The 115343-nt window shown below is 65.0% G+C and carries 96 protein-coding genes and 1 pseudogene (1 of these 97 running past the window's edge); 52 read left to right on the top strand and 45 right to left on the bottom strand.

The features are described from left to right. Positions 1-55: 55 nt before the first annotated feature. On the bottom strand, positions 56-1111 hold the full coding sequence (gene bioB / locus KVG96_RS27030; protein ID WP_217894737.1) for a biotin synthase BioB: 1056 nt from the start codon (positions 1109-1111) through the stop codon (positions 56-58). A gap of 91 nt (positions 1112-1202) precedes the next feature. On the opposite strand from bioB, the gene KVG96_RS27025 reads away from it, so the two are divergent. The 5 genes from KVG96_RS27025 (at position 1203) to rarD (ending at position 6973) form a co-directional block, all read left to right on the top strand. Next, positions 1203-1940, top strand: coding sequence for a ComFC family protein (locus KVG96_RS27025; RefSeq protein ID WP_217894736.1), 738 nt, complete (start codon positions 1203-1205; stop codon positions 1938-1940). Positions 1941-2031: 91 nt separating this feature from the next. Next, a complete protein-coding gene (locus KVG96_RS27020) occupies positions 2032-2796 on the top strand; it encodes a TOBE domain-containing protein (RefSeq protein ID WP_217894735.1) in 765 nt (254 codons plus the stop codon). A gap of 70 nt (positions 2797-2866) precedes the next feature. Then, complete coding sequence (locus KVG96_RS27015; protein WP_217894734.1) at positions 2867-4768, top strand: PhoX family protein; 1902 nt, start codon at positions 2867-2869, stop codon at positions 4766-4768. A 143-nt stretch (positions 4769-4911) separates the two neighbouring features. Then, entirely contained in the window at positions 4912-5886 is a 975-nt protein-coding gene (locus KVG96_RS27010) for a serine/threonine protein kinase (protein WP_217894733.1), read from the top strand. A gap of 199 nt (positions 5887-6085) precedes the next feature. Next, complete coding sequence (gene rarD, locus KVG96_RS27005; protein WP_217894732.1) at positions 6086-6973, top strand: EamA family transporter RarD; 888 nt, start codon at positions 6086-6088, stop codon at positions 6971-6973. A 223-nt stretch (positions 6974-7196) separates the two neighbouring features. Here the strand turns inward: rarD and KVG96_RS27000 are convergent, their stop codons facing one another. Continuing rightward, a complete protein-coding gene (locus KVG96_RS27000) occupies positions 7197-7715 on the bottom strand; it encodes a glycine cleavage system transcriptional repressor (protein ID WP_217894731.1) in 519 nt (172 codons plus the stop codon). A 586-nt stretch (positions 7716-8301) separates the two neighbouring features. Here KVG96_RS27000 and KVG96_RS26995 point away from each other — a divergent pair. Next, entirely contained in the window at positions 8302-10479 is a 2178-nt protein-coding gene (locus KVG96_RS26995) for a malate synthase G (protein WP_217894730.1), read from the top strand. 182 nt (positions 10480-10661) lie between these two features. Here KVG96_RS26995 and KVG96_RS26990 read toward each other — a convergent pair whose 3' ends face one another. Continuing rightward, the gene (locus tag KVG96_RS26990; RefSeq protein ID WP_217894729.1) at positions 10662-11120 is read right to left on the bottom strand and encodes a response regulator; all 459 of its coding nucleotides are present in this window, start codon (positions 11118-11120) and stop codon (positions 10662-10664) included. Positions 11121-11369: 249 nt separating this feature from the next. On the opposite strand from KVG96_RS26990, the gene KVG96_RS26985 reads away from it, so the two are divergent. The 8 genes from KVG96_RS26985 to KVG96_RS26950 all read left to right on the top strand — a co-directional run bounded on the left by KVG96_RS26985 (position 11370) and on the right by KVG96_RS26950 (position 20489). Next, on the top strand, positions 11370-13310 hold the full coding sequence (locus tag KVG96_RS26985) for a putative nucleotidyltransferase substrate binding domain-containing protein (protein WP_217894728.1): 1941 nt from the start codon (positions 11370-11372) through the stop codon (positions 13308-13310). Next, positions 13307-14014, top strand: coding sequence for a 3'-5' exonuclease (locus KVG96_RS26980; protein ID WP_217894727.1), 708 nt, complete (start codon positions 13307-13309; stop codon positions 14012-14014). Before KVG96_RS26985 ends, KVG96_RS26980 begins: the two co-directional genes overlap by 4 nt. A 120-nt stretch (positions 14015-14134) precedes the next feature. Next, positions 14135-14653: an RNA polymerase sigma factor gene (locus KVG96_RS26975; protein ID WP_217894726.1), complete on the top strand. Its 519-nt coding sequence runs from the start codon at positions 14135-14137 to the stop codon at positions 14651-14653. Beyond that, the gene (locus KVG96_RS26970) at positions 14650-15621 is read left to right on the top strand and encodes a FecR domain-containing protein (RefSeq protein WP_217894725.1); all 972 of its coding nucleotides are present in this window, start codon (positions 14650-14652) and stop codon (positions 15619-15621) included. Before KVG96_RS26975 ends, KVG96_RS26970 begins: the two co-directional genes overlap by 4 nt. Before the next feature lie 212 nt (positions 15622-15833). After that, positions 15834-18260: a TonB-dependent siderophore receptor gene (locus tag KVG96_RS26965; RefSeq protein ID WP_217894724.1), complete on the top strand. Its 2427-nt coding sequence runs from the start codon at positions 15834-15836 to the stop codon at positions 18258-18260. A 74-nt stretch (positions 18261-18334) separates the two neighbouring features. Then, positions 18335-19465 (top strand): PepSY-associated TM helix domain-containing protein, encoded by a 1131-nt coding sequence (locus KVG96_RS26960; RefSeq protein ID WP_217894723.1) that lies wholly within the window; start codon positions 18335-18337, stop codon positions 19463-19465. Continuing rightward, positions 19462-19641, top strand: a complete 180-nt coding sequence (locus KVG96_RS26955) for a hypothetical protein (RefSeq protein WP_085586793.1) — start codon at positions 19462-19464, stop codon at positions 19639-19641. Before KVG96_RS26960 ends, KVG96_RS26955 begins: the two co-directional genes overlap by 4 nt. Before the next feature lie 218 nt (positions 19642-19859). Next, positions 19860-20489, top strand: a complete 630-nt coding sequence (locus KVG96_RS26950) for a glutathione S-transferase (RefSeq protein WP_217894722.1) — start codon at positions 19860-19862, stop codon at positions 20487-20489. A 318-nt stretch (positions 20490-20807) separates the two neighbouring features. On the opposite strand, the gene creD is transcribed toward KVG96_RS26950, so the two are convergent. From creD to rloA2, 4 genes are all read right to left on the bottom strand, one after another. Next, on the bottom strand, positions 20808-22175 hold the full coding sequence (creD, locus tag KVG96_RS26945; protein ID WP_217894721.1) for a cell envelope integrity protein CreD: 1368 nt from the start codon (positions 22173-22175) through the stop codon (positions 20808-20810). 138 nt (positions 22176-22313) lie between these two features. Continuing rightward, complete coding sequence (gene creC / locus KVG96_RS26940; RefSeq protein ID WP_217894720.1) at positions 22314-23732, bottom strand: two-component system sensor histidine kinase CreC; 1419 nt, start codon at positions 23730-23732, stop codon at positions 22314-22316. Next, positions 23732-24412: a two-component system response regulator CreB gene (creB, locus tag KVG96_RS26935; protein WP_217894719.1), complete on the bottom strand. Its 681-nt coding sequence runs from the start codon at positions 24410-24412 to the stop codon at positions 23732-23734. Before creB ends, creC begins: the two co-directional genes overlap by 1 nt. Before the next feature lie 76 nt (positions 24413-24488). Beyond that, positions 24489-24995 (bottom strand): retropepsin-like aspartic peptidase RloA2, encoded by a 507-nt coding sequence (rloA2, locus tag KVG96_RS26930; protein WP_217894718.1) that lies wholly within the window; start codon positions 24993-24995, stop codon positions 24489-24491. 266 nt (positions 24996-25261) lie between these two features. On the opposite strand from rloA2, the gene yihG reads away from it, so the two are divergent. Next, positions 25262-26149, top strand: a complete 888-nt coding sequence (gene yihG / locus KVG96_RS26925; RefSeq protein WP_217894717.1) for a 1-acylglycerol-3-phosphate O-acyltransferase, YihG family — start codon at positions 25262-25264, stop codon at positions 26147-26149. Between the two features lies 1 nt (position 26150). Here the strand turns inward: yihG and KVG96_RS26920 are convergent, their stop codons facing one another. Continuing rightward, a complete protein-coding gene (locus tag KVG96_RS26920; protein WP_217894716.1) occupies positions 26151-26708 on the bottom strand; it encodes a DUF2780 domain-containing protein in 558 nt (185 codons plus the stop codon). 295 nt (positions 26709-27003) lie between these two features. On the opposite strand from KVG96_RS26920, the gene KVG96_RS26915 reads away from it, so the two are divergent. Beyond that, the gene (locus KVG96_RS26915; RefSeq protein ID WP_225927574.1) at positions 27004-27312 is read left to right on the top strand and encodes a hypothetical protein; all 309 of its coding nucleotides are present in this window, start codon (positions 27004-27006) and stop codon (positions 27310-27312) included. A 49-nt stretch (positions 27313-27361) separates the two neighbouring features. Here the strand turns inward: KVG96_RS26915 and fdhA are convergent, their stop codons facing one another. From fdhA to KVG96_RS26880, 7 genes are all read right to left on the bottom strand, one after another. Next, positions 27362-28561, bottom strand: a complete 1200-nt coding sequence (gene fdhA / locus KVG96_RS26910; protein ID WP_217894714.1) for a formaldehyde dehydrogenase, glutathione-independent — start codon at positions 28559-28561, stop codon at positions 27362-27364. 110 nt (positions 28562-28671) lie between these two features. After that, on the bottom strand, positions 28672-29529 hold the full coding sequence (gene purU, locus KVG96_RS26905; RefSeq protein ID WP_085586781.1) for a formyltetrahydrofolate deformylase: 858 nt from the start codon (positions 29527-29529) through the stop codon (positions 28672-28674). Between the two features lie 190 nt (positions 29530-29719). Then, positions 29720-30352: a sarcosine oxidase subunit gamma gene (locus KVG96_RS26900; protein WP_217894713.1), complete on the bottom strand. Its 633-nt coding sequence runs from the start codon at positions 30350-30352 to the stop codon at positions 29720-29722. A 127-nt stretch (positions 30353-30479) separates the two neighbouring features. Further along, positions 30480-33497: a sarcosine oxidase subunit alpha gene (locus KVG96_RS26895; RefSeq protein ID WP_217894712.1), complete on the bottom strand. Its 3018-nt coding sequence runs from the start codon at positions 33495-33497 to the stop codon at positions 30480-30482. Further along, entirely contained in the window at positions 33494-33823 is a 330-nt protein-coding gene (locus KVG96_RS26890; protein WP_085586778.1) for a sarcosine oxidase subunit delta, read from the bottom strand. The genes KVG96_RS26895 and KVG96_RS26890 overlap by 4 nt, the downstream gene beginning before the upstream one ends. 14 nt (positions 33824-33837) lie before the next feature. Continuing rightward, positions 33838-35088, bottom strand: coding sequence for a sarcosine oxidase subunit beta (locus KVG96_RS26885; RefSeq protein WP_217894711.1), 1251 nt, complete (start codon positions 35086-35088; stop codon positions 33838-33840). Between the two features lie 20 nt (positions 35089-35108). Then, a complete protein-coding gene (locus KVG96_RS26880) occupies positions 35109-36362 on the bottom strand; it encodes a serine hydroxymethyltransferase (RefSeq protein WP_217894710.1) in 1254 nt (417 codons plus the stop codon). 501 nt (positions 36363-36863) lie between these two features. On the opposite strand from KVG96_RS26880, the gene KVG96_RS26875 reads away from it, so the two are divergent. The 4 genes from KVG96_RS26875 to KVG96_RS26860 all read left to right on the top strand — a co-directional run bounded on the left by KVG96_RS26875 (position 36864) and on the right by KVG96_RS26860 (position 40868). After that, positions 36864-37904 carry a threonine aldolase family protein gene (locus KVG96_RS26875; RefSeq protein ID WP_217894709.1) on the top strand — a complete coding sequence of 347 codons (1041 nt, stop codon included), beginning with the start codon at positions 36864-36866 and terminating at the stop codon, positions 37902-37904. Between the two features lie 124 nt (positions 37905-38028). Next, the gene (locus tag KVG96_RS26870) at positions 38029-38853 is read left to right on the top strand and encodes an SDR family oxidoreductase (protein WP_217894708.1); all 825 of its coding nucleotides are present in this window, start codon (positions 38029-38031) and stop codon (positions 38851-38853) included. 90 nt (positions 38854-38943) lie between these two features. Beyond that, positions 38944-39429 carry an Hcp family type VI secretion system effector gene (locus KVG96_RS26865; protein WP_217894707.1) on the top strand — a complete coding sequence of 162 codons (486 nt, stop codon included), beginning with the start codon at positions 38944-38946 and terminating at the stop codon, positions 39427-39429. Between the two features lie 26 nt (positions 39430-39455). After that, entirely contained in the window at positions 39456-40868 is a 1413-nt protein-coding gene (locus tag KVG96_RS26860; protein ID WP_367617504.1) for a hypothetical protein, read from the top strand. Positions 40869-41361: 493 nt separating this feature from the next. Here KVG96_RS26860 and gbcB read toward each other — a convergent pair whose 3' ends face one another. Beyond that, positions 41362-42462 carry a glycine betaine monooxygenase reductase subunit gene (gbcB, locus tag KVG96_RS26855; protein WP_217894705.1) on the bottom strand — a complete coding sequence of 367 codons (1101 nt, stop codon included), beginning with the start codon at positions 42460-42462 and terminating at the stop codon, positions 41362-41364. 282 nt (positions 42463-42744) lie between these two features. On the opposite strand from gbcB, the gene gbca reads away from it, so the two are divergent. Next, positions 42745-44037, top strand: coding sequence for a glycine betaine monooxygenase oxygenase subunit (gbca, locus tag KVG96_RS26850; RefSeq protein ID WP_085586769.1), 1293 nt, complete (start codon positions 42745-42747; stop codon positions 44035-44037). A 143-nt stretch (positions 44038-44180) separates the two neighbouring features. Here gbca and KVG96_RS26845 read toward each other — a convergent pair whose 3' ends face one another. The 9 genes from KVG96_RS26845 to KVG96_RS26805 all read right to left on the bottom strand — a co-directional run bounded on the left by KVG96_RS26845 (position 44181) and on the right by KVG96_RS26805 (position 59813). Further along, positions 44181-45422, bottom strand: a complete 1242-nt coding sequence (locus KVG96_RS26845; RefSeq protein WP_217894704.1) for a metallophosphoesterase — start codon at positions 45420-45422, stop codon at positions 44181-44183. Positions 45423-45447: 25 nt separating this feature from the next. Continuing rightward, on the bottom strand, positions 45448-47316 hold the full coding sequence (locus KVG96_RS26840) for a c-type cytochrome (RefSeq protein ID WP_217894703.1): 1869 nt from the start codon (positions 47314-47316) through the stop codon (positions 45448-45450). A gap of 177 nt (positions 47317-47493) precedes the next feature. Next, the gene (locus KVG96_RS26835) at positions 47494-50946 is read right to left on the bottom strand and encodes a GMC family oxidoreductase N-terminal domain-containing protein (RefSeq protein ID WP_217894702.1); all 3453 of its coding nucleotides are present in this window, start codon (positions 50944-50946) and stop codon (positions 47494-47496) included. 1146 nt (positions 50947-52092) lie between these two features. After that, entirely contained in the window at positions 52093-52863 is a 771-nt protein-coding gene (gene etfB / locus KVG96_RS26830) for an electron transfer flavoprotein subunit beta (RefSeq protein ID WP_085580647.1), read from the bottom strand. A 10-nt stretch (positions 52864-52873) separates the two neighbouring features. After that, on the bottom strand, positions 52874-54094 hold the full coding sequence (gene etfA, locus KVG96_RS26825; RefSeq protein ID WP_217894701.1) for an electron transfer flavoprotein subunit alpha: 1221 nt from the start codon (positions 54092-54094) through the stop codon (positions 52874-52876). After that, positions 54094-56043 (bottom strand): dimethylglycine demethylation protein DgcB, encoded by a 1950-nt coding sequence (gene dgcB, locus KVG96_RS26820; RefSeq protein WP_217894700.1) that lies wholly within the window; start codon positions 56041-56043, stop codon positions 54094-54096. The genes etfA and dgcB overlap by 1 nt, the downstream gene beginning before the upstream one ends. A 111-nt stretch (positions 56044-56154) precedes the next feature. Then, positions 56155-58215, bottom strand: a complete 2061-nt coding sequence (dgcA, locus tag KVG96_RS26815; RefSeq protein ID WP_085580653.1) for a dimethylglycine demethylation protein DgcA — start codon at positions 58213-58215, stop codon at positions 56155-56157. Positions 58216-58230: 15 nt separating this feature from the next. Beyond that, the gene (locus tag KVG96_RS26810; RefSeq protein WP_085580655.1) at positions 58231-58761 is read right to left on the bottom strand and encodes a DUF5943 domain-containing protein; all 531 of its coding nucleotides are present in this window, start codon (positions 58759-58761) and stop codon (positions 58231-58233) included. 74 nt (positions 58762-58835) lie between these two features. Next, positions 58836-59813: a dipeptidase gene (locus tag KVG96_RS26805; protein WP_085580657.1), complete on the bottom strand. Its 978-nt coding sequence runs from the start codon at positions 59811-59813 to the stop codon at positions 58836-58838. Positions 59814-60048: 235 nt separating this feature from the next. On the opposite strand from KVG96_RS26805, the gene KVG96_RS26800 reads away from it, so the two are divergent. From KVG96_RS26800 to KVG96_RS26790, 3 genes are all read left to right on the top strand, one after another. Continuing rightward, positions 60049-60450 (top strand): lysozyme inhibitor LprI family protein, encoded by a 402-nt coding sequence (locus KVG96_RS26800; RefSeq protein ID WP_217894699.1) that lies wholly within the window; start codon positions 60049-60051, stop codon positions 60448-60450. 114 nt (positions 60451-60564) lie between these two features. Further along, positions 60565-61167, top strand: coding sequence for a hypothetical protein (locus tag KVG96_RS26795; RefSeq protein ID WP_217894698.1), 603 nt, complete (start codon positions 60565-60567; stop codon positions 61165-61167). A 74-nt stretch (positions 61168-61241) separates the two neighbouring features. After that, positions 61242-61658, top strand: a complete 417-nt coding sequence (locus KVG96_RS26790) for a DUF3010 family protein (RefSeq protein ID WP_217894697.1) — start codon at positions 61242-61244, stop codon at positions 61656-61658. A gap of 156 nt (positions 61659-61814) precedes the next feature. Here the strand turns inward: KVG96_RS26790 and KVG96_RS26785 are convergent, their stop codons facing one another. Then, complete coding sequence (locus KVG96_RS26785) at positions 61815-62759, bottom strand: GlxA family transcriptional regulator (protein WP_217894696.1); 945 nt, start codon at positions 62757-62759, stop codon at positions 61815-61817. 193 nt (positions 62760-62952) lie between these two features. On the opposite strand from KVG96_RS26785, the gene choX reads away from it, so the two are divergent. The 7 genes from choX to aac(6') all read left to right on the top strand — a co-directional run bounded on the left by choX (position 62953) and on the right by aac(6') (position 68920). Next, positions 62953-63897 (top strand): choline ABC transporter substrate-binding protein, encoded by a 945-nt coding sequence (gene choX / locus KVG96_RS26780; protein ID WP_217894695.1) that lies wholly within the window; start codon positions 62953-62955, stop codon positions 63895-63897. 75 nt (positions 63898-63972) lie between these two features. Next, positions 63973-64860, top strand: a complete 888-nt coding sequence (cdhC, locus tag KVG96_RS26775; RefSeq protein WP_217894694.1) for a 3-dehydrocarnitine:acetyl-CoA trimethylamine transferase CdhC — start codon at positions 63973-63975, stop codon at positions 64858-64860. Positions 64861-65000: 140 nt separating this feature from the next. Continuing rightward, entirely contained in the window at positions 65001-65966 is a 966-nt protein-coding gene (locus tag KVG96_RS26770) for an L-carnitine dehydrogenase (protein WP_085630008.1), read from the top strand. Between the two features lie 140 nt (positions 65967-66106). Continuing rightward, positions 66107-66583, top strand: a complete 477-nt coding sequence (locus tag KVG96_RS26765) for a thioesterase family protein (RefSeq protein ID WP_217894693.1) — start codon at positions 66107-66109, stop codon at positions 66581-66583. A gap of 24 nt (positions 66584-66607) precedes the next feature. Next, a complete protein-coding gene (locus KVG96_RS26760; RefSeq protein ID WP_217894692.1) occupies positions 66608-67771 on the top strand; it encodes a gamma-butyrobetaine dioxygenase in 1164 nt (387 codons plus the stop codon). A 385-nt stretch (positions 67772-68156) separates the two neighbouring features. Beyond that, on the top strand, positions 68157-68420 hold the full coding sequence (locus tag KVG96_RS26755; RefSeq protein WP_217894691.1) for a hypothetical protein: 264 nt from the start codon (positions 68157-68159) through the stop codon (positions 68418-68420). A gap of 53 nt (positions 68421-68473) precedes the next feature. Further along, a complete protein-coding gene (gene aac(6') / locus KVG96_RS26750; RefSeq protein WP_217894690.1) occupies positions 68474-68920 on the top strand; it encodes an aminoglycoside 6'-N-acetyltransferase in 447 nt (148 codons plus the stop codon). Here aac(6') and gbdR read toward each other — a convergent pair whose 3' ends face one another. Both gbdR and KVG96_RS26740 read right to left on the bottom strand, forming a co-directional pair. Then, positions 68921-70024 carry a choline metabolism transcriptional regulator GbdR gene (gene gbdR / locus KVG96_RS26745; protein ID WP_085580681.1) on the bottom strand — a complete coding sequence of 368 codons (1104 nt, stop codon included), beginning with the start codon at positions 70022-70024 and terminating at the stop codon, positions 68921-68923. A gap of 678 nt (positions 70025-70702) precedes the next feature. Then, positions 70703-72079 carry an L-serine ammonia-lyase gene (locus KVG96_RS26740; protein WP_217894689.1) on the bottom strand — a complete coding sequence of 459 codons (1377 nt, stop codon included), beginning with the start codon at positions 72077-72079 and terminating at the stop codon, positions 70703-70705. A 435-nt stretch (positions 72080-72514) separates the two neighbouring features. On the opposite strand from KVG96_RS26740, the gene KVG96_RS26735 reads away from it, so the two are divergent. From KVG96_RS26735 to choV, 3 genes are all read left to right on the top strand, one after another. Further along, positions 72515-73465: a choline ABC transporter substrate-binding protein gene (locus KVG96_RS26735; RefSeq protein WP_217894688.1), complete on the top strand. Its 951-nt coding sequence runs from the start codon at positions 72515-72517 to the stop codon at positions 73463-73465. Between the two features lie 77 nt (positions 73466-73542). After that, a complete protein-coding gene (gene choW, locus KVG96_RS26730; RefSeq protein ID WP_217894687.1) occupies positions 73543-74388 on the top strand; it encodes a choline ABC transporter permease subunit in 846 nt (281 codons plus the stop codon). Then, complete coding sequence (gene choV, locus KVG96_RS26725) at positions 74385-75563, top strand: choline ABC transporter ATP-binding protein (RefSeq protein WP_085655833.1); 1179 nt, start codon at positions 74385-74387, stop codon at positions 75561-75563. Before choW ends, choV begins: the two co-directional genes overlap by 4 nt. 300 nt (positions 75564-75863) lie before the next feature. Here choV and KVG96_RS26715 read toward each other — a convergent pair whose 3' ends face one another. After that, positions 75864-77804: a BCCT family transporter gene (locus KVG96_RS26715; protein WP_437180536.1), complete on the bottom strand. Its 1941-nt coding sequence runs from the start codon at positions 77802-77804 to the stop codon at positions 75864-75866. A 482-nt stretch (positions 77805-78286) separates the two neighbouring features. Between KVG96_RS26715 and betI the strand changes: the two genes are divergently transcribed. The 9 genes from betI (at position 78287) to yccS (ending at position 92033) form a co-directional block, all read left to right on the top strand. Continuing rightward, positions 78287-78907, top strand: coding sequence for a transcriptional regulator BetI (betI, locus tag KVG96_RS26710; protein WP_217894685.1), 621 nt, complete (start codon positions 78287-78289; stop codon positions 78905-78907). Between the two features lie 48 nt (positions 78908-78955). Beyond that, complete coding sequence (betB, locus tag KVG96_RS26705) at positions 78956-80428, top strand: betaine-aldehyde dehydrogenase (protein ID WP_217894684.1); 1473 nt, start codon at positions 78956-78958, stop codon at positions 80426-80428. Positions 80429-80558: 130 nt separating this feature from the next. Continuing rightward, a complete protein-coding gene (betA, locus tag KVG96_RS26700) occupies positions 80559-82262 on the top strand; it encodes a choline dehydrogenase (protein WP_217894683.1) in 1704 nt (567 codons plus the stop codon). Between the two features lie 281 nt (positions 82263-82543). After that, complete coding sequence (locus KVG96_RS26695; RefSeq protein ID WP_217894682.1) at positions 82544-83986, top strand: TldD/PmbA family protein; 1443 nt, start codon at positions 82544-82546, stop codon at positions 83984-83986. Next, positions 83986-85323, top strand: a complete 1338-nt coding sequence (locus KVG96_RS26690) for a TldD/PmbA family protein (RefSeq protein ID WP_217894681.1) — start codon at positions 83986-83988, stop codon at positions 85321-85323. The genes KVG96_RS26695 and KVG96_RS26690 overlap by 1 nt, the downstream gene beginning before the upstream one ends. A 78-nt stretch (positions 85324-85401) precedes the next feature. Next, positions 85402-86829 carry a multidrug transporter subunit MdtD gene (gene mdtD, locus KVG96_RS26685; RefSeq protein WP_217894680.1) on the top strand — a complete coding sequence of 476 codons (1428 nt, stop codon included), beginning with the start codon at positions 85402-85404 and terminating at the stop codon, positions 86827-86829. A gap of 80 nt (positions 86830-86909) precedes the next feature. Beyond that, entirely contained in the window at positions 86910-88295 is a 1386-nt protein-coding gene (gene dbpA, locus KVG96_RS26680; protein ID WP_217894679.1) for an ATP-dependent RNA helicase DbpA, read from the top strand. Positions 88296-88453: 158 nt separating this feature from the next. After that, positions 88454-89632, top strand: a complete 1179-nt coding sequence (locus KVG96_RS26675) for a BaiN/RdsA family NAD(P)/FAD-dependent oxidoreductase (protein WP_217894678.1) — start codon at positions 88454-88456, stop codon at positions 89630-89632. 226 nt (positions 89633-89858) lie between these two features. Beyond that, positions 89859-92033 carry a YccS family putative transporter gene (yccS, locus tag KVG96_RS26670; protein ID WP_217894677.1) on the top strand — a complete coding sequence of 725 codons (2175 nt, stop codon included), beginning with the start codon at positions 89859-89861 and terminating at the stop codon, positions 92031-92033. An 88-nt stretch (positions 92034-92121) separates the two neighbouring features. Here yccS and KVG96_RS26665 read toward each other — a convergent pair whose 3' ends face one another. Then, positions 92122-92859: a substrate-binding periplasmic protein gene (locus KVG96_RS26665; protein WP_217894676.1), complete on the bottom strand. Its 738-nt coding sequence runs from the start codon at positions 92857-92859 to the stop codon at positions 92122-92124. Positions 92860-93114: 255 nt separating this feature from the next. Between KVG96_RS26665 and KVG96_RS26660 the strand changes: the two genes are divergently transcribed. Continuing rightward, positions 93115-93567 carry a GNAT family N-acetyltransferase gene (locus KVG96_RS26660; protein ID WP_217894675.1) on the top strand — a complete coding sequence of 151 codons (453 nt, stop codon included), beginning with the start codon at positions 93115-93117 and terminating at the stop codon, positions 93565-93567. 87 nt (positions 93568-93654) lie between these two features. Here the strand turns inward: KVG96_RS26660 and KVG96_RS26655 are convergent, their stop codons facing one another. From KVG96_RS26655 to KVG96_RS26645, 3 genes are read right to left on the bottom strand one after another with little or no spacing between them, the layout of a single operon-like run. Then, a complete protein-coding gene (locus KVG96_RS26655; protein WP_085580718.1) occupies positions 93655-93951 on the bottom strand; it encodes a winged helix-turn-helix domain-containing protein in 297 nt (98 codons plus the stop codon). A 30-nt stretch (positions 93952-93981) separates the two neighbouring features. Further along, positions 93982-94473, bottom strand: a complete 492-nt coding sequence (locus KVG96_RS26650; RefSeq protein ID WP_085630018.1) for a M48 metallopeptidase family protein — start codon at positions 94471-94473, stop codon at positions 93982-93984. A gap of 46 nt (positions 94474-94519) precedes the next feature. Continuing rightward, the gene (locus KVG96_RS26645; RefSeq protein WP_217894674.1) at positions 94520-96643 is read right to left on the bottom strand and encodes a putative bifunctional diguanylate cyclase/phosphodiesterase; all 2124 of its coding nucleotides are present in this window, start codon (positions 96641-96643) and stop codon (positions 94520-94522) included. A 322-nt stretch (positions 96644-96965) separates the two neighbouring features. Between KVG96_RS26645 and KVG96_RS26640 the strand changes: the two genes are divergently transcribed. The 3 genes from KVG96_RS26640 (at position 96966) to KVG96_RS26630 (ending at position 99172) form a co-directional block, all read left to right on the top strand. Then, complete coding sequence (locus KVG96_RS26640; protein ID WP_085580727.1) at positions 96966-97634, top strand: polysaccharide lyase family 7 protein; 669 nt, start codon at positions 96966-96968, stop codon at positions 97632-97634. Between the two features lie 480 nt (positions 97635-98114). Further along, complete coding sequence (locus tag KVG96_RS26635) at positions 98115-98468, top strand: DUF6124 family protein (protein ID WP_217894673.1); 354 nt, start codon at positions 98115-98117, stop codon at positions 98466-98468. Positions 98469-98878: 410 nt separating this feature from the next. After that, positions 98879-99172, top strand: a complete 294-nt coding sequence (locus KVG96_RS26630; protein ID WP_217894672.1) for a hypothetical protein — start codon at positions 98879-98881, stop codon at positions 99170-99172. A 66-nt stretch (positions 99173-99238) separates the two neighbouring features. Here the strand turns inward: KVG96_RS26630 and KVG96_RS26625 are convergent. From KVG96_RS26625 to tkt, 9 genes and pseudogenes are all read right to left on the bottom strand, one after another. Further along, positions 99239-99547 (bottom strand): annotated as a pseudogene (locus tag KVG96_RS26625) (class II fructose-bisphosphate aldolase); the annotation flags it as partial. Between the two features lie 35 nt (positions 99548-99582). After that, positions 99583-100848, bottom strand: a complete 1266-nt coding sequence (locus tag KVG96_RS26620) for a type II toxin-antitoxin system HipA family toxin (protein ID WP_217894671.1) — start codon at positions 100846-100848, stop codon at positions 99583-99585. After that, entirely contained in the window at positions 100841-101092 is a 252-nt protein-coding gene (locus KVG96_RS26615) for a helix-turn-helix transcriptional regulator (protein ID WP_217894670.1), read from the bottom strand. Before KVG96_RS26615 ends, KVG96_RS26620 begins: the two co-directional genes overlap by 8 nt. A 160-nt stretch (positions 101093-101252) precedes the next feature. Continuing rightward, positions 101253-102317 carry a class II fructose-bisphosphate aldolase gene (fba, locus tag KVG96_RS26610; protein WP_217894669.1) on the bottom strand — a complete coding sequence of 355 codons (1065 nt, stop codon included), beginning with the start codon at positions 102315-102317 and terminating at the stop codon, positions 101253-101255. A gap of 306 nt (positions 102318-102623) precedes the next feature. Continuing rightward, the gene (locus KVG96_RS26605) at positions 102624-102956 is read right to left on the bottom strand and encodes an MliC family protein (protein WP_217894668.1); all 333 of its coding nucleotides are present in this window, start codon (positions 102954-102956) and stop codon (positions 102624-102626) included. A 57-nt stretch (positions 102957-103013) separates the two neighbouring features. Beyond that, positions 103014-103235: a hypothetical protein gene (locus KVG96_RS26600; protein ID WP_217894667.1), complete on the bottom strand. Its 222-nt coding sequence runs from the start codon at positions 103233-103235 to the stop codon at positions 103014-103016. A 34-nt stretch (positions 103236-103269) separates the two neighbouring features. Beyond that, on the bottom strand, positions 103270-104433 hold the full coding sequence (locus tag KVG96_RS26595; RefSeq protein WP_217894666.1) for a phosphoglycerate kinase: 1164 nt from the start codon (positions 104431-104433) through the stop codon (positions 103270-103272). A gap of 17 nt (positions 104434-104450) precedes the next feature. Next, entirely contained in the window at positions 104451-105503 is a 1053-nt protein-coding gene (epd, locus tag KVG96_RS26590) for an erythrose-4-phosphate dehydrogenase (RefSeq protein ID WP_217894665.1), read from the bottom strand. Positions 105504-105677: 174 nt separating this feature from the next. Further along, on the bottom strand, positions 105678-107675 hold the full coding sequence (gene tkt / locus KVG96_RS26585; protein WP_085580744.1) for a transketolase: 1998 nt from the start codon (positions 107673-107675) through the stop codon (positions 105678-105680). A 271-nt stretch (positions 107676-107946) separates the two neighbouring features. Between tkt and KVG96_RS26580 the strand changes: the two genes are divergently transcribed. The 4 genes from KVG96_RS26580 (at position 107947) to KVG96_RS26565 (ending at position 112516) form a co-directional block, all read left to right on the top strand. Continuing rightward, positions 107947-108942 carry an ArsR/SmtB family transcription factor gene (locus KVG96_RS26580; RefSeq protein WP_217894664.1) on the top strand — a complete coding sequence of 332 codons (996 nt, stop codon included), beginning with the start codon at positions 107947-107949 and terminating at the stop codon, positions 108940-108942. Positions 108943-108960: 18 nt separating this feature from the next. Next, complete coding sequence (gene metK / locus KVG96_RS26575; protein WP_217894663.1) at positions 108961-110151, top strand: methionine adenosyltransferase; 1191 nt, start codon at positions 108961-108963, stop codon at positions 110149-110151. A gap of 201 nt (positions 110152-110352) precedes the next feature. Continuing rightward, positions 110353-112032 (top strand): NAD-dependent DNA ligase LigB, encoded by a 1680-nt coding sequence (gene ligB / locus KVG96_RS26570; RefSeq protein WP_217894662.1) that lies wholly within the window; start codon positions 110353-110355, stop codon positions 112030-112032. Positions 112033-112129: 97 nt separating this feature from the next. Next, entirely contained in the window at positions 112130-112516 is a 387-nt protein-coding gene (locus KVG96_RS26565; RefSeq protein WP_217894661.1) for a DUF1090 domain-containing protein, read from the top strand. Positions 112517-112570: 54 nt separating this feature from the next. Here the strand turns inward: KVG96_RS26565 and KVG96_RS26560 are convergent, their stop codons facing one another. Further along, the gene (locus tag KVG96_RS26560) at positions 112571-113020 is read right to left on the bottom strand and encodes a c-type cytochrome (RefSeq protein ID WP_085581206.1); all 450 of its coding nucleotides are present in this window, start codon (positions 113018-113020) and stop codon (positions 112571-112573) included. 128 nt (positions 113021-113148) lie between these two features. Between KVG96_RS26560 and mltA the strand changes: the two genes are divergently transcribed. Next, positions 113149-114333 carry a murein transglycosylase A gene (gene mltA / locus KVG96_RS26555; protein ID WP_217894660.1) on the top strand — a complete coding sequence of 395 codons (1185 nt, stop codon included), beginning with the start codon at positions 113149-113151 and terminating at the stop codon, positions 114331-114333. Positions 114334-114474: 141 nt separating this feature from the next. Here mltA and KVG96_RS26550 read toward each other — a convergent pair whose 3' ends face one another. Both KVG96_RS26550 and KVG96_RS26545 read right to left on the bottom strand, forming a co-directional pair. Further along, a complete protein-coding gene (locus KVG96_RS26550; RefSeq protein ID WP_217894659.1) occupies positions 114475-114858 on the bottom strand; it encodes an MAPEG family protein in 384 nt (127 codons plus the stop codon). Between the two features lie 40 nt (positions 114859-114898). Beyond that, positions 114899-115343, bottom strand: the 3' portion of a protein-coding gene (locus KVG96_RS26545) for an EamA family transporter (protein ID WP_217894658.1). The gene runs 389 nt beyond the window's last position; 445 of the gene's 834 nt are visible here — the last part of the coding sequence; its start codon lies off the right edge, out of view — the gene reads right to left on this strand; it ends in the stop codon at positions 114899-114901.

Raw genomic sequence — 115343 nt, 5'->3', positions numbered from 1 at the left:
GGCAAGCCCGCTTCCGCAGGTCTTGTGCATTCCTTCAGGGGAATGCGCGCGGATTTCAGACGGCGGCGTTGTAGAACTGCTCGCTGCTCTTCTGCTCCACCAGCGCCTGCTCGATGGCGGCCTGATGCACCTCGTCGGAATGCTCTTCGCGGGCTTCAGGCTGGATGCCCAGGCGGGCGAACAGACGCATGTCCTTGTCGGCCTGCGGGTTGGCGGTGGTCAGCAGTTTTTCGCCGTAGAAAATCGAGTTGGCGCCGGCGAAGAACGCCAGGGCCTGCATCTGCTCGTTCATCGCCTCGCGGCCGGCGGACAGGCGCACGTGGGATTTGGGCATGAGGATCCGGGCCACGGCCAGCATGCGGATGAAGTCGAACGGATCGACGTCTTCGGCGTTCTCCAGCGGCGTGCCGGCGACCTTCACCAGCATGTTGATCGGCACCGACTCCGGGTGTTCCGGCAGGTTGGCGAGCTGGATCAGCAGGTTGGCGCGGTCGTCGAGGGATTCGCCCATGCCGAGGATGCCGCCGGAGCAGATCTTCATCCCCGCATCGCGCACGTAGGCCAGGGTCTGCAGGCGTTCGCTGTAGGTGCGGGTGGTGATGATGCTGCCGTAGAACTCGGGCGAGGTGTCGAGGTTGTGGTTGTAGTAGTCCAGGCCGGCCTTGGCCAGGGCCTGGGTCTGCTCCTGGTCGAGGCGGCCCAGGGTCATGCAGGTTTCCAGGCCCAGGGCCTTCACGCCTTCGACCATTTTCAGCACGTAGGGCATGTCCTTGGCCGACGGGTGCTTCCAGGCTGCGCCCATGCAGAAGCGGGTCGAGCCGATGGCTTTGGCGCGGGCGGCCTCTTCCAGCACCTTCTGCACTTCCATCAGCTTTTCTTTTTCCAGCCCGGTGTTGTAGTGGCCGGACTGCGGGCAGTACTTGCAGTCTTCCGGGCAGGCGCCGGTCTTGATCGACAGCAGGGTCGACACCTGGACGCTGTTGGCGTCGAAATGCGCGCGGTGCACGGTCTGCGCCTGGAACAGCAGGTCGTTGAACGGCTGGACGAACAGCGCTTTGACTTCGGCCAAAGACCAGTCGTGACGCAGGGTGGCAGTGGTGCTCGCGCTCATGGGCGTTTCCTTGGTTATGCTTGGCTGGCGCCGCAGGCAATGGAATACCCACAGGCGCGACACGGATGTTCGGCATATTTAAGGAAGAGCGATGCACTGTCAACCACATGGCAATGAGCCGGTTTACATCTGGATAAAAAACAACCAATTCTGTTTGCTCTGCGATGAGCCGGCAGAGGCCGACACCCCCCTGTGCCCGGCCTGCGAAACCGAGCTGCCGTGGCTGGGCGACCAGTGCCTGACCTGCGCCCTGCCCTTGCCGGCGGCCGGCCTGACCTGCGGCGACTGCCTGAAGGATCCGCCGGCGTTCGAACAGGTCGTCGTGCCCTGGGCCTACGGTTTTCCGGTGGACAGCCTGATCACGCGCTTCAAGCACAACGCCAAATGGCCGTTCGGCCACCTGCTCGCCGACGTTCTCGGCCAGTTCCTCCACTATCGCTTCGATGAAGGCCTGCCGCGCCCGGACGCCCTGCTGCCCGTGCCGCTGGCACGCCAGCGCCTGCGCCGGCGAGGGTTCAACCAGGCGCAGATGCTCGCCCGCTGGCTCGGCGAGCGGCTCGGCTTGCCTTGCGAGGACGACACACTGCAGCGCGTCCTCGACACCGACGCCCAGCAGGCCCTCGACGCGAAAGCGCGCAAACGCAACCTGCGCACGGCGTTTGCCCTGGCGCCGGGCGCAGCGGTGAAGGGGCGGCATCTGGCGCTGGTCGATGACGTGCTGACCACCGGCGCCACCGCCCAGGCCCTCGCCCGGCTGCTGCGCGATGCCGGGGCCGCGCGGGTGGACGTCTATTGCCTGGCGCGCACGCCGAAGCCCGGTCCCCGGTAGGCGCACGCCGGCCAGGCAGTGCGCCTGGCTTGACTCCGGTGGCGCAAGCCGCCAACTTCACACCCCATCAGCCGAGTTCAAAGCCACCGCCATGTCCCTGCCCACCCTGTTGTCCCAGCACATCGCCCGTCGCCCGCAGCGCATCGCCCTGCTGCAGCACATCGCCGAACAGGGCTCGATCACCCGCGCCGCCAAGAGCGCCGGCCTGAGCTACAAGGCCGCGTGGGACGCCATCGACGAACTGAACAACCTGGCGCAGAAGCCGCTGGTGGAACGGGCCGTGGGCGGCAAGGGCGGCGGCGGCGCGAAGCTGTCCGAAGAGGGTGAGCGGGTGCTGCGCCTGTACCAGAAGCTCCAGGCCTTGCAGGCCCAGGTGCTGGAAGCCGCCGAAGACGCCAGCGACCTGGACCTGCTCGGACGTCTGATGCTGCGCACCAGCGCCCGCAACCAGTTGCACGGCAAGGTCGTGGCCATCGAAGGCCAGGGCCGCAACGACCTGGTCCGCCTGCAGCTGGCCGAGCACCTCTGCATCGCGGCGCAGATCACCCACGACAGCACCGTGCACCTGGAACTGCAGGCGGGCACCGGCGTGGTGGCGCTGATCAAGGCCGGGTGGCTCGAACTGCTGGGCAAGGATCAGCCTGCAACACCCGGTCACAATCTTCTGGACGGCACCCTCGAAGCGATCCTCGACGCCGAGGACGGCCCCAGCGAAGTGCGCATCGTCCTGCCCAACGGCCAGACCCTCTGCGCCCTGGCCGAACCGCTGGAGCTGCGCACCCGCGGACTGGGCCCGGGCCGGCCGGTGCGTGTGCAGTTCTCGCCCTCCAATGTGCTGATCGGCACGCCGCTCTGACCGGCACCTGCAACGAAAGCGTCATCGACCCACATTAAGGTGGCTGCCAAAACCAAGCAGGGAGCCTGATGTGAGCCTATTAGAAGAAAACCAATCCACCGACCTCGAGAAAATGGTCGGCCTCAGCCGCCGCGGTTTCATCAGCGCCGGCGCGCTGTGCGGCGCGGCGATGTTCCTCGGCGGCAACCTGCTGAGCCGCAGCGTCCTGGCCGCCGGCGTCAGCGCCGGCAACAGCCGCCTGCTGGGCTTCGACAGCATTCCCGCCGCCACCGCCGACAGCATCAGCCTGCCCAAGGGCTACACCTCGTCGGTGCTGATCAGCTGGGGCCAGCCCCTGCACAAGAACGGCCCGGCCTTCGATCCGAGCGGCAACGGCACCGCCGCCGCGCAGGAAGTGCAGTTCGGCGACAACAACGACGGCATGAGCCTGTTCGAATTCCCCGGCGACAAAAATCGCGCGCTGATGGCGATCAACAACGAATACACCAACTACCGCTACCTCTACCCTCACGGCGGCATGCCGCAGTCGGCCGAGGACGTGCGCAAGGCCCTGGCCTGCGAAGGCGTGTCGGTGATCGAAGTGCAGCGCAAGAACGGCCAGTGGCAGTTCGTCCAGGGCTCGCGCTACAACCGGCGCATCCACGGCAACTCGCCGCTGCGCATCAGCGGCCCGGCCGCCGGCCACGAGCTGATGAAGACCCGCGCCGACAAGCGCGGCAAGAAAGTCCTCGGCACCTTCCAGAACTGCGCCAACGGCAAGACCCCGTGGGGCACCTACCTGACCTGCGAAGAGAACTTCACCGACTGCTTCGGCAGCAGCAACGCCCAGCAACAGTTCGATGCGGCGCAGAAGCGCTACGGCGTGTCAGCCGCCAGCCGCGAGATCAACTGGCACCCGTTCGACCCGCGCTTCGACATGGCCAAGAACCCCAACGAACTCAACCGTCACGGCTGGGTGGTGGAGATCGACCCGTTCGACCCGCAGTCGACCCCGGTCAAGCGCACCGCCCTGGGCCGCTTCAAGCATGAGAACGCCGCCCTGGCCGAAACCGGCGACGGCCGCGCCGTGGTGTACATGGGCGACGACGAGCGCGGCGAGTTCATCTACAAGTTCGTCAGCCGTGACCGGATCAACCACCGCAACCCGAAAGCCAACCGCGACCTGCTCGACCACGGCACCCTGTACGTGGCGAAGTTCGACGCCGGCGACGGCAACCCCGACCATCCGAAAGGCCAGGGCCAGTGGATCGAACTGACCCACGGCAAGAACGGCATCGACGCCGGCAGCGGCTTCGCCGACCAGGCCGAAGTCCTGATCCATGCGCGGATGGCCGCCACCGTGGTCGGCGCCACGCGCATGGACCGTCCGGAATGGATCGTGGTCAGCCCCAAGGACGGCCAGGTCTACTGCACCCTGACCAACAACGCCAAGCGCGGCGAAGACGGCCAGCCGGTGGGCGGGCCTAACCCGCGGGCGAAGAACGTCTACGGGCAGATCCTGCGCTGGCGCACCGACCGCGACGACCACGCGTCCAAGACCTTCGCCTGGGACCTGTTCGTGGTCGCCGGCAACCCGGGCGTGCACGCCGGCACGCCGAAGGCCGGTTCCTCCAACATCACCCCGCAGAACATGTTCAACAGCCCCGACGGGCTGGGCTTCGACAAGGCCGGGCGCCTGTGGATCCTCACCGACGGCGACTCGAGCAACGCCGGCGACTTCGCCGGGATGGGCAACAACCAGATGCTCTGCGCGGACCCTGCCACCGGTGAGATCCGCCGGTTCATGGTCGGGCCGATCGGCTGCGAGGTGACCGGGATCAGCTTCTCGCCGGACCAGAAAACCCTGTTCGTGGGGATTCAGCACCCGGGCGAGAACGGCGGCTCGACCTTCCCCGAGCACCTGCCCAACGGCAAGCCGCGCTCGTCGGTGATGGCGATTACCCGGGAAGACGGCGGGATCGTCGGCGCCTGACCGGCCCTCATCGCCGGCAGGCCTGTTCCCACTGCGATTGCGGGAGCGGGCTTGCCCGCGATGGCGCCGGCACAGACACCCACCGCCCTCCTGCGTTACCATGCCGGGCCGGACGCGGCCGCCTGCCGCGCGCAGGAGTCAGCATGGCCCACCCGTTTGAAACCCTCACCCCAGACCTCGTGCTCGACGCCGTCGAAAGCATCGGCTTCCTCAGCGACGCGCGCATCCTGGCGCTCAACAGCTACGAAAACCGCGTGTACCAGGTCGGCATCGAAGGCAGCGAGCCGCTGATCGCCAAGTTCTACCGCCCGCAGCGCTGGAGCGATGCGGCGATCCTGGAAGAGCACCGTTTCACCCTGGAGTTGACCGAACGCGAGATCCCGGTGGTGGCGCCGTTGATCCACAACGACGGTACCCTGCACGAACACCAGGGTTTTCGCTTCACCCTGTTCCCCCGTCGCGGCGGCCGTGCACCGGAGCCGGGCAACCTCGACCAGTTGTACCGCCTCGGCCAACTGCTCGGACGCCTGCATGCGGTGGGCGCGACCCAACCGTTCGAACACCGCGAAGCCCTGGCCGTGAACAACTTCGGCCATGATTCGCTGAACACGCTGCTGCAAGGCGATTTCATCCCCAAGAGCCTGCTGCCGGCGTACGAATCCGTCGCCCGCGACCTGCTCAAGCGCGTCGAAGACCTTTACGCCTCCACTCCGCACCGCAACATCCGCCTGCACGGCGACTGCCACCCCGGCAACCTGCTGTGCCGCGACGACGTGTTCCACATCGTCGACCTCGACGACTGCCGCATGGGGCCTGCGGTGCAGGACCTCTGGATGATGCTGGCCGGCGACCGCCAGGAACGCCTCGGACAATTGGCCGAGCTGATGGACGGCTACAACGAGTTCCACGACTTCGACCCGCGCGAACTGGCGCTGATCGAACCGCTGCGGGCCCTGCGCCTGATGCACTACAGCGCCTGGCTGGCCCGGCGTTGGGACGACCCGGCGTTCCCCCGCAGCTTCCCGTGGTTCGGCAGTGAGCGCTACTGGGGCGATCAGGTGCTGGCGCTGCGCGAGCAAACGGCGGCGCTGGATGAAGAACCGCTGAAACTGTTCTGATCCCGCTTTTTCAGCCTGAAAGTGCCCCCTGCAGGCGCGAGCCTGCTCGCGATTGCGCCGTGTCCTGACCAGACGCCATCGCGAGCAGGCTCGCTCCTACCGTTTTTTGCGCGCGCATTCCTGAGCGATCGACTGCGACATTCCAGGGTGAAACTCCTTACAATCCCCCCTTTGTTAGCTGCCTAAGCAAGGACTCTGCATGCAAGCCGCCAACCCGCGCCGCGGGTACATCCTGGGACTGAGCGCCTACATCATCTGGGGCCTGTTCCCGCTCTACTTCAAAGCCATCGCCGCCGTGCCGGCCGTCGAGATCATCATCCACCGGGTGCTCTGGTCGGCCCTGTTCGGCGCGCTGTTGCTGCTGGTGTGGAAACACCCGGGCTGGTGGCGCGAGCTGCGGGAAAACCCCAAGCGCCTGGCCATCCTTGCGCTGAGCGGCACCCTGATCGCGGCCAACTGGCTGACTTACGTGTGGTCGGTGAACAACGGGCGCATGCTTGAGGCCAGCCTGGGCTACTACATCAACCCGCTGGTGAACGTGCTGCTGGGCATGCTGATCCTCGGCGAACGCCTGCGGCGCATGCAGTGGCTGGCGGTGGCGCTGGCGGCCATCGGCGTGGCGCAGCAGGTGTGGCAGGTCGGCAGCCTGCCGTGGGTGTCCCTGGCGCTGGCGTTGTCCTTCGGCTTCTATGGACTGATCCGCAAACAGGCGCCGGTCAAGGCGTTGCCGGGGCTGGTGGTGGAGACCTGGATGCTGGTGCCGATCGCACTCGCCTGGCTGCTGCTCAACCCGACTGCGGCCAGCGCCCAGGCCGAGTTCTGGAGCACGTCCCAGGCCTGGTGGCTGGTGGCGGCCGGCCCCGTGACGCTGGTGCCGCTGGTGTGCTTCAACGCTGCCGCGCGGCACCTACCCTACACCACCCTGGGCTTTCTCCAGTACCTGGCGCCGACCCTGGTGCTGCTGCAGGCGGTGCTGCTGTTCGGCGAGCACCTGTCGTCGAGCACCCTCGTGGCGTTCATGTTCATCTGGGCGGGTCTGGCGGTGTACAGCGTCGATGCCTGGGTGAGCCTGCGCCGGCGCGCCTGATCAAAAAACAAACACCTCTCCCCAGGCCACGGTTCCCGTGGCCTGCACCGTTCCTTCCCAAGCTTATCCACAGCGTGATCCCCGCCGATTGTGCGCAAGTCGCTGATTGGCGGTGATTTTTTGATCAATCTTCGCCAAGCCACGTCGGACGTGGCCTGGCGGACGGTCTCTACAGGTTATCCACAGGCAGGTTCAGCTTTTCACGGGATAACCTGTCCGGGGCTCAGGGATCGGTGCGCAGCACCAGTTCCACCATCAGGTCATCGGCCAGGGTCTCCAGGCGCGATTGCAGCACATCCAGCGACAGGGTCAGCGGCACCGCCAGAATCGCGTCGGCGTGGAACAGCGGCTCGCTGCTCATGGGCGCCGGACGCACTTCGGTCACCAGCCGCTCCAGGTTCACGCCCTGTTCGCTCAGCAGGCGGGTGATGTCCCGCACGATGCCCGGGCGGTCGTTGCCCACCAGTTCCATGGCGATCGGTTTCCAGGTGCAGGCCTGCTCGATGCCGCTCTCGGCGATCTGCACGCGGATGCCCTGGGCCGACAGCGCCTGTAGGGAATCGACTAAAGCTTCGTAAGCCTCCGCCGGCACGCCCACCCGCAGGATCCCGGCGAACTGCCCGGCCATCCGCGACATGCGGCTCTCCAGCCAGTTGCCGCCGTGCTCGGCGATGCATTGGGCGATGCGCTCGACCTGGCCCGGCTTGTCCGGGGCGAAGACGGTGAGTACGAGGTGATCCATGGCGCAGCCCTCTGTCGTGACTTTTGTGATGGAAAGGCAAGTATAGGCAAGCGGGCAGACTGTGCGGCGGGGCCGCCGACCCCATTCGCGAAGAGGGTCAGCGCGGATGGAACTGTAGGAGCCAGCCTGCTGGCGATGGCGCCCGCCAGGGCGCCCCAACTTCTGCGGGAGCGGGCCTGCCCGCGAACCAAGGCACCGCCGATCCCGGCCACAGAACAAATCGTGTACAACTTTTTATATTTAACTGGAACAATCCAGCACTTTTTTGAGAACATCCCGTTCCGCGCCGTGACCGCAATGCGTCATGGGGTCGCAGAACGACGTAATTAGTCTGATTTTCACAACCGCAGGTCATCATGTAGTATGCCGCAGCGCGCACTACATAATGTTGGACCGATGTCTGCCCAAGGCACGTCCGCAACCCCGAAAGCCCCGTCAGCAAGGCCCCAAGCCGTTGATTGGATGCCAACCCAGCCGCCCGCGACGGCATGTACTGGTAGAGGGGTTTGTGGTTTAAATGGCCAGAGGCTTCATCGTCAATTCGAAGAGCTGAAAAGCGAAATAGCTGAGCAGAGTGAGGCAAGCAATGACTGAACACGTTCAAGTCGGTGGCCTTCAGGTCGCCAAAGTCCTGTTCGACTTCGTGAACAACGAAGCCATTCCCGGTTCCGGCCTCACCGCCGAGCAGTTCTGGGAAGGCGCCGACAAGGTCATCCACGACCTGGCGCCGAAGAACAAAGCCCTACTCGCCAAACGCGATGATTTCCAGGCCCGTATCGACGGCTGGCACCAATCCCGTGCCGGTCAGCCTCACGACGCCGCGGCCTACAAAGCCTTCCTGCAAGAGATCGGCTACCTGCTGCCCGAAGCCGCCGATTTCCAGGCAACGACGCAAAACGTCGACGACGAGATCGCCCGCACCGCAGGCCCGCAACTGGTCGTGCCGGTGATGAACGCCCGCTTCGCCCTCAACGCCTCGAACGCCCGCTGGGGTTCGCTGTATGACGCCCTGTACGGCACCGACGCCATCAGCGAAGCCGGCGGCGCGGAAAAAGGCAAAGGCTACAACAAGGTCCGCGGCGACAAGGTCATCGCCTTCGCCCGCGCCTTCCTCGACGAAGCCGCGCCACTGGCGTCCGGCTCCCACGTCGATTCCACCGGCTACAAGATCGTCGACGGCAAGCTGGCCGTCTCGCTCAGGAACGGCAGCGAAACCGGCCTGCGCAACCCGGCGCAACTGATCGGCTTCCAGGGCGACACCCATGCCCCGCTCGCCATCCTGCTGAAGAACAACGGCCTGCACTTCGAGATCCAGGTCGACGCCAGCACCCCGGTCGGCCAGACCGACGCCGCCGGCGTCAAAGACATCCTGATGGAAGCGGCGCTGACCACCATCATGGACTGCGAAGACTCCGTGGCCGCCGTCGACGCCGACGACAAAGTGGTGATCTACCGCAACTGGCTCGGCCTGATGAAGGGCGACCTGGCCGAGGAAGTGGCCAAGGGCGGCCAGACCTTCACCCGCACCATGAACCCCGACCGCACCTACACCAAGGCCGACGGCAGCGAACTGACCCTGCACGGCCGCTCGCTGCTGTTCGTGCGCAACGTCGGCCACCTGATGACCATCGACGCCATCCTCGACCGGCACGGCAACGAAGTGCCGGAAGGCATCCTCGACGGCCTGGTGACCTGCCTGGCGGCGATGCACAACCTCAACGGCAACACTTCGCGCAAGAACACCCGCACCGGCTCGATCTACATCGTCAAGCCGAAGATGCACGGCCCGGAAGAGGCGGCGTTCACCAACGAGCTGTTCGGCCGCATCGAAGACGTGCTGGGCCTCAAGCGCAATACCCTGAAAGTCGGGATCATGGACGAGGAGCGCCGCACCACGGTCAACCTCAAGGCGTGCATCCAGGCGGCCAGCGAGCGCGTGGTGTTCATCAACACCGGTTTCCTCGACCGCACCGGCGATGAGATCCACACCTCCATGGAGGCCGGTCCTGTGGTGCGCAAGGCCGACATGAAGGCCGAGAAATGGATCGGCGCCTACGAGAACTGGAACGTCGACATCGGCCTGCGCGCCGGCCTGCAAGGCCGTGCGCAGATCGGCAAAGGCATGTGGGCGATGCCCGACCTGATGGCGGCGATGCTCGAGCAGAAGATCGCCCACCCGCTGGCCGGCGCCAACACCGCCTGGGTGCCGTCGCCGACCGCCGCCGCGCTGCACGCGCTGCACTACCACAAGGTCGACGTGTTCGCCCGCCAGGCCGAACTGGCCAAGCGCGAGCGGGCGTCGGTGGACGACATCCTGACCATCCCGCTGGCGGTCAACCCGAGCTGGACGCCGGAGCAGATCAAGCACGAACTGGACAACAACGCCCAGGGCATCCTCGGTTACGTGGTGCGCTGGATCGACCAGGGCGTGGGCTGCTCGAAGGTGCCGGACATCAATGACGTCGGCCTGATGGAAGACCGTGCGACGCTGCGCATCTCCAGCCAGCACATCGCCAACTGGCTGCGCCACGGCGTCGTCACCGAGGCCCAGGTGATGGAAAGCCTCAAGCGCATGGCGCCGGTGGTGGACCGCCAGAACGCCAACGACCCGCTGTACCGCCCGCTGGCGCCGGACTTCGACCGCAACATCGCCTTCCAGGCGGCGGTCGAACTGGTGATCGAAGGCACCAAACAGCCTAACGGCTACACCGAGCCGGTGCTGCACCGTCGCCGCCGCGAGTTCAAGAAGGCCAACGGCCTGTAACCCGCGCTGACGCCGGACACGAAAAAGCCCTGATCTTGCGGTCAGGGCTTTTTTTGTGGGCGCCTTGGCTGGCGATGGCGTCAGCGAGACCGCCGCAGACCAAGACCGTTGCTCCCGCAACGGGCATGGAACCGGGATCAAACTGGGGGCAGATACCGGCCTCACAATCCTTCACAGCAAGGTCAGGGCCCCATGCCCAGTTCACGCCTGGCCAGCTGCAGCAGCTTGGCGGTGTCGATGGGCTTGAGCAGAAAGTCCACCACGCTCAGGTGCATGGCGGCGATGGCGTCCTTCACCGAGGCGTCGCCGGACACGATGATGATCGGCAGGGCCGCGCGCTGCGACTCACGCACCCGACGAATCAGCTCAAGGCCCCCCACGTGCTCCATGCGCAGGTCGGTGATCACCAGCCCGATCCGCCGCTTGTTGTCCGTGTCGGGCATCAGCATCCTGAGCGCCTCTTCGCCGCTGGAGGCGGTCACGCAACCGATGCCGTCCAGGGCGAGGATCTCCGCCAGCAACTCCCGGGCGTCCTTGTCGTCGTCGACGATCAATGCCCGTTGAGGCGGCAGCGCGGGCTCGAGCATGACGTCCCGCAGCGCCTCCTGTTCGGCGTCGCTCAAAATATCGTGATCGGACATGGCGTTCTCTACGTATACAAGTCGTTCCCCTGGCACAGTGGTCAGACATCGCTGGGCAGAGCTTCAATGTGCACTTCGTCGGATTGTTTTCCAAGGGCCCGGAAAAAGAAAATCCGACTGATAACGTAGGGCATTTCCGAAATGTCCCGAACGGCATTGCCCACCTAGACTTACGTCCAATGGGCACCCCGGCCGCAGGGGCCGACCATGGCGACAACGCTCCAACAACAATTCAAAGAAACTGCGGTCATGGTCATGAGTAAAGCGGACGCCTTCACCCAGGCAGGGAAAACCGCCGTATTGCAGAACATCCAGGGCACCCTGCAATTCCTTCAGCGCTTCCCGCCCTTCAATCAGATGGAACATGCCCACCTGGCCTACCTGGTGGAGCAGTGCCAGCTGCGCTTCTACGGCCAGGGCGAGAGCATCGTCAAACCCGCCGACGGGCCGGTCGAACACTTCTACATCGTCAAACAGGGCCGGGTGGTCGGCGAACGGCCCCACACCGCCAAGGGCGGCACCGAAACCACGTTCGAAATCACCGGCGGCGAGTGCTTCCCCCTCGCCGCCCTGCTCGGCGAACGGGCGACCCGCACCGAACACCTGGCCGGCGAAGACACCTTCTGCCTGCAACTGAACAAACCGGCGTTCATCAAACTGTTCGCGCTCTCCGGGCCTTTCCGCGACTTCGCCCTGCGCGGCGTCAGCAGCCTGCTGGACCAGGTCAACCAGCAGGTCCAGCAGAAAGCCGTGGAGACCCTCGGCACCCAATACTCGCTGAACACCCGTCTTGGCGAACTGGCGATGCGGCACCCGGTGACCTGCGCCCCGGCCACGCCCTTGCGCGACGCGGTGAAGCTGATGCACGAGCAGCAGGTCGGCAGCATCGTCGCCGTGGACGGGCACAAGGCGCCGCTGGGGATCTTCACCCTGCGCGACCTGCGCCATGTGGTGGCCGAAGGCGTCGGCGACCTTAGCGAACCCATTGAACGCCACATGACCCCGTCGCCCTTCTGCCTGTCGCCGGACCACAGCGCGTTCGACGCGGCCATCGCCATGACCGAACGGCACATCGCCCATGTCTGCCTGGTCAAGGAGCAGCGCCTGTGCGGCGTGGTGTCCGAGCGCGACCTGTTTTCCCTGCAGCGGGTCGATCTGGTGCACCTGGCGCGCACGATCCGCAGCGCGCAGCGGGTCGAGCAACTGGTGGCCCTGCGCGGCGAGATCGGCCAACTGGTGGAGCGGATGCTCGCCCATGGCGCGTCGTCCACCCAGATCACCCACATCGTCACCCTGCTCAACGATCACACCGTGTGCCGGGTGATCGAACTGACCCTGGCCGACAAGGGCGATCCCGGCGTGCCCTTCAGTTGGCTGTGCTTCGGCAGCGAGGGCCGGCGCGAACAGACCCTGCACACCGACCAGGACAACGGCATCCTGTTCGAGGCCCGCGACGCGGCGCACGCCGCCGAGATCCGCGGCAAGCTGCTGCCGATCGCCCAGCAGATCAACCACAGCCTGGCCCTGTGCGGCTTCGCGTTGTGCAAGGGCAACATCATGGCCGGCAACCCGCAGCTGTGCCTGTCCCGCGCCGAATGGGCCCGGCGCTTCGCCGCGTTCATCCGCGAGGCGACGCCGGAGAACCTGCTGGGGTCGAGCATCTATTTCGACCTGCGGGTGGTCTGGGGCGACGGGCAAGGCTGCGAGCAACTGCGCCGCGGCATTCTCGAGCAGGTCGGCGACAACCGCCTGTTCCAGCGCATGATGGCCGAGAACGCCCTGCGCAACCGCCCGCCCGTGGGGCGCCTGCGCGAGTTCGTGCTGACGCGCAAGGGCGGCGAGAAGGCCACGCTGGATCTGAAGGTCCAGGGCCTGACCCCGTTCGTCGACGGCGCGCGCCTGTTGGCGCTGGCCCACGGCATCGACGCCAACAACACCCTGGAACGCTTCCGCCGCCTGGTGGAAAAGGCCGTCATCGACCGCCTGGACGGCGCGGCCTACGAGGAGGCCTACCACTTCATCCAGCAGACCCGCCTGCAGCAGCATCAGATCCAGACCCGGGAGAATCTGCCCTACTCCAACCGGGTCGATCCCGACAGCCTCAACCACCTGGACCGGCGCATCCTGCGCGAGTCCCTGCGCCAGGCCCAACGCCTGCAAAGCAGCCTGACGTTGCGGTATCAGCTATGAACCTGTTTTCGTGGCTGCGGCCGGCCGGCCCCGACCTGCCTGATCCGTTGCGGCAACGGTTGGCGAAGCTGCCGCCGCCCCGCGAGCTGGATGAATGCAGCCTGCGCGAACAGCGCTGGGTGGTGCTGGACCTGGAAACCACCGGGCTGAACCTGAACAAGGACCGCGTGCTGTCGATCGGCGCGGTGGTGATCGAGGACGGCGCGGTCGACTTCGGCCAGCAGTTCGAACGCACCCTGCAATGCCGCGAACTGAAGCTGGGCCCCAGCGTGCTGATCCACGGCCTGGGGCCGAGCGCGATCGCCGCCGGCAGCGATCCGGCCGAGGCGTTGCTCGATCTTCTGGAGTTCATCGGCGACAGCCCGGTGCTGGCCTTCCATGCGCCGTTCGACCGGCACATGCTGGGCCGGGCCGTGAAGGAACACCTGGGCCACAAGTTGCAGTCGGTGTTTCTCGATGTCGCCGATCTCGCGCCGCTGCTGTGCCCCCAGGCGCAGTTGCGCGAGGCCGGGCTGGACGACTGGACCGGATGGTTCCGGCTGGAAGTGTTCGAGCGCCATCATGCCAGCGCCGATGCCCTGGCCACCGCCGAGCTGGCGCTGATCCTGTTCAGCCGCGCCCGGCAACAGCAGATCCACAGCCCGCTGAACCTGCAGCAGCGCCTGAGCCAGTGGAGGCGTCGGCAGCAGTCGCCCGCCTTCTGAGCGCACTCCCCCTCTTGAACACCCGGCCACCTGACCAGTGGCCAATTGCTAACGATTCCCACCTCTGACACAATCGCGAACAATTCTCGTTGGTTAACACTTCCCAGTCGGTGATGCATCGTGTCGTCAGCCCAAAGCCCCCACAGTGAGCTCGTCGGTGCGTTGTATCGCGACCATCGCAGTTGGCTGCTGGCCTGGCTGCGGCGCAATGTGGCGTGTCCGCAGCGGGCGGAAGACCTGAGCCAGGACACCTTCGTGCGCCTGCTCGGCCGCGATGAGCTGCCGGCGCCCCGCGAGCCCCGGGCCTTCCTGGTCGCCATCGCCAAGGGCCTGCTGTTCGACTATTTCCGCCGCGCCGCGCTGGAACAGGCCTACCTGACCGAACTGATGCTGATCCCCGAAGGCGAACAGCCGTCGGTGGAAGAGCAGCAACTGATCCTCGAAGACCTCAAGGCCATCGACCGGATGCTCGGCCAACTGTCGACCAAGGCCCGCGCCGCCTTCCTCTATAACCGCCTCGACGGCCTCGGCCACGCCGAGATCGCCGAGAAGCTCGGCGTGTCGGTGCCCCGCGTGCGCCAGTACCTGGCCCAGGGCATCCGCCAGTGCTACATCGCTCTGTACGGTGAACCGACATGAGCCCCGCCGGTTCCCGGCCGGTGCCGGCCCATGTGCTGGACGCGGCCATCGCCTGGCAACTGACCCTGGATTCCAGCAGCCCGCTGGAGCGCGAAGAATTCGCCAAATGGCACGCCGCCAGCGAAGAGCACGCCCGCGCCTGGCGCCAGTTGGGCATGCTCGACCAGCGCTTCAGCGTGGCCAAGGGCCCTGCGCGCACGGCCCTGCTGCAATCGCGCGAAGGCATCCGCCGCCGGGTGCGCAAGCTGGGCAGCGGCCTGGCCGGGGTGGTGGCGGTGGTCGGCCTGGCCTTGTTCGCCAGTGAGCGCTACCTGCCGCTGGACTACTGGCTGGCCGACCAGCGCACCGCCACCGGCGAACAGCGCACCGTGCGCCTGGCGGACGGCACCCTGCTCAACCTCAACACCCACAGCGCGGTGGATGTGCGCTTCGATCAGCGGCAACGGCTGATCGTGCTGCAGGAAGGCGAAGTCCTCATCGAGACCGGCCACGGCGATGCCCGGCCGTTCATCGTCGAGACCCGCGAAGGCAGCATGCGGGCGCTGGGCACGCGGTTCCTGGTCAGGCGCGAAGAGCAAGGCACCCGCCTGAGCGTGCTGCAGTCGGCGGTGGCCGCCCATCCGCAGAGCGACCTGCAGGAGCGCATCCTGCGCGAAGGCCAGCAGGTGCTGATCCGCCGCGACGGCCTGGACCCGGTGGCCACGCTCGACCCCGGCGCCGATGCCTGGACCCGCGGCATGCTGGTGGTGGACAACGCGCGGCTGGAAGACCTGGTGCGCGAAATCGGCCGCTACCGCCGCGGCCACCTGGGCACCGCGCCGGAGGTCGCCGACCTGCGCATCACCGGCAGCTTCCCGCTGCACGACACCGACAAGGCCCTGAGCGCCCTGCTGCCGACCCTGCCGGTGCAGATCGAACACCACACGCCGTGGTGGGTCACCATCGCCAAGGCCGATGCCAAGCCCTGAAGAACCGCGTTGTCCGGGCGGTCGCCATCGCAGGCAGGCTCGCTCCCACAATGATCCTGAGAACACCGCAGACCTGCTCGCGACAGGGCCCTGCGCAGCGCCGAAGCGGCCTGGCCACACCGCCCGAAAAAAATTCAGCCCAGCCCTATCACTTTTCGAATCTCGTCCGGCACACAGGCAATTGAGAAATATTTCCATTCAGGAGCCGCCGTATGTCCCGTTCGCTAGACACCTTGTTGCGCCCCAGTTTGCTGGCGGTCGCCATCGCCCTCTGCACCCCGCTGGCCAGCAGCCAACTGATCGCCGCTGAACAGGCGTCTGACGTGCGCGCCTACAACCTGCCGGCGGCGCCGCTGTCCACCACCCTGAACCAGATCGCCAGCCAGGGCGGCCTCGCGCTGTCGCTGGATCCCGCGCTGGCGGCCGGCAAGACCTCGGCGCCGGTCAACGGCCAGTACGACGCCGCCGGCGCCCTGCGCGCGGCCCTGCGCGGCACCGGCCTGCAACTGGAGCAGAGCGGCACCGGCACCTACACCCTGGTGGCCGTGCCGGAAGGCGTGATGGCCCTGCCGGAAACCTCGGTGATCGGCGTCGAGAACACCGAAAGCGCCTGGGGCCCGGCCGAAGGCTACACCGCCACCCGCACCGCCGCCGGCACCAAGACCGACACCGCGCTGGTCGAAGCCCCGCGCTCGATCTCCGTCGCCACCCGCCAGCAGATGGACGACCGCAGCGTGCACAGCCTCGATGACGCCGTGCGCTACATGCCGGGCATCACCGCCAGCAGTTACGGCAGCGACACCCGCGCCGACTGGCTGCGCGTGCGCGGCTTCGAGCCGACCCAGTTCCTCGACGGCCTGCCGCTGCCCAAAGGCGTCTACGCCAACCCGAAACAGGAAACCTGGAACCTGGACCGCCTCGCGCTGCTGCGCGGCCCGGCCTCGTCCGTCTACGGCCAGACCCCGCCGGGCGGCCTGCTGGACATGGTCAGCCGCCGTCCGAGCGACATCGCCAGCAGCGAGATCCAGCTGCAGTACGGCAGCGACAACCACCGTCAGATCAACTTCGCCAGCACCGGCAAGATCGACGACGCCGGCCAGTTCCTCTACGGCATCAGCGGCGTGGTGCGCGACAGCGGCACCCAGGTCGACCACGTCGACAACAAGCGCTACAACATCGCGCCGAGCCTGACCTGGAACATCGACGACGACACCAGGTTCACCCTGCTGACCCAGTTCACCCGCGACGACACCGGCATCACCAGCCAATTCCTGCCGGTGCAGGGCACCAAGATCGACATGCCGTTCGGCAAGGTCTCGCACCACAAGAACCTGGGCGACCCGGACTGGGAATACTACGACCGCACCTACTACGCGCTGGGCTATGCCTTCGAGCACCGCCTCAACGACGTGTGGCAGTTCAAGCAGAACCTGCGCTACACCAAGTCGGACCTGTCGTTCCAGGGCATCACCGTCGGCTCCTATCCGTTCACCCAGGTGGACAACGAAGGCAACGTCGGCCGCTCGACCACCATCGTCGACGAAGACATCAGCCAATTCGCCGTGGACAACAACTTCCAAGCCGACTTCGCCACCGGCGACATCCGCCACACCCTGCTGCTGGGCCTTGACCACCAGCGCAGCAACACCAACTACACCTCGATCTTCGGCAGCGCGCCGTCGATCAACGTGAACAACCCGATCCACGGTCTGCCGATCACCCGTCCGGCGCGCTCCACCGCGTTCTACGACTACGACCAGAAGACCCACCAGACCGGCCTGTACGTGCAGGACCAGATGGCCCTCGACCAATGGCGCCTGACCCTCGGCGGCCGTGAGGACTGGGTGCACACCGGCACCAGGTTCTTCAACAAGGGCGACGCCACCAGCACCGACCGCGACAAGGCTTTCAGCGGCAACGCGGCGCTGAGCTACGTGTTCGACAACGGCTTCGTGCCGTACATCTCCTACGCCGAGTCTTTCCAGCCCACCAGCGGCGCCGATTCCAGCTCCACCGAATCGCTCAAGCCGACCGAAGGCAAGCAGTGGGAAATGGGCATCAAGTACCAGCCGCCCGGCAGCAAGACCCTGCTGACGGCCGCCGTGTATGACCTGACCCAGAAAAACGTGTCGGTCAGCACCACCGTCAACAACGTCCCGCTCACCAGCCAGACCGGCGAAGTGAAGGTCAAGGGCCTGGAGCTGGAAGCGGTCTCCGACGTCACCGACAACCTGAAGGTGATCGCCGCCTACACCCTGGCCAAGTCCGAAGTGCAGAAAGGCGACGACAAGGGCAACCGCCTGCAACTGATGCCGAACCAGCAGGCGTCCCTGTGGGCCGACTACACCTGGCACACCGGCGTGCTCGACGGCTTCGGCATCGGCGCCGGCGCCCGCTACACCGGCAACACCTACGGCGACAAGGCCAACACCTGGCTGGGCAAGGCCGACGCCTACACCGTGTTCGACGCCGCCGTGCACTACGACCTCGGTCGCCTGGACAACAGCCTCAAGGGCGCGTCGGTGGCCATCAACGCCACCAACCTGCTGGACAAGGACTACATCTCCACCTGCGACAGCTTCTACTGCTACTACGGCGACCAGCGCAGCGTCGTCGCCAGCGCCACCTACAAGTGGTAAGCGACTGAGCTGAACCGGCCCCGCAGCCAGGCCGTCCCCCCGGGGACGGCTTTGGCGTTTCTGAAGGTCATGAAATGAAAAGCAAAACAATTCGTCGCTGGTCGTTCGTGCACACCTGGACCAGCCTGATCTGCACCGTGTTCCTGCTGCTGTTGGCCCTGACCGGCCTGCCGCTGGTGTTCCACCACGAGATCGAGCACCTGCTCGGCGACGCGCCGGAATTTCGCGAAATGCCCGCCGACACCCCGCGCCTGAACCTGGCGCAACTGGTGGAAGCCGCCGAACGGCACCGCCCCGACGAAGTCGTGCAGTACTTCGGCTTCGAAGACGACGAACCCGACGGCGTGCTGGCGATCATGGCGAAGACCGCCGGCACCGAACCCAACTCGTCGCACACCTTCATGCTCGACGCCCGCACCGGCGAAGCCGTGGAGACGCCGGCGGCCAACGGCGGCCTGATGCTGTTCATCCTGCGCCTGCACGTGGACATGTTCGCCGGCCTGCCGGGCAAGCTGCTGCTGGCGTTCATGGGGGTGCTGTTCGTAGTGGCGATCGTCTCCGGCACGGTGCTGTACCTGCCGTTCATGCGCCGGCTGGACTTCGCCACCGTGCGCCGGGACAAGTCCGCCCGCCTGCGCTGGCTCGACCTGCACAACCTGATCGGCGTCGTCACCCTGACCTGGGCGCTGGTGGTGGGGGTCACCGGCGTCATCAGCGCCTGCGCCGACCTGCTCATCTCCGCCTGGCGCAACGACGCGCTCGCCGCCCTGATCGAACCCTACCGGGACGCGCCGCCCCTGACCCACCGGGCACCGGCCACCCGCCTGCTCGACATCGCCGCAGACGCCGCGCCGGACATGCAGCCGGACTTCATCGCGTTTCCCGGCACGCGGTTCTCCAGCGAACACCACTACGCGGTGTTCATGAAGGGCGGCACCCACTTGACCTCGCACCTGCTGACACCGGTGCTGATCGACGCCAGCACCCTTACAGTCACGGCCGTGGCCGAGCGGCCGTGGTACATGGACGCCATGGGCATGTCGCAGCCGCTGCACTTCGGCGACTACGGCGGCATGCCGATGAAGGTCCTGTGGGCCACCCTCGACGTGCTGACCATCATCGTGCTCGGCAGCGGCGTGTACCTGTGGGTGGTGCGGCGCAAGGCGGCCAAGGCCGTGCCGCAAGCGACGGAGGCCTCAGCATGAAGCCGCGCCGGTCGAACTTCTGGAAAGTCTTCAGCACGCCGCTGGTGATCGCGCTGCTCAGCGCCGCCGGGCTGTTCGCGGCGCTGCTGGGGGACGGGATCTGGGACGCCTTGAGCTGGATCGGCCTGGGCGTGCCGGCGTGGCTGGGAATGAGGGGATTGCTGGCGCGCCGGTGAGTGTGCAGGCCTGCCGGGCCTCATCGCGGGCAAGCCCGCTCCCACAGGTATTGAGCAAGACACGGGCCTTGTGCACGACACAGATCCTGCGTGAGCGGCGCGCGACGATTCGACTTGCCCGCGAAGGAGCCTGACCAGACACCATCAAGCCCTCGCCAGCCGCGCCGGAACTCACTAGGCTAGACCTCTGCATTTTCTCCGATTGCCGAGGTTTGCCCATGTCCGCCCCCAGCATGACCCTGTTCCACAACACCCTGTCCCCGTTCGTGCGCAAGGTCATGGTGCTGCTGCATGAGACCGGCCAGCAGGGCCGCGTCGCCCTGCACGATTGCGTGCTGAGCCCCGTCAGCCCGAACGCGGCGCTGAACCATGACAACCCGTTGGGCAAGATCCCGGCCCTGCGCCTGGCCGACGGCAACGTCATCCATGACAGCCGGGTGATCCTCGACTACCTCGACCACCAGCACGTCGGCAACCCGCTGATCCCCCGCGACGGCTCGGCCCGCTGGCGGCGCCTGACCCTGGCCTCGATGGCCGACGGGATCATGGACGCCGCCGTCACGGTGCGCTACGAGCAGGCCCTGCGCGCCCCGGAAAAGCATTGGGAAGAATGGCTCGACGCCCAGCGCGACAAGATCCGCCGCACCCTGGCGCTGCTGGAGCGCGACGCCATCGCCGAACTCACCAGCCACTTCGACATCGCCGCGATCAGCCTGGCCTGCGCCCTGGGCTACCTCGACCTGCGCTTCCCCGACATGGACTGGCGCACGGCCAACCCGCAACTGGCCAACTGGTACTTCGAGGTGAGCCAGCGGCCTTCGATGATCGCGACGATGCCCAAGGCCTAGGGTCTGTGTGAAAAGTCTTGAGACGAAGGTCAGGCAAGGCGAAAACAGCCGAGGAAGCGGAGTTTACGGGTTGTAAATGAGCATTCCGAGGCTGTTTTCAACGCAGCATCACCGAGTATCAAGGCTTTTCGCACAGAGCCTAGGCCGGCCGTCCGGGCCTCACCGCGAGCGGCCCTTCTCCCGCACGGGTTTGCGGATCCGTGCGGGAGCGAGCCTGCTCGCGAAGGCACCGCCTCGGTTCCGTCGGCAACCACCCAAGTATCAGCGTCACCAGCACCTGCGCTTCGCGCCGGTCCTCGCGCAACCCCAACCAGCGGCTCATTGCACGGCCCCCAGGTCAAATTCCAGCGGCTTGGCCGGTTTCTGCCCGATCCCGTACCAGTCCAGCTTGCGGGTCAGCACCATGAACACGCCCAGCAGCCCGAACAACAGCAGCGAGCCCATCAGCAGCGCGTAATCCTCGGCGCTCAGCAAGCCGTAGAGCAGGCCGTACAGCGCCGCCAGCCCCGCCGAAAAGCTCAAGCCGTGGCGCACGCTGCGCAGCACGTGACACACGTAGAAACCGATCAGCAGCACGCAGCCGCCGGCCGACAGCAGGTACGCCAGGGCGAAGCCGATGTGCTCCGACAGCGACAGCAGCAACAGGTAGAAGAACGCCAGCGCCACGCCCACCAGCGCGTATTGCACCGGGTGCACCGCCAGGCCTTTGAGCACCTCGAACAGGAAGAAGCCGGCGAACGTCAGGACGATGAACAGCAGCGCGTATTTGATCGCCCGGTCGCTCTTGAGGTACTGGTCCACCGGATCGATGAAGCTCACGCCGAAGCGGCGACCGTTGAACCCTTCGCAGTCCCCGGCCACGCAGCGCTGCATGGCCTCTTGCAGGTTGGTGGAGAAGAACGAGGTCTGCCAGTCGGCGGTGAAGCCCTGATCGGTGATCTCCCTTTTGGCCGGCAGGAAATTGCCGACGAAGCTGGGATGCGGCCAGTTCGCGGCCAGGCTCACGCGGCTGGTCTTGCCCACCGGCAGCACCTGCAGCGAGCCGGTGCCTTGCAGGCGCAGGTCGAAGCCGAACGTCAGCTCCGTGGCCTTACCGGCCTCCAGCGGCGGCAGCGTCACCCGCACGCCTTCGCCGAGCCAGCCCACCTCGGTGCCGGGCACGAAGTCCAGGCGCTGGCCGTCGAGTTCCAGTTTCAGCGCGTTTTCGATGCCGCGGATGTCGCTGATGGCCACGGCCAGGAACGGCGCCTCGAACCGGTAGTCGGCGAAGTCTTCCTTGATGCCCAGTTGCGCCGGCAAAGAAAAATGCCCGCTGAGGCGGTTGTCGGCGTGGAACAGCCGCGCCTCGTAGATGCCGCGGGCGCGCAGTTCGGTCTGCACCTGGCCGTCGAGTTCGAAGCGCTCCGGCAGGAAGTACAGCCGCCCGCGGGTTTCGCTGAGCTCTTCGTAGCGCTGATTGGTCTTCTCGTTGGTCTTCCAGGTGCGGACGGTCTTGCGGTACGGCACCACCATCACCGGCCCGCTCACCTGCTGGCTGTAGCTGGAGCTGCGGGCGATGTCTTCCAGCACGCCGTCACGCAGTTGCTGGCGTTCGTCGATCACGCCTTCGATCATCAGCAGCGGCACCAGCAACAGCAGGATCAGCAGGGCAATCGCCCCGAGTTTCAATGCAAGGTTCTTGTTCATGGGACTCTCCCTGTTTCGGTGGGCAGAGTCTGGTTGGACGGCGTGGGGGGAATGTGGGGGATTTGTGGAGTTTGTGTGGAGACTGTGTCGGCCTCATCGCGAGCAGGCTCGCTCCTGCACAAAGACCACGACAAGGGCTCAGGACAGGCGCAGGATCACTTCCACGCCGTTCTCGGCATTGCCGACCGCCATCGAGCCACCGTGCAGCTTGACCACCTCTTCGACGAAGTTAAGCCCCAGACCCGTGCTTTTGCGCCCGCTGTCCGGGCGAGGCAAGGAATAGAACCGCTCGCTCAGGCGCAGCAGGGCGTAGTCGGGAATCGGCTCGGCCTCATTGAACAGGCGGACCTGCACCTGCCCGCCGTCACGTTCGGCGCTGAACCGCAGCAAACCGCCGGCCGGCGTGAAGTCCAGCGCATTCTCCAGCAGGTTGGCCAGCGCCTGGCGCAACAGGAACGGCTCGCCGGTCAACGCAAGGCCCGCCGGGACGGCCTGTTCGACGCGCAAACGCCGGCCCTCGATCCGGGCGACCTGTGCCTGCAACAGTCCGTCCACCAGTTCCGCCAACGGCACCGTCACCTGTTCCTCCAGGGTCTGGCGCTGCTCCACCTGGGCCAGGTTCAGCAGCCGTTCGATCAACTGCTGCATCCGCGCGCTTTCGCTGTCGATGTTGCCGAGAAAGCGCTGCCGGTGTTCCGCCGGCATGTCCCCCTGCAACAGCTCCGCCGCCCCGCGGATCGCCGCCAGCGGGCTTTTCAGTTCGTGGGTCAGGGTGTGCACGTAGCGTTCGACATAGGCCTTGCCCTCAAGCTGGGTGCGCATCTGCTCCACGGCTGTGGCCAGTTGCGCGAGCTCGCCGCCGCGGTAGTGCGGCACTTGCGCCCGGCGGCCCTCGCTCACGGCCTGGGCGTAGCCGGTCAGGCGGTGCAGCGCCCGGCTCAGCCACCACGACAGCAGCGCGCCGAACAGCAGGCCGAGGCCGATCAGGGCGGCGCCGTAGCCCAGCAAGCGGCGTTCGGTGCGGTCGACGTAGGGTTGCAGGGAGCTGTTGGGCTTGGCCACCGTCACCACGCCGATGATCCGCCCGCCGTCGCGGATCGGCGCGCCGACGTGCATCACCGACGAAGCCGGGTCGTCCGGGTCGCTGCGGCTGGAGCGGGCGCCGTACTCGCCACGCAGGGTCAGGTAGACGTCGTTCCAGCGCGAATAGTCCTGGCCCACCGCGGCGCCGCTGGAGTCCAGCACCACGATGCCGTTGGCGTCGGTGACGTAGATGCGGTGGTTGACCTGATTCTTCGGCAAGCCCCAGATCGTCGCCTTCGGCTGGCGTTCGCCGTAGGCCCGCAGCAGCTGCGGCCAGCGGTTCTGGTTGAGGGTGCCGGCCTTGAAGTCGTCGCGCAGGATCTCCGCCATCAGGTTGGCGGTGTCCACCAGGGTCTCTTCGGTGGACTGGCGCACGCCGGGACGGATCTCTTCCATGACGGTGTTGAGCACGAAATAGCCGGTCAGGCCGATGAACAGCACGTACACCAGGAAGATCCGCAGCCCCAGCGGCATCAGCTGTGCCCCGGACTGTAGCTGTAGCCGAGGCCGCGGTGGGTCTGGATCGGCTCGGCGTCGGCGCGCACCAGGCGCAGCTTGGCGCGCACGCTCTTGATGTGGCTGTCGATGCTGCGTTCGTAGCCGGCATCGGCGGCCACGCCCAGGGCATCGAGCAATTGTTCGCGGCTGAACACCCGCTCCGGCTGTTCGAGCAGGCATTGCAGCAGGCGGAACTCATGGCGGGTCAGGCTAAGGGCCTGGCCGCGGTAGCAGATCTGCACGCGCTCGGCGTCGATGCGGAACAGGGCCGAGGCGGCCTCGACGGCCGGGCGCGGCGCCATGCGCTTGAGGATCGCCCGTACCCGCGCCGCGACTTCCCGGGGGCTGAACGGTTTGACCACATAGTCGTCGGCGCCGATCTCAAGGCCCACCACCCGGTCGATCTCGGCGTCCCGGGCACTGAGGAACAGCACCGGCACTTCCGAGAACCTGCGCAGTTGCCGGCAGGTCTCGAAACCGCTGATGTCCGGCAGGCCGATGTCGAGGATGATCAGGTCGGCCGGGGTCTGGCGCTGGTGGGCGAGCGCGGCGGCGCCGAGGCTCAGCCACGTGGTGGCGAACCCATCGCCTTGCAGGGCAAAGATCAGCGTGTCGGCAATTGCCGCTTCGTCTTCGACAATCAGAATGTGAGGCATGGCGTCCGGGCCCGTGGGTTGGTGCGCGAACGGTGCCCCAAGCCTCGCGTCACGTCAATCGGACCACTTGCCCGCCTCAGCAGTCGGGCTTGTCGGCGGTGAAGCGCCGCGCCGGGTTCACCGCCGCGCCGAACTCGCGCAAGGCCTTGGCGCCGATCAGCAACGGGTAGTTGAAGTTGCTGCGGTCGGTCAGGTTGACCTCCACGGTGCGCTTGACGTTGCCCAGGCACAGCTCCAGGTCGACCACCGGGCGCTTGGCGACTTCGGCGCCTTCACGGTCTTCGTCTTCCTCGTCGGAACGGCTCTTGATCTTGCTGATCCGCGCCACCTTGTGCTCGAAGACCTGGTTGCCGGCGCCTTTGGTGGCCAGACGGAAACGCACCCAGTCCTCGCCGTCGCGGGTGAAGGTTTCGATGTCCTTGGCCGACAGCGACGCGGTCAGCGCACCGGTGTCCATCTTGGCCTTGAGCACCTCGCCGCCGATCTCCGGCAGCGCGATGTACTCGTAGCGCCCGTACAGGGTCGGTTCGGCGGCCATGACCGGCAGGGCCGCCAGGGAAAGCAATGCAAGGAGGGATTTCACGTAGAGGGCTTCCTTGGGAAATGGGGGGCGTCAGACGCCGAAGTCTAGACCGCTGAAAATCACAATAGTTGATCGCGCGCCGGCCTCTGCGGCGAAGGCGCTGGCTGGCGCCGGGACTGCGCTAGCTGCGCAACCGGCGGGGCGGCGCCCTCGCCACAATGGATCAACCCTACCCGCGCACAGGTGAAACATTTGTCACCGACGATTTGGCCTGTCGCCCGAAGCCACTTATCATGGCGCGCCCATCCGCTTTCATAGAGTCGCTTATGCGCCGCCTGCTCACCGGCTGTCTCGTCACCCTGCTGCTGTTGCTCAACACCCTGGCGCTGTTCGGCCCGCTGATGGTGTTCGCCTTGCTCAAGCTGATCCTGCCGGGACGTCTGCGCGACGTCGCCTCGGGGGCGGTGATGTGGATCGCCGAGACCTGGGCGGAGATCGACAAGCTGATCTTCCGCCTGTGCATCCCCACGCAGTGGGACATCCGCGGCGGCGACGACCTGCGTGGCGACACCTCGTACCTGGTGGTCAGCAACCACCAGTCCTGGGTCGACATCCCGGCGCTGATCCAGACCCTCAACCGGCGCACGCCGTTCTTCAAGTTCTTCCTCAAGAAAGAGCTGATCTGGGTGCCGTTCCTGGGCCTGGCCTGGTGGGCGCTGGACTACCCGTTCATGAAGCGCTACACCAAGGCGTTCCTGGCCAGGCACCCGGAACTGGCCGGCAAGGACCTGGAGATCACCAAGGCCGCGTGCGAACTGTTCAAGCGCCAGCCGGTGACCGTGGTCAATTACCTGGAAGGCACACGCTTCACGGCGGCCAAGAGCGCCCAGCAGCAATCGCCGTTCAGCCACCTGCTCAAGCCCAAGGCCGGCGGCGTGGCGTTCGTGCTGGCGGCGATGGGCGAGCAGCTGGATGCGATCCTCGACGTGACCGTGGTGTACCCGCAAGAGAAGATTCCCGGGTTCTGGGACCTGATCAGCGGCAACGTGCCCCGCGTGATCGTCGACATCCAGACCCGCGAGCTGGATCCGGCCCTGTGGCAGGGCGACTACGAGAACGATCCGGCCTTTCGCGAAAAGGTCCAGGGCTGGGTCAACCAGCTCTGGACCTTGAAGGATCGGCGCATCGCCGAGCTGAAGGACGAACGCCGCTGACTCAACTGCCGGCGCCGGCGCCCCAGATGTTGCCCAGGCTTTGCAGCAGCGGGCCGCCGACGCCCTGCTGACCGAGGTATTGCAGCAGTATCGGGGCAAACTGGCCGACCATGCCGCTGTCCATGCCCAACGCGCCGAAGGCATTGTTCAGGTCATTGGTGTCCTTGACGTTGCCCAGGGCGTTTTCCAGTCCGGCGGATTTGCCGGACGATCCGAGCAACCCGCTCAACGCCGCCAGATTGCCGCCGCCACCGGAAAGTTTGTCGATCCCCGGCACATCCTTGGCCAACTGCGAATAGTCCGTGTTGCTGAGCTGGTTTTTCGCCAGTCCCAGCATGGCGCTGGTGCCGCCGACCGCTTGCTGCGGCGTGACGTTCAGCGCACTCAGCGCACTCAACAGGCCGGCGGTTTCCGAGGTCGGCGCTGCTGCCGCCGCCTTGTCACCACCCTGCATGCCCGCTACCGCACCGGCCACGTCGTTCAGGCTGAAACCCGCAAACACCGGGCCGGCCGCCAGGGTCAGGAGCGATGCCAGGGCAAAACCGCGTGAAATCTTCATTCAGACATCCTCTTGTGGCATGAAAGCCGCCCTGCGGGCGGCGAGACTGCCGGTTTGACCGGGTAGCCGCCGGCATGTTCCAGCGCAACGCATCCATTTTCACCACACCAACGTCCAAGAAACGTGAAGGCAGAGTCGACTGACGATCAACTTGAATGCTGGCGTGATAAGCAGGCCAGCCGGAGGATGATTGCGTAATAGCGAAAAAATATAGCGACCTGTCAGAGCTGACAGTAGGCGATCAGCCGCTCTACCGGGAATATCGTGACTCCAGACACGTAAGGGAGTACCGGTGATGAAACTGACGATATTCGCGGGGGTTTTGACTTCCATTGCAATGATGGGCGCCGCTAATGCAGCGACCTGCCCGACACTCTCGTATACCTCCTCGGGGGGTGGCGAGGATCTGATATTCAGCTCTGCACGCCTCAAGGACAAGGACGCAGCCAGCTCGGTGGTCATCTGTCGGTATGAGGGCACGGAGGATCAGGGGGCAACGTCCAGCCTGAGGCTCGGCGTGCCGGTGCAGGCTACCGGAAGCGGCTGGAAAGGTGATGATTGCGCCGTCACTGACGGTGACGCCACGAAATGCTCATTCAAATAATGGGCTGAAAAAGGGCAACCTGATGGTTGCCCTTTTTTGTCACCCGGCCTCAGGCCGCGCTGAACAGCTTGTGCGGATCGATCACAAACTTCTTCGGCACGCCGGCATCGAACTCGCCGTAGCCTTCCGGCGCCTGGTCGAGGCTGATGACCTGCACGCCCACCACCTCGGCGATGTTGATGCGGTCCCACATGATCGCCTGCATCAGTTGGCGGTTGTACTTCATCACCGGGGTTTGCCCTGTGTGGAAGCTGTGGGACTTGGCCCAGCCCAGGCCGAAGCGGATGCTCAGGCTGCCCATCTTCGCCGCCGCGTCCACCGCGCCCGGATCCTCGGTCACGTACAGGCCCGGGATGCCGATCTTGCCGGCCACCCGCACCACGCCCATCAGCGAGTTGAGCACGGTGGCCGGGGCCTCGTGCTTCACGCCGTCATGGCCATGACCACGGGCTTCGAAGCCCACGCAGTCAACCGCGCAATCGACTTCCGGCTCGCCCAGCAGCGCGGCGATCTGCTCGTGCAGCGGCGCGTCCTTGGACAGGTCGACGATCTCGAAACCCTGGGCCTTGGCGTGGGCCAGGCGGATCGGGTTGACGTCGCCGACGATCACCACCGCCGCGCCCAGCAGGCGCGCCGAGGCGGCCGAAGCCAGGCCGACGGGGCCGGCGCCGGCGATGTACACGGTGCTGCCCGGGCCTACGCCGGCGGTCACCGCGCCGTGGTAGCCGGTCGGCAGGATGTCGGAGAGGCACGTCAGGTCGCGGATCTTCTCCATGGCCTTGTCGCGGTCCGGCAGCTTCAGCAGGTTGAAGTCGGCGTACGGCACCAGCACGTACTCGGCCTGGCCGCCGGTCCAGTCGCCCATGTCGACGTAGCCGTAGGCACCGCCGGCGCGGGCCGGGTTGACGGTCAGGCAGACGCCGGTGTGCTGTTCCTTGCAGGAACGGCAGCGCCCGCAAGCCACGTTGAACGGAACGGACACCAGGTCGCCGATCTTCAGGCTCTCGACGTCGCTGCCCTTCTCGATCACCTCGCCGGTGATCTCATGGCCCAACACCAGCCCGACCTGGGCGGTGGTGCGACCGCGCACCATGTGCTGGTCGGAGCCGCAGATGTTGGTGGAAACCACACGCAGGATGACACCGTGCTCGATCTTCCTGCCGCGCGGATCCTGCATTTTCGGATAGTCGATCTTCTGCACTTCGACCTTGCCAGCGCCGAGATACACCACACCACGATTGCCAGACATGCCGTCACCTCTATATTTGTTGTTGGGTAGAGAGTGGATCGAGCTTCGAGCGGCAAGCCATAAACCGCAAGAAGTGTACATGCCGCTTTCTTGCGGCTTGAAGCTTGAATCTAAAGGACGACCGTGCGGTTGGCGTTGAGGAACACCCTCCGCTCGATGTGATACCCCACGGCCCGGGCCAACGTCAGGCCTTCGATATCACGCCCCTTGGCGATCAGGTCCTCGGGGTAATGGCTGTGGTCCACCGCCTCGACGCCCTGGGCGATGATCGGCCCCTCGTCCAGGTCGTTGTTGATGTAGTGCGCCGTGGCGCCGACCAGCTTCACGCCCTTGTTGTAGGCCTGGTGGTACGGCTTGGCGCCCTTGAAGCCCGGCAGCAGCGAGTGGTGGATGTTGATCGCCTTGCCGTCGAGCTTGCGGCACAGCTCCGGCGACAGCACCTGCATGTAGCGGGCGAGGATCACCAGCTCAGCGCCGGCCTCCTCGATCACCTGCCACACCTGGCGCTCCTGGGCCGGCTTGTCGTTGGGGTCGAGGGGGAAGTGGTAGTAGGGAATCTGGTGCCAGTCGGCCAGCGGCTTGAGGTCCGGGTGGTTGGACACCACCGCCGCCACGTCCATCGACAACTGGCCGATGCGCTGGCGGTAGAGCAGGTCGTTGAGGCAGTGGTCGGCCTTGGAGACCATGATCACCACTTTTGGCCGGTAGTTCGGCGCCGTCAGCTCGAAGACCATGCCGAAGGCCTGGCCGCGCTCGGCGAGGCCGGCGCGGAACGACTGCTCGTCGAAGCCGTCGGGCTGGCGGAATTCCACGCGGATGAAGAACCGGCCCGAGAGCCGGTCATCGAACGAATGGTGCTCGGTGACGTAGCAGCCCTGCTCGTAGAGAAAACGCGTGACCGCGTCCACGGTGCCGAGGACGCTGGGGCAGTCGGCGGTCAGAATCCATGTATCCGGGGCGCGGCTCATAACGGGTGACTCCTTTTGCGACATCTGTGATCAGGTCGAGCGCCGTGGCGAGGGAGCTTGCTCCCGCCGGGTTGTGAAGCACGCCCAAGACCGGCGTCCGCGTTCTTCCGGAAAGAATGCGTTTGCAGCGCTTGCGACGGCTTCGCAGCCGAGCGGGAGCGGGCTCCCTCGCCACGAAAAACCTTCACTGTCAGGCCTGGACGCTCAGGCCGTATTCGGCGGCGGCATCCTGCAGCCACAGCCACCAGTAGTCCGAGAAGCTGCGGCGGATCAAAAGCTCCCAGGTGTCTTCGGCGGTGTGGCGGATCATCAGCTGCGACTTGGCGAACACCGTGCCGACCGCCTTGCCCACCGGGAAGCTGTTCGGGTGCACGTCGTAGCTGGTGGACTTCATCAGCACCTGGCGCACGTTCGGCCCGCTCAGTTCGAGCAGTTGCTGGCCGCCGCTGACGTTGACGATGGCGATGTGCAGGTCGCCCAGCGCTTCGCGCAGCTTCTGCTCGGCGGCGAACTCTTCGCCGCCCGGCACGATCAGCAGCCACTCGTCGGGGCCCATCCATTGCAGGCTGGTCTCGCCCTTGACGATGACGCTCAGGGCGCCCGGCAGTTCGATGCCCAGGGCCTTGTGCACGCCGGCGGCGAAAGCCGCGTCATGGCCGTCGCCGCGCAGGGTCAGGTGGCCGAGGAGTTTCTTTTCGCGCACGGTCACGCCGGCGTTCTTGCGGCCCTTGCCCACCAGCCCGGCGAGGTCGGCATGATGCAGCGACGACTCGGCCTTGGCCCCGGTGGTCGGGCGTTGTTGGTACACGTTGGCTGCGGTCATAAAGCACCCTTTCTGAATTCTGTGTTCCTGTGGGAGCTGGCTTGCCAGCGATAGCGGTGTGTCGGTCTGACGCTATCGCGGCGATGCCGCGGGCCGACAAGCCCGCTCCCGCAGGGACTGTGGTGTCTCAAATGTTCTGGCGATCGCCTTTGGGATCGAAGAACACCGAAGAAACGATTTCCGCCTCGATCACGCGGCCATCGGCCAACGGCGCGAACACCCGCTCGCCCAGGCGCTTGAGGCCGCCCTTGACCACTCCCATGGCAAACGAATAGCCCAGGGAGTTGTGCGCGTAGCTGGAGGTCACGTGGCCGACCATGGTCATCGGGATCGCCTGCTTGGTGTTGAACACCAGTTGCGCGCCTTCCGGCAGCCATTGGTTCGGATCGATCGGCTTGAGGCCCACCAGTTGCTTGCGCTGGTCGCGCACGCAATCCTCACGGTTCATGCCGCGCTGGCCGATCCACGAGAACGGTTTGGTGCGGCCGACGCACCAGCCCATGTTCAGGTCGTCCGGGGTCATCGAGCCGTCGGTGTCCTGGCCGACGATGATGAAGCCCTTCTCGGCCCGCAGCACGTGCATGGTCTCGGTGCCGTACGGGGTCAGGTTGTACTTCTTGCCGGCCTCGACGATCTTTTCCAGCACGCCCATGGCGTAGTCGGCCTGCACGTTGACTTCGTACGACAGCTCGCCGGTGAACGAGATCCGGAACACCCGGGCCGGCACGCCGCCGACCAGGCCTTCCTTCCAGGTCATGAACGGGAAGCCGTCGCGGTCCAGGTCGATGTCGGTGACTTCGCTCAGCAGCTTGCGGCTGTTGGGGCCCGACAGGGTCATGGTCGCCCAGTGGTCGGTGACGGAGGTGAAGTACACCTTCATGTCCGGCCATTCGGTCTGGTGGTACAGCTCCAGCCACTGCAGCACCCGGGCCGCGCCGCCGGTGGTGGTGGTCATGACGAAATGGTTGTCGGCCAGGCACGCCGTCACGCCGTCGTCGAAGACCATGCCGTCTTCCTTGCACATCAGGCCGTAGCGGGCCTTGCCCACGTCGAGCTTGGTCCAGGCGTTGGTGTACACGCGGTTGAGGAACTCACGGGCGTCCGGGCCCTGGATATCGATCTTGCCCAGGGTCGAGGCGTCCAGCAGGCCGACGCTGTCGCGCACGGCCTTGCACTCGCGCTTGACCGCCGCGTGCATGTCTTCGCCGTTCTTGGGGAAGTACCAAGGACGTTTCCACTGGCCGACGTCCTCGAACTCGGCGCCGTTCTTCAGGTGCCAGGCGTGCAGCGCGGTGAAGCGCACCGGCTCGAAGAGGTGCCCGCAGTGCCGGCCGGCCACGGCGCCGAAGGTGATCGGCGTGTAGTTCGGACGGAACATCGTGGTGCCCATCTGCGGGATGGTGATGTTCATCGAGCGGGCGGCGATGGCCAGGCCGTTGATGTTGCCCAGCTTGCCCTGGTCGGTGCCGAAGCCCAGCGCGGTATAGCGCTTGACGTGCTCGACCGACTCGAAGCCCTCGCGGGTCGCAAGCTCAATGGCGGCGGCGGTCACGTCGTTCTGCAGGTCGACGAACTGCTTCGGCGCACGGGCGGTGCCTTTCTCGTGGGGCACCTGGAACAGCGCCAGGGTCGCTTCCTCGAGACGGCTCAGGGCCTTGGGCAAGGTGCCTTCGACCACTGTGAAACCGGCCTCGCTGGCGGCGCGGGCGCCGCCTTCGAATCCGTCGGCCAGCGAATCGCCGAGGCCGTAAACGCCGTTGATGCCACCGACGCACACGCGTTTCTGCGGCGCTTCGCCCGGCACGAAGCCGAGGATGTCGTCACGCCAGACCGGCTTGCCGCCCAGGTGCGAGGCCAGGTGAACCACCGGGCTGTAGCCGCCGGAGCTGGCGATCACGTCGCAGTCCAGCCATTCGCCGGGACTGGTCACGGCATGGGCTTTCACGTCAATGGCGGCCACGCGGGCGGCGGTGACGCGCTTGCTGCCCCGGGCCTCGATCACGGCGCTGCCGGTGAGGATGCGGATGCCTTTGGCGCGGGCCTCTTCCACCAGCGCACCGCGGGGGTTGCTGCGGGCGTCGGCGATGGCCACCACTTGCAGGCTGGCGTCGAGCCAGTCCAGCGCCACGCGGTAGGCGTGGTCGTTGTTGGTGCTCAGGACGAGTTTCTTGCCCGGCGCCACGCCGTAGCGGCGCACGTAGGTCGAGACCGCGCCGGCCAGCATGTTGCCGGGCACGTCGTTGTTGCCGTAGACCAACGGACGCTCGTGGGCGCCGGTGGCCAGCACCACGCGCTTGGCGCGCACCCGGTGGATGCGCTGGCGCACCTGGCCGATCGGCGCGCGGTCGCCGAGGTGGTCGGTGAGGCGCTCGTGGATGGTCAGGAAGTTGTGGTCGTGGTAGCCGTTGACCGTGGCGCGCGGCAACAGCAGCACGTCCGGAGTGTTCTTCAGCTCGGCGATGACGCCGGCGACCCACTCCACGGCCGGCTTGCCGTCGAGGCTTTCGCGGGAGTCGAGCAGGCTGCCGCCGAACTCTTCCTGTTCGTCGGCCAGGATCACCCGGGCGCCGCTGCGCGCGGCGGCCAGCGCGGCGGCCAGGCCTGCGGGGCCGGCGCCGACGACCAGCACGTCGCAGTGCTGGTTCATGTAGTCGTAGCTGTCCGGATCGTTCTCGGTCGGCGAGCGGCCGAGGCCGGCGGCCTTGCGGATGTACTTCTCGTAGGTCATCCAGAACGACTGCGGATACATGAACGTCTTGTAGTAGAAGCCCGGCGGCATCAGCTTGCCGCCGACCTTGCCGAGGATCCCCATCATGTCGTTGTTCACGCTCGGCCAGCCGTTGGTGCTGGTGGCGACCAGGCCCTGGTACAGCGCCTGTTGGGTGGCGCGCACGTTGGGGATCTGGGTGGCTTCGGTGGCGCCGATCTGCAGCACCGCGTTCGGCTCTTCGGCCCCGGCGGCGAAGATGCCGCGCGGACGGGAATACTTGAAGCTGCGGCCGATGATGTCGACGCCGTTGGCGAGCAGCGCCGACGCCAGGGAGTCGCCCTCGAAGCCCTTGTAGCCCTGACCGTTGAAGGTGAAGCTCAGCACTTTGTTGCGGTCGATCCGTCCACCGTTGGACAGGCGATTGATCTGGCTCATACCTTCTCTCCCAGAGCCTGAGCGGCCGCTTTCGGACTGTCGGCCTTGTCGGTGAATTGCGGCTTGGCGCCGATCTTGTAGGTTTCGAGGATCTCGTAGGTCACGGTGTCGCGGGTGACGTTGAAGTACTGGCGGCAACCGGCGACGTGGTCCCACAGCTCATGGTGCAGGCCGCGCGGGTTGTCGCGGAAGAACATGTAGTCGCCCCACTGCTCGTCGGTGCAGGCGTTCGGATCCAGCGGACGCGGGATGTGCGCCTGGCCGGATGCATGGAATTCCTCTTCGGAGCGCAGTTCGCCGCAGTGAGGACAGAAGATGTGCAACATGGTGAAGTCTCCTGTTAGTGGGCGACGGCGGCGGCGCCGTGTTCGTCGATGAGGGCGCCGCTGTGGAAGCGGTCGATGGAAAACGGAGCGGCCAGCGGGTGCATCTCGCCCTTGGCCAGGCTGGCGGCGAACACGTTGCCCGAGCCCGGGGTGGCCTTGAAGCCGCCGGTGCCCCAGCCGCAGTTGAAGAACATGTTCGGCACCGGGGTTTTCGAGATGATCGGGCAGGCGTCCGGGGTGGTGTCGACGATGCCGCCCCACTGGCGGTTCATGCGCACGCGGGACAGCACCGGGAACATCTCGACGATGGCCTGGATGGTGTGCTCGATCACCGGGTACGAACCGCGCTGGCCGTAGCCGTTGTAGCCGTCGATGCCGGCGCCGATCACAAGGTCGCCCTTGTCGGACTGGCTGATGTAGCCGTGCACGGCGTTGGACATGATCACGCTGTCGATGATCGGCTTGATCGGCTCGGACACCAGCGCCTGCAGCGGGTGGGATTCGAGCGGCAGGCGGAAGCCGGCGAGCCTGGCCATGTGGCCGGAGTTGCCGGCGGTGACCACGCCGACGCGCTTGGCGCCGATGAAGCCCTTGTTGGTCTCAACGCCGATGCACACGCCGTTTTCCTTGCGGAAACCGATCACTTCGGTCTGCTGGATCAGGTCCACGCCCAGGGCGTCGGCCGCACGGGCGAAGCCCCAGGCCACGGCATCGTGGCGGGCCACGCCGCCGCGGCGCTGGACGGTGGCGCCCATCACCGGGTAGCGGGTGTTCCTGGAGCAGTCCAGGTACGGGATCTCGTCCGCCACCTGTTTGGCGTCGAGCAGTTCGCCGTCGATGCCGTTGAGGCGGTTGGCGCTGACCCGGCGCTCGGAGTCGCGGATGTCCTGCAGGGTGTGGCACAGGTTGTAGACGCCGCGCTGGGAGAACATCACGTTGTAGTTCAGGTCCTGGGACAGGCCTTCCCACAGTTTCATCGCGTGCTCGTACAGGTGCGCCGATTCGTCCCACAGGTAGTTGGAACGCACGATGGTGGTGTTGCGGGCGGTGTTGCCGCCGCCCAGCCAGCCCTTCTCGACCACGGCCACGTTGGTGATGCCGTGCTCCTTGGCCAGGTAGTAGGCGGTCGCCAGGCCGTGCCCGCCGCCGCCGACGATGACCACGTCGTAGACCTTTTTCGGGGTCGGCGTGCGCCACATGCGCTGCCAGTTCTCATGGTGGCTGAGGGAGTGCTTGAAGAGGCCGAAGCCCGAATAGCGTTGCATAGTCATTACTCCAGAACCGCTCAGCGATAAACCGGGAAGTCAGCGCACAGGGCCGAAACCTGCTGGGCGACGTTGGCCTCGACGTCGGCGTCGCCGAGGTTGTCGAGGATGTCGCAGATCCAGCCGGCCAGCGTCACGCACTGGGTCACCTTGAAGCCGCGGGTGGTCACCGCCGGGGTGCCGATGCGCAGGCCCGAAGTGACGAACGGCGACTGCGGGTCGTTCGGCACGGCGTTCTTGTTCACGGTGATGTGGGCACGGCCCAGCGCCGCATCCGCGTCCTTGCCGGTGAGGCCCTGACGGATCAGGCTGACCAGGAACAGATGGTTGTCGGTGCCGCCGGACACTACATCGTAGCCACGTTTGACGAATACGCCCGCCATCGCCTGGGCGTTCTCGATCACCTGCCGCTGGTAGGCCTTGAAGCCGGGCTCCAGCGCTTCCTTGAAGCACACGGCCTTGGCGGCGATGACGTGCATCAGCGGACCGCCCTGGGCACCGGGGAACACGGCGGCGTTGAGTTTCTTCTCGATCTCTTCGTTGGCCTTGGCCAGGATCAGGCCGCCGCGCGGGCCGCGCAGGGTCTTGTGGGTGGTGGTGGTGACCACATCGGCGAACGGGATCGGGTTCGGGTACAGGCCCGCCGCCACCAGACCGGCCACGTGGGCCATGTCGACGAACAGCAGCGCGCCGACCTTGTCGGCGATCTGGCGGAAGCGCGGGAAGTCGAGGGTCTTGGAGTAGGCCGAGAAGCCGGCGACGATCATCTTCGGCTTGTGCTCGACGGCCAGACGCTCGACTTCGTCGTAGTCGATCAGGCCGGTGGCGGTGTCGATGCCGTACTGCACGGCGTTGTACAGCTTGCCCGAGGACGACACCTTGGCGCCGTGGGTCAGGTGGCCGCCGTGGGCCAGGCTCATGCCCAGGATAGTGTCGCCGGCCTGCAGCAGCGCCAGGTACACGGCGCTGTTGGCCGAGGAGCCGGAGTGCGGCTGGACGTTGGCGTAATCGGCGCCGAACAGTTGCTTGGCGCGCTCGATGGCCAGGGCCTCGACCTTGTCCACGTGCTCGCAGCCGCCGTAGTAGCGCTTGCCCGGATAGCCTTCGGCGTACTTGTTGGTCAGGCCGCTGCCCTGGGCCTCCATGACGCGCTTGCTGGTGTAGTTCTCGGACGCGATCAGCTCGATGTGATCTTCCTGACGTTGCTCCTCGGCATTCATCGCCGCCAGCAGTGCATCGTCGTAACCCTGGATCCGGTCTTGCTTGCTGAACATCGCGTCTCTCCCAGCGGCGTCTGTGCGCCATTCGTCTCGGTCAGGCACCGGCGTTTCGGCGGTGCCCTTTGGATGCGATGGTATGACCGGTGCGGACACGTCAAATGCCTACGGGCGCCACGCAAAGGCGCGTTTACGACATGGCGCGAAACCGGCGGGCCAGACGCAAGACCCGACGCCTGGCGATGCCGGCGGGCACAACTGTTTCGCGGCTGTCCTGCGGCGGCTTCGCCGACGCCATCGCGGGCAAGCCCGCTCCCACAGGCCCCGCGGGTCTGCACAACAGCGGTAGACAACCCCGATCATTGCGCGAGCGGGCTTGCCCGCGATGGCGTCGGCCCAGGCGCCGCATGACTGAGAGGGGGCAGGTGCACAAGCGGACGGCATCGCTGTACAGTTCCGCAAGCGACATCCCGTGCGCGCCCCGGACGATCTTCGGTACAGTGCGTACCCTCATTGACCAACGGGTCACCACAAGTGCCCCGATCACGGAAGCCGGCCATGACCGACAAGAGCCAACAATTCGCCAGCGACAACTATTCCGGCATCTGCCCCGAGGCCTGGGCCGCCATGGAACAGGCCAACCAGGGCCACCAGCGCGCCTACGGCGACGACGAGTGGACGGCCCGCGCCTCGGACCATTTCCGCAGGCTGTTCGAGACCGACTGCGAAGTGTTCTTCGCCTTCAACGGCACCGCCGCCAACTCCCTGGCCCTGGCCTCGATGTGCCAGAGCTACCACAGCGTGATCTGCTCGGAGACCGCCCACGTCGAGACCGACGAGTGCGGCGCGCCGGAGTTCTTCTCCAACGGCTCCAAGCTGCTGATCGCCGGCACCGAGAACGGCAAGCTGACCCCGGCCTCGATCCGCGAAATCGCCCTCAAGCGCCAGGACATCCACTACCCCAAGCCGCGCGTCGTGACCCTGACCCAGGCCACCGAAGTCGGCAGCGTCTACACCCCGGACGAAGTGCGCGCCATCAGCGCCACCTGCAAAGAACTGGGCCTGAACCTGCACATGGACGGCGCAAGGTTCTCCAACGCCTGCGCGTTCCTGGGCTGCTCGCCGGCGGACCTGACCTGGAAGGCCGGCGTCGACGTGCTGTGCTTCGGCGGCACGAAGAACGGCATGGCGGTCGGCGAGGCGATCCTGTTCTTCAACCACGAACTGGCCGAAGACTTCGACTACCGCTGCAAGCAGGCCGGGCAACTGGCCTCGAAGATGCGCTTCCTGTCGGCGCCGTGGGTCGGCATCCTGGAGAACGACGCCTGGCTCAAGTACGCCCGCCACGCCAACCGCTGCGCGCAGTTGCTGGCGGAACTGGTCAGCGACATCCCGGGCGTCGAGCTGATGTTCCCGGTGCAGGCCAACGGCGTGTTCCTGCAACTGTCGGAGCCGGCCCTCGCCGCGCTGACCGCCCGTGGCTGGCGCTTCTACACCTTCATCGGCAAGGGCGGCGCGCGGTTCATGTGCTCGTGGGACACCGAGGAAGAGCGGGTGCGCGAGCTGGCCCGGGACATCCGCGAGGTGATGTCCGCGTAACACGCCCCTGCGGCGGGGGAGCCTGCTCCCTCGCCGCAAGCCCCCGCCCCTGCATGCCCTCCTGCCTGGTCTACAGTGTGTGTCGAGCCTTCCCGCTCACATAACAACAAGCAGGAGCGAACGCATGTCCCTCAAAGGCAAGACCCTGTTCATCACCGGCGCCAGCCGCGGCATCGGGCGCGAGATCGCGCTGCGGGCCGCGAAGGACGGGGCCAACATCGTGATCGCGGCCAAGAGCGCCGAACCCCACCCGAAACTGCCCGGCACCATCCACAGCGTGGCCAGGGAAGTCGAGGCGGCCGGCGGTCAGGCGCTGGCCCTGCAAGTGGATGTGCGCGACGAAGACGCCGTGCGCCAGGCGCTGGCCCAGGCCGACGAGCGCTTCGGCGCCATCGATGCCCTGGTGAACAACGCCGGGGCGATCAAGCTGACGGGTGTCGCCCACATCGAGCTCAAGCGCTTCGACCTGATGCACCAGATCAACACCCGCGCCGTGCTGCTGTGCAGCCAGGCCGCCCTGCCCTACCTGAAGAAATCCGCCGGGCACATCCTCAACCTGTCGCCGCCGCTGAACCTGGCGAGCAAGTGGTTCGCCCAGTACAGCCCCTACACCGTCACCAAGTACGGCATGAGCATGCTCACCCTGGGCATGAGCGAGGAATTCGCCGCCCATGGCATCAGCGTCAACTCCCTGTGGCCGCAGACCATGATCGCCACCGCCGCCATCGAGTTTCAGCTGGGCAACCGCGAGTCGTTCAAACATGCACGCACCCCGGCGATCATGGCGGATGCGGCCCATGCGATCCTGAGCAGCCGCGGGCGGCAGATCACCGGGCGCCTGCTGATCGATGAGGAGATCCTGCGCGAACACGGCGCGACCGAATTCGGCCACTACCGCTTCGAACCGGACAGCGACGCCAAACTGATGCCCGACCTGTTCATCGACTGAGCGATTTCAGAATCGGACTACGCCTCGTCCGACATCAAGTAAACAGGGTTCTTCATAGACTGCCCGCTCCACATTCAAGGAGCGAAGGCTATGGCGAACCCTGCCTACATGACCATCACCGGCAAGACACAAGGCCTCATTTCAGCGGGGTGCTCGACCCCCGAGTCCGTCGGCAACAAATACCAATCCGCCCATACCGACGAAATCATGGTGTTTGCCTTGAGCCATGAAATGCGCCGCGACAACAACCTCGGCAAGGCCGTCCACCAACCGGTCATCGTCACCAAAGCGGTGGACAAATCCTCCCCGCTGCTGGCCCAGGCCCATTCGAACAGCGAAGAGCTGGAGTGCACGATCAGCCTGTATCGCACCTCGCCCCAAGGCCAGCAGGAAAAGTTCTATACGATCGCCCTCGACGGCGCGCTCCTCACCGAGGTCTCGCAGGATGTGCCGCACGTCATCCTGCAGAACGACGCCCAGCCCCAGGAACAGCTGGCCATCCGTTACCGCGGCATCAGTTGGGTGCACCACATTGCCGGCACCACCGGCTACACCTCGTGGGGCGAAGCGGGTTGAACCCACGGCCATCCGATCCCTGTGACGTGCAGGACGCCGCCGGCCGCTTGCTGGGCCAGGCCCTGACCAGCGGCGCCCGCCATCTGGCTTTCGGCATGGCACGCGTGCGGTTCACCCAACAGGTCGCACGCTACGCCAAGCGCATCGCCGATGAAGTGGCCGCCGGCCACCTGAGCCCGGAGCAAGGGATCCTGGCCCTTGCGCAGGAACAGCGGGACTTGCTGAACCAGTCCCGCGCCCTGTCGCGCAGCCCCCGCACGGCGAGGGCCAGACCGTTGTCCGCGCAGCCCGCAGCCCATTCCGACCCGCAACGGTTGCTGCGGGCCGTCCACCGGCAGAACCTGAACGTGTCGCGCCCGGCAGCGATGTCCGGCCCCTCCCCGCACCCCGTCAACGACCTGCGGTTCTTCCCCAGCGAGCTCTGGCCGCAGGAGGCGCCGGCACCTGAAGAGCCGGGGTTCTACATCGTGCCCGAAAGCCTGCCCGCCGAGGCACTTCAGGCGCGCCTGTTCCCGTCGCCCAAGCCCAATGTCATCGCCACCTTCAAACGCCTGAATCCGCTGGAGGACATGGTGAAGGCCGGGTCGCTGATTGTTTTGAGCGATCCGGACAATCAGCAGTGCACCTATGAGGAATCGTTGCTGATGGAGACCGCACGCATCGTCAGCTTGGCGCTGGAACCGTTGACGATGGAGGAAGCGGACTTTTTTGCGCAGCACTATGACGTCATCAGACAAACGCTTTCACACGGGTCGAAAGTCATTGGCGTGGGGACTGCGATGGCAGCCAATCATCTGGACACCCTTAAAGCGACGCTGAAAGACATTGAGGCCTTGCATACCCGGACTCTCCAGACCAACGGCAGCCTGAACTCGAAGTCGTTCAAAAAGCAGCGTGCCGAATTGCTCAAACGGCTGGACGGGCAACTCACCCAATTCACGAAAAAGGCCATTGCTCTCCCTGATTATCCAAACCTCAAAATCGCACTCGGCATCGACCACCCGCATCTGGTTCACCGCTGGAGAAGGGCTGGCGGCATCGGTCAGGTACCCGGTTATGCCACTCACGTTCGCGCAGTCACCCAAGCGTCGCAGCACATCAAACATGGCGGATGGATCGGCACGGCCGTGGGGGGCGGAGCCTCTGCCATGAAAATTCAGGATGTTTGCAGAAATGGAAGTGCCGCTGAATGTGAAAAGGTGAGATTCACGGAGACCGCAAGCTTCTTGGGTGGCGTAAGTGTGGGTGCACTTGCCAGCCGGATCTTGACCGCCGGTGCGACCGTGACGATTTGTGCTGGAGTCGGCATTCCCACAGGCGGTGTCGGCACGTTGCTCTGCAGTGCTCTTATCGCGGGGGCCGGAAATCTCGCCGCAGGCATGTTGGGCGAAAAAGGCGGAGAACTGTTCGCCGAGAAAATATACGAGGCCAATCAATGATCATCAGGACTATATGAGTGACACACCCAAAACCATGACTAACCGAAAGAGAGCCAAAGACGGAATTCGCCGCAGGCACGCCCGGCGCCAAGGCAAAATGTCACCGAAGGCACAGGTTCGATTCGTAATAGTCTTCCTCACGATCGCACTGGCTCTGATCGCCATTGCGATACGTGCGCTTTACGAACAAAGAATCGCCATACCCTATCTCAGTCACAAAGTGCCTTGGCACGAATTCACAGGGCTGACTCTATTTTTCCCGGTCTCGGTCCTGCTTCTGTTATCGACATGCCTTCTGTCGCTTGCACAGCTCGCTGCTGACTGCAACAAGCAGCACGACTCCCGGTTACTTGCAGGAACATGCCTGTACAGCTTCTTCGCCGCACTGCTTCTGCATTGGCTGTCTCTGTTTTTTGGCGTGCCCCTGGAATGACCGTTCCGCCGCCATGATTAACAACCGATCCGCCACGCTGCAGATCGGTTGCCTCACCGGTCAGTATTCAATCCGCACATCCCCCTTCGGCACGCTGCAGCACGACAGGATGTACCCCTCGGCCTCGTCGTCCTCGGTGATCCCGCCGTTATGGTCCATCTCCACCTCGCCGCCGAGCTTGAGCACCTTGCACGTGCCGCAGATGCCCATGCCGCAGGCCTTGGGGATCATCAGGCCGACCTTGGCCGCCGCCGCGTGCACGGTTTCGCCCGGGGCCACGCGGATGCTCTTGTCCGAGGAGGTGAACTCCACCAGGTGCAGGTCCGCCGCATCCACCTCCGGCGCTTCCGCTGCCTGTTCGGCCTGTTCCTGGGCGTCGGCCTGGGCTTCCGGCGGCGTGGCGCCGAAGGACTCCTCGTGGTAGCGCTTCATGTCGTAGCCGGCGTTTTCCAGCAGGCGCTTGACCGCGTTCATGTACGGCGTCGGGCCGCAGCAGAACACTTCGCGCTCGAGGAAGTCCGGCACCATCAGTTCGAGCATCTTGTGGTTGAGGTAGCCGCGGTAGCCGGCCCACGGCTCGCCCAGCCCGTGCTTCTCGCAGATCAGGTGCAGGCTGAAGTTGTCGATCCGCGAGGCCATGTGCTCCAGCTCGCGGTGGTAGATGATGTCCTTGGGCGAGCGGGCGCTGTGGATGAACGACATGTCGACGTTGCCGTTGGTGTCGTAGAACCAGCGCGCCATGGACATGCACGGGGTGATGCCCACGCCGCCGCTCAGGTACAGCACTTTCGGGCTCGGGAAGTCGATGGCGTTGAACAGCCCGACCGGCCCGTGCACCGCCAGCTCCTGGCCTTCGTGCAGGGTGTCGTGCAGCCAGTTGGAGACCTTGCCCCCCGGCACGCGCTTGATGGTCACCGAGAAGCTGTAGGGCACCGACGGCGAGCTGGAGATGGTGTAGGAACGCATGATCGGCTGGCCGTCGATCTCAAGCTCCAGGGTCACGAACTGGCCCGGCTTGAAGAAGAACATGATCGGCTGGTCGGCCATGAAGCAGAACGTGCGCACATCCCAGGTTTCCTGGATGACTTTGACGCAACGGACTATGTGCCGGCCATTGGCCCAGGTCTGGGTGGTGACCGGATTCAGGAAGTTGTTGGACATGCTGTTCTCCACGGCCGACGGTCGGCCTTCATGTGGCGATTCTGCGCATGGCGCCAACCGTGCGTTTACCTATCCGCGACATTCACATGCTTATCGCGACCAGCCCCCAACCACCGGGGCTTGCGCGTCGGAATCAGATTGCGCCATGTCGCCCATGGATAAGGTTGCGGGCTGCGCCGGCCCCACACTCGGCTCCACATAACGACGATTTGCAGCACCTTGCGCAGCACACCTGATCAGCCACTTTCACCGGCCCGCAGAATGGCCATGAGGACCGAATCGATGGACACCGCAAAACTGAGCCTGGGCGATCCGCTGGAACCCGCACGCAAGGCCACCGCGCAAATGCTTCAGGAACGCGAGCGCACCTTCTCGCTGCCGCAGCCGTTCTACAGCGACGAGCGCCTGTTCGACATCGACATGCAGGAGATCTTCCAGAAGGAATGGCTGATCGCCGGCATGACTTGCGAGATCCCGGCCAAGGGCAACTACCTGACCCTGCAGATCGGCAAGAACCCGATCATCGTGATCCGCGGCGCCGAGGGCGTGGTGCACGCGTTCCACAACGTCTGCCGCCACCGCGGCTCGCGCCTGTGCACCAGCGACAAGGGCAAGGTCGCCAAACTGGTCTGCCACTACCACCAGTGGACCTACGAGCTGGACGGCCGCCTGCTGTTCGCCGGCACCGAGATGGGCGCCGACTTCGACATGAACCAGTACGGCCTCAAGCCGGTGAACGTGAAGACCGCCGGCGGCTACATCTTCATCAGCCTGGCGGAGAACCCGCCGGCCATCGACGACTTCCTGTCGACCCTGAACCACTACATGGAACCCTACGACATGGAGAACACCAAGGTGGCGGTGCAGACCACCTTGATGGAGAAGGCCAACTGGAAACTGGTGCTGGAGAACAACCGCGAGTGCTACCACTGCAACGGCTCGCACCCTGAGCTGCTCAAGACCCTGCTGGAATGGGACGACGTCACCGACCCCCGCGCCGACCAGGCGTTCAAGGACCATGTCGCCGCCTCCGCCGCCGCCTGGGAAGCCGAGAAGATCCCTTACGCCCACGCCAGCTTCGGCCTGCGCAACCGCATCGTGCGCATGCCGCTGCTCAAGGGCACCGTGTCGATGACCATGGACGGCAAGCAGGGCTGCGCCAAACTGATGGGCCGGATCAAGAACCCGGACCTGGGCTCGATGCGCATCCTGCACCTGCCGCACTCGTGGAACCACTGCATGGGCGACCACATCATCGTGTTCACCGTGTGGCCGATCAGCGCCCAGGAAACGATGGTCACCACCAAGTGGATCGTGCACAAGGACGCGGTCGAGGGCGTGGACTATGACGTCGAGCGCATGCGCAAGGTCTGGGACGCCACCAACGACCAGGACCGCCGCCTGGCCGAAGAGAACCAGCGCGGCATCAATTCCACGGCCTACCAGCCGGGCCCGTACTCCAAGACCTACGAGTTCGGCGTGGTCAACTTCGTGGACTGGTACAGCGAGCGCATGCTGAGCAACCTCGGCGCCGAACCTGCGCCGTACCTCAAGGGCGTGCCGGTGCAGGGATAAAAGCAGCCACAAGCGGCAAGCGGCAAGAGGGCTTGTGGCTCGCCGCTTGTAGCTTGTGGCTTGTAGCTTGTAGCTTGTAGCTTGTAGCTTGTAGCTTGTGGCTTGTAGCTTGTGGCTTGTGACTTGTGACTTGTGACTTGTGGCTAGCTTTTCCACCTCACCGAGCCGTCCTCACCGATGAACTCCTCGAAGATCTCCTCGCCCACCAACCGCACCTTCGCATAACCGTTCAGCACCCGCAGCGGGTACGACGGGTCCTGGGCATTCCTGGTCTCGGAAAACAGCACCCGCGGATGCCCGTCCAGCTGGCTGGTCACCCCGTACGGAATCGCTCCGTGCCCGGCGCAGCGCGCATGCAGCCCGCCCTGGGTCGCGTAGACGATGCCGTTGTGCAGATGCCCCCAATACCAGTAGTCCGGTTCGCGGCCCAGCGCATCGCAGACCGGTTGGTACAGCGCGGTCTTGTGGTGCCCGGTGATGTCGAAGCCTTGGTGGTGACTGAGCACCATCAGCTTCTTGCGTTTGGGCAGCCCTTTCATCCACTCGATCTGCGGCTGGTTCAGGGTGCCGTCCATGTACAGGTTCATCACGTCCGAGGCATACGCGGTGTCCAGCGCGACGATCAGCCAGTCATCGTTGTACATCGCGAAATAGCTGGTGCCCTGCTGCCCGGGGAAGCGCTGCGCCAGTTCCTTGAAGTACCCGTGGGCGCCGCTGTACATCTCGTGGTTGGAATTGAGCGTGAACGAGCCGTGGGTGCCCATCGGCCAGCCGGCCATGTCGGTGTCTTCCTGGGAGTGGGTGCCGGCGTAGTACACATCCCCCAGGTGAATGGTGAAATCGGCATTGGCCAGCTGCATCTGGTTGGCGACCGACACCGCCGGCGCATGGCTGTTGAACGGCCCGGTGCCCCAGTCGCCGGCAATCGCCAGGGTCACGTCGCGCTCCATTTTCACCATGGCCGGGTCGGTGCCGAAGGTCGCGTGATGGCGCAGGTTCTCGATCCACTTGAGCAGCGCCTCGCTCCACAGCAGATCCAGCAGTTCCCATTTGCGGCACCCCAGCAGCGTGCCGTCCTTGAGCACGCGGGTCTGCAACTGATCGGTGGACTGCGGCAGCGGCGTGGCGTTGCCGATGCGCAGGATCGACAAGCCGTGGGCCAGTTCCCACGGCACGGCCGGCTCGTCGTCCGGCAGCTCGCCGTGCTTGAGCACGTACTGCGCCTGATCGTGGCCGCGCTTGAGCAGCGTGATGATCGCCTCGAACTCCTTGGGCTCCAGTTCGCTGACCAGTTTCATCCAGGCCATTTCCATGCGCGTGAGCAAGCCGTGCAGGCGCACCTTGACCTTGTCGTACTCGTGCTTCAGATGACCGACCGCTGACATGGCGAAATCCTCTATCCGTAAGGGTTCACAGGGTTTTCATGAATTCGATCAGGGCGCGCTTGTCCACGTCCGACAGTTGCGTGCCGTACAGGTGGCCGCCGTTGTGGTTGCCCTCCAGGCGCGTGTCGTACTTGAAGTCCGCCGAGGCCTTCATCTGCGCGCCGCTGGTGACGAAGCCGACGTTGACCGGGTCGTAGACGTCGGAACCGGTGTAGAACACCTGCGGCCGTTTCTCAGGCGGCTGCAGCAGGTCCCACAGGGTCGGCACCGAGCCGTTGTGCAGGTACGGCGCCCGCAGCCAGATGCCGTCGGTGGGCGTGTTGCTGTAGCTCTGGGTCTTGCGGTAGGCGCCGAAGTCGAACGGCGGTTTCTTGAAGGTGTGGAACGCGGCGACCAGCCCCGTGGTGAACGAGTCAAGGCGGTGCGGGTCGGTGCCCAACTGATCGATGTTGGTGGTGACCTGGCCGGTGTCGGTGCGGCCGAAGTCATGGCAACCGGCGCAGTTGGCTTCCCAGACCGGCTTGCCCTGGGCGACCTTGGCCTGATCCAGCGCCCACGGCCAGGCCGGCGCCTTGTGCCCCAGCAGCCAGTTGGTCACGCGGTTGAAGCTGGGCGGCAGCACCGACTGCGGTGTCGCGCCCACGGCCATCGCCGCCGCGTAGTTGCGCTCGTGGATCTTGTTGTTGTTGCCGTCCCAGTGCAGGTACATCGACTCGCGCGGCTTCTGGTTCCACACCTGCGGCAGGTCGACGGTGCCGATGGTCGAGTCGTCCGGGAAGCCGAACACCACCATCTTCGTCGGGTTGAAGGTGTCGGTGCGCCCCGGGCCCTGTTGCGGACGCAGTTTCTGCCAGGCGTAGGCCTGCTTCTGCTTGAGCAGCGCGGTCTTGGCCATCGGGATGATCAGGAAGCGGTTGTAGAGGCGCTCGAAGAAGCCCAGCTGGAACTTGGCGTTGATCGCCGCCATCACCGCGTCGGTGGTGAATTTCGGGTCGCTGGCGCAATCGTAGGCGAACCACTGGAAGGCCTGCAGCTGCAGGGTGTTGGCCGGTGCGCTCGGCACGTTGGTCGCCACGTCGCTGGCGTTGGCCCGGTAGGAGCCGGTGTGGCACAGCGCGCAGTTGGGCTCGACGGTGGGGTAGCCGATCTGCCGCTTGGCCATGCCGATGGGCAGGTCCTTGCCGTTCTCGAACAGGAAGCCGAAGACTTCCCAGCCGCCGGGTTTCGGCATTTTCTCGGGGCACATCTGCGGCAGCACGGAAAACAGGTAGTACGGGATCCGCGCCTCGATGCCCAGGCCGATGGCGGCGTACTTGTAGTGGTCTTCGTCGGAGGCGTATTCCTGCTCCGGCACCACCCGCAGCATCTGGTACCAGGTCTGGTAGCCGATGAACGCCAGCAGCGCCACGACCACGAACGTGGCCACCTTGAACCCGTGGTTCTGCCAGCGCCGGGCCCAGCCCGCCCGCCATTCCCGCCAGCCGGCGCACAGCAGCGGCAGCGGCCGGTTCTCCGGGGCGCTGCCCAGGTACAGCAGGATGCCCAGGATCAGGAAGAAGCTCAGGTCGCCCATCAGCATCGGCACGAACACCGAGCCCTGGCTGCTGGTGTCGATCAGGTAGATCCAGAACGCCACGGCGATCAGCCGCGTCAGCACGCACAGCCAGGAATGCACCACATAGCGCGGCGCGTTGAAGCCCGACGGCATGTAGAACACGCTGATGCCCACCAGCAGCATCCCGGCGTTCTCCAGCCACGGGTCGGAAAGCTGGGGCGGCAGGCCGACCACGGACGTCAGCAACCCCGGCGCGAACAGCGCCGGGATCGCGAACACCATGTTCATCAGAATGCCGAGCCAGATGAAGCGTTGAAACCAGCGCAGATAGCTGTCCATATCATCCATTTCCTTGTGCAGACCGCAGAGATGTAGCGCCTGACATACCGCGATCGCTGGCAAGTCGAGTCGTCGCGCCGCAGCTCCTACAGGGTCTGAGGCGTTCACAGGATCGGTGCCTGGCACCATCCAATGTGGGAGCTGGCTCGCCAGCGATGCAGTCGACTCGGTCTGAGATCAACCGAGGGCGGTCTTCTCCAGGTGTTCAAGGATGATCGGGTACACGTCCACCACGGCGTTCTTGCCGAACATGCAGTCGATGTGGCCGTAGCCTGGCACCACATGCCGGCTGTAGCGCTCCGGCCCGTGCGCCTTGCACACCCGCTCGTAGGTCCTGAGCGTGCTTTCCGGCAGGTAGCACTGGTTGTCGGCGCCGCTGATGAAGCAGATCGGCATGCTCAGCCGCTCGAAGTGCGGCATGTACACGTCGTGCCCCTTGAAGTCCACCAGGTGGCCCTTGCGCACGATCAGCGCCAGGTGCTCGAAGGTCTGCATGTTCGACTCGCCGAACAGCTCATGCAGGTTCTCGTGCAGGGTTTCGTTCAAGGTGTCGTGGCGGTACAGCGAGGCGTACATGAACGTGATGCGGTGGCACACCGGGTTGGTGCAGTAGCCCTGGGCCTCGATCCTGGCGTAGCCGTTGAGGGCCTTGTCGTACAGCTTGTTGAACCAGTTCTCCTTGCTGTCGGCGTAGGCCGTGAGGGATTTGACGCCGATGGCGTCGAGCATGCCCGGCAGGTGCAGCCCGGCCTTGAGCCCCGTGGCGGTGGCGACCACCGTGTCGGCGGCGATCTGCGAGCAGACCACCGAGCGCACATCCTGCAGGCCGGCCAAGAGCGACATGAAGAACGTGGTCGCGCCGTAGCAGTGCACCACGCATTGCACGTCCTTGGCCCCGGTCTCGCGGCGGATCTGGCCGATGGCGGCCTTGAAGTCGTACTGGGCGATCTGGTCGCCGTTCCATTCCTTCTTGCTCGCCGGCAGCAGGATGCTCACCCGGAAATCCAGCAGCCACACGTCATAGTCGTGCTTGCACAGGAACTCCAGCAGGTTGGTCTGGATGGTGTCGGTGGAAAAAATGTTCGAGCCCACGCCCAGCCCATGCACCAGCATCACCGGGCCCTTGCTGCCGGCCCGGTAGCGGGTCAGGCGCAGCTGGACGCCGTCCTCGGTGGGGAAGAAATGCACGTCCGGGGTCGGCGCGTCCAGCGGCCGCTTCAGCCGCGGCGGCGCGTCGGGGTTGAAGTAGATGTCCCCGGCGAACACCCCGCCGTAGCTCTCCCAGAGGATCCCGGCGAAGAACTTGCCGAACCGCGCCAGGCCCTCGATGCGCTCGCGCTCGTTGCGCGCGTTGAGCACTTTCATGGTGGTCATCTGCTTGGCGAAGTCCGCCGGCTTGATGTGCATCACCCCGGAACCGATCACCTCGCCGGACTTGTCCGGTCCGCGGTACAGGGTGACGTAGAGGGTGCTGGTGTCGTGCCAGACGTTCAGCACGCCGTTGTCCTCCGGCACGGTCTTGAACGCGCTGAAAAAGTAGTCGTTGCCGTCCTCGGCGGTGAGTTTCATGTCGTACTTCATGTGCCGGGTGTCGACCTGCTGCTCGAACTGCTCGAACAGGTTGAACACGCCGTTGCTGGCGGTCAGCGGCTGCGGCGACAGCGCCGGGGCGATCACCGTGCCGACGATCGTCGCGGCGTGCGTCGGCTCCTTGATCATCCGGTTGAGGTCGTTGGCGGTGATGGTCAGGGTGAAGTCGATCGGCGAGTTGTCCGCCTCGCCGCGCTTGGCCGCCGCCTCGTACACCTTCAGGTCCGTGCTCTGCGCCGCGGTGAACGCCCGGGAGAAGTAGCCTTTCATGGTCTCGGTGAACTGCACGCCGAGGGTCGGCGGCGCCACCTGCTTGCGCGGCGCCGACGGCAAGGTGTAGTCGATGTGCCAGCCGCGGTCGGCGGCCAGCAGGCCCATGTTGCGCTCGCTCACGGCGGAGATGGTCAGCAGCGGATTGACCGCCAGCGAGGTCGGGATCACCGCGCCGTCGGTCACGTACAGGCTGGCGTAGACGTCGGTGCCGCTGGCGCCGCTGAACACCTGGCCCTTGTGGTTGACCACCCCTTGCGCCGCGTCCTGGCCCATCACGCAGCCGCCCAGCGGGTGCACCGACACGATGCTGTGCTTGAGCAGCTTGGTCCAGATCGGGTTCTCCACCCAGATCCCGCCCAGGGCCTTGGTGCTCTGGTGCAGGCGCTCGTTGCCGATCTTGAAGTTCTCCTGCTCGCCGACGCCGGGCCAGTCGATGCGCAGCTGATCCTTGCTGTCGAGCACCATCCGCCCCTGGCCGCTGTCGTGGCTCATGATCAGGTAGGTCTGCATGTTGTGCAGCGCGCCGTAGTACGGGCCGCGCAGGAAGCTTTCGGCTTCGCGTTCCTTGTATTTCACCTTGCCGCTGAAGCTGTCGTCGGTGGGCTTGCCGATCGCCTCGGCGAACCCGGCCATGGCCGGCACCATCGGCCGGCCCAGGGCACCGGGGATCGAGCCCTCCTCGATGACCATGCGGCTGCTGACGTCGCCTTCGGTGCGCATGTCGATGATCGAGGTGATGCACGGCCCCACCGGCTTGAGTTCCTTGGCCGAGTGCGCGCCGAAGCCGATGCCGTTGATGGTCTGCTCGCAGTTGTGGCCGAAGCCGAGGATGTCGCCGTTGCCGCTCATGTTCTCGCCCAGTTGGCCGGACATGACCAGGCCCTTGTCCCGCGAGCGCAGCAGGATCTCGGTGGAACCCAGGGTGCCGGCGGACACCACGACGATGTCGGCCTTGACGAACAGGGTCGGCGCCGAGAACTTCTCGCGGCCGCTGTCCAGGTACTGGAAGTGCACGATCCAGCCGTCGCCGTCCCGCTCCAGGTGCCGCACTTCGGCCTGGCAGAAGATCTCCGCGCCGTGGTTCCAGGCGTCCGGCAGGTAGTTCATCAGCGTGGTGTTCTTGGCCTTGTTGTTGCAGCCCGACACGCAGTCGCCGCAGTGGTTGCACGGCAGTTGCTCGACGCCGACATGGTTGGTGTTGTTGGGCAGCTTGTCGAAGGTCACGTTGATCGGCGGCTTGTAGAAATGCGCGCCCTGCTTGAGGAAATCGGCGGACTTCTTGTTGGCGTCGAGCTTGGGCAGGTTCGGCGCGGTGGCGGGGTAAGGGTTGGGCTTGAGCATCTCGCGGGCCCGGGCGTAGCCGTCCTTGAGCAGGGTGTCGCGGTGCGCGCGCACCTCCGGCGGCCAGCGCGGATCCTCGAACACGCCCGGCTCAGGCTCCAGCGAGACGTTGGCGTTGATCAGCGATGTGCCGCCCAGGCCGCAGCCGACCACCACGTTCTGCTGGGCGTTGACGTGCAGGTCGAACAGCCCGGTGCGCGAGCCGATGTGGCCATCGGGGTCGTGCACCTGCAGCTCTTCGGTGGCGGCGATCATGGTGTTGGGGTACTCGCCGGGGCGGATTTCCCGGCCGCGCTCCAACAGGCAGACCTTCCTGCCGGCCCGGGACAGGCGCGAGGCGGCGATGCCGCCGCCGTACCCCGAACCGATGACGATCACGTCGTAGTGTTCCTTGATCTCACTGATGGGCGTTGCGATCCGTGACATGGGTAGGTTCCTCTCTCAGGCTGACGGGGCAACTCTGCGGCTGCCTGCGATCATGGGGCGAACGGCACCTGGCCTCCGGACGTTGCCGGCGGCAGTACAGCGGTTTGGGCAGTGGGCATCGCAAAGGCGCTAAAGACGGGCGCGCTGGTTGGCGGCGCGGCGCAGCGTGCGTTTGCGCGGCCGGGGTGCCGGCCACGCAATGCGGGACACACAGGGATCGGAGGGCTGGGGGAGTGAATGGCTACCCATCACGCGTTCTCCCTGAACCGGATGTGGATAAGTGACGGCTGTCCTTGTGCCATTGGAGTGAAGACAGGCGCCGGATCTAAGTCAAGGCAGGCCCTTAGAACTGTATGAAATCTGATCAATTGCCGTTTGGACTAAGTCCGGCGGGGCTTTCGGGGTTTGGCGAACAAGTTATCCACACGACCACCCACAGCAAATGGGGACAACTGGGGAAAACCTGAAAGGGAAACGGCCGTTTGCCCAAGAAAAATCGCGGCTTTTTCAAGTCGATACGTGAACGCGGCAAATGATCACTTTTTGATCAATTCTTTGAAGGCCACGTGTTCATTGGCTTCCAGCGTGTGGCAAACACCTTATCCACAGAAGCGCCAACAGAGTTCGGGGGTAACTTGACGGTCGCTGTGGAAAAACGCTCAGGATGTTGAATAAACCGGCTGTCGAGGACGTTTTACGCCGGAGACGAGCGGATTGGATACTTTTTGATCAATCACCTACAGGCCACGCTCTGCGGGGCTTTCAGCCGTAAGCGAACATCTTATCCACAAAAGGGCCAACAGAGATTGGGGGAAACTTTCGCTGCCCGTCTCGGAAAAAAGGCCGGAAAAACCGTGACTTACGCTGATCATTTTTTGATCGCAGGGCTGCAGGGCTTGATTGGCGCGGGGTCTGGGGAGGGGCGAACATGTTATCCACAGAATCGCCAACAGGGATTGTGAGTAAACCTGCCCGCGATGCGCGTGTCATGCGAAGCGGTGGCGCCTGTCGGGGCCTCTTCGCGGGCAAGCCCGCTCCCACAGAAATCCAAGGTGCCTACAGATACTGTGTTCACCTGCAAAAACTGTGGGAGCGGGCTTGCCCGCGATAGCGTCAGGTGAGAGCGCCGCTGCGCCCCCAAGGGATTCAACGAACCACACCTTCCTCGATCAGCAGCTTGAGGATCGCCTCGGCCCCCGCCTGGGCGCTGACGCCCTTGAGCACCTGCCCGCCCCCGCCGCTGGCCTTGGCCGTGGCGGCCTTCATCCGGTCGGCGCCGCTCTTGGCCTTGATCACCTTCAGCCGCTTCGGGCGCGGCTTGGCCGGTTGCAGCGTCGCCGCCGCCAACAGTCCGTCGTCCACCACTTCGACATCTTCAGGTTGCAGCACACCGCGCCGGGCCGGCCCGTAGGCGCTTTGCCGGGGCTTGGGCGCAGCGTTATCCACAGTGGCCAGAAACGGCAGGCGCACCTTCAGCCGCCGGCGCTGCCCGCGCGGCAACGCCTGCAGCACCAGCGCCGAGCCGCCGTCGATCGACTCGACCTGCGCCAGCCCCACCACCAGCGGCCAGCCCAGCCCTTCGGCCAGCAGGAACGGCAACATCCCCGACCCTTCGCCGGTTTCCGCCTGGCTGCCGGTCAGCACCACCTGGGCGCCGGCCCCGCGCAGGTAGTCGGTCAGCGCCGGCAGCGCGTCCGCCCCCGCCGGCTGCTCCAGCACGTGCATCTGTTCAAGGCCCATGCCCAGGTAGGCGCGCAGCGCCGGCTCGGCGATGTCGCCGGCGTGCAGCACTTGCAGGCCGTCCCCGGCCAGTTGCAGGCCCAGCTCCACGGCCCGGGCGTCCTGCTCGGCGCGGCGCGGCCGGCCCGAGGTCGGGTGGGCGCCGATTGAAACCAGACTGATGACTTTTGCGTTCATGACCCTTTCCTCAAGCCGCATCACGTTTGGCGTCGTTGCGCCAGGCCTCTACCGCCGCGATCAAGGCCTGCAGGATCTCGGCGCTCTCGCCGATCACCGACAGGTCGGCGCGCTTGATCATGTCGCAGCCGGCGTCGAGGTTGATCGCCACCACCTTGTCGCAGGCACCGATGCCTTGCAGGTGCTGGATCGCCCCGGAAATCCCCACCGCCACGTATACCCGCGCGGTGACCCAGGTGCCGGACGCGCCGACCTGCCGGTCGCGGGACATGAAGCCGTCGTCCACCGCCACCCGCGAAGCGCCTTCGGTGGCGCCGAGGGCGGCGGCCGTCCTGTGGAAAAGATCCCAGTCCTTGACCCCGTTGCCGCCGGAGAAGATGAACTCCGCCTCGGCCATCGGGATCGCCGCCGGATCCACCGCCACCGCGCCCAGATCCTCGATACGCGACAGGCTGCGGGCCACGCTTGTGGATAACTCCACCGGCAGGGCCTCGTGACGGGTTTCGCTGACCGGCTCGGCGCATTCGGCCGAGGCCAGGATCAACCGCGCCAGCGGCCGGACGAGGTCTTGCAGGCCCGCCCCGGCCCGGCCGGTGCATTCCTGATCCTTGACTTGCCACACCCGCGTCGCCGGGCGTTCGCCCAGTGCCGCGGCAAAGCGCCGGCCCAGTTCACCGCCGCCGCTGCGGCTGTCCGGCAGCAGCCAATGGCGCGGGCCGAATTGGTTATCCACAGCCCGCAGGCCCTGCACCCGTTGCTCCGGTGCATAACCGCTGAACTGCTCGCCGTCGAGCACCAGCAGGCGGTCGACGCCCGCTGTGGCGAAAGCGCTTTCCTTGTGTTCGCCGAACACCACGGCCAGCACCGCGCCGTCCTGACCGGCCAACTGACGGGCCAGGCCCAGCAGATCGCGGTCGTGGCTGCTCAGGCGGCCGCCGACCATGTCCGGCACCACGCTGATGTAGAACGCCGGCGTCGGCACCTGGTGCAGCGGCAATTGCACGTCCACCGCGGCCGAACGCTTGACCGCCCCACCCTGCTGGGCGCCGCTGCGGTCGATGCGCTTGATGCCGTTGGGGCCGATGAAGCCGACGCCGTGGGGGTTCTTGCGGACGATCCCGTGGGGGCCCATCCAGCTGTGCTGCGCCGGTTGCATGGCCGCGTGCAGCGGGTGCAGGCGGTTGCGGGCGATCCGTTCTGCGCGCGGGTCGCGGCGGATAATGTCGCTCATCAGTGGGCCTCCGCAGGTTCACGTTTGGCCGGGGCGGCCGATTTGCCCGAGGCGGACTCTTCCAGCAGCGCGTCGGCCACAAGCTCGGCGATGTCCTTGATCAGCGGCCGCGGTTCGACCACGCCTTCAAGCATCGCCGTGCACTGCGGGCACCCCACGGCCACCAGCGCGGCGCCGGTTTCGCGGATGTCTTCCATGCGCATGTCGGGGATCCGCTGCTTGCCCGGAATGTCGGTGATCGGCGCCCCGCCACCGCCGCCGCAGCAGCGCGAACGGAAGCCGGAACGTTGCATTTCCTTGACCTCGATGCCCAGGGCCCGCAGCACTTGGCGCGGCGCTTCGTACTCGCCGTTGTAGCGGCCCAGGTAGCACGGGTCGTGGTAAGTCACGCTGTCGCCCTTGTGCTGGCCCAGGTTCAGCGCGCCGTTGCCGATCAGCTCCGCCATATAAGTGCTGTGGTGCTGCACCAGATAGTTGCCGTCGAGGGCGCCGTACTCGTTCTTCAGCACGTGGAAGCTGTGCGGGTCGCAGGTGACGATGCGGTTGAAGCGGTACTTGGCCAGGGTCTGGATGTTGCGCCTGGCGAGCAGCTGGAACGTCGCCTCGTCGCCCAGGCGCCGGGCCACGTCGCCGCTGTCGCGCTCTTCGAGGCCCAGCACGGCGAAGTCGATCTTCGCCGCCTTCAGCACCTTGACGAAGGCGCGCAGGGTGCGCTGGTTGCGCATGTCGAAGGCGCCGTCGCCGACCCAGAACAGCACGTCGGTGGATTTCTTCTCGCCGAGCACGTCGAGGTTCAGGTCCGCCGCCCAGTTCATCCGTCCGCCCGGGGCGAAACCGCCGGGGTTGTCGGTGGCGATCAGGTTCTCCAGGACTTCAGCGCCCTTGTTCGGGGTCGCGCCCTTCTCCAGGGTCAGGTGACGGCGCATGTCGACGATGGCATCGACGTGCTCGATCATCATCGGGCACTCCTCGACGCAGGCGCGGCAGGTGGTGCACGACCACAGGGTCTCGGCGTCCACCAGGCCGTTGACGATCGGCTGGTGCGGATTGCCCGAATGCTCGCCGACCGGTTTGCCCGGATACGGGCTGCCGGCGAACTGCGCGTCGCTGCCGCCGGCCAGGCCGACGACCATGTCTTGGATCAGCTTCTTCGGGTTCAACGGCTGGCCGGCGGCGAACGCCGGGCACGCCGCTTCGCACTTGCCGCACTGCACGCAGGCGTCGAAGCCGAGCAATTGGTTCCAGGTGAAATCCTTCGGTTTCTCCACGCCCAGCGGCGCATCGGGATCGTTGAGGTCCAGCGGCTTGAGGCCGGTGGAGCGACCGCCGCCGAAGCGTTCGGCGCGGCGGTGCCAGGCCAGGTGCAGGGCACCGGCGAAGGCGTGCTTCATCGGCCCGCCCCAGGTCATGCCGAAGAACAGCTCCGACACGCCCCAAAGCACGCCGACGCCCAGGAAGGCCGCCAGCACCCAGCCGCCGAAGTTTTCCGGCAGGAGGCCGGCCACCGGCAAGGTCACCAGGAAGAACGAGGCCGAGAACGCCAGCAGGCTTTTCGGCAGGCGCATCCACGGGCCCTTGGACAGGCGCGACGGAGGGTCGAGCCGGCGGCGGTAGACGAACACCGCGCCGACGAACATCACCGCCGTCATCAGCAGCAGCGCGTAGCCGAGGATGCGGTTGTGCAGGCCGAAGCCGTGCACCAGGATCGCCAGCACGATGGACGCCACCGCCCCGCCCGCCGTGGCGACGTGGGTGTTGGCGATGTATTTGTCCCGCGCCACCACGTGGTGCAGGTCGACCATGTAGCGCTTGGGCATGGCGAACAGGCCGCCGATCAGGTCGACCTTCGAGGCACGGCCCCGGCGCCACATGGCCACCCGCCGCAACGCGCCCAGCACCGCAAGAAAAACAGCGGTGACGAGCAGGATAGGAAGAACAGTGCTCAACATGCGAAATCACCTCAAGTGAGTCGCAAGCTACGAGCTACAAGCCGCAAGAAAAAGCAAAGTATGGCGCTACGCCCAATCTTGCCGCTTGCAGCCTGCAGCTTGAAGCTGCCCTCAAAAATCCTTGCAGAGACGCAGGGCGTCGTAGATGGCGGCGTGGGTATTGCGCTGGGCCACGCAGTCGCCGATGCGGAACAGCAGGTAGCCGTCCCCCGCCTGGCTCAGCGATGGCTGCGGCTGGATCGCGAACAGTGCCTCGACGTCGATCTGGCCCTTGTTGCGCGAGCCTTCCTTGAGCGCGTAGTAGATTTCTTCGTCCGGGCGCACGCCGTTCTCGACGACCACCTGATCCACCACCCGCTCCTCTTTGGCGCCGGTGTACTCGTTCTCCAGCACCGCCACCAGCTTGTCGCCCTCGCGGTAGACCTTCTCCAGCATCATGTCGCCGGTCATGATCACTTCTTTGGGGTACATGCTGCGGTAGTAGGTCGGGAACGACGTGCCGCCGATGGCCACGCCCGGCTTGATGTCGTCGGTGACGATCTCGACCTGGCTGCCCTTGTCGGCGAGGAAATCGGCGACCGACATCCCGGTGAACTCGCAGATGGTGTCGTAGACCAGTACGTTCTTGCCCGGCGCGACCTTGCCGTCGAGCACGTCCCAGCTGCTGACCACCAGCCCTTCGGCGGCGCCCCAGTGCTCGTTCTGCTCCAGGTACGGATGGCCGCCGACGGCGAGCACCACGATGTCCGGGCGCAGGTCCATGATGGTCGGCGCATCCGCCGCCACGCCCAGGCGCAGGTCGACCTTCAGGCGCGCCAGCTCCAGCTGGAACCAACGGGTGATGCCGGCGATCTGGTCACGCTGCGGCGCCTTGGCCGCCGTGGTGATCTGGCCGCCGATGAATTCCTTCTTCTCGAACAGGGTCACGTCGTGGCCGCGCTCGGCCGCCACCCGGGCGGCTTCCATCCCGGCGGGGCCTGCACCGACGATCACCACCTTGCGCTTGGGCCCTGCGGACTTCTCGATGATGTGCGGCACGCCCATGTATTCGCGCGAGGTCGCGGCGTTCTGGATGCACAGCACGTCCAGGCCCTGGTACTGGCGGTCGATGCAGTAGTTGGCGCCCACGCACTGCTTGATCTGGTCGACCTGGCCCATCTTGATCTTGGCGATCAGGTGCGGGTCGGCGATGTGGGCGCGGGTCATGCCGACCATGTCCACGTAGCCGCCTTCGAGGATGCGCGTGGCCTGGTTCGGATCCTTGATGTTCTGCGCGTGCAGCACCGGTACCTTGACCACTTCCTTGATCCCGGCCGCCAGGTGCAGGAACGGCTCCGGCGGGTAGCTCATGTTCGGGATCACGTTGGCCAGGGTGTTGTGGGTGTCGCAGCCCGAGCCCACCACGCCGATGAAATCGAGCATGCCGGTGTCGTCGTAGTACTTGGCGATCTGCTTCATGTCCTCGTGGGACAGGCCGTCCGGGTGGAACTCGTCGCCGCAGATGCGCATGCCCACGCAGAAGTCGTCGCCGACCTCGGCGCGCACGGCCTTGAGCACTTCCAGGCCGAACTTCATGCGGCCCTCGAAGGTGCCGCCCCATTCGTCGGTGCGCTTGTTGACCCGCGGGCTCCAGAACTGGTCGATCATGTGCTGGTGCACCGCCGACAGCTCGACGCCGTCCAGGCCGCCGGCCTTGGCCCGGCGAGCCGCTTGCGCGTAGTTGCCGATCACCCGCCAGATCTCTTCCGGCTCAATCGTTTTGCAGGTGGCGCGGTGCACCGGTTCGCGGATGCCCGACGGCGACATCAGGGTCGGCCAGTTGTAGCCGTCCCAGCGGGAACGGCGGCCCATGTGGGTAATCTGGATCATGATCTTGGCGCCATGCTTGTGCATGGCGTCGGCCAGGTTCTGGAAGTGCGGGATGATCCGGTCGGTGGACAGGTTCACCGAACTCCACCATTGCTGCGGGCTGTCGATGGCCACCACCGACGAACCGCCGCAGATCGCCAGGCCGATGCCGCCCTTGGCTTTCTCTTCGTAGTACTTGACGTAGCGCTCGGTGGTCATGCCCCCGTCAGTCGCATAGACCTCGGCGTGCGCGGTGCTGAGCACGCGGTTGCGGATGGTCAGTTTGCCGATCTGGATCGGCTGGAACATTGCTTCGAAAGCCATGGCGGATTCCTCGACTTACAACGGCTTGACGGTGAACAGGCCGTCGTCGTGGCCTTCTTCGGAACCGCCGTAGACCTGCTCGGCCACGGTGCGGACCTTGCTGCCGCGGGCGGCGAGGATCTGGTCCATCGCACCGGCGAACCAGCCGGTGAACATGTAGTCGACCTTGCGCCCGACCTTGCCGTACACGTAGACGAACGCCGAGTGCTCGAGCTTGACGCTGGCGGTGCCCTTGTCGAGGTCGATGTCCTGGATCTTGAACAGGCCCCAGCCGCGCTGCGACAGGCGCTTCATGTAGTGCTCGAACACCGCGACGCCTTCCAGGCCGTGGCATTCGGCTTCTTTCTCGCACCAGTGCCAGGCGGACTTGTAGCCGGCCTTGTAGAGGATCTCGGCATAGGCTTCGGCGCCCAGCACTTCCTCGATGCCCATGTGGTTGTTGACGAAGAAATGGCGCGGCACGTACAGCATCGGCAGGGCGTCGGAGGTCCAGACACCGGTCTCGCTGTCGACTTCGATTGGCAATTGCGGGGCGATCTTGGCCATGGAAACTTAACTCCAGAAAAATTTTGGTGTTGCCCCCGGCGCGGACGGCCGGGGGAAAGTATTCGGGAAGCGGCTTACTCGCCCCAGACGTCCTTGAGGACGTTCACCCAGTTTTCGCCCATGATCTTGCGCACCACCCGCTCGGAGTGGCCGCGCTTGAGCAGGGTTTCGGTCAGGTTCGGGAACTCGCCGACGGTGCGGATGCCCAGCGGGTTGATGATCTTGCCGAAGTTGGTCAGGCGGCGGGCGTAGCCCTTGTCGTGGGTCAGGTACTCGAAGAAGTCCTGGCCGTGGCCCTGGGTGAAGTCGGTGCCGATGCCGATGGCGTCTTCGCCGACGATGTTCATGGTGTATTCGATGGCTTCGGCGTAGTCGTCGATGGTCGAGTCGATGCCCTTGGCCAGGAACGGCGCGAACATGGTCACGCCGACGAAGCCGCCGTGGTCGGCGATGAACTTCAGCTCCGCATCGGACTTGTTGCGCGGGTGCTCCTTGAGCCCCGACGGCAGGCAGTGGGAATAGCAGACCGGCTTCTTCGACTCGAGGATGACTTCCTCGCTGGTCTTGGAGCCGACGTGGGACAGGTCGCACATCACCCCGGCGCGGTTCATCTCGGCGACGATCTCGCGGCCGAAGCCCGACAGGCCGCCGTCGCGCTCGTAGCAGCCGGTGCCCACCAGGTTCTGGGTGTTGTAGCACATCTGCACGATGCCCACGCCCAGCTGCTTGAACACCTCGACGTAGCCGATCTGGTCCTCATAGGCGTGGGCGTTCTGGAAGCCGAAGAGGATGCCGGTCTTGCCCAGCTCCTTGGCCTTGCGGATGTCGGCGGTGGTGCGCACCGGCATCACCAGGTCGCTGTTCTCGCGGATCAGCTTCTGGCTGGCGGCGATGTTGTTGACCGTGGCCTGAAAACCCTCCCACACCGACACGGTGCAGTTGGCCGCCGTCAGACCGCCCTTGCGCATGTCTTCGAACAGCTCGCGGTTCCATTTGGCAATGATCAGACCGTCGATAACGATGCTGTCGGCGTGTAGTTCGGCTGGGCTCATCAGGCTGTCCCCTTATTGGCGATTCCTGCGCCGAATCGTCTGCCGGCGCTTTGGGGCCAGCATATGCCTAGGGCCCGGGTCGTTCCGGTGCAAAAACGACAGGGGAATCACCGAAAGCGTCAATCCGCGACAAAGGGTCGCCGACCGGCCCGACCGGCCACCTGTTCAAGCCCGCGAGCTTGAGCCAGAATCTTGCGCATCTCGCACACACCACTGGATTAGAGCGGCGACCCCAATGAAATCGATCTTCCTGGCCCTGGCCCTGATTGCGACCGGCGCACACGCCGCCGAAGAGTCCGACAGCAACCCGTGCGACGCGGTGGAAAACGACGTCCAGACCCTGGAATGCTCCACCTACAGCCGCACCACCGCCGAAGACCTGCTCAAGGACAACTACAAGAGCCTGAACGAGCGCATGCAGACCGCCTACGGCAAGAACGCCGGGCAACTGGCCGACATCAGCGCCAAGCTCAAGGCCGCCCAACAGCAATGGCTCAAGACCCGCGACGCCGACTGCGCCGTCGAGGCCTTCCCGGCCACCGAAGGCAGCAAGGCGTTCAAGATCGCGCAGAACGACTGCGTGGCGCGGATGAGCGACGAGCGGTCGGAGTTTCTGGAGTCAATCGGGCAGGAGTGAAATTCGAAGCATAGGAAGTAACGTCAGTAAAAGCTGAATCCAATCGGACATTACGTCATCGATTGACAGTTATTTAGGGCGTTACTCACACCCCATCAAGGATCGGTGCACTCAATGCAATGGCTTCCATCGCCCCCTACAGATAATCTTTATAAATTCATGGCCATTTTTGGACTCTGGCTTTTACTCGGGCTGCTACTTCTCTTCGCCTGGTTTGGCTACATCAACTTTAAGCTTGACGAAGAGTCACGGGACAACCAGCACTACTACTTTTCAAAAAATATTGAATTAGATATCACTCGCAGGCTTGCCTCTCTTGACACAAAAGACACCGGAGAGAACAAGCTAGAGTGGGTACCGGAAAACTTCAATCCGGATCAAGAAAGAAAATTTCTAGAGCAGGCTCTTAAAAACCACGAAGAAACTATGAAGCGCACTGAGTACACCCTTAAAAGTCAAACAAGCAGAGATATCAAAATTTTTGAGGCCTCAGGGGCACTTTGGATTCTGTGGGTATATGTGGTATTTGCAATTGGCTGCCCATATTTCGGTTTCAAGTGGTGGTACAAAAAAATCCAGCTTCCAAATGAGGCTGCAAACGATATTGAACTAAAAATCAAAGAAGCCAGCCTGCTCAAACTCCAGATTGAAATTTCGCAATTGCAGCCCATGCACCAAACAATAAAACAGTTGATGGACCTGCATCGCCGAACCTAACAAGCTACTCAATAGCTAGGCAGAAAAAACCACCTAGCGAAATGCACCTTTTTCACCACCAATCAGGTCAACTCATGAACATCTGCGGCATCGAAATCAAAGGCAGCGAAGCGATCATCGCCGTGGCGTCCCTCGACGGTCCGGCGCTGAGCCATGTCGCTCTGAACACCAAGAAAATTGTGCTGGACGATGACGACGAGGCGGCCAACGTCAAAGTATTTGCCGCGCAGGTGGCTTCGTTCGTGCGGGAAAACGCCATTGATCGGATCGCGATCAAGAAACGCAGCAAGAAGGGCGAGTTCGCCGGCGGGCCGACCACGTTCAAGATCGAGGGCGTGTTCCAGTTGCTGGACGGCTGCGAGGTGACGCTGCTGTCGCCGCAGACCGTCAACGCCCAGGCCAAGAAGCACAACGTCGAGCTGCCGGGGACGCTGAACAAGTATCAGCATGAGGCGTACAGGACGGCGTGCGCGGCGTTGCTGAAAAATTAACCTTGCCGACTGGCTCCCACATTGGATCCCCGCACACCACAGAACCTGTAGGAGCTTGCCTGCAAGCGATGAGGCCGGCACTGCCGACATCCCGATTGCCTGACTCACCGCCATCGCCGGCAGGCCGGCTCCCACATTGGTCTTGCGTGCGACCACTCAGGCCTGGGCGGTGCGCCGGTCTTCCCTTGGACAGCGGGCAAACCGTGCCCGGTAGCTGCGGGTGAAATACGACGGTGACTCAAACCCGCAGGCGATGCTGACTTCCAGCACGCTCATGTCGGTCTGGCGCAACAACTGCCGGGCCTTTTCCAGCCTCAGCCGCAGATAGAAATTGCTCGGTGTGTCGTTCAGGTGCAGCCGAAACAGGCGCTCCAGCTGGCGCCGCGTCACCTTGATCGATTCCGCCAGCTCCAGGGTGGTCAGCGGCGGTTCGCTGTGCTGCTCCATCTCGCCGATCACATGCACCAGCTTCTTGTTGCTGATGCCGTAGCGTGTGGCGACTTCCATGCGCTGGTGGTCTTTGCGCGGACGAATCCTTCCCAACACAAATTGCTCGCTGACCTGGATCGCCAGTTGCGGGCCGTGGGCCTGGGCGATCAGGTCGAGCATCAGGTCGATGGACGCGGTGCCGCCGGCCGAGGTGATGCGACGGCGGTCGATCTCGAACAGCTCCTGGGTGACGCTCAACTGCGGATAGGACTCCCGGAAGGCGTCGATGGCCTCCCAGTGCAGGGTCAGGCGGTGGCCGTCGAGCAGGCCGGCCTCGGCCAGGACGAAGCTGCCGGTGTCGATGGCGCCCAGGGTCACGCCTTCGTTGTCCAGGCGCCGCAGCCAGTGCTCCAGCGCGGGGGTGGCGAACTTCAAGGGTTCGAACCCGGCCACCACCAGCAGCGTCGCGCCTTTCTTCAGCGGCTCCAGCGCCGCGTCGGCGTTCACCGACATGCCGTTGCTCGCCAGCACCGCCCCGCCGTCGGCGCTCAGTACGTGCCAGCGGTACAGCTCGCCGCGAAAGCGGTTGGCCACCCGCAGCGGCTCTATCGCGGAGATGAACCCGATGGCCGAGAAACCCGGCATCAACAGAAAGTAGAAATCCTGGGACATGGCGCGCACTCGGTGGGCGGGTAGCGTGCAACGTTGATACGCCAGTTGTCGGCGGCATTCAAGAGGACAGGTCGCTGCAGTGCAAGAGTCGGTCGCCGCAGTGCGTTTTCGCCGCCGCGTTGCTGCGTAGTTTTGGCATCACCGGCGCAACAGACACCGGGCCCCACAATAACGACCTGCCGAGGAACCCGACATGAAACGACTGATCAGCCGCTGCGTCCTTTCACTCAGCGCCACCGCCCTGTTGAGCACCGGCGTCATGGCGGCCGAGCCCGCCGCGTGCCAGAACGTGCGCATGGGCGTGGTCAACTGGACCGACGTGATCGCCACCAGCGCCATGGCCCAGGTGCTGCTCGACGGCCTCGGCTACAGCACCAAGCAGACCAGCGCGTCCCAGCAGATCGTCTTCGCCGGGATCCGCGACCAGCGCCTGGACCTGTTCCTCGGCTACTGGAACCCGCTGATGACCCAGACCATCACCCCGTTCGTCGACGCTAACCAGGTCAAGGTCCTCGCCGAACCGAGCCTGAAGGACGCCCGCGCCACCCTCGCCGTGCCGACCTACCTGGCCGACAAGGGCCTGAAGACCTTCGCCGACATCGCCAGGTTCGAGAAAGAGCTGGGCGGCAAGATCTACGGCATCGAACCGGGCTCCGGCGCCAACACCCAGATCAAGGCGATGATCGCCAAGAACCAGTTCGGCCTGGGCAAGTTCCAGCTGGTGGAGTCCAGCGAGGCCGGCATGCTCGCCGCCGTGGATCGCGCCGTGCGCCGCAAGGAGGCCGTGGTGTTCTTCGGCTGGGCGCCGCACCCGATGAACGTCAACGTGCAGATGACCTACCTGACCGGCAGCGACGACGCCCTGGGCCCGAACGAAGGCATGGCCACCGTCTGGACCGTCACCGCGCCGAAGTACGCCGAGCAGTGCCCGAACGTCAGCCGCCTGCTGAGCAACCTGACGTTCAGCGCCGAAGACGAGAGCCGCATGATGCAGCCGCTGCTCGACCACAAGGACGCCTTCGAATCGGCGAAGCAGTGGCTCAAGGATCACCCGCAGGACAAGCAGCGCTGGCTGGAAGGCGTCACGACCTTCGACGGCAAGCCGGCCGCCGAGAACCTCCAGCTCACCAGCAAATAGACCGCAACGGAAAAACCGTTCCGCAGCCCGCCGCGGGCTGCGGACAGACCCCTCACGCCTGAAGGAAACCGCACCATGAACCACGACGTCATCATCACCTGCGCACTCACCGGTGCTGGCGACACGACCGCCAAGAGCCCCCACGTGCCGGTCACCCCGAAACAGATCGCCGCAGCCGCCGTGGAAGCGGCCAAGGCCGGCGCCACGGTCGTGCACTGCCATGTCCGCGACCCGCAGACCGGCAAGTTCAGCCGCGACGTGGCGCTGTACCGCGAAACGATGGAGCGCATCCGCGAGGCCGACGTCGACATCATCGTCAACCTCACCGCCGGCATGGGCGGCGACCTGGAGATCGGCCCGGGCGAGCGGCCGATGGAGTTCGGCCCGAACACCGACCTGGTGGGCCCGCTGACCCGTCTGGCCCACGTCGAAGAGCTGCTGCCGGAAATCTGCACCCTGGACTGCGGCACCCTGAACTTCGGCGACGGCGACACCATTTACGTCTCCACCCCGGCGCAGCTGCGGGCCGGCGCCAGGCGCATCACCGAACTGGGCGTGAAGGCCGAGCTTGAGATCTTCGACACCGGCCACCTGTGGTTCGCCAAGCAGATGATCAAGGAAGGCCTGCTCGACAACCCGCTGTTCCAACTGTGCCTGGGCATCCCGTGGGGCGCCCCGGCGGACACCACCACCATGAAGGCCATGGTCGACAACCTGCCGGCCGACGCGGTGTGGGCCGGCTTCGGCATCGGCCGCATGCAGATGCCGATGGCGGCGCAGGCGGTGCTGCTGGGCGGCAACGTGCGGGTCGGCCTGGAAGACAACCTGTGGCTGGACAAAGGCGTGCTGGCGACCAACGGCCAACTGGTCGAACGCGCCACCGAAATCCTCAGCCGCCTCGGCGCCCGCGTGCTGACCCCGGCCGAGGGCCGCCAGAAAATGGGCCTGACCCGGCGCGGCTGACCCGAATTTACCTCTGCCCCTGTGGGAGCGGGCTTGCCCGCGATGAGGTTTTTTCTACCGACAGATTTTTCCGGTAGTACCGACGCTATCGCGGGCAAGCCCGCTCCCACAGGGTTCTGCTAACTCTTCAGGAATTTGCCATGAGTTTTATCACCGACATCAAAACCTTCGCTGCCCTGGGCAGCGGTGTCATCGGCAGCGGCTGGGTGGCCCGCGCCCTCGCCCACGGCCTCGACGTGGTGGCCTGGGATCCGGCCCCCGGCGCCGAAGCGGCCTTGCGCAAGCGCGTGGCCAACGCCTGGGGCGCGCTGGAGAAGAACGGCCTGGCGCCCGGCGCCTCGCAAGACCGCCTGCGCTTCGTCGCCACCATCGAGGAATGCGTGCGCGACGCCGACTTCATCCAGGAAAGCGCCCCGGAGCGCCTGGAGCTGAAACTGGAGCTGCACAGCAAGATCAGCGCAGCGGCCAAGCCCAACGCGCTGATCGGCTCCAGCACCTCGGGCCTGCTGCCCAGCGAGTTCTACGAGAGCTCGACCCATCCGGAACGCTGCGTGGTCGGCCACCCGTTCAACCCGGTCTACCTGCTGCCGCTGGTGGAAGTGGTCGGCGGCAAGAACACCGCGCCCGAAGCCGTTCAGGCGGCGATGCAGGTCTACGAGTCCCTCGGCATGCGCCCGCTGCACGTGCGCAAGGAAGTGCCGGGCTTCATCGCCGACCGCCTGCTCGAAGCGCTGTGGCGCGAGGCGCTGCACCTGGTCAACGACGGCGTGGCGACCACCGGCGAGATCGACGATGCGATCCGCTTCGGCGCGGGCCTGCGCTGGTCGTTCATGGGCACCTTCCTGACGTACACCCTGGCCGGCGGCGATGCGGGCATGCGCCACTTCATGTCGCAGTTCGGCCCGGCGCTGAAGCTGCCGTGGACCTACCTGCCGGCACCGGAACTGACCGACAAGCTGATCGACGACGTGGTGGACGGCACCAGCGACCAATTGGGCCGGCACAGCATTTCGGCGCTGGAGCGCTATCGTGACGATTGCCTGCTGGCGGTGCTGGAGGCGGTCAAGGCCACCAAGCAAAAGCATGGCATGAGTTTCAGCGAATAAGTCCCTGTGGCGAGGGAGCTTGCTTGCGCCGGACTGCGGAGCAGGCCCCAGGCCAGGTTCCGCGACCGCTCCGCGGCCCGGCGCAAGCAAGCTCCCTCGCCACACAGACGCCTGTCACAAAACGAATGTGGAGTTCCCTCATGCCCGCCCTCACCACCTACCAGACCTGCATCCTCCCCGAGTGGGTCGACTACAACGGCCACCTGCGCGACGCCTTTTACCTGCTGATCTTCAGCTACGCCACCGACGCCCTGATGGACCGTCTGGGCATGGACAGCGGCAACCGCGAAGCCAGCGGCCAGTCGCTGTTCACCCTCGAACTGCACCTGAATTACCTGCACGAAGTGAAGCTCGACGCCGACGTCGAGGTGCGCACGCAGATCATCGGCCACGACCAGAAGCGCCTGCACCTCTACCACAGCCTGCACCTGACCGGCGGCGACAAGGCGCTGGCCGGCAACGAACAGATGCTGCTCCACGTCGACCTCGCCGGGCCCCGTTCGGCGCCGTTCAGCCCGCCGACCCTGGAGCGCCTGCAGGCCCTCGTCGCGGAGCAGGCCGACCTGCCCGCGCCGGCGTACATCGGCCGGGTCATCGCCCTGCCCCCCGCCCGGTAAACCCGTCCATCGCAAGGAGCCGCCATGAACACCGTTGCCGCCGTAGCCGATTTCCGTACCTATCCGTTGATCAGCGCGCTGAACGGCGTGCAGCGTCTGGCGGACCGTGTCCTGGCCGAATGGGCCGACGGGCGCGTCAGCCCGTTCCACCACGCTTGGCTGCGGGACAACTGCCCGTGCCCGCAGTGCGTGTACAGCGTCACCCGCGAGCAGGTGTTCGAGATCGTCGACGCTTCGCCTTCGCTGGAGCCCGCCGCCGCCCGCATCGACAGCGACGGCCGCCTGCTCATCGACTGGCAGGACGGCCACCTGAGCCGCTTCGACCCCGGCTGGCTGCGGGCCCACGCCTACGACGACGAATCCCGCGCCGAACGCCTCGCCGCCAAGCCCAGGCCTTTCCTCTGGCGCAGCGACCTGCAACTGCCGGTGTTCGACTACACCGCCCTGATGAACGACAACGACGCGCTGCTGCACTGGCTGCTGGCGGTGCGCGACATCGGCCTGACCCAGGTGCGCGGCGTGCCCACCGAACCCGGCTCGCTGAAGGCGGTCGCCCAGCGCATTTCGTTCATCCGCGAGAGCAATTTCGGCGTGCTGTTCAACGTGCAGTCCAAGGCCGACGCCGACAGCAACGCCTACACGGCCTTCAACCTGCCGCTGCACACGGACCTGCCGACCCGCGAGCTGCAACCGGGGCTGCAGTTCCTGCATTGCCTGGTGAACGACGCCGAGGGCGGCGAGAGCATTTTCGTCGACGGGTTCGCCATCGCCGAGGCGTTGCGCCGGGAAGACCCCGCTTCGTTCCAGGCCCTGTGCGACATCCCCGTGGAGTTCCGCAACAAGGACCGCCACAGCGACTACCGCCGGCTGGCGCCGATCATTGCGCTGGACGCCTTGGGCCACGTGGCCGAGATCCGCATGGCCAACTTCCTGCGCGGGGCGTTCGACACGTCGGTGGAGCAAATGCCGCTGCTGTACCGGGCCTATCGGCGCTTCATCGCCATGACCCGCGAACCGCGCTTTCGGGTCCTGCGGCGGCTCAACCCGGGCGAACTGTGGTGCTTCGACAACCGCCGCACCCTGCACGCGCGCAACGCGTTCGACCCGACCACCGGAGCGCGGCATTTCCAGGGCTGCTACATCGACCGGGACGAGCTTCTGTCGCGGATTCTGGTGCTGCAACGCTGAACCGCGTCATCGTTCATCGCCGGCAAGCCGGCTCCCGCAGGGGACGGGGCGACCACAACGTTTGTGGGCACCGCCGGTCTCTGTGGGAGCCAGCCTGCCGGCGATGAAACCACTGCGGTCATAACGGCCTACAGGCAAAAAAATGCCCCGATGCAAGCCGTGACAGGATCGGGGCGAGGGTACTGTTGAGGAGCTGCCGTGCGAGGGTGACCAAACCTTCGTGAAGCGAGCCGGGATCAGTGTGCCCACTCCCTAGGCCGGCAAGTTAGCCGAAAACGACCTGCTCATAGCCAATGTGGACACCGCGACAAAACACCCTTGCCGCGCCTCGGCAGGCCTACCAGAATCGAGCCACGACCTCCGTTGCCAAAGAAGGATCCGCCCCATGATGCATGCCGATTTGATTGATCAGGAAGACCTGCTGGGCCAGCTCAAGGCATTGGGATTCGAGGTGCCTTACGGCGCCACGGCCGAACAGGCCTGCGAGTACGCCGTGCGCGGCCTGGACGACGTGCGGGCCAATACCCTGCGCACCATGGTCAAGCAGATGTACACCAGCAGCGCGACCATCCTGCCCGCCGTGCGCGAGGCCTTCGACAAGCAACTGTTGCCGGCCCTGGCGCAGTACCAGCAGACCCGCAGCGCCTGACACCCGCGCTTTGCTAGAGTGGTGGCCTCCATGACCACCACAGGCGAGCGCCGATGTTCCGTATCCAGACCTGCCGATCCAGCCGCCAACCCGGTTGGCTGCCCTTGCGCCAGGCGCTCTGGCCCCACGCGCCGGAACACGAGCACCGCGACGACATCGAGCAGCAGCTGAAGGCGCCGCAGCGCTACATCAACTTCGTCGCCTATGACGCGCAGGGACAACCGGTCGGCCTCGCCGAGGCCTCATTGCGAAACGACTACGTCAACGGCACCGACAGCTCGCCGGTGGTGTATCTGGAAGGCATCTACGTGGTGCCGCAGCAGCGCCGCCACGGCGTGGCCGCCCGGTTGATCGAGCAGGTGGCGCAATGGGGACGCGACAACGGCTGCACGGAAATGGCTTCCGACACCGGCCTCGACAACCTGGTCAGCCAGGCGACGCACAAGGCGCTCGGCTTCGAGGAAACCGAGCGCGTCGTGTACTTCAAGCGCCCGCTCTGATCAGAGCCTCACGCTGGCGAACGTCGATTCGTTGCGCGCCTGGCTCAGCGCCGACAGCGGCCCCGACAGCGGCGACATCACGATGGCCTGCGGCAGCGGCAGCATCGCCACCTGCTGGGCGGTGTTGGAGCCTACGCGCTCGTCCCGCGGCGGAATGCCGAAGTACTCGCGGTAGCACTTGGAGAAGTGCGGCGTGGACACGAACCCGCAGACCGACGCCACCTCGATGATCGACATCGGCGTCTGCTTGAGCAGTTGCCGGGCGCGGATCAGGCGCAGCTTGAGGTAGTAGCGCGACGGCGAGCAGTGCAGGTACTTCTGGAACAGGCGCTCCAGCTGACGCCGGGACACCGAGACGTACACCGCCAGCTCGTCGAGGTCGATCGGCTCCTCCAGGTTGGCTTCCATCAGTGCGACGATTTCCTGCAGCTTCGGCTGGTTGGTGCCGAGCATGTGCTTGAGCGGCACGCGCTGGTGATCCTGCTCGTTGCGGATACGCTCGTAGACGAACATTTCCGAGATCGCGGCGGACAGTTCGCGGCCGTGGTCGCGGCTGATCAGGTGCAGCATCATGTCCAGCGGCGCGGTGCCGCCGGAGCTGGTGAAACGGTTGCGGTCGAGGGTGAACAGGCGGGTGCTCATGGCCACGCGCGGGAAGGCTTCCTGCATCGCCGCCAGGCATTCCCAGTGCACGCTGCAGTCGAAGCCGTCGAGCAGGCCGGCGCAGGCCAGGGCCCAGCTGCCGGTGCACACGGCGCCGAGGCGGCGCGACTGGCGCGCCTGGCCCTGCAGCCAGGAGACGTGTTCACGGGTCACGGTGCGCTGGATGCCGATGCCGCCGCAGACGATCACGGTGTCCATCGGCGGGGCTTTGTGCATGGAGGCGTCGGGGGTGATCTGCAGGCCGTCGCTGGCCCAGACCTGGCCGCCGTCTACGGTGAGGGTGGTCCAGCGGTACAGTTCGCGTCCGGACAACTGGTTGGCCATACGCAGCGGTTCGACCGCGGAAGCCAGGGAAATCAGCGTGAAATTGTCCAGCAGCAGGAAGCCGATGGATTGAGGCGCACGGTTCTGGGGTTGAGCCCCGGAGTTGAACGACGTCATCGCGGTATCTCCTCACACAAAGCGGGTGATGGCCTCAGGCGGAGGCTCTTGTTATTGCCGTCGTTCTCTTGCGCGAGACGGGGCTTTGTTATGACAGAGCAATTGCCGTGCCTGAAATTGAATGCGCGTTCAATAACTCCTGAAAACGACGTCGCGGAGCGTCTATTCAAGACGCCGGACGAAAGGTCATGTGAAGTGCCATCAGCGGCGGTGAAAGCGCTGCCCCGCAGGGTGTGAGCAAATCGGTAGCACTTGTGGGAACTGGCCTGGGGGCCGCTGCGGCGCAGTGTCACCCATGGCACGGCGGACGGACGGTCACGGGCACGCACGGCGCCGCCCGGACGGGAATGGTTCTTGTCTGATTGCGACGCGCCAAAAGGTGGCGCGTTTGGCGGCCGGTGCTCACTGGGTGCGCAGTTTTGACTGGTCTGACGCTATCGCTGGCAAGCCAGCTCCCACAGGTTCTTCGGTCGTTCACAAATCCTGTGTACAGCCAATTCACTGTGGGAGCGGACCTGTCTGGCTCCCACTTCTTTGGGTTGTTCGCACATCCTGCATTCACCCAAATCACTGTGGGAGCTGACCTGTCTGCTCACACTTCTTTGGGTTGTTCGCACATCCTGCATTCGCCCAAATCACTGTGGGAGCTGGCTTGCCAGCGATGGGGGCGACGCGGTTTCAGCACTCGACCGCGCTGACCGCCAACCCACCCCGCGAGGTTTCCTTATATTTGTCGTGCATGTCCGCACCGGTGTCGCGCATGGTGCGGATCACCCGGTCCAGTGAGATGAAATGCTGCCCGTCGCCCCGCAGCGCCATCTGCGCCGCGTTGATCGCCTTGACCGCCGCGATGGCGTTGCGCTCGATGCACGGCACCTGCACCAGCCCGCCCACCGGGTCGCACGTCAGGCCCAGGTTGTGCTCCAGGCCGATCTCCGCCGCGTTGCACAACTGCTCCGGCGTGGCGCCCAGCACTTCGGCCAGGCCCGCCGCCGCCATCGCGCAAGCCGAGCCGACCTCGCCCTGGCAGCCGACTTCGGCACCGGAGATCGACGCGTTCTTCTTGCACAGGATGCCCACCGCCGCCGCCCCCAGGAAGTAGTCGACGACATTGGCATCGGTCACCGCTTCGCTGAACTTCATGAAATAGTGCAGCACCGCCGGAACGATCCCCGCCGCGCCGTTGGTCGGCGCCGTCACCATGCGCCCGCCGGCGGCATTCTCTTCGTTGACCGCCAGCGCATAGAGGTTGACCCACTCCATGGCGCTGAGGGTCGAACCGATCACGTTGGGTTTGTTCAGTTCCTGCAGGCTGCGGTGCAGCTTGGCCGCGCGCCGGCGCACGTTGAGGCCGCCGGGCAGGATGCCTTCGTGCTTCAGGCCGTGCTCGACGCAATCCTGCATCGCCTGCCAGAGCTTCATCAGGCCGGCGCGGATTTCCTCTTCGCTGCGCCAGGCCTTTTCGTTGGCCATCATCAGATCGGCCACCCGCAGGTTGTGTTTCTTGCACAGCTCCAGCAGCTCCACCGCGCTGGAGAAATCGTAAGGCAGCACCGTCCGGTCCAGGTCCGCCACGCCGCTGGCCGCCTGCGCCGCGTCCACCACGAACCCGCCGCCGACCGAGTAGTAGGTGTCGCGGAACAGTTCGCCGTGATCGCCTTCGGCGACCAGGGTCATGGCGTTGGGGTGGAACGGCAGGTTCTCGTCGATCAGGCGCATGTCCCGTGCCCATATAAATGGCACCGACAGCCGTCCGTCGAGCAATAGCGTGTGGGTTTCGCGCAGGGCCTGGATCCGCGGGCCGATCAGCGACGGGTCGATCGCGTCCGGCCACTCGCCCATCAGCCCCATGATCACCGCATTGTCGCTGCCGTGACCGATGCCGGTGGCCGACAGCGAACCGTACAGCTGCACCTCGACGCGACGCACCTGTTCCAGCAGGTGCCTGTCGCGCAGCGAGCCGACGAACAGGGCCGCGGCGCGCATCGGGCCGACGGTGTGGGAACTGGACGGGCCGATGCCGATCTTGAACAGGTCGAAAACGCTGATAGCCATTGCTGCGAAGCTCCTCAAGGATGCCGGTTCGGGGCGCGGAACGCCCGCTGGCGGAGCTGCTACGCTCAAGCTGCGTTCCGCCGGGATGCCCGCATCATCAGGCTTTTCCCGGCGCGCCCGGCGTCTGGCACCGACGCACTCATGTCCACCAACGCCGTACCGCTTCACGCCCGTTCCTGCGCCGTTTTTCTGCGGTTCAGACACGCCGAAAGGGCCGAAAAAAGCTGTAAACGACGTCACCGACACTGGATGCGACCATCCCTGTACTGGATACGACGCACCCTGTAGGCGTCAGATTTTCACTGGTACATGATCGTTATGACTCGATTGAAAGGCGCCGCGGTAGAGCTGTTTTCAGAACGCCACCCAACCGCAATCCATAAGTGCGGTGGTCCAATCGGAACACTGCCGAAAAAAACACCAAGGAGTCCATTCATGAAAGGTTCCCCGTCGTTGTTGTTGGCCGCCATGCTGAGTCTTCCGCTGCTGGCTCAGGCCGCCGAACCGGCGCAATGCAGCACCGTGAACTTCTCCGATGTCGGCTGGACCGACATCACCGCAACCACCGCGACCACCAGCGTCGTGCTCAACGCCCTCGGCTACAAGACCAAGACCACCATGATCTCCGTGCCGGTGACCTACAAGTCCCTGGCCGACGGCAAGAACATGGACGTGTTCCTGGGCAACTGGATGCCGACCATGGAAAACGACATCAAGGCCTACCGCGATGCCGGCACCGTCGAGACGGTGCGCACCAACCTCAAGGGCGCCAAATACACCCTCGCCGTGCCTCAGGCCCTGTACGACAAGGGCCTGCACGACTTCGCCGACATCGCCAAGTTCAAGAAGGAACTGGACGGCAAGATCTACGGCATCGAACCGGGCAACGACGGCAACCGCCTGATCCAGAGCATGATCGACAAGAACGCCTTCGGCCTGAAGGACGCCGGCTTCAAGGTCGTGGAATCCAGCGAGGCGGGCATGCTGTCCCAGGTCGACCGCGCGCAGAAGCGCGACACCGCCGTGGTGTTCCTCGGCTGGGCGCCGCACCCGATGAACAAGCGCTTCAAGATTCAATACCTGACCGGCGGGGACGAATTCTTCGGCCCCGACTTCGGCGCCGCCACCGTGGCGACCAACACCCGCAAGGGCTATGTCGAAGAGTGCGGCAACGTCGGCCAGCTGCTGAAGAACCTGGAGTTCACCGTCGACATGGAAAGCGAACTGATGGGCAACATCCTGGACGACAAAATGAAGCCTGAAGCGGCCGCCAAGGCCTGGCTGAAAAAGAATCCACAGGTGCTCGATACCTGGCTCGCTGGCGTGACCACCACTGACGGTAAACCTGGCCTGGAGGCCGTGAAAGCCAAGCTGAATCAGCCTTGAATTAAGGAGCATCGCTTATGCCGGGCGGCGTACGCCGTCCGGGCTGTTTATTTCCTTGCATGCGGACGTTCACTACCATGCTGATTGATCAGAAAATCCCTTTAGGCCAGTACATCGCAGGCTTCGTCGAATGGCTGACGCAACACGGCGCCAGCACCTTCGACGCCATCGCCGCGACCCTGGAAACGATGATCCACGGCGTGACGTTTGCGCTGACCTGGTTCAACCCGCTGGCGCTGATCGCCCTCATCGCCCTGCTGGCCCACTACATCCAGCGCAAGTGGGGCCTGACCGCGTTCGTGGTCGCCTCCTTCCTGCTGATCCTCAACCTGGGCTACTGGCAGGAAACCATGGAAACCCTCGCCCAGGTCATGTTCGCGACCCTGGTCTGCGTGGTCATCGGCGTGCCGCTGGGCATCGTCGCGGCGCACAAGCCGATGTTCTACACTTTAATGCGTCCGGTGCTCGATCTGATGCAGACCGTACCGACCTTCGTTTACCTCATTCCTACCCTGACCCTCTTCGGGCTGGGTGTGGTGCCGGGCCTGATCTCCACCGTGGTGTTCGCCATCGCCGCGCCGATCCGCCTGACCTACCTGGGCATCCGCGATGTCCCGCAAGAACTGATGGACGCCGGCAAGGCCTTCGGCTGCTCGCGTCGCCAACTGCTGTCACGGATCGAACTGCCCCACGCCATGCCGAGCATCGCGGCCGGCATCACCCAGTGCATCATGCTGTCGCTGTCGATGGTGGTGATCGCGGCACTGGTGGGCGCCGACGGACTCGGCAAACCGGTGGTCAACGCACTGAACACTGCCGATATCGCCCTGGGCTTCGAAGCGGGCCTGGCGATCGTACTGCTGGCGATCATGCTCGACCGGATCTGCAAACAGCCCGAAGGCAAAGTAGGGGGTGATGCATGAGCATTATTCGTTTCGATAACGTCGACGTTATCTTCTCCAAGGACCCGCGCGAGGCGCTCAAGCTGCTCGACCAGGGCATGACCCGCAACGAGATCCTGAAGAAGACCGGCCAGATCGTCGGTGTGGAAAAGGCCAGCCTGGACATCAACAAAGGCGAGATCTGCGTGCTGATGGGGCTGTCCGGCTCCGGCAAGTCGAGCCTTTTGCGCTGCATCAACGGCCTCAACACCGTGAGCCGCGGCAAGCTGTTCGTCGAGCATGAAGGCAAGCAGATCGACATCGCCTCCTGCACCCCCGCCGAACTGAAAATGATGCGCACCAAGCGCATCGCCATGGTGTTCCAGAAGTTCGCCCTGATGCCCTGGCTGACGGTGCGCGAAAACATCAGCTTCGGCCTGGAGATGCAGGGCCGTCCGGAGAAGGAACGGCGCAAGCTGGTGGACGACAAGCTTGAGCTGGTGGGTCTGACCCAGTGGCGCAACAAGAAGCCGGACGAACTCTCCGGCGGCATGCAGCAACGGGTCGGCCTGGCCCGTGCGCTGGCGATGGACGCCGACATCCTGCTGATGGACGAACCGTTCTCGGCCCTCGACCCGCTGATCCGCCAGGGCCTGCAGGACGAACTGCTGGAACTGCAGCGCAAGCTGAGCAAGACCATCGTGTTCGTCAGCCACGACCTCGACGAGGCGCTGAAGCTGGGCAGCCGCATCGCGATCATGAAGGACGGCCGGATCATCCAGTACAGCGTGCCGGAGGAGATCGTGCTGAACCCGGCGGACGACTACGTGCGCACCTTCGTCGCCCACACCAACCCACTGAACGTGCTGTGCGGCCGCAGCCTGATGCGCACCCTGGACAACTGCAAGCGCATCAACGGTTCGGTGTGCCTGGATCCGGGCGGCGACTCGTGGCTGGACCTGGCCGAAGGCAACACCATAAAGGGCGCACGCAAGAACGGCTCGGCCCTCGACCTGCAGAACTGGGTGCCGGGCCAGGCCGTGGAAGCCCTCGACCGCCGCCCGACCCTGGTGGACTCCAACATCGGCATGCGCGAAGCGCTGCAGATCCGCTACCAGACCGGCAACAAACTGGTGCTGCACGACAACAACCACGTGGTGGGGATCCTCGGCGACAGCGAGCTGTACCACGCGCTGCTCGGCAAGAACCTGGGGTAAAGGCAACAGACACGAAAACGCCGCGAATCATCGCGGCGTTTTTGTTGGTGCAGGGAATGTGGCTGTGGCGAGGGCGCTTGTCGGATCGCTCGCAGAGGCATGACCTCCAGACGCAAAGACGCCGCGAATCAATCGCGGCGTCTTTGTTTCTGCACTTCTGCGGTGAGGGCCTAAGCCTCCTTGCCCAACAAGCCAGCCCCACATTCCCCTGTGGGAGCCAGCCTGCTGGCGATGAAGCCGGCGCGGTCTCCCAGAACGGAACACCGCCCCGCTTACCGCTTACCGCTTGTTGCTTACCGCTTAGCTATACACCCGGCCCAACAACTGCCGATGGCTTTCGAACTGATCAAGCACATCCCGCGTGATCTGGTCCTGGGTGAAGCCCATCAGGTCGTAGTCCTGGCTGCCGTTGTGCAGGTACACCTCGGCACGGTAGTAACGCTGGCGCGCCTCGTCGGACTGGGCCGATTCGGTCGGGGTCGCCAGGTAGCCGTCCAGGCTCACTTCGTAGACGAAAGGGTTGCCCTCTTCCATCTCGACGCGCACGCCCATGCAACGCTTGGACTTGCCCAGCAGGGTCTGCACGTCCAGGCCCTGGGCGCGCAGCTGCGCGGCGGCGTCATCCAGCGCCGGGGTGACGTGCTTGTCCATGAAACGCTGAACCACCGACTGGCTCGGCTGCAGGTCCAGCTGGGTCAGGCGCTCGCTGAAGCCACGACGGCCACGGGCCGCCAGCTCCGCTTGCTCCTGCTCGATCTGCACGTCCGAACGCATTGCCTTGTGCAGGCCGAACATGAAGAACACCAGCACCACCGAGAACGGCAGGCCGGCCAGCACCACCATGGTCTGCATGGCTTCGAAGTTGCCGGCGAACAGCAGGCCGATGGTCACCAGGGTGATCACGACCGACCAGAAGATCCGCAGCCAGTGCGGGGCGTCTTCGTCGACGTTGCCGCCCTTGCACGAAAGGTTGGCCATCATCACCGCGCCGGAGTCGGCCGGGGTCAGGAACAGCACGAAGCCGACGAAGATCGACACACCGATCACGACCTTCGACGCCGGGTAATGCTCAAGCAACTGATAGATCGCCATCGACGGCTGTTCCAGCGCCGTCTTGCCCAATTCCACCGCGCCCTGGTTCATCACCAGGTCCAGCGCCGAGTTGCCGAAGATCGACAGCCACGCCAGGGTGAAGCCCAGCGGAATCAACAGCACGCCGGCCACCAGCTCACGCACGGTGCGGCCACGGGAGATACGCGCGATGAACATGCCCACGAATGGCGCCCAGGAGATCCACCAGGCCCAGTAGAACAGGGTCCACAGGCCCAGCCAGCGGTCGGACTTGGCGTTGTCGCCTTCATACACATAGAGGTCGAAGGTCTTGAGCACCACGCCGTTGAGGTAGTCGCCGATGTTCTGCACGAAGCCGTTGAGCAGGTGCAGGGTCGGGCCGAACAGCAGCACGAAGATCAGCAGGCCGCTGAACAGCATGATGTTGAGGTTGGACAGGCGGCGAATGCCGTTCTCCACACCGGACACGGCAGCGATGGTCGCCACGGTGCTCATCACGATGATCACGATCAGCAGGTTGGTGTTGCTGTGCTCCATGCCGAACAGGTTTTCCAGGCCCGACGCCACTTGCAGCGAACCGATGCCCAGGTTGGTCACCAGGCCCAGCAGGGTCACGAACATGCCGAAGCCGTCCACCGCGTGACCGGCGCCGCCCTTGACCCAACGCTCGCCGACCAGCGGGTACAGCGCCGAACGCAAGGCCAGCGGCTGGTTGTGACGGTAAGCGAAGTACGCCACGGCCAGGCCGACCAGGGCATAGATCGCCCAGCCGTGCAGGCCCCAGTGCAGGAACGTCAGCTGCACCGCCTGACGCGCGGCCAGGTTGGTGGCCGAAGCGCCCTCCGGCGGGTTGAAGTAGTGGTCCAGCGGCTCGGAGGCGCCGAAGTACAGCAGCGAGATGCCGATGCCCGACGAAAACAGCATGCCCGCCCAGGCGCCGTAGCTGAAGTCTGGGGTATCGTCCTTGCTGCCCAGCTTGAGCTTGCCGTAGGACGAAAAAGCCAGCCCCACCACGAACACCAGATAGGCGGCGATCACCACCATGTAGTACCAGCCGAAGCTGCGGGACAGCCAGGCCTGGGCCACACCGAGCATCCTGCCCGCCTCTTGCGGGGCGGCGATCAGGATGGCGGTCAACAGCAGGATCAGCGCGGTCGAGGTGTAGAACACCCAACCGTTGACCGTCACCTTCTCGGGCGGGGTCTTTATTAGCGAGGCAGAACTCATGGCACAAATGCTCCAGGCAGTGCGAGAGAAGAACACAAGGCAACACGGAACCCGACCAATCGGTTAGTTGGCAGCCGACCGGCGGGTGATATAAAGACACCCCGAAAAAAGCCCGAACCTGCAGAGATGGCACCGCGAATCGCCGTCGTGACCACGATCCGGACGTTCATCCGAAACCTGGCCGCAAGCGTCTTGCCCATTCAACACGTCCATCGAACGCCGAACCGCGCCTTGCCCCACGCAGGTTTCGAGCATTTTCGGATGTCGGTTTATCGCCATTTACACGTAGGAAAAACCTGTAGGCAGCGACGATTTGTCGCAGATCTTATTCTTTGTTGATTGAACGTTCAATCAAAACAAAATAGACTGGCCCTCGATCCGACAGCCGTTGCGCGGCTGCCGGAAGGCCTAAGGAGATGTGCAAGATGCCCAAGGTCGGTATGCAACCCATCCGCCGCCAACAACTGATCGAAGCCACATTGCAGGCCGTCGACCAGGTCGGGATGGGGGACGCCAGCATTGCGCTGATCGCCCGTTTGGCCGGTGTCTCGAACGGCATCATCAGTCACTACTTTCAGGACAAGAACGGCCTGATCGCCGCCACGATGCGGTATCTGATGACCGCCCTCAGCGAGAGCGTCACCGCGCGCCGTCAGGCGCTGGCAGACAACAGCCCCCGGGCTCATCTGCAGGTGATCATCGAAGGCAACTTCGACGCCAGCCAGGTCAATGGCCCGGCAATGAAAACCTGGCTGGCCTTCTGGGCCACCAGCATGCACCAGCCGTCTTTGCACAGGTTGCAGCGGATCAACGATCACCGTCTGTATTCCAACCTGTGCTGCGAGTTCCGCCGCGTGTTGCCGCTCGAAGAGGCGCGCAACGCCGCACGCGGGCTGGCAGCGTTGATCGACGGCTTGTGGTTGCGCGGCGCGCTGTCGGGAGACGCTTTCGACACCGAGCAGGCGCAACGGATCGCTTACGAATACATGGACTTCCAACTGGCCAAGCAGGCGAGCCAGAGCACACAGAAAACGCTCGGCCCCTGAACCGCCGTCATGGCGGCAGCCAACCACTTATGCACTTGCGAGGACTTTATGGCCCGTTTCGAACTGCAAAAACTCTACATCGATGGCGCGTACTCCGACGCCGGCAGCGATGCCACCTTCGAAGCCATCAACCCGGCTAACGGCGAAGTCCTCGCCCACGTGCAGCGCGCCACCAAGGAAGACGTGGAGCGCGCTGTGGTCAGCGCCGAAAAGGGCCAGAAGATCTGGGCCTCGATGACCGCCATGGAGCGTTCGCGCATCCTGCGCCGCGCCGTCGACATCCTGCGCGAGCGCAACGATGAGCTGGCCGCGCTGGAAACCCTGGACACCGGCAAGGCCTACTCCGAAACCAAGTACGTCGACATCGTCACCGGCGCCGACGTGCTGGAATACTACGCAGGCCTGGTGCCGGCCATCGAAGGCGAGCAGATCCCGCTGCGCGACACCTCCTTCGTCTACACCCGCCGCGAGCCGCTGGGCGTGGTCGCCGGCATCGGCGCGTGGAACTACCCGATCCAGATCGCCCTGTGGAAATCGGCCCCGGCCCTGGCCGCCGGCAACGCGATGATCTTCAAGCCGAGCGAAGTCACCTCGCTGACCACCCTGAAACTGGCCGAGATCTACACCGAAGCCGGCCTGCCGAACGGCGTGTTCAACGTCCTGACCGGCAGCGGCCGCGAAGTCGGCACCTGGCTGACCGAGCACCCGCGCATCGAGAAAGTCTCCTTCACCGGCGGCACCGACACCGGCAAGAAAGTCATGGCCAGCGCCTCGGCCTCGTCCCTGAAGGACGTGACCATGGAACTGGGCGGCAAGTCCCCGCTGATCATCTGCGACGACGCCGACCTGGACCGCGCCGCCGACACCGCCATGATGGCCAACTTCTACAGCTCCGGTCAGGTCTGCACCAACGGCACCCGCGTGTTCGTGCCGAGCCACCTGAAAGCGGCCTTCGAAGCCAAGATCGTCGAGCGCGTGGCCCGCATCCGCGTCGGCAACCCTGAAGACGAAAACACCAACTTCGGCCCGCTGGTCAGCTTCGCCCACATGGAAAGCGTGCTGGGCTACATCGCCAAGGGCAAGGAAGAAGGCGCACGCGTGCTGTGCGGCGGCGAGCGCATGACCGACGGCGAATTCGCCAAGGGCGCCTTCGTGGCACCGACCGTGTTCACCGACTGCACCGACGACATGACCATCGTGCGCGAAGAGATCTTCGGCCCGGTCATGGCGATCCTGACCTACGAAACCGAAGAAGAAGTGATCCGCCGCGCCAACGACACCGACTTCGGCCTGGCCGCCGGCATCGTCACCCGCGACCTGAACCGCGCCCACCGCGTGATTCATCAGCTGGAAGCGGGCATCTGCTGGATCAACGCCTGGGGCGAATCCGACGCGAAGATGCCGGTCGGCGGCTACAAGCAGTCGGGCGTCGGCCGCGAGAACGGCATCAGCTCGCTGACCAACTACACGCGCATCAAATCGGTACAGGTCGAGCTGGGCGATTACGCATCAGTCTTCTGATGAGCCTCAAGCGGCAAGCCTCAAGCTGCAAGTAAAAGCAGTTTGTGTTTGCCGCTTCTCCCCGGAAATACCGCTCGCTGCTTTTTCTTGCAGCTTGAAGCTCAGAGCTTGCAGCTCTAAAGGAGGACCTATGTCCCAAGTATTCGATTACATCATCGTCGGTGCCGGTTCGGCCGGTAACACCCTGGCCACCCGCCTGACCGAAGACGAAGGCGTCACCGTCCTGCTGCTCGAAGCCGGCGGCCCGGACTACCGTCTCGACTTCCGTACCCAGATGCCGGCCGCGCTGGCCTTCCCGCTGCAGGGCCGCCGCTACAACTGGGCCTACGAAACCGATCCCGAGCCGTTCATGGACGGCCGCCGGATGGAATGCGGCCGCGGCAAGGGCCTGGGCGGCTCGTCGCTGATCAACGGCATGTGCTACATCCGCGGCAACGCGATGGACTACGACGGCTGGGCGCAATTGCCAGGCCTTGAGGACTGGTCCTACCTGGACTGCCTGCCGTATTTCCGCAAGGCGGAAACCCGCGACATCGGCCCGAACGACTACCACGGCGGCGAAGGCCCGGTCAGCGTGACCACGCCGAAGGCCGGCAACAACCCGCTGTTCCACGCCATGGTCGAAGCCGGCGTGCAGGCCGGCTACCCGCGCACCGAAGACCTGAACGGCTACCAGCAGGAAGGCTTCGGCCCGATGGACCGCACCGTGACGCCGAAAGGCCGCCGGTCTTCCACCGCCCGCGGCTACCTGGACACCGCCAAGAAGCGCTCGACCCTGACCATCGTCACCCACGCCCTGACCGACAAAGTGCTGTTCGAAGGCAAGCGTGCGGTCGGCGTGCGTTACCTGGTCGGCTCCGCCGAAGAGCGCGTCGAAGCCAAGGCGCGCAAGGAAGTCATCGTCTGCTCCGGCGCCATCGCCTCGCCGCAACTGCTGCAGCGTTCCGGCGTAGGCCCTGCGAAGCTGCTGGAAAGCCTCGACATTCCGGTGGTCCACGACCTGCCGGGCGTCGGCGAAAACCTGCAGGACCACCTGGAGCTGTACCTGCAGTTCGCCTGCACCCAGCCGGTGTCCCTGTACCCGTCGCTGCTGTGGCACAACCAGCCGGCCATCGGTGCCGAGTGGCTGTTCAACGGCACCGGCATCGGCGCCAGCAACCAGTTCGAGGCCGGCGGCTTCATCCGCACCCGTCCTGAGTTCGCCTGGCCGAACATCCAGTACCACTTCCTGCCGGTGGCGATCAATTACAACGGCAGCAACGGCGTGCAGGAGCACGGCTTCCAGGCGCACATGGGTTCCATGCGCTCGCCGAGCCGCGGCCGCATCCAGCTCAAGTCCAAGGATCCGCGCCAGCACCCGAGCATCCTGTTCAACTACATGGCCACCGAGCAGGACTGGCAGGAATTTCGCGACGGCATCCGCCTGACCCGCGAAATCATGCAGCAACCTGCGCTGGACGCCTTCCGCGGCCGCGAAATCAGCCCGGGCATCGAAGTGCAAACCGATGAAGAGCTGGACAAGTTCATCCGCGAGCACGCCGAAACCGCGTTCCACCCGTCCTGCTCGTGCAAGATGGGCACCGACGACATGGCGGTGGTCGACGGCCAGGGTCGCGTGCACGGCATGCAGGGCCTGCGCGTGGTCGACGCCTCGATCATGCCGATCATCACCACCGGCAACCTGAACGCGCCGACGATCATGATGGCCGAGAAAATCGCCGACAAGATCCGTGGCCGTCAGCCGCTGCCGCGCAGCAAGGCCGCCTACTACGTGGCCGGCGATGCGCCGGTCAAAGGCAAGCCGCTGCGTGAAGTGGGCGCTGTTGCGCAGTAAGCCGTAGCACCGCGTCACGGCTGATCGCTGGCAAGCCAGCTCCCACAGAGTCTTATGTCGTTCACACATTGTGTGTTCACCCAAAGACCTGTGGGAGCTGGCTCGCCAGCGATGAGGCCCTGACATTCGACCCCGATCTCCCCGCTGTACAGTAAACCTTCCTACTCCCCCTCTTCACTTGATCCTACCCCCACGCAGGCCTACTCTAGGCCTCGCCCCATTGCGTCACCCCTCCCCGCCGAATCCGCTTCGCCGCAACTCCATGACAAGGAGGTTCCCGAATGTTCGATTTCCACCCCCGGCTCAAGCAGCGCTTCGCTGCCCTGCGCACGGGTGCCGAATTCTTTTCCTTGCGCTATGTGCGCGAGTCCGGCCAGTACCTGTCGGTGCGCAAGAACGTCGCCGAGCCGCCGAGCCTGCGCCGTGACGAAGGCGCGATGCTCACCGTGCGGGTCAACGGTGTCGAGGCCTACGCCGCCACCAACGACCTGTCGCAGCAGGGCCTGCAGGCCGCCCTCGACCGCGCCGAACAGCAAGCCCGGCGGCTCAAGCCCCACGCCCTGCTCGACCTGCGCGAGCAGTCGGTGTCCGGCGACCGCGCCGATTACTTCTCGCCCCACCTCGACCAACCCCTGCCGTCCCTGAGCGAATGCTTCGAGCTGCTCGGCGCGGAGTCCGCCTCGGTGCCAAAGGATGAGCGCCTGGTGAACTGGGAAGTGAGCCTGGGCATCACCCATGTCGAGCAGATCTACCTGAGCAGCGCCGGCGCCGAGCTGCGCCAGGCCCAGCGTTTCATCTACCCGGGCCTGGACGTCACCGCCTACGACGGCAACGACAGCCAGACCCGCAGCCTGGGCCGCGAAAACTTCGGCCAGCAGGGCGGCATGGACGTGGTCCGCCGCTGCGGCCTGATCGGCGCAGGCCCGCAAGTGGCCGACCAGGCATTGCAACTGCTGCTGGCGCCGAACGCCCCGCAAGGGCCCCGCGACCTTTTGCTGATGCCCGACCAGATGATGCTGCAGATCCACGAGTCCATCGGCCACCCGCTGGAGCTGGACCGGATCCTCGGCGACGAACGCAACTACGCCGGCACCAGCTTCGTCACCGCCGCCGATTTCGGCACCCTGCAGTACGGTTCGAAGCTGCTCAACGTGACCTTCGACCCGGACATCCCCGAAGAGCTGGCCAGCTACGGCCACGACGATGACGGCAGCGCCGCCAGCAAGCAGTTCCTGATCCGCGAAGGCCTGCTGGTGCGGCCGCTGGGCGGGGCGCTGTCGCAGTTCCGCGCCGGCCTCGACGGCGTCGCCAACAGCCGCGCCTGCGGCTGGAACCGCCCGCCGATCGACCGCATGGCCAACCTCAACATCGAGCCGGGCGACCAGTCGCTGGCGCAAATGATCAACGGCATCGAGCACGGCATCCTGATGAGCACCAACCGCTCATGGTCGATCGACGATGCCCGCAACAAATTCCAGTTCGGCTGCGAGTGGGGCCAACTGATCGAGAACGGCGAACTCAAGGGCGTGGTGAAGAACCCGAACTACCGGGGCATCTCCGCGCACTTCTGGAAAAGCCTGCGCGCCGTCGGCGACGCCGGCACCGCCCGCGTGCTGGGCACGCCCAACTGCGGCAAGGGCGAGCCGAACCAGGTGATCCGCGTCGGCCACGCCTCGCCGGCCTGCGTATTCAGCAACGTTGATGTGTTTGGGGGAGACGCCTGATGAGTATTTCCAGGAACGGGAGCGCCGCCTTCAAGGCGCTGGTCGACTGGCTGCATGACGCCGTGCGCGAACCGGAACAGTTCACCCTCAGCTACGCGGCCGAATCCTCGGCGTTCGTGCGCTTCAACCACGCCAAGGTGCGTCAGGCCGGGCAGGTGCAGCAGGCCAACGTCGGGCTGAAGCTGATCGACGACGGCCGCCATGCGGACTTGCAGATCACCCTGTCCGGCGAGCCGGAAACCGACCTGCAACGCCTGGCCGAGGGCCTGCAGCAACTGCGCGAGACCGTGCCGCTGCTGCCGCAGGATCCGTACCTGCTGCTCAACCACAACCGCTGGCAGAGCCAGAGCGTGCAGGAACATCCGCTGCCGGACACCGAAGACGTGGTGGCGCAGATCACCGAAGCCGCCGCCGGCCTGGACCTGGTGGGCTTCTATGCCGCCGGGCCGATCAGCCGCGGCTTCGCCAGCTCCTCGGGGGCGTTCGGCTGGCACCAGGCCAACAGCTTCAACTTCGACTTCAGCCTGTTCCACGACAACGGCCAGGCCGTGAAGGCCAGCTACGCCGGCCACGACTGGAGCCGCGAAGGCTTCGCCCAGCGCTTCGCCCAGGCCCGCGAGCAACTGGAGTTCCTCGGCCGGCCGCTGCGCACCCTGGCGCCGGGGCAGTACCGGGCCTACCTGGCGCCGGCGGCGCTGGAGGAAATCATGGGCATGCTGAGCTGGGGCGGATTCTCGGCCCAGTCGATCGCCAGCAAGAGCAGCCCGCTGCAAAAGCTGTATGCCGGCGATCAGGCCTTCAGCCCGCTGGTCTGCGTCGACGAGCAGGTCAGCGGTTCGTTGAGCCCGGCGTTTTCCGGTGAAGGCTATCCGCGCAGCGACCTGCGCCTGATCGTCGAAGGCAAGGCCGGCGACCGCCTGGTGGGTTCGCGCAGCGCCGCCGAATACGGACTCGCCGCCAACGGCGCCGGCGGCGGCGAAGCGCCGAGCGCGCTGAACATGGCCGCAGGCCAACTGCCCCGGGACGAGATCCTCAAGCAGTTGGGCACCGGGCTGTACATCAGCAACCTGTGGTACCTGAACTACTCGGACCAACCGGCGGCGCGCCTGACCGGCATGACCCGTTTCGCGACCTTCTGGGTCGAGGACGGCCAGATCCAGGCGCCGGTCAGCACCATGCGGTTCGACGACAGCGCCTACAGCCTGCTGGGTTCGCAGCTGGAAGCCCTGACCGCCGAACGGGAACTGCTGCTGTCGGCCAGCACCTACAGCCAGCGCAACACGTCTTCGGCGCTGCTGCCGGGGGCGCTGGTCAGCAAGCTCACTTTGACGTTGTAGCGACACGCATCGACCGTGGCGAGGGAGCAAGCTCCCTCGCCGCAAAAAGCGCCCGACCCCACAACCGCAAGAGGTTCCATGCCCGACCGCACGCCGCTTGACGCCATCACCGCCCGCTGGTTGCCGTGGGTCGTGGCCATCGCTTTCTTCATGCAGTCCCTCGACGGGACCATCCTCAACACTGCCCTGCCGGCCATGGCCCGTGACCTGGCCGAAGACCCGCTGCGCATGCAGGGCGTGGTCATCGCCTACATGCTCACCGTGGCGCTGCTGATCCCGGCCTCGGGCTGGATCGCCGACCGCTTCGGCACCAAGAAGATCTTCTTCGGCGCCATTCTGCTGTTCAGCCTCGGCTCGCTGCTCTGCGCGCTGTCGGGCAGCCTGAGCATGCTGGTGGGCGCCCGGGTGATCCAGGGCCTGGGCGGCGCGCTGATGCTGCCGGTCGGACGGCTGGTGGTGCTGCGCGCCTACCCGCGCTCCGAGCTGGTGCGGATCATGGGCTTCATCACCATCCCCGGCCTGCTCGGCCCGCTGATCGGCCCGACCATGGGCGGCTGGATGGTGGAGTACCTGACGTGGCACTGGATCTTCCTGATCAACCTGCCGGTGGGCGTCATCGGCTGCTACGCGGTGTGGAAGTTCATCCCCGACCTGCGCGGCAGCGAGCGCACGCGCTTCGACAGCACCGGTTTCGTGCTGTTCGGCGCGGCGATGATCCTGATCACCATCGCCATGGAAGGCCTGGGCGAACTGCACCTGCCGCACCTGCGCGTGATGCTGCTGCTGTTCGCCGGGCTGGCGTGCCTGGCGGCGTACTGGCTGCGCGCCGGGCACATCGACAATCCGCTGTTCGCGCCGTCGCTGTTCAAGACCCGCACCTTCGCCGTCGGCATCCTCGGCAACCTGTTCGCTCGCCTGGGCAGCGGCGCCCTGCCGTTCCTGGTGCCGCTGCTGCTGCAGGTGGCGCTGGGCTATTCGCCGTCCCAGGCCGGGATGAGCATGCTGCCGCTGGCCGCTGCGGCGATGGTCGCCAAGTGGGTGGCGCGGCCGCTGATCGAACGCCTGGGCTACCGCATCGTGCTCACCGGCAACACCCTGGCGCTGGGGATCATGCTAGCGAGCATGGGCCTGGTCAGCGAGCAGACGCCGTACTGGCTGTTGCTGTGCCTGCTGGCGATCTTGGGGGCGATCAACTCGTTGCAGTTCACTGCCATGAACACCGTGACCCTGATCGACCTCGACGACGCCAGCGCCAGCAGCGGCAACAGCCTGCTGTCGGTGGTGGCGCAACTGTCGCTGAGCCTGGGCGTGGCCTGCGCCGGCGCGCTGCTGGGCGGGTTCACCGCGCAGATCGGCAACGACGGCGTCGATACCGTCCTGGGCGCGTTCCAGCTGACGTTCGTGACGGTGGGCGTGATGGCGATGCTGGCGGCCACGATCTTCTCGCAACTGTCGAAGGATGACGGGCGGCGCGTACGCAGCACGGAGCAGCACATCGAACATTGACCGCTGTTCGTCCAGAACTTTCGAGGAAAGTGGCACGGTGCTGGTACACTGCGCGACATTTTGTTTTGCAGGCCCGTCCCGTGACCACCATCGCCACCGCTTTCAACACTTTGCCGCTGTCCGCCGCCATGCTGGCTAACCTCGACTCCCTCGGTTACGCCCAGATGACGCCGATCCAGGCGCAGAGCTTGCCGGTGATCCTCAAGGGGCTGGACCTGATCGCCCAGGCCAAGACCGGCAGCGGCAAGACCGCCGCGTTCGGCATCGGCCTGCTGAACCCGATCAACCCGCGCTACTTCGGCTGCCAGGCGCTGGTGATGTGCCCGACCCGCGAGCTGGCCGACCAGGTGGCCAAGGAAATCCGCCGCCTGGCCCGCGCCGAAGACAACATCAAAGTGTTGACCCTCTGCGGCGGCGTGCCCTTCGGCCCGCAGATCGCTTCGCTGGAGCACGGCGCGCACATCATCGTCGGCACGCCGGGGCGCATCCAGCAACACCTGAGCAAGGGCACCCTGGTGCTCGACGGCCTCAACACCCTGGTGCTGGACGAAGCCGACCGCATGCTCGACATGGGCTTCTACGACGCCATCGAAGACATCCTCGGCCAGACCCCGGCGCGCCGCCAGACCCTGCTGTTCTCCGCCACGTACCCGGCGGGCATCAAGCAGCTGGCGTCGAACTTCATGCGCGATCCGCAGCAGGTGAAGGTCGAGGCCCTGCACGACGACAGCCAGATCGAGCAGCGCTTCTACGAGATCGCCCCCGAAGAGCGCCTGAGCGCAGTGACCAAGGTGCTCGGCCATTTCCGCCCGGCCTCCTGCGTGGCGTTCTGCTTCACCAAGCAGCAGGTGCAGGAGACCGTTGACCACCTGACCGCCAAGGGCATCTCGGCCGTCGGCCTGCACGGCGACCTGGAGCAGCGCGACCGCGACCAGGTGCTGGCGATGTTCGCCAACCGCAGCACCTCGGTGCTGGTGGCCACCGACGTCGCCGCCCGCGGCCTGGACATCGATGCGCTGGACATGGTGATCAACGTCGAGCTGGCCCGCGACTCCGAAGTCCACATCCACCGCGTCGGCCGCACCGGCCGGGCCGGCGAGAAAGGCATCGCGGTCAGCCTGGTGGCGCCGTCGGAAGCGCACCGCGCACGGGCCATCGAAGAACGCCAGAAGGCCCCGCTGAACTGGGATCAGGTGGACAACCTCAAGTCCCAGGGCGGCGGCCCGCTGCTGCCGGCCATGAGCACCCTGTGCATCGCCGCCGGGCGCAAGGACAAGGTGCGCCCGGGCGACATCCTCGGCGCCCTCACCGGCGACGCAGGCATCCCCGGCGCGCAGGTGGGCAAGATCGCGATCTTCGACTTCCAGGCCTACGTGGCGGTGGAGCGCGGCATCGCCAAGCAAGCCCTGGCGCGGCTCAACAGCGGCAAGATCAAGGGCCGCTCGCTGCGGGTGCGGATCCTGTAAGCGATCTTCCGCCCCTGGAAGATCCCCTGTGGGAGCGAGCCTGCCCGCGATGGCGGACGGTCAACCGACAACCCTGTCGAATGGGCCGGCCTCATCGCGAGCAGGCTCGCTCCTACAGGGGGTTCCGGTGATTTTGAAATTTGTGTGAGGACACCGTTTTGCGCTCTACCGAAGTCGTGATCATTGGCGCCGGCGCCGCCGGTTTGATGTGTGCCCTGACCGCCGCCGGGCGCGGGCGCCAGGTGCTGCTGCTCGACCACGCGAACAAGGCCGGCAAGAAAATCCTGATGTCGGGCGGCGGGCGCTGCAACTTCACCAACATGTACACGGAACCTGGCAATTTCCTGTCGCAGAACCCGCACTTCTGCAAATCCGCCCTGGCCCGCTACACCCAGTGGGACTTCATCGGCCTGGTCGCCAAGCACGGCGTGCCGTACCACGAGAAGAAACTCGGCCAGCTGTTCTGCGACAACAAGTCCAGCGACATCCTCGGCATGCTCCTCGACGAGTGCGACCAGGCGGGCGTAGAGCTGCGCCTGGACACCTCGATCCAGACCATCGAAAAGACCGAAGGCGGCTACCTGCTCGACACCACCCTCGGCCAGGTCCAGTGCCAGTCGCTGGTGATCGCCACCGGCGGCCTGTCGATCCCGACCCTGGGCGCCACCGGCTTCGGCTATCAGGTGGCGAAACAGTTCGGCCACGCACTGCTGCCGACCCGCGCCGGGCTGGTGCCGTTCACCATCACCGACCAGCTCAAGGACCTGTGCGGCGAACTGTCGGGCACATCGGTCGATTGCCTGGTCAGCTGCAACGGCCAGAGCTTTCGCGAGAACATTCTGTTCACCCACCGCGGCCTCAGCGGCCCGGCGATCCTGCAGATCTCGTCGTTCTGGGAGTCCGGCGACACGGTGGAGATCAACCTGCTGCCGGACCACGACGCCGCCGGCTGGCTGCAACAGCAGCAGGCCGAACGCCCGAACAGCGAGCTGAAGACCCTGCTGGGGGAACTCTTCACCAAGAAGATGGCCAACCTGCTGGCGGACAGCTGGTTCGCCTCCAAGCCGATGAAGCAATACACCCACGCGGAACTGGCGGACATCGCCGACAAGCTCGGCAGCTGGAAGGTCGTGCCGGCGGGCACCGAGGGCTACCGCACCGCCGAAGTGACCCTCGGCGGCGTGGACACCCGGGAAGTGTCGTCCAAGACCATGGAATCGCTGAAAAGCCCCGGCCTGTACTTCGTCGGCGAAGTGCTCGACGTCACCGGGCACCTGGGCGGCTTCAACTTCCAGTGGGCCTGGGCTTCCGGATACGCGGCCGCACAGTACGTCTGATCCGCCGCAAATCAAAACTGTGGGAGCGAGCCTGCTCGCGAAGACGGTCTGGCATTCGGCACTCATGCTGAATGACACACCGCTTTCGCGAGCAGGCTCGCTCCCACTTTCGTTTTGCTTGAGGCGATGAGGAACACTTTTTGCTGTCCGATGTGATCGGCGCCATTGCGTCGGCGTCATTACTGGCTCACTTTAGCGGCATCGCCTCGGAAGGCCTTCGCATTTCATGTCCTCGACCTCGTTTCGTCAGTCTTTGCGGCGCCTGTGGGCGCTGGACAAGTTCAGCTACAGCGTGCGGGTGTTCATCGCCCTGACCGGCAGCATGGCGCTGTGCTGGTTCCAGGATGAAATGGGGCTGCTGATCCCGCTGTTCCTGGGGATCATCGCCAGCGCCCTGGCCGAGACCGACGACAGCTGGCAAGGCCGCCTCAACGCGCTGGCGGTGACGCTGGTGTGCTTCAGCATCGCCGCCCTGTCGGTGGAGCTGCTGTTCCCCTACCCCGTCGTGTTCGTCATCGCATTGGCGCTGGCCAGTTTCGGCCTGACCATGCTCGGCGCCTTGGGCGAGCGCTACGGCGCGATCGCCTCGGCGACGTTGATCCTGTCGGTGTACACGATGATCGGCGTCGACCAGCGCGGCGGCGCGGTCAGCGACTTCTGGCACGAACCGATGCTGCTGGTGGCCGGCGCCGCGTGGTACGGGCTGCTGTCGGTGCTGTGGCAGGCGATGTTCTCCAACCAGCCGGTGCAGCAGAGCCTGGCGCGGCTGTTCCGCGAGCTGGGCTATTACCTCAAGCTCAAGGCCTCGCTGTTCGAGCCGATCCGCCAGCTGGACGTCGAGGCCCGACGCCTGGAACTGGCGCAGCAGAACGGCCGGGTGGTGGCGGCGCTCAACACCGCCAAGGAAATCATCCTGCACCGCGTCGGCAACGGTCGCCCAGGCTCCAAGGTCAGCCGCTACCTGAAGCTGTACTTCCTGGCCCAGGACATCCACGAGCGCGCCAGTTCCTCGCACTACCCGTACAACGCCCTGGCCGAAGCGTTCTTCCACAGCGACGTGCTGTTCCGCTGCCAGCGCCTGCTGCGCCAGCAAGGCAAGGCCTGCCGGGCGCTGGCCGAATCGATCCAGATGCGCCAGCCGTTCACCTACGACGCCAGCTTCGCCGAAGCCCTGGGCGACCTGCACGCCTCCCTCGAACATCTGCGCATCCAAAGCAACCCGGCCTGGCGCGGCCTGCTGCGTTCGCTGCGGGCGCTGGCGGCCAACCTCGGCACCCTCGACCGCCTGCTCAGCGACGCCAGCAACCCCGACGCCCTGGCCGACGCCACCGACAGCAGCCTGCTCGACCGCTCGCCGCGCAACCTCAAGGACGTGTGGACACGCCTGCGCACGCAACTGACGCCGACCTCGCTGCTGTTCCGCCACGCCCTGCGCCTGCCGCTGGCCTTGAGCATCGGCTACGGCATGGTGCACCTGATCCACCCTTCGCAGGGCTACTGGATCATCCTCACCACGCTGTTCGTCTGCCAGCCGAACTACGGCGCCACGCGGCGCAAGCTCGGCCAGCGGATCTTCGGCACCGCCATCGGCCTGACCGTGGCCTGGGCGCTGTTCGACCTGTTCCCCAGCCCGCTGGTGCAGTCGTGCTTCGCCATCGCCGCCGGCGTGGTGTTCTTCACCAACCGCACCACGCGCTACACGGTGGCGACCGCCGCGATCACCATCATGGTGCTGTTCTGCTTCAACCAGGTGGGCGACGGCTACGGCCTGTTCGTCCCGCGCCTGCTCGACACCCTGCTGGGCAGCCTGATCGCGGGCCTGGCGGTGTTCCTGTTCCTGCCGGACTGGCAGGGCCGGCGCCTGAACAAAGTGCTGGCCAACACCCTGACCTGCAACAGCGTCTACCTGCGCCAGATCATGCAGCAGTACGCCGCCGGCAAGAGCGACGACCTCGCCTACCGGCTGGCCCGGCGCAACGCGCACAACGCCGACGCGGCGCTGTCCACCACCCTGGCGAACATGCTCATGGAGCCTGGGCATTTCCGAAAGGAGGCCGACGTCGGGTTCCGCTTCCTGGTGCTGTCCCACACCCTGCTCAGCTACCTGTCGGGCCTGGGCGCACACCGGGAGACCCGCTTGCCGGCGGACGTGCGCGAACACCTGATCGACGGCGCCGGCGTCAGCCTGGCGGCCAGCATCGACGAAATCGCCCAGGGCCTGGCGAGCAAACAGCCGATCGCCATCCAGAGCGACGAGGAAGAAGCGCTGGCCAATGAACTGGAGCAGATGCCGGACGAGATCGATGAAGGACAACGGCTGGTGCAGACGCAACTGGCGCTGATCTGCCGTCAGCTGGGGCCGTTGCGGACCTTGGCGGCGCATCTGATCAAGGAGGTCTGAAGCTTCAAGCTTCAAGCTTCAAGCGGCAAGCGGCAAGCGGCAAGCGGAAGCATCGATCCGTAATTTGCTTGAAGCTTGCGGCTTGCGGCTAAAGCCCATGCTGCCTGAGCAGTTTGTCGTAGCTGCCGTCGGCCTTCATCGCTGCGATCTCACGGTCGAATCCGGCCACGATCTGCTCGTGCTGCGGGTTCTTCAGGCTCACCAGGATGTGCAGGCTGTTCTCGCTCAAGGGCTTGGGCAGGAACTCCACGGCGTTGCGCACCTTCGGCGTTTCCCGGGCGAGGTAGTAGCGGGCGACGTACTCGTCCTCCAGCGTCAGCTTGACCCGGTCCGCCGCCAGCATGCGTACGGCCATGGCGAAGTTGTGCACCGGGACTTTCTGCAACGCCGTGTCGGCATCGAACGGCGCCGAATAGGCGTAACCGCGCACCACCGCGATCGGGTAGGTGTGCAGTTCCTCCAGGCTGTTGTATTCCAGCGGCACGTCCTTGCGCTTGAGGAAGCGCACGCGGTTGAGCAGGTACTCGCCGGAGAACTGCCCCAGCCTGGTCCGCTCGTCGTTGTACCAGGCGTTGACCAGCACGTCGTAACGGCCTTCGCCGATGCCGAGCAAGGCCCGCGCCCACGGCACCTGTTCATAGCTGCTGGCATACCCGGCCCGGGACAGGGCCGTGCTGACGATGTCCGTGGCCAGTCCGCCGTTGGCCAGCGTTTCGTCGGTGAACGGCGGCCAGACGTCGAACACCAGGCGCAGCTTCTCCGCGGCAGCGCTTTGGCCCAGCAACAGCAATCCGATCAAAGCAAAGGCTCGATGCAATCGCGGCATGCTTGAAAATCCTTAGCGGGCGGGCTGCCCGACGTGTTTTCAGTCAAAACCCCAAGGCCTGTGGACGCGCATCCCAGGCCCTAACATTAGCTCATTGCAGCCAGTGCACAGCGCTTACCAGCAGATTACACAAAGAACCCGGAACCGCGAGAACGGAATGATGGCATTTTGGTCTTTGTCACAGATTTATGCGCCATGCAGACAGATTCCGGCCCGGCGCTTAGTATCGGGCGACGCCAATCAAGGAATCGGACAATGACAATCGAGTGGGTCTGCAAACATCACAGCGATCTGGGCAAAGAGCAGCTGTACGCCATCCTGAAGCTGCGCTCGGAAGTGTTCGTGGTCGAACAGCGCTGCGCCTACCTGGATCCCGACGGCCAGGACCTGGAAGGCGACACCTGCCACCTGATGGGCTGGCAAGGCGACGAACTGGTGGCCTACCTGCGCCTGCTGGACCCGCAGTCCCAGGGGGGCGACGTGGTGATCGGCCGGGTGCTCACCGCGCCGTCAGGGCGCGGCAAGGGGCTGGGCCACGAAATGATGGAACAGGCGCTGAAGCAGGCCGAAAAGCATTGGCCGCAGGTGCCGGTCTACCTGTCGGCCCAGGCGCACCTGCAAGGGTATTACGGGCGTTACGGGTTCATCGTGGCGGGCGAGGAATACCTCGAAGACGACATTCCGCACATCGGCATGCGCCGGGCTTGAGGGCTTCATCGCCAGCAGGCTGGCTCCTGCAGGTCCCGCGTGGAAGCCAGCCTGCTGACGATGGCTTCAGCCCACCCGCCGCAACTTTCAGGGATACTCCAGCACCGCTTTGATCTGCCGCAGGTTGCGCTCGATCCACCCCCGGTCGATCGCCCCCCACTCGCGGATCCGGTAGCGCCCGGCATGGTTGCGCGCCCCCTCTTCCTGCTCGAACTCACAGACGATGTCCAGGTCCGCCAGCGCCGCGATGGTGTCCTGGGCCGTGCGCCGGGGCATGCCGGTGGCGTCGGTCAGCGCCGGCACGCTGCTGGCCAGGCCGCTGTCGATCAGGTACGCCACGTACAGACGGCGGTAGAAACTGCTCTTGGTCTTGCTCACGTCCATCCACACACTCCTTGTCGCGTCAGTTGATCGCTACTGCAGGTCCCGCCAAGTGAGATACACCCGCAGGTCGAACTCGATCTGGTGATAGCCCGGCAGCATGTGCTCGCACAGCTTGTAGAAGGCCTTGTTGTGATCCGACTCTTTGAAATGCGCCAGTTCGTGCACCACGATCATCTTCAGGAACTGCGGCGCGGCCTCCTTGAACAGCGAGGCGATGCGGATTTCCTTCTTGGCCTTGAGCTTGCCGCCCTGCACCCGCGACACCGTGGTGTGCAGGCCGAGGGCGCGGTGGGTCAGGTCGAGGCGGTTGTCGAACAGCACCTTGTCGATGGCCGGGGCATTGCGCAGGTATTCCTGCTTCAGCTCCAGCGCGTAGCCGTACAGGGCCTTGTCGCTCTGCACGTCGTGACGGCCGGGGTAGCGTTGGTCGAGGTAGTCGCCGAGGCGACCGTCGGCGATCAGTTGGCGCACCTGATCCTGCAGTTGCACGGGATAGGCCTGGAGGTATTTCAACGCAGTCATGGGGCAGGCGGCACGGGCTCATGGAAAGGCCGCCAGTGTAGCGAATTCAACCGGCCAACGCGCCCCAGTCGAACGGCTGGGCAAAGCGCACGGTCTCGTCGGCGACCATCGGCCGCGCCACCAGGAAGCCTTGCACGTATTCGCAGCCATGGGCCTGCAGCCATCGGTACTGCGCCAGGGTCTCGACGCCCTCGGCGATCACCAGCAGGCCGTACTCCCTGCACAGTTCGAGCACGCTGCGCACCAGCGAGGCGTCCCGCGCCGAGTCCGGCAATCGGGCGATCAGGTGCCGATCCAGCTTGAGCGTGTCCAGCTCCAGGTCGCGCAGGTGCGCCAGGGAGCACGCCCCGGAGCCGAAATCGTCCAGCGCCACCCGCACCCCCAAATTACGCAGCAGCCGCAGTTGCTTGCGCGTGTCGTCCGGATTGACCGTCAGCGCCTCTTCGGTGACTTCCACCTCCAGCTGCCGAGGCTTCAGCCCATGACGCTCCAGCACCTGCCGCAACTCGGTGACCAGGTTCGGCAGGCCGAACTGGGTGTTGCTCAGGCTCACGCCCAGCACCAGATCCTCATCGAACTGCGCCTGCCAGGCCTTCCGCTGCCCGGCGCTGTGGTGGTAGATCCAGCTGCCGAGGCGGCTGATCAGTTGCGCTTCCTCCAGCAACGGCAGGAACAGCCCCGGCGGCACGTCGCCGGCGCTCGGGTGGTGCCAGCGCAGCAACGCCTCGAAGCCGCGGATCCGCCCGTCGGCGATCGCCACTTGCGGCTGGTAGACCAGATTGAAATCGAGGTTCTCGATGGCGGTGCGCACGCTCTCTTCCAGCATCAGCCGCGAGCGCGCCCGGCCGTTCATCTCCGGGTCGTAGAACCGGTACTGCTGACGCCCGGCGCGCTTGGCCTCGTACATGGCGATGTCCGAGGCGCGCAGCAACCCGTCGACGCTGTTGCCGCAATCCGGGTACGTGGCGATGCCGATGCTGGCGCCCAACGTGACGTCCATGCCCTCGATCTGCTGACAGATCGACACCCGTTCGATGAGTTTTTCCGCAATCTTCGCTGCCTGCTCGGGAAACTCCAGATCCAGCAGCGCCGTGAATTCGTCCCCGCCCATCCGCGCCAGGATATCGAACGGCCGCAGGCACGCCTTCAACTGCTCGGACACCCAGCGCAGCACCCGGTCGCCGGCATCATGACCGAGGGAATCGTTGACCCGCTTGAAGCCGTCGAGGTCCAGGTACATCAGCACCCAGGCGCTGTCGCTGCGCTCGCCGCGCAGCAGCAGGTTCTCCACGGTCTGGTAGAAGCCGCGCCGGTTGAGCAGCCCGGTCAACGGGTCGGTGACGGCCTGGAACTCCAGCTGCTGATGCAGGTGGCGCACCACCGACATGTCCAGCACCGTCACCACCATCGCATGCTGTTCGGTGGGCAGCGGCGCGCAGGACAGCGCCACCGGCACCTGCTGGCCCGGCGCGGTGCGCAGCAGGGCGTCGTGCAGGCGCAGGGTTTCGCCGCGTTTGTAGCTCACGTAGAAATCGGAATCGGCCCACAAGGGAATGTGAGGCTTTTGCAGGAAGTCGAGAAACTCCTGACCTTGCAGTTCCTGCACGGGTGCGTTGAGCAGCCGGGAGATCGCCGGATTGGCGAAGCGGATCAAGCCGTCCTCGGCCAGCACCAGGATTCCCTCCGCCGCGTTGTCCAGCACCGAAGCGTTGAACGCCCGGGCGATCTCCAGGTCCTGACTCAGGCGCTGCAGGGCCCGGCGGTTGCGCTGGTGCTCCAGCAACGCCTGCACCTTGGGCTTGAGGATCTGCGGGTCGAAGGGCTTGAACAGGTAATCCACCGCGCCGCTGGCGTAGCCCTTGATCACCGCATCCTGGGACTGCTCGTTGGCGGTCAGGAAAATGATCGGCGTCAGGCGCGTGCGCTGGCTGCCGCGCATCAGCCGGGCGACCTCGAAACCGTCCATGCCCGGCATCTGCACATCCAGCAGCACCAGGTCGATGTCGTGCTCAAGCAACAGGTTCAGCGCCTCGAAGCCTGAGGCGGCCGTCATCACCTGCCAGTCCTGGCGTTGCAGCAACGCCCGCATGCTGATCAGGTTTTCAGGGTAATCATCAACGATCAAAAGGACTGAGCTGCCTTCACCTGGCTGTGGTTGCGCGCATTCCATGCTGCTTCTCTTGTCGGGACGTCAGACGGGATTCCGGTGAAAAACCGTACACCTACTGAGCCATCACTCTAGTCCGGGATCCGCAAAAGCAGTAGCTATCACAGGGCCATCACCCGAGCAAACGCTTGAGTAGCCGACTAACGGTCATCGCTGAAGCCCCCGGAAACCGGGAAGGATGGCACTTCGACAGGATGTTGGCGCCAATCATCCGCCGAGCGGGCGTTAACAAAAACCGCCCCCACGCTTATAAAGGCCGCCCCCGAAAGGCGCGGGCTAGAGCTTCTGGCACGCGCGTGCAGCGAAAATCAGCGGAAGCACCGACATGATCGACCTCGCAACCTGGAACCTCAGCGTTCCCGTCGGCAACCCGCCGTACACCGTCGACACCGCCAAACTGGTGAACGGCTTCAAGGACCAATACTTCCACTCCGACACCGGCACGCTGTTCTTCTGGTCGCCGGTCACCGGCTCCAAGACCGAGAACGCCATCTACCCGCGCACCGAACTGCGCGAAACCTACAGCAACGGCACCCTGCGCAACTGGTACTACCCCGACGCCGACAACCTGCTGCGCGCGACCCTGGCGGTGAACAAGGTGCCCAGTTCCGGCAAGATCGTCATCGGCCAGATCCACGCCTACGAAAGCCAGAAGCCGATGCTCAAGCTCGAATACCAGTACAAAAGCAAAACCGAGACCGGCAACCTGGTGATCAAACTGCGCACCCACCCGGACCAGGACGAAAGCCGCGTCATCACCCTCGCCACCGGGATCAAACTGGATCGCGAGTTCAACTACCTCATCCACCTCAGCCCCGGCGGCGCCCTCGGCGTGAGTGCGGCGGGCTATCAGTGGGATTCACAGATCAGCGCGACCTGGCGCAACAAGCCGCTGTACTTCAAGGCCGGGGTGTATGTGCAGGACAACACCGGCTACACCAGCGAGGGCGGGCAGGTGACGTTTTCCAAACTCGACATCGACCACAACAAGTGATCCTGTGGCGAGGGAGCATGCTCCCGCTGGGGCGCGCAGCGGCCCCGATGAAAAGATAGGCCTGCTGCACAGGCCAACGGGAGCAAGCTCCCTCACCACAGGGGTTTCCGGCCTTGGGCAGCGCGCTTAAACGCGCCTGTTTACGGACACCCGGCGTTACTTCCCCAGGCCTACAACGGCTTGCGCCGCTGCCTACCGGTACGCCAGAATCCGCCGGCTTGTGCGCTTGGAGGCCCCTCGGTAACTTGATTCGGGTCACTGATTTCCAGTGATCGGGTTTAGTAGCCCGCGGAGTTTCTTCAGCAAGGTGCAAAGCACCGCCAGTCAGACATCCCTGTCTGATCTTGATGGCGGCTGTGTGCAGGGCGCTTCGGCGCGCCGGTTTATGCTGAATACTTCCCGGTCTACTAACCTGCGCACAGCTGCCACCCTTCTTTTAGTAGAGAAGGCGAAGCAGCTCCATTCAGGAGTATTCAGCACATGTTCAAAGTTACCCCGAACCCTCCGGAAACCGATCCGGCCTCCCCTTACGAATCCATCGATTCGCGCAAACTCCACGAAGCCGCCGAACGCGCCCTCGACCACTACCTCAACCCCGCCACACCCCACTACCCCGCCCACGACCCCATGTACTTCGCCAACCCGGCCTACACCACCGAATCCTTGCTGGCCGACGCCAGCGAAAACCTCGGTTCGGCCAGCGCCATGCTCGACCACTTCGCCGCCCTGCTCGACACCCCGCACCGCAAACTGGCGCAGGGCATTGCGCAACTGGTCATGTTGGGAGAACTGGCGGTGAATCAGGCGTTGGATAACGTTGAGCCGAAGCTGTAGCGCCCGAATCGGATGACACGCATCCGACCTGAACCATCAAAAAGAAAACCCGCCAACCGGCGGGTTTTCTGTATAGACGCACCAATGGAAGAGTGAACGGAAGCCTGTCGGCCGTTTGGCGATATTTCCATGCCTGTAAATTTCCAATGCATCTAAAAAACTGTCAGACCTGACAGTGGCCGCTGCATCTGTATTTCACCATCCTATTGATTAGGAAACCGTAACACGAGGAATAAAAGTGGCCAACATCATGCACAAAAACACACCCAAACAAACTACGAGTTAATTATCGTCATTCAAATCGAAAGCGCCGGCAAAGTATGGCAGTAGAAAAAATGCACTATCCGCGATCAATCCAAAACCGAGTGGTTGCATAGGTCGCCACTCATCTTCACTCAAGGAGAGTAAAAATGGCCCTCATGACCCCTTCATTTCAAACCCCAACCTACGGCAGCATAATTCGCAGAAACAACAATGACGTAAGCGATGTCGTCGGTCGAGGCGAACCCAGAACCCACGTCAACATTTTTGTTTCGAACAGCGGTACCAGTTTGGCTGAAGTTTTCTGTGATCAATATGGGCACTTTTCCGCAAAGCTCAAACTCGACAACATCCCTAACGGCCCTCTTTCCATAACTGCACGATGTGTTCTCGCCGGAGAAGAGTCCGCCTGGAGCCCGGATCTGAAACTGGAACTCATGTAGGCCCAATCTACAGGCAAAAAAACCCGCCTCACGGCGGGTTTTCACGAAAACACCTCAACGCCAGACTCAGTTCACCTTCGCGTTCAACTCACCCTTCAGATAACGCTGATACATCCCTTCCAGCGAAACCGGCTTGATCTTCGAAGCATTACCGGCGGTGCCGAACGCTTCGTAGCGGGCGATGCACACATCACGCATGGCCTTCACGGTTTCGCCGAAGAACTTGCGCGGGTTGGTGGCCATCAGGCGGCGCATCGCACCGGTGGACGCCAGGCGCAGGTCGGTGTCGATGTTGACCTTGCGCACGCCGTGCTTGATGCCTTCGACGATTTCTTCGACCGGTACACCCCAGGATTCTTTGATGTCGCCGCCGTACCAATAAGGGTAAGGCTCCTCTCTGTAGACCGCCGTCACCTATTGGTTGAAGGCTTACGCTTCAATCCAGAAACCACAGAGTCATACAAAGCGGCCACCCGCCCCGCTTCCCACTCACGCTCCATCCCGGAAAACAGTTCTCTGTCCACTCGCTCCCGATTCGCCGCCAATGCCTCGCTCATTGCCTCCGCGATACGCTCAATGACCAGCGCTGGCTTCTCCACTGCGCAATGCTTACGACCGAACTCGATCAGTTGCTGACGATCCGGATAGGTTTTGCTCTTGTTCATCTTGATAGCCAGCGTTCGGTCAATCAGAGAGCGACCGGACTTCGGGTTGTAGTTTTCATACACCGTAGTGGTGGTCACATCGAAGACCGGCGCCAGGCGCACTGTTTCAGGCGCACCGGGATGGGTGTAGACCACGCCGAAGTTTTTCAGGTGTGCATCCCCATTGCGCACCATCACCGAAAGGCAGACCGAGGAGAAGTAACGTTCCAGCTCACGTAACGGATCACCGTGCCGGCAGACCTGGCCAATCGCGGCGGCGAGGGTTTCATAGCTCTGGGAATACTTGTAGTTGTCGTGCAGATCCTTGTTAAGTCCCAGAAGCACAGCCATATCTTCGAAGCCGAGCCGACCGGACTCCGTCAGATCGAAGCGCTCCATGACAAACAACTCGCCGTTTTCAGACAGCCAGAACGGCGGTGTCTCCAGACCGGCGAGACGGGCAGCTTCCAGACACAGGAATTCGTTTTGGGCCAAGTGCGGGTATTCATCGGCACCCGACTTCACAATCAGATCGGAACTGAGCAGGGTTTTGCGGTTGCCAGCGAGCTTGTCCAGGTCCGGCACCAGTACCTTGGGCTGCACCCCCGAAATACCCGATTCGAAGTAGGTGTCGACCAGAAACTCAAAAACGCCCTGTGACGTATCCGCCGTCAGAATATCCCGCAACCCGACCTGTGCCCGGACAGAAACATGAGCCTCCAGCGGGTTCCGATACGTCAGGCGGCCGATCTGGTTGCCGCCGATGACCGACAGCAAACGCATCTCATCCACTTGCATATGCTTGGCCATTCGCCGCTTGATCTGATCGGCCAGAAAGCCTTCCGGCACGTTCATGTCAAAGATCGGGTGCAGGACATTGCTTACTGAGGGTGTCGGGTCATAAGGCATGACCAGCGAAACCTCTCGGGGAGCGTCGGCAGAATCGTAGGCAAACGAAAACTGTGAACCCTTGGAGAGTTCGCCAGAAAAGCCTTGCGGAGTCGTGACATCGAGCCGTCTGATTTTACTCATCGTGCTCCACCAGATCGGCAAGGGATTTGAGGTCAATCCGGCTATCGACGATGTCCAGCACCATGCCCAGCGCAGACAGCACCCTGAACACCGTGTAGAGCGCGACGTTTTCTCCGGCCTCAAGATCAATGACGGTCTTGCGGTTGCACTTGGCCCGGTGCGCCAAAATGGCTTGGCTGTATCCTTTGGCGCGTCGCAATTCGCGGATCCTTTCACCGAACACGACAGGATTGTGCAGCAGCATAAATGTCACCTATAACGGACTTTTTTAGTCAACCACATAAGTATGTCCGCTATAGGTTACATTTCAAGCACCTCACATCTGCAAACATCGTCGGAAAATTCCGTGCATAAAAAAACCCGCCTCAGGGCGGGTTTCTTTTGAATCAGCTCAACACAAAGGCTCAGTTCACCTTGGCGTTCAACTCACCCTTCAGGTAACGCTGATACATCCCTTCCAGCGAGATCGGCTTGATCTTCGAAGCGTTGCCGGCGGTGCCGAAGGCTTCGTAGCGGGCGATGCACACATCACGCATGGCCTTCACGGTTTCGCCGAAGAACTTGCGCGGGTCGAACTCGCTCGGGTTGGTGGCCATCAGGCGACGCATTGCGCCGGTGGACGCCAGGCGCAGGTCGGTGTCGATGTTGACCTTGCGCACGCCGTGCTTGATGCCTTCGACGATTTCCTCGACCGGTACGCCGTAGGTCTCTTTGATGTCGCCGCCGTACTGGTTGATGATCGCCAGCCACTCTTGCGGAACCGACGAGGAACCGTGCATCACCAGGTGGGTGTTCGGGATGCGCTTGTGGATTTCCTTGATGCGGTCGATGGCCAGCACGTCGCCGGTCGGCGGCTTGGTGAACTTGTAGGCGCCGTGGCTGGTGCCGATGGCGATGGCCAGGGCGTCGACCTGGGTCTTCTTGACGAAGTCGGCGGCTTCTTCAGGGTCGGTCAGCATCTGGCTGTGATCCAGCACGCCTTCGGCGCCGATGCCGTCTTCTTCGCCGGCCATGCCGGTTTCCAGGGAGCCCAGGCAGCCCAGCTCGCCTTCCACCGACACGCCGCAGGCGTGGGCCATGGCCACGGTCTGCTGGGTGACGCGCACGTTGTATTCGTAGTCGGTCGGGGTCTTGCCGTCTTCGCCCAGGGAGCCGTCCATCATCACCGAGCTGAAGCCCAGCTGGATGGAGCGCTGGCAGACGTCAGGGCTGGTGCCGTGGTCCTGGTGCATGCACACCGGGATGTGCGGGAATTCTTCGATCGCGGCCAGGATCAGGTGACGCAGGAACGGCGCGCCGGCGTATTTGCGCGCACCGGCCGAGGCCTGGACGATCACCGGAGAGTCAGTCTTGTCAGCGGCTTCCATGATGGCGCGCATTTGTTCAAGGTTGTTGACGTTGAAGGCCGGAACGCCGTAGCCGAATTCGGCTGCGTGGTCCAGCATCTGGCGCATGCTGATGAGTGCCATTGTGTGTCTCTCTCCCGGTTGAGGGTCGTTAATCGTGCCAGCCTGCCGGAGCGGCGGCGGCTATTCAAGTGATTGCGGATCGGGGGTCGAGGCCCGGCCCGATGATTCGGTGAAACATAAACCTTGCGTGTGACCACCTGTGGCGAGCGAGCTTGCTCGCGCCCGGCTGCGAAGCAGTCGCAGAACCTGCAGCCCGGTACTTCTGATGCACCGTGCCGACGGGTTCAGGGACCGCTTCGCGCTCCCGCGGGAGCACGCTCCCTCGCCACAAAGGCCATTGCCGCAATGGATCTGCGGCTTGTTCGATTACTGCGCCTTGCAGCCCCGGCCGATCAGATCATTGGTGGCGACCCAGTAGACCAGGCCTTCCTCACCCTTGATGTGAAACGCCAGCATGTTGTCGCTGTACAGCGCACCCGACGCGCCCGGCTCTTCCTTCAGGCGGTAGACCTGGTCGCCGCCGCCCAGGCGCACGTCGACTTCCTTGCGCCCGGCATCGGTGTAGCGCCACAGCACCGTGGCCTGGCTGTCGCAGGTCCAGGTGATCCAGTCGTCCGCCGGTGCCGACGGCTGGAACAGCCCCAACTGCGCGCAACCGCCCAACAATCCCAACGCCGCAACGGCGATCAAGCCTTTCATCCGTGTTCCTCGACCGGCGGCGCACGCCGCCGGCCCTGAGTTAAAGGGTCAGACCCGTCAAGGACAGCCCTGTTCCTTGGCCGGGGTTTGCGTCTCGTACTTGTCCAGGCCTTCCGGCCCCGAGCGCTTGTTCAGCACCGGGTTGGTTTCGGCTTGCCAGTCGGCCTGGTAGCAGCCCTTGTGCGCCTCGCCGGCGTCCGGCTGCGCGTCGGCCTGCGGGTGGCTCCCGCAGGCGGCCAGCGCGCCGGTCAGCAGCAACAGCGCTAACGACTTGACCATGTGAACACTCCTTTGCCTGGCCAATCGGGCGGCCTCAGGCCTTGGCCCGGCTTTCCAGGACTTCGACGGCCGGCAGCACCCTGCCTTCGACGAATTCGAGGAACGCGCCGCCACCGGTGGAAATGTAGGAGATATCGCTGGCCACGCCATACTTGTCGATGGCCGCCAGGGTGTCGCCGCCGCCGGCGATGGAGAATGCGGCGCTATCGGCGATGGCCTGGGCCAGCACCTTGGTGCCGTTGCCGAACTGGTCGAACTCGAACACGCCGACCGGGCCGTTCCACAGGATAGTCTTCGACGATTTCAGCAGTTCGGCGAAGTTGGCTGCGGTCTGCGGGCCGATGTCCAGGATCATGTCGTCGGCGGCCACGTCACCGATCAGCTTGACGGTGGCGGCAGCGCTTTCGGCGAACTCCTTGGCCACCACCACGTCCACCGGCAGCGGCACGCTGACCTTGGCGGCGATGGAGCGGGCGGTGTCCAGCAGGTCCGGCTCGTACAGCGACTTGCCGACCGGGTGACCGGCCGCAGCCAGGAAGGTGTTGGCGATGCCGCCGCCGACGATCAGTTGGTCGCAGATCTGGCTCAGGCTGTTCAGCACGTCCAGCTTGGTCGAGACCTTGGAGCCGGCGACGATGGCGGCCATCGGCTTGGCCGGCGCGCCCAGGGCCTTGCCCAGCGCGTCCAGTTCAGCGGCCAGCAGCGGGCCGGCGGCGGCGACCTTGGCGAACTTGGCCACGCCGTGGGTCGAACCCTCGGCGCGGTGGGCGGTGCCGAAGGCGTCCATCACGAACACGTCGCACAGGGCGGCGTATTGCCGGGCCAGTTCGTCGGCGTTCTTTTTCTCGCCCTTGTTGAAGCGCACGTTCTCGAACAGCACGATGTCGCCGGCCTTGACGTCGACGCCGCCCAGGTAGTCGGCCACCAGCGGCACTTCGCGGCCCAGGGCGCGGCTCAGGTAATCGGCGACGGGCTTGAGGCTGTTCTCGGCGGAGAACTCGCCTTCGGTCGGACGGCCCAGGTGCGAGCAGACCATCACCGCCGCGCCTTTTTCCAGGGCCAGCTTGATGGTCGGCAGCGAAGCCAGGATGCGCGCATCGCTGGTGACTGCACCGTCCTTGACTGGGACGTTGAGGTCTTCGCGGATCAATACGCGCTTACCTTGCAGATCGAGGTCGGACATCTTCAACACGGTCATGGGTCGCACTTCCTGGATTACTTGTTTGTTGGAATCGCTGTCTGCAGATAGTGCTCTGCAACGTCCAGCATTCGGTTGGCAAAACCCCATTCGTTGTCGAACCAGGCCAGGACGTTCACCAGCCTTGGGCCGGAGACGCGGGTCTGACTGGCATCGACGATGGCCGAATGCGGGTCGTGGTTGAAATCGCAACTGGCGTGGGGCAGCTCGGTGTAGGCCAGAAGCCCCTTGAGCGGGCCGGCGGTGGCGGCGTCGCGCAGGATCCGGTTGACCTCGGCGGCATCGGTGTCGTTCGCGGTCTGCATCGTGATGTCGAGGCAGGACACGTTGACCGTCGGCACGCGTACGGCTTTGGCCTGAATTCGCCCGGCAAGTTCCGGCAGCAGGCGCTCGATGCCGCGCGCAAGGCCGGTGGACACCGGAATCACCGACTGGAACGCCGAACGGGTGCGGCGCAGGTCTTCGTGGTGATAGGCGTCGATGACCGGTTGATCGTTCATCGCCGAGTGGATCGTGGTGATCGACACGTACTCCAGCCCCACCGCCCGGTCCAGCAGGCGCAGCAGCGGCACGCCGCAGTTGGTGGTGCAGGAGGCGTTGGACACCAGGCGCTCGGCGCCGGTCAGGCAGTCCTGGTTGACGCCGTAGACGATGGTGGCGTCGACATCCGACTCGCTGGCCATCGGCTGGGAGAACAGCACCCGCGGCGCGCCGGCGTCGAGAAAGCGCTGGCCGTCGCCGCGGGTGTGCCAGGCGCCGGAGCATTCGAGCACCAGATCGACGCCCAGGGACGCCCAATCGATGCCTTCGGGGGTGGGACTGCGCAACACCTTCACGCAGTCGCCGTTAATGTGCAGACAATCGCCGTCGACCTTCACCTCGCCCGGGAACCGGCCGTGGGTGGAGTCGAAGCGTGTCAGGTATTCGATGCTGGCCATGTCGGCCAGGTCGTTGATCGCGACGATCTCGAACCCTGCGTCCGCCCCTCGCTCGAACAACGCACGCAGGACGCAACGGCCGATGCGGCCGTAGCCGTTGAGGGCAACCTTGTAGGGACGCGGATGGGGCATGGGGTTCTCGATCACCGTGTGGATCAGTCAGTGCGATGTCGCCTGACCGATCGCCTTCGCGGGCAAGCCCGCTCCCACAGGTTTTTGGGTGCGCACAAAAATGCGATCAACCGAAAACGCTGTGGGAGCGGGCTTGCCCGCGAAGGCGTCAGTCCAGACGACACCTTGTCCGGATCAGTCTTCCAGCAGCTCTTCGGCCTGGCCCAGGATGTTCTCCAGGGTGAAGCCGAACGCTTCGAACAGCGCCGGGGCCGGTGCCGATTCGCCGTAGGTGGTCATGCCGATCACGCGGCCTTCCAGACCCACATACTTGAACCAGAAGTCGGCGTGGGCCGCTTCGATGGCGATGCGCGCGCCGACCTGCAGCGGCAGGACCGATTGCTTGTAGCCGGCGTCCTGGGCGTCGAACACGCTGGTGCACGGCATCGACACCACGCGGACCTTGCGGCCCTGCTCGGTCAGCTTGTCGAAGGCCTGGACGGCCAGGCCGACTTCGGAGCCGGTGGCGATCAGGATCAGCTCAGGCTCGCCTGCGCAGTCCTTGAGCACGTAGCCGCCGCGGCTGATGTCGGCGATCTGGATCGCGTCGCGGGACTGATGCTGCAGGTTCTGACGGGAGAAGATCAGCGCCGACGGGCCGTCCTTGCGCTCCAGGGCGTTTTTCCAGGCCACCGCCGATTCGACGGCGTCGGCCGGACGCCAGGTGTCCAGGTTCGGCGTGCTGCGCAGGCTGGTCAGCTGCTCGATCGGCTGGTGGGTCGGGCCGTCTTCGCCCAGACCGATGGAGTCGTGGGTGTAGACGTGGATCACGCGCTGCTTCATCAGGGCCGACATGCGCACGGCGTTGCGGGCGTATTCCATGAACATCAGGAAGGTCGCGCCGTAAGGCACCAGGCCGCCGTGCAGGGCGACGCCGTTCATGATCGCGGTCATGCCGAACTCGCGCACGCCGTAGTACATGTAGTTGCCGCTGGCGTCTTCGGCGCTGACGCCTTTGCAGCCTTTCCACAGGGTCAGGTTGGAACCGGCCAGGTCAGCCGAGCCGCCCAGCACTTCCGGCAGCAGCGGGCCAAACGCGTTCAGGGCGTTCTGGCTGGCCTTGCGGCTGGCGATGGTTTCGCCCTTGGCCGCCACTTCGGCGATGTAGGCGTCGGCCTTCTCGGAGAAGTCGGCCGGCAGCTCGCCGCTCAGGCGACGCACCAGTTCGTTGGCTTCGGTCGGGAACGCGGCGGAGTAGGCGGCGAAACGCAGGTCCCAGTCGGCCTCGACGGCGCGGCCGGCTTCCTTGGCGTCCCACTCGGCGTAGATGTCGGCCGGGATCTCGAACGGGCCGTGGTTCCACTTCAGGGCTTCACGGGTCAGGGCGATTTCCGCGTCGCCCAATGGGGCGCCGTGGCAGTCTTCCTTGCCTTGCTTGTTCGGCGAACCGAAGCCGATGGTGGTCTTGCAGCAGATCAGGGTCGGCAGCGGGCTCTTGCGGGCGGTGTCGATGGCGGTCTTGATCTCTTCCGGATCGTGGCCGTCGACGTTGCGGATCACCTGCCAGTTGTAGGACTCGAAACGCTTCGGCGTGTCGTCGGTGAACCAGCCTTCGACTTCGCCGTCGATGGAGATGCCGTTGTCGTCGTAGAAGGCGATCAGCTTGCCCAGGCCCAGGGTGCCGGCCAGGGAAGCGACTTCATGGGAAATGCCTTCCATCATGCAGCCGTCGCCCAGGAACACGTAGGTGTGGTGGTCGACGATGTTGTGGCCCGGACGGTTGAACTGCGCGCCCAGCACCTTTTCCGCCAGGGCGAAGCCCACGGCGTTGGCCAGGCCCTGGCCCAGGGGACCGGTGGTGGTCTCGACGCCCGGGGTGTAGCCGAACTCCGGGTGGCCCGGGGTGCGGCTGTGCAGTTGGCGGAACGCCTTGAGGTCGTCGATCGACAGGTCGTAGCCGGTCAGGTGCAGCAGCGAGTAGATCAACATCGAGCCGTGGCCGTTGGACAGCACGAAGCGGTCACGGTCGGCGAACGACGGGTTGCTCGGGTTGTGCTTGAGGTAATCGCGCCAAAGCACCTCGGCGATATCCGCCATACCCATAGGGGCACCGGGATGGCCGCTGTTGGCTTTTTGCACGGCATCCATGCTGAGGGCACGAATGGCGTTGGCACGCTCACGACGGCTAGGCATCGCTGATCTCCTGGGTTCTGAAGCTGAAGGTGAAAAATCGAAACGGAAAAAAGGCGAGCATTTTCCCTCACCCGGACGCCTCGGGGCAATGACAGATAGTCATCTGAAGACGTTTTTCCCCTGCCGGGCGGCGCTTTCGGCGGGTGAATCCTTTCCGCCGCCCGTCTGCGGCGTTAACCAATCCGTGGGAAACGCCACCCATCGATCAATATCAAAACTTTTTGATATTGATCTTGCGATGCTTTCCGGCCATCACTAGACTGCTGCCCCTATGAACTTACGCGTGCCTACGATTCGCCATGACGCCTGCGACGACCTGGCGGCCCTGTGCAAGGCCGGCGGCGATCCGCTGCGGCTGAACGTGCTGCGGGCGCTGGCCAACGACTCGTTCGGCGTGCTTGAGCTGGCGCAGATCTTCGGCATCGGCCAGTCCGGCATGAGCCATCACCTCAAGGTGCTGGCCCAGGCGGACCTGGTGGCGACGCGCCGCGAAGGCAACGCGATCTTCTATCGCCGCGCCCTGCCCCACACCGAACTGTTGGGCGGTACGCTGCACGCGGCATTGTTAGAAGAAGTCGACAACCTGGCCCTGCCGGACGACGTGCAGGCGCGGATCGCCCAGGTGCACGGGCAACGGGCGGCGGCCAGCCAGGACTTCTTCGCGCGGGTGGCGGAGAAGTTCCGCGCCCAGCAAGACTTGATCGCAGGCCTGCCGCAATACCGCGACAGCGTGCTGGCCCTGCTCGACAAACTGAACTTCGGCGGCGCTGCCACGGCCATCGAAGTCGGCCCCGGCGATGGAGCCTTCCTGCCGGAACTGGCCCGCCGCTTCGGCACCGTAACCGCACTGGACAACAGCGCGGCGATGCTCGAACTGGCGCGTCAGGTGTGTGAACGTGAACGGCTGGCTAACGTCAGCCTGCAATTGGCCGATGCATTGAACGGTGTGAGCCTTCAGGCCGATTGCGTGGTATTGAACATGGTGTTACACCATTTCGCCGCGCCGGCCGAAGCGCTCAAGCACATGGCCAGCCTGCTGCAACCGGGCGGTAGCCTGCTCGTGACAGAGTTATGCAGCCACAACCAGAGCTGGGCCAGGGAGGCCTGCGGTGATCTGTGGTTGGGGTTTGAACAGGACGACTTGGCCCGTTGGGCCACCGCTGCGGGACTCGTTCCCGGGGACAGCCTCTATGTAGGCTTACGTAATGGTTTCCAGATCCAGGTCCGCCACTTTCAGCGGCCGGCTGGCGACACTCACCATCGGTAAATTCAGGAAAACATCGAGATGAGCGAATACTCCCTCTTCACCTCCGAGTCCGTGTCTGAAGGGCATCCGGACAAAATCGCCGACCAGATTTCCGATGCAGTGCTGGACGCCATCATTGCCCAGGACAAGCACGCACGCGTGGCGGTGGAAACCCTGGTCAAGACCGGCGTGGCCATCGTTGCCGGTGAAGTGACCACCAGCGCCTGGGTCGACCTGGAGCAGATCGTCCGTGACGTGATCTGCGACATCGGCTACACCAGCTCCGACGTCGGCTTCGACGGCGCCACCTGCGGCGTGATGAACATCATCGGCAAGCAGTCCCCCGACATCAACCAGGGCGTTGACCGTGCCAAGCCTGAAGATCAGGGCGCCGGCGACCAGGGCCTGATGTTCGGCTACGCCAGCAACGAAACCGACGTGCTGATGCCGGCCCCGATCACCTTCTCGCACCAACTGGTGCAGCGCCAGGCCGAAGCCCGCAAGTCGGGCCTGCTGCCTTGGCTGCGCCCGGACGCCAAGTCTCAGGTCACCTGCCGCTACGAAGGCGGCAAAGTGGTCGGCATCGACGCCGTGGTGCTGTCGACCCAGCACAACCCGGAAGTGTCGTACAACGACCTGCGCGAAGGCGTGATGGAACTGATCGTCAAGCATGTGCTGCCGGCCGAACTGCTGAGCAAGGACACCCAGTTCCACATCAACCCGACCGGCCAGTTCATCATCGGCGGACCGGTGGGCGACTGCGGCCTGACCGGCCGCAAGATCATCGTGGACAGCTACGGCGGCATGGCCCGTCACGGCGGCGGCGCGTTCTCCGGCAAGGATCCGTCCAAGGTTGACCGTTCCGCTGCATACGCCGGCCGTTACGTGGCCAAGAACATCGTCGCCGCCGGCCTGGCCGAGCGCTGCGAGATCCAGGTGTCCTACGCGATCGGCGTGGCCCAGCCGACTTCGATCTCGCTGAACACCTTCGGCACCGGCAAGATCAGCGACGACAAGATCATCAAGCTGGTGCGTGAAGTGTTCGACCTGCGTCCGTACGCCATCACCACCATGCTGGACCTGCTGCACCCGATGTACCAGGACACCGCCGCCTACGGTCACTTCGGTCGCACCCCGCAGACCAAGACCGTCGGCGACGACACCTTCAGCACCTTCACCTGGGAAAAGACCGACCGCGCCGACGCTCTGCGTTCCGCCGCCGGCCTGTAACTCCCCGGTTGCAAAAAAGCCCCGCACGGCTCACGCCCTGCGGGGCTTTTTCATGCCTGCCGGTTTCCTCCCCGCTTCGGGCAGCGCCCCGACCAAAAGCCCGCATCCGCCCATCCGGAAACAGCCCGAAAAACACCTGTCCGCCGCCCTCGTTTTCCTCACCTACCCTTCAAGCGTTCCCCACGAGCAAGGACGCTCACGATGCCCCCTGCACTGCCCCTGCTGCTGTCTCTGCTGTTGACGCTTTTCCAGCCGAACGCCCTCGCCGAAGACTGCCCCGCCTGGCCGCCGGAAAAGGCCCGCACCGAAACCGCCGCCCTGCAAAGGCAGATCGACCGCTGGGACGACGCCTACCACCGCGAAGGCCGCGCGCTGATCGCCGACGGGCTCTACGACCAGTCGCGTTTGCGTCTGGACGAGTGGCGCCGCTGCTTCGGCCTTCCGTCACCGGCCAACCCGCTGCGCACGGCCACGGGCCCCGTCACCCATCCGGTCGCCCATACCGGGCTGGACAAGCTCCACGACGGCAAAGACGTCGAAGCCTGGCTGCGTGACCGCAAAGGCGTCTGGATTCAACCCAAGGTCGACGGCGTGGCGATCACGCTGATCTACCGCAGCGGGCGACTGCACCAGGCCATCAGCCGCGGCGACGGGGCTCGGGGGCAGGACTGGACAGCGTCGGCGCAGAAAATCACCGCCATTCCCCGGCAACTGACCGAGCCGGTGGATCTGCTGGTGCAGGGCGAACTCTATTGGCGCCTGAACGACCACGTTCAGTCCCGCGACGGCGGCCGCAACGCCCGCGCCACCGTCGCCGGCCTGATGGGCCGCAAGGACCTGGGCGCCGAGCAGGCCGACGGCATCGGACTGTTCGTCTGGGACTGGCCGCAAGGGCCGTCGGCGTTGCCCGAAAGGGTCTCGACGCTGGCCGCCCTGGGGTTCGCCGCGACCGCGCCTTATACCCACGCCCTCGAACGCTTTGCCGACGCTCAGACCTGGCGCGAGCATTGGTTCCGCACGCCGTTGCCGTTCGCCACGGACGGCGTGGTCCTGCGCCTGGAACGGCGCCCGCCGGCCGAGCGCTGGCAGGCACGGCCGCCGCACTGGGGCGTCGCCTGGAAGTACCCGTTCGCCCAGGCCCTGGCCGATGTGCGCAAGGTCGATTTCAGGGTCGGGCGCACCGGGCGCATCACACCGGTGCTGGAGCTGGCGCCGGTGCGGCTGGACGACCGGCGGATCCGGCGGGTCAGCGTCAGTTCGTTCCAGCGCTGGCAGGCGCTGGACATCCGCCCTGGCGACCAGGTCGCGGTCAGCCTGGCCGGCCTGACCATCCCCCGGCTCGACGGTGTCGTCCTGCGCGCGGCCCAACGTGTCGAGCTGGCCGTTCCGCAGGCAACCGATTTCCATGCCCTGAGCTGCTGGCAACCGACGCCCGGCTGCGAAAGCCAGTTCCTTGCCCGCCTGACCTGGCTCGGCGGCAAGCAGGGGCTGGGGCTGCCCCATGTCGGTCGCGGCACCTGGGAGAAACTTCTGGAAACAGGCCGCCTGACCGGCCTGCTGGATTGGTTGACCCTCGACGGGCCGGAGCTTGCTAACATGACCGGCTTCGGCGAGCGCAGCGGCGCCCGCCTGCTGGACAGTTTTCACACAGCCCGCCAGCGGCCGTTCGCCACCTGGCTCAAAGCCCTGGGCATGCCGCCGACCGGGCAGGCACGGCTGGACGGCACCTGGCAGGAACTGGCGCAACGCAACACCGAACAATGGCAGGCAGAACCCGGCATCGGCCCCGGCCGCGCGGCGCAACTGAGCGCCTTTTTCCGCGACCCGCAGGTGCTGGCCTTGCGCGACGCCCTGCAAGCCGCCGGCATCGACGGCTTCTGAACACCGCCTCCCGGCACGCCGGGAACCCAATGTCCGTCGGTGCGCTCCAACAGCGCAGCGCACCACCGAACCGAATGCCTTAGCGCATGGAGCCTTTATGAAATCGCTTGCCCTGCTGACCCTTTGCGGATTCCTGGCCGCCCCGTTGATGGCCGCCGAAGAAGCGCCGGAGCTCACCGGCTGCGCCGCCAAGAAGCAGAACATCGTCACCCGGATCGAACAGGCCAAGGCCCACGGCAACGCCGACCAGCAGGCCGGCCTGGAGGCCGCCCTGCGCGAAGTCACCGATCACTGCACCGACGCCGGCCTGAAGAAGGAACGCGAGAACAAGGTGCTGGAGGCCAAGCACGAAGTGAGCAAACGCCAGGCCGACCTCGACAAGGCCATGAAGAAGGGCGACCCGGAGAAGATCGACAAGCGCAAGAACAAGCTGGCCGAGTCCCGCAAGGAACTGCAGCAGGCGCTGGACGAACTGGACAAATAACGGCCCCTGTGGCGAGGGAGCCCGCTCCCGCTGGTCATTCAACCGCGTCAGATATCAGTGATCGCGAAACTCTTTATGGCAGGCACTGCACGCATCTTCGACTTTCTGCACCGCCGGCCCCAGGTTGCTGGCCTTGTAGGGTTGCACCTGGCTGGCGATCACCAGTTCGCCGGTGGCCGCCTCGAGGGTGCGGGCCATCTCCTGGAAGCGCGCCTGCCTCTGCCAGACATCGTCCTTGGCGCTGGTGTGATCCTCTTCGCGCACCTGCGGGAAGTGCTTCCACGGCTCATGGGACAGCGCATCGAGCTTCACCGCGCCGTCGGCGAATTTCGCCCCGTCGAAGGGAATGCGCCCGCGCAGCATGCCGCCCAGGTCTTCGCCGGTCTTGAGCATCTGCTTGAAGATCGCCTTGCGCTGGCCCAGCGGAGAGTTGGGGTCGACGCCGCCGCAGGCGGACAGGGTCAGACAGGCCAGCAAAGCAACAGAGATTCTTTTGAGTGTCATGGTGGCTTCGGTCACGGAAAAATGGCGGCCAGTATCCTCGCGCGACCGCCAAACACCAATAGCCCTATTAAAAATACGGGTTGCCTGAACGCATGGAGCATTCACGCAGCCGGCACAGGAACCACTCCATGAACAGCCGCTTCAAGGCCTGGCGTCATCCGCTTTTCGCAACCCTGCCGCTGCTGGCGATCCTCGCCGGCTGCACCGGTGGCGACACGGCCAAGCCCAAGACCCACGCCCTCGCCACCTACTCCAGCGCCACCTGGGAAGCGCTGCCCGCCGTGTCCGACAACGACCTGGTGGCCGGCTTCGGCTCGTGGCGCAGCGCGTGCAACCGGCTCAAGGCCGACCCGGTCTGGGGCAAGACCTGCGCGGCGGCGGCCGATGTCCCGCAGAGCGCCGGCAACATCCGCGCGTTCCTCAAGCAAAACCTCGACGTCTACGGACTGCGCGCCGAGAACGACAACCCCAACGGTCTGATCACCGGCTACTACGAGCCGGTGTACCCCGGCAGCCTGACCCAGACCGCCACGGCGAACGTCCCGGTGTACGGCGTGCCTGACGACATGATCATCGTGTCGCTGGACAGCGTGTACCCCGAGCTCAAGGGCAAGCGCCTGCGCGGCCGCCTCGAAGGCCGGGTGCTCAAGCCCTACGACGACGCGGCGACCATCGAGAGCAAGGGCGTCAACGCACCGGTGGTGGCCTGGCTGACCGACCCGATGAACCTGCAGTTCCTGCAGATCCAGGGCTCGGGCAGGATCCAGACCGACGACGGACGCCAGTTGCGCATCGCCTACGCCGACCAGAACGGCCACCCGTACCGCCCGATCGGCCGCTGGCTGGTGGAACAGGGCGAGCTGAAGAAAGAAGACGTCACCATGGGCGCCATCAGCGACTGGGCCAAGGCCAACCCGTCGCGCATTCCGGAACTGTTGGGCAGCAACCCCAGCTACGTGTTCTTCACCCGCAACCCGGACAGCAACGAAGGCCCGCGCGGCTCGCTGAACGTGCCGCTGACCGCCGGCTACAGCGCGGCGGTGGACCGCAAGGTGATTCCGCTGGGCAGCCTGCTGTGGCTGTCCACCACCCGGCCGGACGGCACCGCCCTGGTGCGCCCGGTGGCCGCGCAGGACACCGGCGGCGCCATCGCCGGCGAAGTGCGCGCGGACCTGTTCTGGGGCACCGGCGATGCGGCGGGGCAACTGGCCGGGGACATGAAGCAGCAGGGGCAGATCTGGATGCTCTGGCCTAAGGGCACGGCGCTGCCGCAAGTGCCGCAGGTGGCCGACACGGTCAAGGGCAAGTCCTGATTCCGCCTGCGGCAGTCAGGTCGCAATCGCGGGCAAGCCCGCTCCCACAGGGATCAGCGTTGTCCTCGTGGGAGCGGGCTTGCCCGGGCGACGGTCCTGCGCAGAGGCCGGCGCAGACGCTGGATATCCGGCAAATGCCGCTCAGGCCGAAACCACGAAGAACGCCGCAATCAACCCCATCCCCACAAACCACACCAGCGACCGCAGCACCGCCCAGTCCGCCAGGTAGCAAATGATGTAGAGCAGGCGGCTGGTGATGAACAGCACCGCCAGCACGTTCACCGTCACCAGTTCAGCGGTGCCCACCAGGTGCGCGACGATCACGGCGGCGACGAAGGCCGGCGTCACCTCGAAGCTGTTCAGCTGCGCCGCATGGGCCCGCCGTGCCAGGCCATTGAGGCTCTCCAGAAAGTCCCGGGGATCATGGTTGTCACTCATCCTGTAGCCGCCGACGGCCTTGGCCACGGCAGTGCACAGGTACGGCAAGAAAATCGCGATCAATACACACCACAAAGCCACGGTCATAGCACAGTCCCTTTTTCGTGTCGTTCGAATGGCGGGCGGATCAGAACTTCATCACCAGCATGCCGATCAGCACCAGCCCACAGGCTAAGAGCCGCGGCCGGCCGAAAGGTTCTTTGAGGTAGCGCATGCCGAACAGCACCACCAGGATCACGCTGATTTCCCGCAGCGCCGCCGCTTCGGCGATCGAGCCCAACTGCATCGCCCACAGCACCAGAGCGTAGCTGAACAACACGCAGAACCCGACCGCCAGCCCCAGCGTCCACTGCGTGCGCCAGAACTGGCCGAACGCCGGCCGCTTGGCCACCCACGCCAGCAGCGGAAACGGCCAGGCGCTGAGCAGCGTGACCCAGGCCAGGTAATCCAGCGGGTGCGACCAGCGCCGCAGGGCCTGGCCGTCGATGTAGGTGTAACAGCCGATGCACAGGCCGATCAGCGCCACCACCGGCAGCATCGACCACGGCAGGCGCGCCCCGCCGCCGCCCTGC

Source organism: Pseudomonas ekonensis (assembly GCF_019145435.1).
Classification (GTDB): domain Bacteria; phylum Pseudomonadota; class Gammaproteobacteria; order Pseudomonadales; family Pseudomonadaceae; genus Aquipseudomonas; species Aquipseudomonas ekonensis.
This window is presented reverse-complemented; position numbering and strand designations above follow the sequence as displayed.

Coding starts and splice junctions, on each gene's coding strand:
- KVG96_RS26550 (WP_217894659.1), bottom strand. CDS start 114,858: ATGACCGTGGCTTTGTGGTGTGTATTGATCGCGATTTTCTTGCCGTAC.
- KVG96_RS26970 (WP_217894725.1), top strand. CDS start 14,650: ATGAGCCCCGCCGGTTCCCGGCCGGTGCCGGCCCATGTGCTGGACGCG.
- KVG96_RS26655 (WP_085580718.1), bottom strand. CDS start 93,951: ATGGACGTGAGCAAGACCAAGAGCAGTTTCTACCGCCGTCTGTACGTG.
- gbdR (WP_085580681.1), bottom strand. CDS start 70,024: ATGACGTCGTTCAACTCCGGGGCTCAACCCCAGAACCGTGCGCCTCAA.
- purU (WP_085586781.1), bottom strand. CDS start 29,529: ATGAGCCGCGCCCCGGATACATGGATTCTGACCGCCGACTGCCCCAGC.
- KVG96_RS26770 (WP_085630008.1), top strand. CDS start 65,001: ATGAGTTTTATCACCGACATCAAAACCTTCGCTGCCCTGGGCAGCGGT.
- KVG96_RS26740 (WP_217894689.1), bottom strand. CDS start 72,079: ATGGCTATCAGCGTTTTCGACCTGTTCAAGATCGGCATCGGCCCGTCC.
- KVG96_RS26980 (WP_217894727.1), top strand. CDS start 13,307: ATGAACCTGTTTTCGTGGCTGCGGCCGGCCGGCCCCGACCTGCCTGAT.
- epd (WP_217894665.1), bottom strand. CDS start 105,503: ATGCCCCATCCGCGTCCCTACAAGGTTGCCCTCAACGGCTACGGCCGC.
- KVG96_RS26995 (WP_217894730.1), top strand. CDS start 8,302: ATGACTGAACACGTTCAAGTCGGTGGCCTTCAGGTCGCCAAAGTCCTG.
- yihG (WP_217894717.1), top strand. CDS start 25,262: ATGCGCCGCCTGCTCACCGGCTGTCTCGTCACCCTGCTGCTGTTGCTC.
- KVG96_RS26600 (WP_217894667.1), bottom strand. CDS start 103,235: ATGGTCAAGTCGTTAGCGCTGTTGCTGCTGACCGGCGCGCTGGCCGCC.
- KVG96_RS26965 (WP_217894724.1), top strand. CDS start 15,834: ATGTCCCGTTCGCTAGACACCTTGTTGCGCCCCAGTTTGCTGGCGGTC.
- KVG96_RS26835 (WP_217894702.1), bottom strand. CDS start 50,946: ATGTCACGGATCGCAACGCCCATCAGTGAGATCAAGGAACACTACGAC.
- KVG96_RS26900 (WP_217894713.1), bottom strand. CDS start 30,352: ATGACCGCAGCCAACGTGTACCAACAACGCCCGACCACCGGGGCCAAG.
- KVG96_RS26640 (WP_085580727.1), top strand. CDS start 96,966: ATGATCGACCTCGCAACCTGGAACCTCAGCGTTCCCGTCGGCAACCCG.
- etfA (WP_217894701.1), bottom strand. CDS start 54,094: ATGAGCGACATTATCCGCCGCGACCCGCGCGCAGAACGGATCGCCCGC.
- KVG96_RS26645 (WP_217894674.1), bottom strand. CDS start 96,643: ATGGAATGCGCGCAACCACAGCCAGGTGAAGGCAGCTCAGTCCTTTTG.
- KVG96_RS26735 (WP_217894688.1), top strand. CDS start 72,515: ATGAAAGGTTCCCCGTCGTTGTTGTTGGCCGCCATGCTGAGTCTTCCG.
- KVG96_RS26810 (WP_085580655.1), bottom strand. CDS start 58,761: ATGGCCAAGATCGCCCCGCAATTGCCAATCGAAGTCGACAGCGAGACC.
- etfB (WP_085580647.1), bottom strand. CDS start 52,863: ATGAACGCAAAAGTCATCAGTCTGGTTTCAATCGGCGCCCACCCGACC.
- KVG96_RS26630 (WP_217894672.1), top strand. CDS start 98,879: ATGGCCCTCATGACCCCTTCATTTCAAACCCCAACCTACGGCAGCATA.
- KVG96_RS27020 (WP_217894735.1), top strand. CDS start 2,032: ATGTCCCTGCCCACCCTGTTGTCCCAGCACATCGCCCGTCGCCCGCAG.
- KVG96_RS26790 (WP_217894697.1), top strand. CDS start 61,242: ATGAACATCTGCGGCATCGAAATCAAAGGCAGCGAAGCGATCATCGCC.
- KVG96_RS26870 (WP_217894708.1), top strand. CDS start 38,029: ATGTCCCTCAAAGGCAAGACCCTGTTCATCACCGGCGCCAGCCGCGGC.
- fdhA (WP_217894714.1), bottom strand. CDS start 28,561: ATGTCTGGCAATCGTGGTGTGGTGTATCTCGGCGCTGGCAAGGTCGAA.
- KVG96_RS26845 (WP_217894704.1), bottom strand. CDS start 45,422: ATGTCAGCGGTCGGTCATCTGAAGCACGAGTACGACAAGGTCAAGGTG.
- choV (WP_085655833.1), top strand. CDS start 74,385: ATGAGCATTATTCGTTTCGATAACGTCGACGTTATCTTCTCCAAGGAC.
- dgcB (WP_217894700.1), bottom strand. CDS start 56,043: ATGTTGAGCACTGTTCTTCCTATCCTGCTCGTCACCGCTGTTTTTCTT.
- KVG96_RS26560 (WP_085581206.1), bottom strand. CDS start 113,020: ATGACACTCAAAAGAATCTCTGTTGCTTTGCTGGCCTGTCTGACCCTG.
- creC (WP_217894720.1), bottom strand. CDS start 23,732: ATGCCGCTGGGGCTGCGGATCTTCCTGGTGTACGTGCTGTTCATCGGC.
- creB (WP_217894719.1), bottom strand. CDS start 24,412: ATGCCTCACATTCTGATTGTCGAAGACGAAGCGGCAATTGCCGACACG.
- KVG96_RS26890 (WP_085586778.1), bottom strand. CDS start 33,823: ATGTTGCACATCTTCTGTCCTCACTGCGGCGAACTGCGCTCCGAAGAG.
- KVG96_RS26785 (WP_217894696.1), bottom strand. CDS start 62,759: ATGTCCCAGGATTTCTACTTTCTGTTGATGCCGGGTTTCTCGGCCATC.
- metK (WP_217894663.1), top strand. CDS start 108,961: ATGAGCGAATACTCCCTCTTCACCTCCGAGTCCGTGTCTGAAGGGCAT.
- KVG96_RS26795 (WP_217894698.1), top strand. CDS start 60,565: ATGCAATGGCTTCCATCGCCCCCTACAGATAATCTTTATAAATTCATG.
- mdtD (WP_217894680.1), top strand. CDS start 85,402: ATGCCCGACCGCACGCCGCTTGACGCCATCACCGCCCGCTGGTTGCCG.
- KVG96_RS26595 (WP_217894666.1), bottom strand. CDS start 104,433: ATGACCGTGTTGAAGATGTCCGACCTCGATCTGCAAGGTAAGCGCGTA.
- KVG96_RS26580 (WP_217894664.1), top strand. CDS start 107,947: ATGAACTTACGCGTGCCTACGATTCGCCATGACGCCTGCGACGACCTG.
- KVG96_RS26635 (WP_217894673.1), top strand. CDS start 98,115: ATGTTCAAAGTTACCCCGAACCCTCCGGAAACCGATCCGGCCTCCCCT.
- KVG96_RS26955 (WP_085586793.1), top strand. CDS start 19,462: ATGAAGCCGCGCCGGTCGAACTTCTGGAAAGTCTTCAGCACGCCGCTG.
- betB (WP_217894684.1), top strand. CDS start 78,956: ATGGCCCGTTTCGAACTGCAAAAACTCTACATCGATGGCGCGTACTCC.
- KVG96_RS26665 (WP_217894676.1), bottom strand. CDS start 92,859: ATGCCGCGATTGCATCGAGCCTTTGCTTTGATCGGATTGCTGTTGCTG.
- KVG96_RS26660 (WP_217894675.1), top strand. CDS start 93,115: ATGACAATCGAGTGGGTCTGCAAACATCACAGCGATCTGGGCAAAGAG.
- KVG96_RS26985 (WP_217894728.1), top strand. CDS start 11,370: ATGGTCATGAGTAAAGCGGACGCCTTCACCCAGGCAGGGAAAACCGCC.
- KVG96_RS26960 (WP_217894723.1), top strand. CDS start 18,335: ATGAAAAGCAAAACAATTCGTCGCTGGTCGTTCGTGCACACCTGGACC.
- KVG96_RS26615 (WP_217894670.1), bottom strand. CDS start 101,092: ATGCTGCTGCACAATCCTGTCGTGTTCGGTGAAAGGATCCGCGAATTG.
- KVG96_RS26650 (WP_085630018.1), bottom strand. CDS start 94,473: ATGACTGCGTTGAAATACCTCCAGGCCTATCCCGTGCAACTGCAGGAT.
- choW (WP_217894687.1), top strand. CDS start 73,543: ATGCTGATTGATCAGAAAATCCCTTTAGGCCAGTACATCGCAGGCTTC.
- KVG96_RS26865 (WP_217894707.1), top strand. CDS start 38,944: ATGGCGAACCCTGCCTACATGACCATCACCGGCAAGACACAAGGCCTC.
- cdhC (WP_217894694.1), top strand. CDS start 63,973: ATGAACCACGACGTCATCATCACCTGCGCACTCACCGGTGCTGGCGAC.
- tkt (WP_085580744.1), bottom strand. CDS start 107,675: ATGCCTAGCCGTCGTGAGCGTGCCAACGCCATTCGTGCCCTCAGCATG.
- mltA (WP_217894660.1), top strand. CDS start 113,149: ATGAACAGCCGCTTCAAGGCCTGGCGTCATCCGCTTTTCGCAACCCTG.
- KVG96_RS26805 (WP_085580657.1), bottom strand. CDS start 59,813: ATGAGCCCAGCCGAACTACACGCCGACAGCATCGTTATCGACGGTCTG.
- dgcA (WP_085580653.1), bottom strand. CDS start 58,215: ATGGCTTTCGAAGCAATGTTCCAGCCGATCCAGATCGGCAAACTGACC.
- KVG96_RS26880 (WP_217894710.1), bottom strand. CDS start 36,362: ATGTTCAGCAAGCAAGACCGGATCCAGGGTTACGACGATGCACTGCTG.
- KVG96_RS27025 (WP_217894736.1), top strand. CDS start 1,203: ATGCACTGTCAACCACATGGCAATGAGCCGGTTTACATCTGGATAAAA.
- creD (WP_217894721.1), bottom strand. CDS start 22,175: ATGAACAAGAACCTTGCATTGAAACTCGGGGCGATTGCCCTGCTGATC.
- KVG96_RS26915 (WP_225927574.1), top strand. CDS start 27,004: ATGAAACTGACGATATTCGCGGGGGTTTTGACTTCCATTGCAATGATG.
- KVG96_RS26990 (WP_217894729.1), bottom strand. CDS start 11,120: ATGTCCGATCACGATATTTTGAGCGACGCCGAACAGGAGGCGCTGCGG.
- gbca (WP_085586769.1), top strand. CDS start 42,745: ATGGACACCGCAAAACTGAGCCTGGGCGATCCGCTGGAACCCGCACGC.
- KVG96_RS26765 (WP_217894693.1), top strand. CDS start 66,107: ATGCCCGCCCTCACCACCTACCAGACCTGCATCCTCCCCGAGTGGGTC.
- KVG96_RS26875 (WP_217894709.1), top strand. CDS start 36,864: ATGACCGACAAGAGCCAACAATTCGCCAGCGACAACTATTCCGGCATC.
- choX (WP_217894695.1), top strand. CDS start 62,953: ATGAAACGACTGATCAGCCGCTGCGTCCTTTCACTCAGCGCCACCGCC.
- KVG96_RS26800 (WP_217894699.1), top strand. CDS start 60,049: ATGAAATCGATCTTCCTGGCCCTGGCCCTGATTGCGACCGGCGCACAC.
- KVG96_RS27010 (WP_217894733.1), top strand. CDS start 4,912: ATGGCCCACCCGTTTGAAACCCTCACCCCAGACCTCGTGCTCGACGCC.
- KVG96_RS26840 (WP_217894703.1), bottom strand. CDS start 47,316: ATGGACAGCTATCTGCGCTGGTTTCAACGCTTCATCTGGCTCGGCATT.
- fba (WP_217894669.1), bottom strand. CDS start 102,317: ATGGCACTCATCAGCATGCGCCAGATGCTGGACCACGCAGCCGAATTC.
- KVG96_RS27000 (WP_217894731.1), bottom strand. CDS start 7,715: ATGGATCACCTCGTACTCACCGTCTTCGCCCCGGACAAGCCGGGCCAG.
- KVG96_RS26620 (WP_217894671.1), bottom strand. CDS start 100,848: ATGAGTAAAATCAGACGGCTCGATGTCACGACTCCGCAAGGCTTTTCT.
- rarD (WP_217894732.1), top strand. CDS start 6,086: ATGCAAGCCGCCAACCCGCGCCGCGGGTACATCCTGGGACTGAGCGCC.
- gbcB (WP_217894705.1), bottom strand. CDS start 42,462: ATGTCCAACAACTTCCTGAATCCGGTCACCACCCAGACCTGGGCCAAT.
- KVG96_RS26565 (WP_217894661.1), top strand. CDS start 112,130: ATGAAATCGCTTGCCCTGCTGACCCTTTGCGGATTCCTGGCCGCCCCG.
- KVG96_RS26695 (WP_217894682.1), top strand. CDS start 82,544: ATGTTCGATTTCCACCCCCGGCTCAAGCAGCGCTTCGCTGCCCTGCGC.
- KVG96_RS26885 (WP_217894711.1), bottom strand. CDS start 35,088: ATGCAACGCTATTCGGGCTTCGGCCTCTTCAAGCACTCCCTCAGCCAC.
- betA (WP_217894683.1), top strand. CDS start 80,559: ATGTCCCAAGTATTCGATTACATCATCGTCGGTGCCGGTTCGGCCGGT.
- KVG96_RS26920 (WP_217894716.1), bottom strand. CDS start 26,708: ATGAAGATTTCACGCGGTTTTGCCCTGGCATCGCTCCTGACCCTGGCG.
- betI (WP_217894685.1), top strand. CDS start 78,287: ATGCCCAAGGTCGGTATGCAACCCATCCGCCGCCAACAACTGATCGAA.
- KVG96_RS26760 (WP_217894692.1), top strand. CDS start 66,608: ATGAACACCGTTGCCGCCGTAGCCGATTTCCGTACCTATCCGTTGATC.
- yccS (WP_217894677.1), top strand. CDS start 89,859: ATGTCCTCGACCTCGTTTCGTCAGTCTTTGCGGCGCCTGTGGGCGCTG.
- KVG96_RS26950 (WP_217894722.1), top strand. CDS start 19,860: ATGTCCGCCCCCAGCATGACCCTGTTCCACAACACCCTGTCCCCGTTC.
- KVG96_RS26605 (WP_217894668.1), bottom strand. CDS start 102,956: ATGAAAGGCTTGATCGCCGTTGCGGCGTTGGGATTGTTGGGCGGTTGC.
- KVG96_RS26895 (WP_217894712.1), bottom strand. CDS start 33,497: ATGAGCCAGATCAATCGCCTGTCCAACGGTGGACGGATCGACCGCAAC.
- bioB (WP_217894737.1), bottom strand. CDS start 1,111: ATGAGCGCGAGCACCACTGCCACCCTGCGTCACGACTGGTCTTTGGCC.
- ligB (WP_217894662.1), top strand. CDS start 110,353: ATGCCCCCTGCACTGCCCCTGCTGCTGTCTCTGCTGTTGACGCTTTTC.
- KVG96_RS26755 (WP_217894691.1), top strand. CDS start 68,157: ATGATGCATGCCGATTTGATTGATCAGGAAGACCTGCTGGGCCAGCTC.
- KVG96_RS26690 (WP_217894681.1), top strand. CDS start 83,986: ATGAGTATTTCCAGGAACGGGAGCGCCGCCTTCAAGGCGCTGGTCGAC.